This is a genomic window from Streptomyces sp. SPB162, assembly GCF_029504575.1.
In the GTDB taxonomy this organism is placed as follows: domain Bacteria; phylum Actinomycetota; class Actinomycetes; order Streptomycetales; family Streptomycetaceae; genus Actinacidiphila.
Genome location: NZ_JAQFII010000001.1, coordinates 4,937,886 through 5,053,228 on the forward strand (window position 1 = coordinate 4,937,886; position 115,343 = coordinate 5,053,228).

Consider the following 115,343-nt stretch of genomic DNA (forward strand, 5'->3'; position numbering starts at 1 on the left):
ACCGCGTACAGCGCCGCACTGGCGTGGCCCTTGCTGAGGACGAACCAGTCCCGGCCGGCCCAGTGCGGTTCCTCGGGCCGGACGCGCAGCTCCGACCCGTAGAGCACCGTCAGGATGTCGACGGCCGACAGGCTGCCGCCGACGTGCGCGCCGTGCTCGGTCGCCCCCATCGCCAGCACGCTCTCGCGGGCCCGGTGGGCGCGCTCGGCCAGCTCCTGCGTGCTGACGTCCGCCCGCGTCATGTTCGTGCCGCCGTCGCGTCGAGCCGCTGCCAGAGCGGCTGGTGGCGCATCGACCGGGCGGCGGGCAGGAGCAGCTCCCGCTGGCTCCAGACCTTTTCGAACGCGTCCGCGCAGCGGTCGAGGAGCGGCCCGGCGGCCGGGTTGAGGTGCCAGCGCTGCATCGTCAGCGAGTCCTCGATCACGGCCAGGGTGACGGGAAAGTCCTCCGGGCGCCAGGGCGGGGACCCGGGGGAGTCACGGAGCGCGGGCTGGGCGGGCAGCGGCAGGGACTGGTACGGCCGGACCGGCACGCCCTCCGCGCGCAGGGCCCGCTGCAGCAGGGCGCGGGTGGCTCCCGGGGCGACGTCCGGCCAGCCCATCCGTGCGCTGTCGAAGCGGAGCCGCACCTGGAACCACGCGTGCGTGCGGTCCTGCGGGCACGCCGGTGTCACGATCCCGTCGAGCGCCGCCAGCCGGTCCAGGAACCGCCGTACATTGCGGTCGCGCTGTTCGTGCCGCTCGGCGAGCCGCGCGAGCTGGCAGCGGGTGAACGCGGCTTGGACGCTGCTGAGTTTGGCGTTGCCGGCGACCACCTGCGAGAGGTAGGGCCGATCGCCGCGGCCGGTCAGCTCCTCGCCGAACTGCCGGTGCAGCAGCACACGCTGGTACACCGCCGGATCGTCGGTGGTGAGGAGCCCGCCCTCGCCGCTGGTGGGCAGGTTCTTCGAGGCGTTCAGGCTGAACGCCGCCACGTCGCCGAGGGACCCCGCCTGCCGGCCCCGGTACGTCGCACCGTGCGCCTGCGCCGCGTCCTCGATCAGGACCAGGCCGTGGCGGTCGGCGAGGGCGCGCAACGCGGTCATGTCGCAGGGCAGTCCGTGCAGGTGGACGGCGATGATCGCCTGCGTGCGCGGGGTGACCGCGGCTGCCGCGGCGGCCGGGTCGATGGTGTAGGTGAGCGGGTCGATGTCCACGAACACCGGGACGCATCCGCGCATGACCGGGGCGGCCGCGGTGGCGATGAAGGAGAAGGCGGGTACGAGGACTTCGGCGCCGGGCTCGATCCCGGTCGCGGTGAGCGCCAGTTCGATGGCCGCGGTGCCGGAGGACAGCGCGGCGCAGTGGCGGACACCGGTGAACTCCGCCCACTCCTGCTCCAGGAGCTGCACCTCACCGTGCTCCACCGAGGTGAAGCGGCCGCTGTCGAGGACGCCGAGCACCGCGGCGCGCTCGGCGTCGGTGACGATCGGCCAGGCGGTTTCGGGAGAGGTTCCCGCGTCGCGGTCCACGCTGCGGGGTCCGCCGAGCATTGCCAGTCGTGACACGGCCATCAGTTCCTCACCAGTTGCTCTACCAGGTAGTCCACGTAGTGACCGGCCAGGTTCATGCCCAGGGCCGCGGCGGCCCCGCGGAACTGCGGGGTGTGGTTGACCTCGTTGACGAGCAGACGCCCCTCGGCGTCCTCCAGGACGTCGATGCCGTAGACCCCGGGGCCGATGGCGGCCGCGGTGTCCGCCAGCAGCTTCTCGAGTTCCGCGGTCAGCGGGCACGGCTCGGTGCCGGCGTCGCGGGCGGTGTTGGTCCGCCAGGACAGGGACGTGCGGTAGACCGCGCCGACCACCTCGGAGCCGAAGACCAGTCCCCTGATGTCGCGTCCGGGCTTGTCGATGTACTCCTGCAGGTACAGGATGCGCTGCTGCGGTCCGGGAAGCGCCTCCCGCAGTTCGAGGACCGCTTCGGCCGCGTCCCGGCCGGCCAGCCTGGCCACCTGCCGGCCCCCGGAACCCGTCAGGGGCTTGACGACCGCCGGGTACCCGAAGTCGTCGAGGGCGTCGATGGCGGCTTCCGGTGTGAAGGCGACCAGGCACCGCGGCACCGGCAGTCCGGCCGCCCGCAGGGCCAGGGTGGTGAGCAGCTTGTCGCCGCACAGCGCGATCGCCGCGGCGCTGTTGACCACCCGCACCCCGGCGTGTTCGAGGACGCGCGCGGTCGTCAGGCTCCGGTGGTGCGACACCTCCCGCGCGACCGCCGTCGACCAGCGGACCGCGGGCCGGTCGAGACGGAACACCGCGGTCCGGGGATCGAGGATGTCGTAGGGGACGCGGCGGCGGTCGAGCTCCTCGAGGATGCGCTTCTCCTCGACCGCGACCCGCGAGGCGATGACGGCCAGCCGCGGCGGCAGGTCCGCGCTGACTTCCGGTGCGTTCACAGAGCCGTTTCCTGGTCGAGGGCGACAGCGGACCGCGACGGGTCGCGCCGGGCGTTCAGCGTGGCGGCCAGTTCCTCGACCGCGGTCGTCAGGACCTCGATCGCGGTCAGGTACTCGGCCAGGTCCAGGTGTTCCTCGTCGGTGTGGTCCAGCCGGGAGTCGCCGGGACCGTAGGCGGCGATCGGCACGTTCCACCCGGGGCCGACGACGTTCATGTCGGACGTACCGAGCTTCACCTTGGCGGTCGGAGGCCCGACGTGCCGCCGGATGCCGGCGCGCAGGGCGGCCACCACCGGATCGGTGCCGCGCGAGCGGACGGCGGGGAGGCTCTCGATCACGGTGAGGTGGTCGGTCCGCGTCAGTTCGCGGAGCCAGGAGTGGAACGCGTCCCGGTCGAATCCGACCGGTATCCGGCAGGACATCTCCACCCTGGCCTGCCGCAGGTCGCCGTGGAGCGCGACGAGCGCGGGGATCGCGCGATCGAAGGCGGGTCGCGCACCGGGGTCCGCGTCGAGCCGCAGTCGCACGGCCTGCCAGTAGTCCGCCGCGATCTCCACCGCCCTGGGCCCCGGCGCACTCGTGTGCACACCGGGACGGGAGATGTCGACGGCGAAGCGGACGATGCCCTTGTAGCCGAGCACCACGTTGCCCACGCCGCTCGGTTCGCCGATGACCACGGCGTCGGGGCGCAGCGAGCCTCGCAGATGACGGGCGCCGGGCGAGCAACCCTCCTCGCCGACCGCTCCCACCACCATGAGGCGGGCGTCGCAGCGCGCCGAGGCCCGCAGGGCCGCCCACACCATGGTCGCGAGCGGGCCCTTGGCGTCCACCGTCCCACGGCCGTACAGCTTGCCGTCCCGCTCGTACACGGGCAGGTCGCCCGGCACCGTGTCCAGGTGCCCCAGCAGAAGGATCAGCGGCGCGCCAGGGGGACCCAACTCGCCCACCGCGTTGCCGGCCCCGTCCCGGCGGGCGGCGAAGCCCAACTCGGTCATGCAGTGGACCAGTTGTCCGGCCAGGGCATCCTCGTCGCCGGTGTTCGACGGGATGCGCACCATGCGCCGGAGCAGCCCGGCCTCGTCGGGCCCGCCCATACCTCAGCCCTGGACCAGGATCGCGCCGCCCGGTCGGACGGCGCCGAAGGTCGCTCCTCGCCTTTCGGCAACCGGACGACAGCGCTCCGGAATATGGTTCATTGACTTCTTCCCCCGTGTTTATCCGCGCCCGGGATCCGTGCGGCTCTTTGGGGTCCCCGTGCGTCACTGTCCCTCATGACGCTAGATGGGGACCGGCGAATCGGTCAAGGCATGATCGCCGACGCGGTTCGGGGGATGCGACGTTGACCAGGAGATTCGCACGAAGTTAAATCCGGCTTCTCGGAGATGGTTTCGGCGCCATGGGCGACGCTTCCCCCAGTCGTCCGGCCCAGGCGCCGTCACCGCCGCTGACCACGCGCCGCGGCACACGTTCGCCGCTCGGTCAATCTCTCGGTTTAGGATCAACTCCACGAGCTTAAGGGCGACTTCAGGGTCAAAATGTTCCACTCGGGGCTTCCGTCCGAATGTATGGGGGACACATGGGTCAAACGGATGCAGGTCGACAGGAGTGTGCTGATTCGAGCATTTTTCGGGGGGTCGGTGGATTGAGCCTGCATGCCATGGACCGACAGGTGGAAATTCGTCTCGCCGAGCGTGCGAAGCGGGAAGTCAGCGTGTGGCGCGGAATGATGGAAGGGAATTCCGGGGAAACTGGAACTCCTTGTTCCTTTCCTTTCCGCGAGATAATCACTTATTATCGGTCCGCCGGTCGCATGGCCGCTGATCCGTCCCTGGTGGCGAGCCTGCGGGAATTGCCCGCGGCCGCGTCCGGGCGGGATCCCGTCCTGCCGGGGTGGCTGAGGATGGCGGTCGATCAGGAGGACGGCGACTACGCGACGTACTTCGGGGCCGAACTCTACGAGCGGCACGGCGGTGGCCCGAAGGACGCCGTGATCGCCGCCCTCGTCGCCGACCTGGTGTTCCTCGAAGCACAGGTGCTCTGCTCGGACGCCGGGGACGGCCGGCAACTCACCCGCACGAAAGCGGCGGTCCAGGCGCTGGCGGGGCTGCGCGACCTGGCGCCGGATCACGGTCCGCGGGGCGGCCCGATCGACGCCGTGGACCTGTCGGCGCTGCTCTCCGGGAATCTCGACGACGCCAAGTTCGGCGAATTGGCGGGCAGCGCCGCCGCCGTTGTCAGCGCCGCCGTTCCGGCGGCGACACGCCACGTCGTCGACATCACCCTGCTGCCGACCACCCCGATGCACGACGAGCAGATGTTCCTGCGAATCATCCAAGTGTTCGAAATTCTCTATGCCCACCTGGCGCAGGACCTCACCAGGGCGACAGCCCTGCTGGATCAGGGGGACATCGACGCCACCTGCGCGGTGCTCGCGAAAGCCGACGGCCGCCTCCGTGCGACGCGCACGCTCTTCCGGGTGCTGACCACCATGCCCTCCGAAGCCTTCTCGGTCATACGGGACAACACCGACGGCCGCAGCGCGATCCAGTCACGCTCCCATCGCCGCGTGGAACTGCTGAGCGCTCCGCCGCCCGCCACGACCGCACCCCCGTCGCGCGAGCCCGCGCCGGCCGAGGCCGCGGGTCCGACACTGCAGGAGGCGTTCCTCCGCCGCGAGCCCCTGCTGAGCGGCCCGGAAGCGCACCGGCTGACCGCGGCGCTGAGGGCGCTCGACGGGAGCTGGACGACGGCCAAGCGCACGCACTGGGGCATCACGCTGAAGATCATCGGCTCGGTGCCCGGTACCGGGGGCACCTCGGGGGCCGACTACCTGGAGGCGAAGTCCCAGGTCCCGCTCTTCCCGTTCCTGCACAGCGCGACGGCATGACACCCGCCCGGTATCCGCGCCGCCCGGCCCGGCGCGCGCCGCCGCCCCGTTCCCGCGCCGCCGGCGTGAGAGGCTGGTGCCTGTGAATCGACTTGGTAGCGCGACGTCGCCCTACCTCCTCCAGCACGCCGACAACCCCGTCGACTGGTGGCAGTGGGAGCCCGGCGCCTTCGAGGAGGCCCGGCGGCGGAACGTGCCGGTGCTGCTCAGCGTGGGGTACAGCAGTTGCCACTGGTGCCATGTGATGGCGCATGAATCGTTCGAGGACGAGAGCGTCGCCGCGTATCTCAACGAGCACTTCGTGCCGGTGAAGGTGGACCGCGAGGAGCGGCCCGACGTCGACGCCGTGTACATGGAGGCGGTGCAGGCGGCGACCGGGCAGGGCGGCTGGCCCATGACGGTGTTCCTGACCCCGGACGCCGAGCCGTTCTACTTCGGCACGTACTTCCCGCCCGAGCCGCGCCACGGCATGCCCTCGTTCCGGCAGGTGCTGGACGGCGTGAGCGCGGCCTGGCGGGAGCGCCGGAACGAGGTGGACGAGGTCGCCGCGCGCATCGTCAAGGACCTCGGCGACCGGCAGGGTGCCTACGGGGCGTCGGTGACGCCCGGCGCGGAGCAGTTGGACGCGGCGGTGCTCGCGCTGGCCCGGGAGTACGACGCGGACCACGGCGGCTTCGGCGGGGCGCCGAAGTTCCCGGCGTCCATGGCCGTGGAGTTCCTGCTCCGCCACCACGCCCGCACCGGCTCCGAGGACGCCCTGCGGATGGCGGCCGACAGCTGCGAGGCGATGGCCCGCGGCGGCATCTACGACCAGCTGGGCGGCGGCTTCGCCCGGTACGCGGTGGACCGCACGTGGACCGTGCCGCACTTCGAGAAGATGCTCTACGACAACGCGCTGCTCTGCCGCGTCTACGCGCACCTGTGGCGCTCCACCGGCTCGGAGCTCGCGCGCCGCGTCGCGCTGGAGACCGCCGACTTCATGGTGCGCGAACTGCGCACGAACGAGGGCGGGTTCGCGTCCGCGCTGGACGCCGACAGTGATCGCGTGGACGGCGGGCACGCGGAGGGAGCGTTCTACGCCTGGACGCCCGAGGAGCTGCGGGCGGTGCTCGGCGAGCAGGACGCGGCGTTCGCCGCGGCGCTCTTCGGGGTGACGCGCGAGGGCACCTTCGAGGAGGGCGCCTCCGTCCTGCGGCTGGCGGCGGACGCCGCGCCCGGCGACGCGGACCGCGCGGCGTCGATCCGCGCGCGGCTGCTGGCGGCGCGCGAGGAGCGGCCGCGACCCGGCCGCGACGACAAGGTCGTCGCCGCGTGGAACGGCCTGGTCATCGCCGCGCTCGCCGAGACCGGCGCGTACTTCGACCGCCCGGACCTGGTCCAGGCCGCCCTGGACGCGGCCGACGTGCTGGTGCGGGTCCACATGGACCACGCCGGGCGCCTGGCCCGCACCTCGCGTGACGGCGTCGTGGGCGCCAACGCCGGGGTGCTGGAGGACTACGCGGACGTCGCCGAGGGGTTCCTCGCGCTCGCCGCGGTCACCGGCGAGGGCGTCTGGCTGGACTTCGCGGGGCTGTTCCTCGACTCGGTGCTGCACCACTTCGTCGCCCCCGACGGCACGCTCTACGACACCGCGGACGACGCCGAAGCGCTCATCCGCCGCCCCCAGGACCCGACCGACAACGCCACCCCGTCCGGCTGGACGGCCGCCGCGGGCGCGCTGCTGTCGTACGCCGCCCACACCGGGTCGAGCGCGCACCGCGAAGCGGCGGAGCGCGCCCTGGGCGTCGTGGGGGCGCTGGCGCCGCGGGCGCCGCGCTTCATCGGGTGGGGGCTCGCCGTCGCCGAGGCCGCGCTGGACGGCCCCCGGGAGATCGCGGTGGTGGGCGCGCCCGACGACCCGGCCACCGTCGCGCTGCACCGGACGGCGCTGCTGGCCACCGCCCCCGGCGCTGTGGTGGCGCCGGGGGCGCCCGGCAGCGACGAGTTCCCGCTGCTGCACGAGCGGCCGCTCGTCGGGGACCGTCCGGCGGCGTACGTCTGTCGGCATTTCGTGTGCGACGCGCCGACGGCCGATCCGGCCACGCTGGCCGGGCTGGTGGGCGCCACTTCTTCCGGGACGCTCAGAGGGTGAGGCCGCGCTCCAGGACGTCCAGGGTGCGCTCGACGACGTCCAGGAGATCGCCCTGCTGCTCGTGCTCGGCCCAGTGCATCGTGGCCTCCTGGAAGGCACCGAGCACCGCCCCGGTGAAGATCCGCAGTTCCAGGTCGTCCGCCGGGCGGCCGGTGCGCTCGGCGATGACGCGGGCGAGCATCCGGCCGGTCATCGACATGCTCTCCATCGAGCGGGCGCGGACGGCCGGCACGTCGCGCAGCAGCCTGGTCCGGGCGCTGAGGTCCGCGCGCTCCTGCGGATCCTGGTAGACGGCGCGCAACGCTTCCACGACGGCGTATTTGATCGCCTGGATCGGGGACTCGTCGGCAGGGCGGGTCCGGATCGACGCCTCGATCAGCGGGTCGTACTCGTCCGTGAGGACGATGTCCTCCTTGGTGGGGAAGTACCGGAAGACGGTGCTGGGGGAGACCTCGGCGACCTCGGCGATCCGGTCGACGGGCGTGGCGTCGTACCCCTGCTCCTCGAAGAGCCGGTACGCGGCCCTGCGGATCGCCTGGCGGGTCTGGATCTTCTTCCGCTCCCGCAGGCCGATCTTCGGCGTGCCGGACGTGCCGGAGTCGCCGGACGTGCCGGACGTGCCGGAGTCGCCGGACGTACCGGTCTGGGCGCTGGTCGTGGCAGCCGTCGTGCGTGCTGGCATGCCCGTCATTGTCCGGCATCGGCGGGGAGCGCGGCCACCGGCGGTGCCGCTCCGGAGTCCTGGGGGTCGGCATCCGATCCGGTCGCCGCGTCGGCGCCCGTCCTGGGGAGCAGCGTCGCCGTCAGCAGCGCCGCCACGAGGGCGGTGACGCCGCAGACCAGCAGGACCGTCGACATGCCGTGCACGTAGGCGGCGTTCGCCGCGGTCGCGAGGCCGGGGTCGCCGAGCCTGCCGGCCACCACATGGGCGGCGACGACGGAGTCGGCCGCGGCGTGCGGCGCCCCGGCCGGCAGCCGGTCGGCGTAGGCGCCGACCAGCAGCGAACCGAGCAGCGCGATCCCGATCGCGGCGCCCACCTGCCGCACGGTGCTCAGCAGTCCGGAGCCGCTGCCCGCCCGGTCCCCGGGCAGGGCGCTGAGCGCCGCCGTCATGGCGGGGACCACCGCGAAGCCGAAGCCGAAGCCGACGACGGACAGCCACAGCGCGGTGAAGCCGTAGCCGCTGTCGACGGTGGTGCGGCTGCCGAGGAACGCCGCCAGGGCGAGCACCACCAGCCCGCCGCTGATCACCGCGCGGGCGCCGAACCGCTGGATGACGGAGGCGCTGCCCTTGGCGGCGAACATCACGCCGCCCATCATCGGCAGCAGCCGCAGGCCGGTGCCGAAGGCGTCGTTGCCGAGCACCGCCGTCAGGTAGGGCGGGAGGACGAACATCAGCCCGGAGAAGATGAACATGCCCAGGGTCGCGGCGAGGGTGTTGAGCAGGAACGGGCGGTGGCCGAGCAGCGTCATGTCCAGCATCGGCCGGGCCATCCGGCGTTCGCGCAGGACGAGGGCGGCGATCAGGACGGCGGCCCCGGCGAGCATGCCCACCACGACCGGGTCGGTCCAGCCGCGGGCGGGCGCCTCGATGATCCCGTAGATCAGTGCGCCGAGACCGGCGGCGGTGAGTGCGGTGGAGGCCGCGTCGACCTTCGGCGACGCCGGGTCACGGGTCTCGGGCAGCAGGAAGACACAGGCGATGATGCCGAGGGCGGCCATCGGGACGTTGATCAGGAAGACCGATCCCCACCAGAAGTGGTTGAGCAGGAAGCCACCGATGATCGGGCCGAGCGGCATCCCGAGCGCGGAGGCGGCGGTGACGATGCCGACGGCCTTGGCGCGCTCCTTCGGCGCGAAGAGCGACGGCAGCACGGCGAGGGCCAGCGGCATCACCAGCGCGCCGCCGATGCCCATGACCGCGCGGGCGGCGATGACCGGTTCGACGCTGGTGGCCAGTGAGCCGACGAGCGAGCCGGTGAGGAAGATCCCGAGGCCCGTCACCAGCATCCTGCGGCGGCCGAAGCGGTCGCCGAGCAGTCCCGCGGGGAGCATCAGGGCGGCGAAGACGACGACGTAGGCGTCCGCCATCCACTGCTGCTCGCCGGTGGTGGCGCCGAGCTGGCCGGCCATCGTCGGGAGCGCCACGTTCAGGATCGTCATGTCGAAGCCGAGCACGAGCATGCTCGCGACCATGGCGCCGAGCGCCCACCAGCGCCGGGGGTCGAGCTGTGCGGTCATGACACTCCTCCGTCAAACTTTAAGAGCTGCTATCAAATGATAGTAGCTCGCAAAAGATGGAGCCTGTCAATATGTAGTTGTGCAGGGAGTGCGGGTTATGGATTACGGGTTGCGGCGTGCGGAGTACGCGGAAGCGCCCGCGACCGGATCGGTCGCGGGCGCCTGGGCTGAGTCTGGGGCGGGCCGTTGGGTGGTGCCTTGAGCGGGGCATGAGCCGGAGTCCAGGGCCCCGCGGCGGTCACGCGTGCTGGTAGGCCACCAGCGAGATCCCGACGTAGTGGGCGGCGAAGGCCGCCAGCGTCAGGGAGTGGAAGACCTCGTGGAAGCCGAACCACTGGGGCGACGGATTGGGCCGCTTGAGGGCGTAGATGACGCCGCCCGCGCTGTAGAGGAGCCCGCCGACGACCACCAGGATCAGCACGGCGATGCCGCCGGTGCGCAGGAAGTCCGGCAGGTAGAAGACGGCCGCCCAGCCGAGCGCGATGTAGCAGGGGGTGTAGAGCCAGCGCGGGGCGCCGACCCAGAAGACCCGGAACGCGATGCCGGCCAGTGCGCCGGCCCAGACGAACCACAGCAGCGGGGTCGCCTTGTTCGACGGGAGCAGCAGGATCGCGAGGGGCGTGTAGCTGCCGGCGATGATCAGGAAGATGTTGGAGTGGTCGAGGCGGCGCAGGATCGCCTCGCCTCGCGGGCCCCAGGTTCCACGGTGGTACAGGCCGCTCACACCGAACAGCGCGCAGGCCGTCACGGTGAAGACGCCGCAGGCGATGCGTCCCCGGGTGCTCTCCGCGAAAGCGGTCAGCACCACTCCCGCGATGAGCACCGCCGGGAACATACCGGCGTGGATCCATCCCCTGAGCAGAGGCTTCAACAGGGCGGGCGGGTCGACCTCTTCTACGGCTTGGGACACAGCGGAAGTCTCCTCGACGGGGTCCATAGCGTCAATCCTACCTACGGCACCGTAGGTTACGGCACCGTAGCTTTGGTGGGTGGAAGTGGCGATGCTCACCCTTCGCGCCCTGGACAGATCGGGTTTTCTCCCCTGACACTCATATGAGTGAGGTCGGCACCGGATGAGCGGCCACGTGGTGTCCGGGTCGCAGCCCCCAAGGGGCCGAGGTAGTTCCACCATGCGGACTGCAGGACTAGAGTCCGCAAAACCCTCAAATCTGACGCCGAATCTGTGCAAATTCGGCGGGACGGAGCGATCGTGGCGCGCGAAATTGCGGCTCCCACCAATCACAAGGACCTGATCGCCTGGGTCGGCGAGATCGCCGAAATCACCCAGCCGGACGAGATCGTGTGGTGCGACGGCTCGGAGGCCGAGTACCAGCGCCTCTGTGACGACCTCGTGGCGAACGGCACCTTCAAGCAGCTCGACCCCAACAAGCGCCCGAACTCCTACTACGCCGCCTCCGACCCCACCGACGTGGCCCGCGTCGAGGACCGTACGTTCATCTGCTCCGAGCGCGAGCAGGACGCCGGCCCCACCAACCGCTGGAAAGCCCCCGCGGAGATGCACGAGATCTTCTCGGGCGACCAGGGCCTGTTCCGCGGCTCCATGCGCGGCCGCACCATGTACGTCGTCCCGTTCTGCATGGGCCCGGTCGGCTCCCCGCTCTCCGCCAACGGCGTCGAGATCACCGACTCCGCGTACGTCGCCGTCGCCATGCGCACCATGACCCGCATGGGCAAGGCCGTCCTGGACGACCTCGGCGACGACGGCTTCTTCGTCAAGGCCGTGCACTCCGTCGGCGCGCCGCTGGCCGAGGGCCAGGCCGACGTGCCGTGGCCGTGCAGCACCACCAAGTACATCTCGCACTTCCCCGAGACCCGCGAGATCTGGTCCTACGGCTCCGGCTACGGCGGCAACGCCCTGCTGGGCAAGAAGTGCTACGCGCTGCGCATCGCCTCCGTCATGGCCCGCGACGAGGGCTGGCTCGCCGAGCACATGCTGATCCTCAAGCTGACCCCGCCGACCGGCGAGGCCAAGTACATCGCGGCCGCGTTCCCCTCCGCCTGCGGCAAGACCAACCTCGCGATGCTGCAGCCGACCATCCCCGGCTGGACCGTCGAGACCGTCGGCGACGACATCGCCTGGATGCGCTTCGGCGAGGACGGCCAGCTGTACGCGATCAACCCCGAGGCCGGCTTCTTCGGCGTCGCGCCCGGCACCGGCGACGACACCAACGCCAACGCCATGAAGACCATGTACGCCAACACGGTCTTCACCAACGTCGCCCTGACCGACGACGGCGACGTCTGGTGGGAGGGCATGACGGAGGAGCCGCCGGCCCACCTCATCGACTGGAAGGGCAACGACTGGACGCCGGAGTCCGGCACCCCGGCCGCGCACCCCAACGCCCGCTTCGCGGTTCCGGCCTCGCAGTGCCCGACCATCGCGCCCGAGTGGGAGGACCCCAAGGGCGTGCCGATCTCCGCGATCCTCTTCGGCGGCCGCCGCGCCAGCGCGGTGCCGCTGGTCACGGAGTCCTTCGACTGGCAGCACGGCGTCTTCATCGGCTCCAACATCGCCTCGGAGAAGACCGCCGCCGCCGAGGGCAAGGTCGGCGAGCTGCGCCGCGACCCGTTCGCCATGCTGCCGTTCTGCGGCTACAACATGGGCGACTACTTCGGCCACTGGATCAAGATCGGCCAGCAGGCCGACGCCGCCAAGCTGCCGAAGATCTACTACGTCAACTGGTTCCGCAAGGACGCCGGCGGCCGCTTCGTGTGGCCGGGCTTCGGCGAGAACAGCCGGGTCCTGAAGTGGATCGTCGAGCGCCTCAACGGTGAGGGCCAGGGCGTCGAGACGCCCATCGGCATCCTCCCGGCCGCCGGCGCCCTCGACACCGAGGGGCTCGACATCTCGCAGGAGGACCTGGACCTGCTGCTCTCCGTCGACCTCGAGGTCTGGCGCGACGAGGCCGGCCTGATCCCCGCCCACCTGGAGACCTTCGGCGAGCACACCCCGAAGGAACTGTGGGACGAGTACCGCGCGCTGGTCGCCCGCCTCGGCTGACGACCCGCCTCCGGCGCGGTTCCCCCCTCACGGGTGCCCCCGCCGGGCTCGGAGACACGAACTCGGGCAGACCACCCGCATGTGCGATGCGGGTGGCCTGCCCGGTGGCGCGGCCCGACCGCACGGCAGACACCCCGACCAAGACCGTCTGCCGGACGGACCGGTGCCAACCCTCACCCCGAGGGCCCGGTCACGACTCGCGTCGTGACCGGGCCCTCGGGTGTTTCCGGCGGGGCAGGCGGGATGCCGACCGGGGCCGGCGGCCGCCGCCGGCACGACCGCCCGCCGCCGGCGTCACGGCTGGCTGTAACCGTCCAGGAAGCGCGCGATGCGCGCGACCGCCTCCGTCAGGTCGTCGGCGTACGGCAGCGTCACGATGCGGAAGTGGTCCGGCTCGTGCCAGTTGAAGCCGGTGCCGTGCACGACCATGATCTTCTCCGCGCGCAGCAGGTCGAGGACCATCTGCCGGTCGTCCTTGATCTTGTAGACGCTCGGATCCAGCCGGGGGAACAGGTAGAGCGCGCCCTTCGGCTTGACGCAGGTGACGCCGGGGATCTGGGTGAGCGCGTCATAGGCGGCGTCGCGCTGCGCCAGCAGCCGGCCGCCCGGCAGGATGAGGCTGTTGATCGACTGGTGGCCGCCGAGCGCGGTGGCGATCGCGTGCTGCGCGGGCATATTGGCGCACAGCCGCATGTTGGCCAGGATCGTCAGACCCTCGATGTAGCTGGAGGCGTGCGCCTTGGGCCCGCACACCGCCATCCAGCCGCTGCGGTACCCCGCCACCCGGTACGCCTTGGACAACCCGTTGAACGTCAGGGTCAGCAGGTCCGGGGCGATGGCCGCGGTCGGGGTGTGGGTGGCGCCGTCGTAAAGGATCTTGTCGTAGATCTCGTCGGAGCAGACGATCAGCTTGTGGCGGCGCGCGATGTCCGTGAGGCCGCGCAGCATCTCGTCGTCGTAGACGGCGCCCGTCGGGTTGTTCGGGTTGATGATGACGATGGCCTTGGTGCGGTCGGTGACCTTGCGCTCGATGTCCGCGAGGTCCGGCATCCAGTCGGCCTGCTCGTCGCAGCGGTAGTGCACCGCGGTACCGCCGGCCAGCGAGACCGACGCCGTCCACAGCGGGTAGTCGGGCGCGGGGACCAGCACCTCGTCACCGTCGTCGAGCAGTGCCTGCATCGACATCTGGATGAGCTCGGAGACGCCGTTGCCGAGGTAGACGTCGTCGACCTCCAGCGGGATGCCCTTGGTCTGGTAGTGCTGCATCACCGCCCGGCGCGCCGAGAGGAGGCCCTTCGCGTCGCCGTACCCATGCGCGCTGCCCAGGGTGCGCAGCATGTCCTCGAGGATCTCGGGCGGGCACTCGAAACCGAAGGGCGCCGGATTGCCGGTGTTGAGCTTGAGGATGCGGTGGCCCGCCGCCTCGAGCCGCATCGCCTCTTCGAGGACCGGGCCCCGGATCTCGTAACAGACATTCGCGAGCTTCGTGGACTGGATCACCTGCTGCATGCCCGTCACCTTACGGGCGCGTACGGCTGCCCGCCCGGTGTTTTTCGCCACGTCGGGACGGGCGGGAGCCCCGCTGCCACCCTGGCCCGGTAGCGTCGCCCCACTTGTCTCGCCCCGCACCACTGCTGTACTCCCACCTCAGCGACGAGCGTCTTTGCCCCCGGACGCGATCTGCTGGCCGCGGGACGGGTCGCCGAACAACGGGCGGGGCTGCTCGTCGCGTCCCGGGGCTCCACACCGTTCACCCTGGCGGTCGACGCCGGCCGGGGGATGGGCAGGAGCAGCCGGCTGCGGCCGGTCGACGCCCGGCTGGGCGAAGCGCCCGGCGTGCAGACCGTCTGGCCGGGGTCCACCAGCTCAGCCGCGAACGGGCCGGGCGCTCCCGCTGACAGCGCCCGTCTCCCGCCGTACCGACCGGCCCGCCAGGACGTCCGTCCGCCGCCCGTCCTCGATCACGAAGCGGCCGTCGATGAGGACGTGCGGGATGCCGGTCGGCAGGGCGCGGGGGGCGGCGAAGGTGGAGCCGGCTGCCACGGTTGCCGGGTCGAAGAGGACCAGGTCCGCCCGGTAGCCCTCGCGGACCAGGCCGCGGTCGGGCAGCCGCAGCCGGGCGGCCGGGCGGGAGGTGAGGTGCGCGACACACTCCTCCAGGGAGAGGACACCCAGCTCGCGCACGTACTTGCCCAGGTATTCGGGGAAGGTCCCGTAAGCGCGCGGGTGCGGCTTGTAGCCCGTCAGGATGCCGTCGCTGCCGCCGGTGTGGACGCGGTGCCGCATGATCGCCCGGACGTTCTCCTCGTGGCCGACGTGCTGCAGGATCGTCGTCCCCAGCCGGTCGGCGATCAGCAGCCGCCGGGCAGTGACGAACGGCTCCTCGCCGCGCTCGGCCGCGCTGCGCGCGACGGTCCTGCCGACGCAGCCCGCGAGCCCCGGGTCGCTCACCCCGGAGACCTCGATCGTCGCCCAGTCCATCGGCACGCCGTGGCAGCCGTCAGCCCCCTCGACCTCCATCACGTGGCGGATCCGCTCCGCCGTCACGTCGTCCCGCAGCCGCGCGAGCGTCGCCTCCGGGCCGCCTTCCGTCGCCCAGCTCGGCAGCATCGCCGCGAGCGTCGTACAGCCGGGGAGGTAGGGGTACGTGTCGAGCGAGATGTCGGAGCCCGCGTCCAGGGCGCGGTCCAGCAGCGCCAGCAGCTCCGGGGCCCTGCCCTTGTTCACCCCGAAGTTCATGGTCGCGTGCGCCAGGTGCAGGGCGCAGCCGGCGTCCCGGGTCAGCGCCACCATCTCCTCGTACGCCTGCAGCGCGCCGGCCCCGTAGGAGCGGTGGTGCGGGCAGTAGTAGCCGTCGTACGCCGCCACCACCCGGCACAGCTCGGTGAGTTCGGCGTCCGACGCGTACATCCCCGGCGTGTACGTCAGCCCGGAGGACAGCCCGACCGCGCCCTGTTCCAGCCCCTCCGCCACCAGCCGCTTCATCGTGGCGACCTCGGCCGCCGTGGCCGGGCGGTCCTCCCAGCCCAGCGTCAGCATCCGTACGGTGCCCTGCGGGACGAGGTAGGCGGCGTTCACCGCGATGCCCCGGTCGAGCCGGTCCAGGTACTCGCCGACGCTGCGCCAGTCGAAGTCGATGTCCGAGCCGTCGCCGTTCCACCCGGTGATCTGCGCGCGGACCTCGGCGAGGGTGCGGTCGTCGACGGGCGCGTACGACAACCCGTCCTGCCCCAGCACCTCCAGCGTCACGCCCTGGGCCGCCTTCGCGGAGTGGTCGGGGTCCCGCAGCAGGGCCAGATCGCTGTGCGCGTGCATGTCGATGAAGCCGGGGGCGAGCGCCAGACCGCCCGCGTCGACGACGCGGGTCCCGGTCAGCCGACCGCCCCCGGAGCGCGCCTCGTCCTCGCGCCGGATCTCGGTGATCCGGCCCCCGCCGATGCCGACGTCGGCCGGGTAGGCGGCCTCGCCGCTCCCGTCGATGACGCTCACGTCGCGGAACACGAGATCCATTGCCGGTGCCTTTCCTCTGCTCGGACGGGTGACGTGACGAGTGCTTTGGCCGGAAGGTTCACCGGTTCGCGACGCCCGGCACGGCACTTCGCCGCGTTGTCGAAGTCGTCCGAGTACGCCCCGTACGAGGACGATCCTCCGCCGTGCGACGCACCACGCCGGACGCCGCGAACCAGGCGAACCCTTCCGGCCAGAGCACTAGAAGAACGTGCGGATGTAGTCCGTGACCGTGCCGTTCCCCTCGACCATGGGCAGCAGCTTCCACTTGTCGAAGGCCGTGCAGGGGTGGGAGAGGCCGAGGCCGACCCATTCGCCGATCTCCAGACCGGCGCCGGGGGCGATGGCGACGAAGGCGTGCTGGTCGGACAGGGCCGTCACCGTCAGCCCGGTGGCCGGGCGCAGCGCGCCGTCCGTGCCGCGGACGACCTGGGGTTCCGGCAGCCCGAGGTCGAAGGACGCGTCGCGCTTGCCCGCGTTGAGGAAGGCGAGGGCTGCCTCCGGCTTCGAGACGACCTGGGCCCACAGCCGGAACGCGGGCCGCAGGGCGCCTTCCTCGGGGATGCGGTCGTGGAACGGGGTGATCTCGCGGTAGTGGCCGTCGTCATGGGTGATGTACGCGCCCGAGCGCAGCAGCTTGAGCAGCGGCTTCGAGAAGCTCCCCGCCTCCACCGGCTGGAAGACCTCGGCGACCGCGTCGAACCACCCGCTGCCGCCCGCGCTGAGGATGATCTCGTCGGCGTCCGCGAAGCGTCCGGCGGCGTCGAAGTCCCGGGTGAGGGCGACGAGCCGGTTCAGCCAGCCGCGGACGGTCTCCGGGGTCTTGACGGGGATCTCGCCCTCGTACCCGGCGACTCCGACGAGCCGCAGGTGGCGGGCGGCGCCGACGGCGTCGGCGACCTCGGCGGCCGCCGCGGCACCGCGGACGCCGGTCCGGCCGCCCTCCTCGCCCAGCTCCACGACGACGTCGACGGGCCGGGCACCATCGGCGGCCGCGAGCGCCGCGTCCATCAGTTCCACGCCGCGTACGGAGTCGACGTAGCAGGCGAAGCGGAAGTCCGGGTCGGCGGCGAGTTCGGCGGCGAGCCAGCGCAGCGCGGCGGCGTCGACCAACTCATTGGCGAGGAAGATCCGTTGGACGCCGAAGGCGCGGTACACCCGGACCTGGGTGGGGACGGCGGCCGTGATGCCCCAGGCGCCGTAGGCGATCTGGCGGGCGAAGAGCTGCGGCGCCATGGACGTCTTGCCGTGCGGGGCGAAGGCGAGGCCGTACTTCTCGGAGTAGCTCTCCATCAGCGCGAGATTGTGCTCCAGGGACTCGGCGGACAGCGTGAGCACCGGAGTGGTGAAGCCGCCGTCGAAGAGTGAGCGCCGCTCGGCCGCCAGCTCGCCGAGGGTCAGCTCCGCGGCGTCCGGCGGCAGGCCCTTGAAGCGGTGGCCGACCTGCTCCTCGTGCAGCCGCTCGGTCGTCTTCGCGACGTCCATGGAACCTCCTGGAGAATCTCTGCGCGGACCTTTGTGTTGCAACATATGCAACGTCCATTGCATGTCTTGCTTTGAGCTGTCTAACATCCCGGCAAGCACCGGGTCAACGGTGTGTGAAGCGCCGGCCATGGCCCGCAGGGGCCGGACCCCCATGAGGAGCGAGAGCGACCGTGACCGCAGTCCCGAGCGGCCCGCAGTTCGATGTGGCGTGCCTTGGCGAGTCCATGGTCACCTTCGTGCCCTCGCAGCCCGGCAGCCTCGCCGACGTACCCGCCTTCCACCGTGGGATCGGCGGCGCCGAGTCGAACGTCGCCTGCGCGCTGGCCCGCTCCGGTCACAGTGCCCGCTGGATCAGCCGGGTCGGCGGCGACGGCTTCGGCGACCACCTGATCCGCGCCGTCGCCGCGACCGGTGTCGACGTCACCGCCGTCCAGCGCGACGCCGACCGCCCCACCGGCATCTACTTCAAGGAGCAACTGGCGGACCGCACCGCCGTGCTCTACTACCGCGCCGGCTCCGCGGCCGCCGCCATGTCCCCGGAGACCGTGCACCGCCGCGACGCCTGGTCCGGCCGCATCCTGCACCTGTCCGGCATCACCGCCGCGCTGTCGCCCGAGTGCCGCGCCCTGATGCGCTCCCTGGTCGCGCGCGAACCGGGCCGGCCCCTCGTCTCCTACGACGTGAACTTCCGCCCGGCCCTGTGGCGCACCGGCGACGACCCCTGGTTGCTCGCGGAACTCGCCCGCGGCTGCGACATCGTCTTCGTCGGCGAGGACGAGGCGCAGGACGCCTGGGGGCTGGCCGACGCGGCCGCCATCCGCACCGCGCTCCCCGAGCCCACCGTCCTCGTCGTCAAGCAGGGCAGCGCGGGCGCCACCGCGTTCACGGGCGACACCGCGACCTTCGTCCCCGCGCTCGGTGTCGACGTCGTCGAGCCGGTCGGCGCGGGCGACGCGTTCGCCGCCGGGTTCCTCTCCGCCACCCTGCGCGGACTGCCCCTCGCCGACCGGCTCCGCCACGGGCACGTCATGGCCGCCGCCGCCCTCACCGTCCCCGGCGACCTCGGCACGCCACCCGCCCGCGCCCACGCCGACGCCCTTGTCGCCCTCGGCGACGAAGCGTGGGGGACACTGCGCCTGGGCCCCGGATGGACGGACCGGGCCGGTGGGACGGAACCGGCCGCACGGACGGACCGGACCGGTGGGACGGGACCGGCCCGACAGACGGCTCGGGCCGGACGGACGGAGAAGGACAGATGAGCCAAACAGTCGACCGCGCGCTGCGCATCCTGCCGCTGCTCGCGGAGGGACCCGCCAACCTCGAACAGGTGGCCACCCGCCTCGACGTCCACAAGTCCACGGCACTCCGGCTGCTGCGCACTTTGCACGAACACGGCATGGTCTACCGCCAGGAGGACCAGCGCTACCGGCTCGGCGCCCGGCTCTTCGCCCTCGCCCAGCAGGCCATGGAGACGCTGGACGTGCGGGAGATCGCCCACCCGCATCTCCTCGCGCTCAACGAGAAGATCGGCCACACCGTCCACCTCGCGGTCTACGAGGAGGGCGAGGTCGTCTACATCGACAAGGTCGAGAGCCGGTACCCGGTACGGATGTACTCGCGGATCGGCAAGCCCGTCGCGATCACCGTGGCCGCCGTCGCCAAGTTGCTCCTGTCCGACCTCCCCGAAGCCGAGCGCCGCTCCATCGCCGAGCGCCTCGAATACCCCAAGTACACGGCCAGGTCGACACCCGACGCGGCCGCCTTCCTCACCGAGCTGCTGCGCGTGCGCGACCAGGGCTGGGCCACCGACCTCGGCGGCCACGAGGAATCCATCAACTGCGTCGGCGCCCCCATCAGGGGCGCGGACGGCAGGATCGCCGCGGCGATGTCCGTCTCCGCGCCGAACGTCGTCGTCACTGCCGACGAACTGCTCAAACTGCGCCCGCTGATCCTCCGTACCGCGGAGGCCATCAGCCGGGAGTACTCAGGCAACACCGTTTCGAAGGACACCCCATGAGCGACACGAACGCCACCAAGACCGCCATCACCCCGGCGACCCACACCACCCCGCCCGCCAAGTTCTCGCACGGCGTGCGCAAGGGCAACCTCCTCCAGGTCGCCGGCCAGGTCGGCTTCCTGCCGGGGGTGGACGGCCAGGCCCCCACCCCCGCGGGACCGACCCTCCGCGAACAGACCCTCCAGACGTTCGCGAACGTCCAGGCGATCCTCGAAGAGGGCGGCTCCTCCTGGGAGGACGTCATCATGACGCGCGTCTACCTCACGGACACCGCGCACTTCGCCGAGTTCAACACGATCTACAACGAGTACTTCGCCGGCCTGAAGGAAGCCCCGTCGGCCCGCACCACCGTCTACGTCGGCCTCCCCGCCGGCCTGCTGATCGAGATCGACGCGCTGGCCGTCCTCGGCTGATCCGCTTCCCCTTGCAGCACCGCACCACCGACCCCCAGCCGCCGCACGGCACGGCGCCCACACCACGGGCGCCATGCCGCGGTCCCCCCTGCCCGCACACCGAATACGGAGTCCCCACGTGTTCTCACCGCTCACCACCCTCGCCGCGGACCCACCACCACCGGTACCGCACACCGGCGGCCTGCTCCTGTTGATCCACGGCACGGCCGGACTGCTGACCGTCGCCGCCCTCGGCATCGGCCTCCTGCTCCTGCTCATCATCAAGGCGCGCGTCCAGCCGTTCGTCGCGCTGCTCGGCGTCTCCATCGCCGTCGGCCTCGCCGCGGGCCTGTCCGTCACCGAACTCTTCGGCACGGTGCAGAAGTCCAGCGCCACGTCACTCATCGAGACCGGCATGGGCGGCACCCTCGGCCACATCGCGATCATCATCGCGCTGGGCACGATGCTCGGCGCGATCCTGGAGATATCCGGCGGCGCCGAAGCCCTCTCCGGCCGCCTGCTCAGCGCCTTCGGTGAGAAGCGCGCCCCGATCGCGATGGGCCTGACCGGCCTCATCTTCGGTATACCGGTCTTCTTCGACGTCGGCATCTTCGTCCTCGCGCCGATCGTCTACGCCGCGGCCAAGCGCAACGGCAAGTCGATGGTCCTCTACGCGATGCCGCTGCTCGCGGGCCTCTCCATGACCCACGCGTTCCTGCCCCCGCACCCGGGCCCGGTCGCCGCCGCCGGACTGCTGCACGTCCAGCTCGGCTGGGTCATCCTGATGGGCGCCGCCGTCGGCATCCCGTCCGTCATCGCCGCCTGGGTCTACGCGGCCTGGATCGGGCAGCGCATCTTCGTCCCGGTTCCGCAGGACATGGTCGACGCCGCCGACGAGGCGAAGGCGGCCGTCGCCGCCGAGCAGCAGGCCGCGGGCGTCACCCCCGTCGAGACCCCCGTCTCGCTCGGCACGGTCCTCGCCATCATCGGCACCCCGCTGTTCCTCATCCTGTGCGCGACGTTCTCCTCCATCGCCCTGGACCCGAGCACCGGCCGATCGGTGATCGAGTTCTTCGGCCACCCCTTCGTGGCCCTGATGATCGCCCTCTTCCTCGCCTACTACCTGCTCGGCATCCGCCGCGGCTGGTCCCGCAAGTCCCTCGAAACCGTCTCGACGGCCTCGCTCAAGCCGGTCGGCAACATCCTGCTGGTGGTCGGCGCGGGCGGGGTCTTCGGCGCCGTCCTCAAGGGCAGCGGGGTCGCTCAGGCGCTCGCCGACGCCTTCGACAGCGCGGGCCTGCCGATCATCGTTCTGGCCTGGCTGATCTCGGTGGTCCTGCGAGTCGCCCAGGGCTCCGCGACCGTCGCCATCGTCACCACGGCCGGAATCGTCGCCCCCATGCTCTCCGCGGGCGACTTCTCCCAGGCCCACCTGGCCCTGGTCATCATGGCGATCTCCGCGGGCTCCATCTTCGCCTCACACGTCAACGACGGCGGGTTCTGGATGGTCTCCAAGTACTTCGGCATCTCCGAACGCGACACCCTCAAGTCCTGGACGGTCCTGGAATCCGTCCTCTCGGTGTCGGGCTTCGCGGTGGCCGCGGCCCTCAGCCTTGTTATCTAGGGGGAGGGGGAGGGGGATGGCCCGGCCCCGGGCGGGCCGGGCCATCCCTTTCTTCACGTTCAGCCGTCGATATCCGCGGGAATGTCATCAGCGACCCCCGCCCACCACCCCTCCTCGTCATCCGCCCGCACCTTGATGCCGTGCACGAGGGCATCGATGTCGGGCCCGATCTGGTTCAGCCGCACCAGATCACCCGTCGAGGCGAACACGACGACGTCGAGTTGGTGCGTCTCGTCGCGGAAGGCGTACCAGAGGTTGGCGACGATCTCGTTGTCGTCGAGCACGACGTGCCCCAGGGCTTTGAGGCCCTCGCCGAGGTGGCCGGCGTGGAAGGTGTCGAGTTGGGGCGGGCGGAGGAGTTCGGGATCGTCGGCGCGGCAGAGGCGTCTGAGCGCGCCACGTCGATCGCCTTCGGCGGGACCGTAGGAGACGGTGACAGGTAGGTATTGCTGCCGCAGGTTTCCCAGGTGGATATATGTGTGTTTGCCGAGCGGCTGCCTGGCGTAGACGTCGTAGGTCCGCAGAAGTCGTTTGGCCAGGCGCCGATTCGCGAGCCATCGATGTGGTTGACCACGCAGCACCAGAACTGTTTCGGCCGTCGATCGAGCCCACATGTCCCGCGTACCCCAAGAAGTTTCGGGCGACACGACAGATGGCGTGATGTCAGCCCACAGGTCCAACGAGTAGTACGTGTCGACCCAGCTCATGCTTTCGCTCCTGAGGTGATCCCGATGTCGGGATCGAGCCAACTGGTATGGAACTGGAAGGAGCTCTTCGCGTCGTCGTAAGACGTCAAACTGGGCTTCCATTCGAAGATTCCGCTGCTACCGCTGCTCTTGTCAGCGAGGTCGGCCGTTGAACCAATCACGAATGCTCTCCGGTTTCTTACTGCGTGGCCTTCGACACGCTGCGTCGCTTCCCGCAGCGCCGAATTATCGGCGTGCTTGGCGAGTTCATGCGCATTGACCTTCCGGGCAACTGCGGACTCGCGGGATCCTCCTGCGTTGAAAACGTCGGCCGCCGAAACCTCCGGTTCGTGCTGCGACGGATACTTCGCCGCTGCGCGGGCTTGCGCGTTCATACGTTTGAGCTGGCGCTCCAGGAACTGCCGTCGTGGCTTCGGAATACTCCGATTGCGCAGCTCACGCGCGATCTCCTGCCGGGCTTCGCCCTGCCCCGCCCTCGATGCCGCCACGGCGTCCTTCGCCGCCTGCCGCGAGGCAACCCGCGTGGCGTCCACGCCCGCCGTCACCCCCTGTTCCGCCGCCTTGCCCATGCGCAGCGTGAGGATGGCGACGATGTCGAGGCCGACATCGGCCCACGTGCCGTTGCCGGTGGCGGCCAGGGCGGTGTGGACCAGGGCGGTGCCGTACGTGGCGGCTTCCGCTCCGGCGATGGCCCAGGAGGCGGCCAGGGCGAGCCACGCCGGGGCGGTGGGGGCGCAGGCGATGAGGACGGCGGCGATGGCCACGACGGTGGCGATCCAGCCGATGATCTCCAGCGCTTCGTTGATCCACGCGGCGTTGCGTTCGAGGAGGTTGGAGGCCCAGCTCCAGTACGAATCCTCCAGCGAATCGTCCAGGAGCTCCTCGATCGCGCCGGAGAGGCGGCGCGCGTCGGAGGCGTAGTCGCCGATCGCGCCGTCGAAGGCGGCCTGTGCACGGACGAGTGACGCGCGGGCGTGGTCGAGATCGCTCTTTTGGGTGGGGGTGATATCCGCTGCGGGGAGGGCGTCGAGCGGGTCGATGATGTCCTGTGCGGCGGTGGCGGCGCGGTGGGCGGCGGCCGTCTGGTGCTGGGCGTCCTCGACTGCTTCGGCCCAGGCCGCGACTTTGACGGCGACCTTCTCGTACCGGTCGGCGACCGTGCCGAGCTTCTCCCGCAGGCGGTCCGCGCCGTCCTGGAGGGCGTCCGCGTAGTCGCCCTTGAGGCCGGTGCCGTCGGACAGGGCGCGGAGCCGGGCGATCTGCGTGCGGATCTCTACGGCGGTGTCGGTCATGGTGCGGCGGCCGGTGCGGATGTCGTCGGGGGAGCCGGGCGTGGGGTCGGCGTAGCGGTCCTCGGTGCGCAGGGGGTGCCAGTCGCGCGGGCGGCGGGGCATCGGGGGCGCTCAGCCCTTCGCTCGGGCGGCGAGTTCGCAGTCGATGGCGGCGAAGGCCGCCTTCGTCTCGCGGATGAGGTTGAGGACCTGGCCGAGGTTCCAGAGGGTCTCCTTGCGGTTGTCCCTCCAGTTGTCCGAGAAGGTGTGCATGACGTCGGCCATGCGCGGCTCGCCGACGGCGTCAGCGAGCGCGTCCTGTGTGGCGGGGCAGCGTTGCAGGGCCGCTCGGATGGAGGCGAGGGAGTGCTCCGAGGCGTCGAGGAGGCGCCCGTCGACTTTCAAGTCGGCTGTGCTGGTGCATGTGTTGGACATTTGTCCGGACTCCTGTGGGGTTGTGTTCTTGTGGAACGATCCGTTCTGGCATAGGTCACCGGCATGCATCGGCGACGGAACGACGGACGACGGGACAGGGTGCGGTTGTGACGGTTGGCGGATACCGACTGGTACTGCCCCCCGACTGGGGGCGGATCCCGCTGCGCGCGGGCACCGAGGACGCGATCCGGGGGATCGTGGGGGCCGCTTTCGACGGGTCCCGTGGGGACGCGGTGGCGCGGCTGCGGGTCCGGTTTGGAGGGCCGTTTGCGGGAGTTGGCCGTCCGTGCGCGCCGGGACGGCGCCGGGATCGACCTCTACCTCCCCGTGCGGCAACGGGGTGGAGCCGCACCGTTGCCCGCTTCGTTCATCGTGTCGGAACTGGCGGTGCCGGGACGGAAGGAGCGACGGGAGTACGTCGTGGGGGAGGCCCGACGGGTGGACTACGTGCTGCCGCTCCCCGACGCCGTCCCCGGCCGCTGTCTGGCCGCGGCGTTCTCGACGCCGATCGCCGCTGACGAACCCCGGCTGGCCGAGCTGATGGTGGAGCTGTTCGACGCCGTCATGGGGACCTTCCGCTGGGACATGATCCCCGGCTGACTGTTCCCGAGCATGGGCTACCGCGCCGGCCCGTTCTCCACCGCCCGAAGCCGACGACCTCCCCCGCCCGTCGCCGGTTCCCGGCGGCGACGGAACGCCCGATGAACTCCCGTTGAAGCGCGGGCGTCGGGTGAAAGGGCATTCGGTTCAGAGGGCGAATCCGGGGTTTGGGCGGGTTAGCGTCCCCTTCGGAGGAAGCCATGCCGACGACAGAAGCCGCCCCGAAAGGGGCTGGTGACAGCGCCATCAGTGACACCAGCACCACCATCCCCACGCGACCGGAACCCGCCGCCGCCCCGCACATCCGCCGCCGTGCCACCGCTCTGGCCGCGTTGATCACCGCTCTGGCGTTCTGCGTGGGCGACGCCGTCGCGACGACCTTCCCGTTCGGGCGCCACAGCCGGAGCGTCAGCGACCTGGGCAACCAGTTCGTACCGTTCCACGCCCACCTGTGGGACCTGCTGCACGGCAGGGCCGACGGCGGGCTGCTCGTCAACTGGCAGTCCGGGTACGGCTCCAGCTTCCTTCCCGACCTCGGCACGTATCTGAGCAGCCCGTTCGCCCTGCTGGTCGGCCTCTTCCCGCGGGACGAGATCGACCTTGCGGTGTACGTGATCACCGTCCTGAAGATGGCGTCGGCGGGCGCCGCGATGGCGTTCCTGCTGCTGACGCTGCGCAAGGGCCGCTGGTGGACGGCCGGGGCGCTCGGCGCCTCGTACGCGCTGTGCGGCTGGTCGATGGCGGAGGCTTCGTACAACCTGATGTGGCTGGACGGGCTCATCGCGTTCCCGCTGCTGTGCCTGGTCGGCGAGTGGGCGCTGACGAACCGGCGTCCGGTGCTCGGGCCGCTGGTCGTCGCCCTCGCCTGGACGGCCAACTTCTACACGGCGTACATGGCGACGATCGGCGCCGCGCTCGTCCTGCTGCTGCGGCTGCTGCTCGGCCGCGAGGACGTGCGGAGCAAACTCGCCGTACTCGGGCGGGCCGTGCCGGCGGTGCTGCTCGGCATCGGGCTGGCCGCGCCGCTGATCCTCGTCGTCTTCAAGGCGACGAAGCTCGCGCACCCCGGCCGCGTCAACACCTTCGCGCCCGCCACGGTGCCCGACGTGCTGGCGCGGCTGCTGCCGGGCACGTACACCTTCGAGACACCGGCCGTCTGGGTCGGCACGGCCGCGCTGCTGCTCGCGCTGACCCTGCCGTTCAACACGGCCGTCGCCCGGCGCGAGCGGGCCGGCTGGAGCGCGCTGGTGGTGCTGGTGCTGCTCTCCATGCAGTGGAAGCCGACGCACCTGGCCTGGCACGCGTTCGCCACGCCGAACGGCAGCTCGTACCGGCAGACGTTCGTGCTCTGCGGGGTTCTGGTCATCGCGGGATGGCTCTCCCTCGCGCAGGGCGTGCCGCGGTGGAAGCCGCTGCTCGGCGGGGTCGGGCTGCTCGCGCTGGTGGCCGCGGTCGGAAGTACCAGCGTCATCACGGAGTCCTGGACGGTGCCGCTGCTGGCGTCCTCGCTGGCGCTGGTCCTCGGCAGCCTCGCCCTTCTGCGGACGGCCGAGGCGCGGCGGCGTATCGCCCGCTGGGCGCCGGTGCTGGCCGCCGTGCTGCTGGTCGGCGCGCAGGTGGGGGAGTCGGCGGTCGCGGAGGCGGCGTACGACAAGGCGCGGCTCGGGCGGCTCGACGACTACGGGCCGTGGGGCCAGCGCCAGGACGTGCAGAGCGCCGCGGTCGCGCGGTCCGACGGCTGGCCCGCGTACCGTACGGATCCCGGGATCTGGCAGACGGTCGGCAACGACCCGCTGGTCGTCGGCGGTCAGGGCGCCCAGTACTACAGCAGCCTCACCTCGGAGGTCTGGGCGAGCACCCTGATCGCGCTCGGCGGCGGCTACTCCTCGCGCGGCCGGTCGCCGCGCAGCATCGACGGGCCGGTCACGGACGCGATCTTCGCGGTCGGCGCACGGCTGCACTCCGACCAGGACCCGTTCCGGCACCCGTTGCGCGGCCCGTACACGACGACGGTGTCGGTCTCGCGGATGGACGTCCCCCCGCTGGTGACCGTCCGCCCGGCGGGCGGACCGCTGTCCTACGGCGACAACACGTTCCGCAACCAGGAGGCGCTGCTCGGCGCCGGTGTCTACACCATCCCCGAGGTCGCGGTGCGGGGCGCCGACGGCAAGGTGCCGAAACTGACGCTGGACGGCCGGTACGGGGTCAGCGCGCGTGAGGTGGGGAAGTGGGGGCCCACACAGGTGCTGCGGGCCCACTGCCCGGCGGGCAGCGAGGTGTTCCTGTCCGTGCCGGACTTCGCCGGGCAGGCCGGGTTGCACGGGGTCTCCGACGGGGTGCACTTCGACGCCCGCCCGCCGCAGAACCGCGCGACCGTCCAGCCCATGGGGACGGTGCCGCCCTCGGGCGACGTGCGGGTGGACCTCATAGCGCTGGCGGCCGGAGCGCTGCCGAAGGAGCCGATCGGCTGCCTCGACCCGGCGAAGCTCGCCGCCCGGGTGGCCGAGATGAAGACCACCGGCGCGACGCGGGTGTCGGTGTCCGACGGCCACCTCAGCGCGGAACTGCCGGCCGGCAGCACGGGCGTCGCCGTGATCGCCGCCCCGGCGATCGAGGGGTGGAGCTGCTCGGTGGGCGGCGGCGCCGCCAAACCGGCCGGCAGCCACCTGGGCCTGCTGTCGGTCCCGCTGGACGGCACGTCACGCACCATCAGCTGCGACTTCACGCCGCCGGGACTCATGGTGGGCTCCGCGGTGGGCGGCGCGTCGGCGCTGGGGATCCTCGCGCTGGCCGGGTACCGGTGGTGGTCGCGCAGGCGCCGGGACGCGGAGAAGGGTGCGGGTTCCCAGGTCGTCACCACATGACACCGCGCCCGCCGGGAGGCTGTGGCCGTCCCGGGGGGCGCGGTGAGCAGGTGCGGACGTGGAGCGGGTCCGCGGGGGTGTTACGGCAGGGCGTGCACGTGCGTGCCGACCGAGTTGGACCACTGGTTGCCGTTCTTGGCGTCCCAGTTGGTCGACCAGGCCATCGCGCCGCGCAGCGTCGGCCACTTGGTGGCCGGCTTGAAGGTGCCGCAGCCGGTGCCCTTCGTCAGGCAGTCGATCGCGTTGTTGACCACCGACGGGTCGACGTAGCCGGAGCCCGCGCCGCTCGTCGAGGCCGGGAGCCCGAGGCCGACCTGGGACGGGTCGAGCCCGCCCTGGATGACCGTGCAGGCCTGCGAGGTGATGAAGTCCACGGAGCCCTGCGAGTAGACGCCGCCGTCACAGCCGTTCATCGAACCGCTGTTGTAGTACTGGGTGTTGACGACGGTCAGGATGTCCTTGATCTTGAGCGCGGTGGCGAAGTAGTCGCTCGACGGGGAGAGCATGTCGATCGTCTGCGGCGCCATCGTGATGATGAGCCCCGAGCCCGCCTTGCTGCTCAGGCTGCGCAGCGCCTGCGACATGTAGGTGGAGTTGAGGCCGTTCTCCAGGTCGATGTCGACGCCGCTGAACCCGTACGTCTGCATCAGCGAGTAGACGCTGTTGGCGAAGTTGGTGGCGGAGGCCGAGTCGTTGATCGACACGGTGCCGTTCTGGCCGCCGATGGAGATCACGACGCGCTTGCCGGCCGCCTGCTTCGCCGCGATGTCCGCCTTGAACTGGGCGACGGAGTAGTTCAGTGCCGGGTCCAGGTTGAAGGTGACCCCTCCGGGTGTGCCGGAGGCGTCCGCGAACGAGACGGCGATGATGTCGTACTGGTTCTGCACCTGGGCGATGGTCTGGACCGTCGCGCCGTTGTTGAAGTTCTGCCAGTACCCGGTGAGGACGTGCTTGGGCAGGCTGCCGCTCGGGGGAGTGGTCGGCGGGGTGGTGGGAGGCGTGGTGGGCGGGGTGGTGGGGGGAGTCGTCGGCGGGGTGGTCGGCGGCGTGGTGGGCGGGGTCGTCGGGGGCGTCGTGGGAGTGCCGCCGGGGCCGGTCAGGACGACGTCGTCCGCGAAGTACGCGGGCTGCGCGTACCAGCCGTTGAGGTAGACGGTGACCGAGGTGGTGCTCGCGCCCGTCGTGAACTTGGTGCTCAGCTGCTGGTACGAGCCGGCGGACGGGGTCCAGGTCGAGACGTCCGTGGTGCCCGTGCCGCTGGCACCGAGGTAGACGTACGAGCCCTGCACCCAGGCGCTCAGCGAGTACGCGGAGTTGGGCTTGACGCTGACGGTCTGCGAACACTTGGCGTTGTCGGAGCCGCTGGGGCTGCCCTTGAGCGCCGAGGACCCGCCGTGCACCGGGGTGGAGACGGCCGCACCGCTGCCCGCCGTGCACGTCCAGCCGGACAGTCCGCTCTCGAAGCCGGAGTTGCTGATGAGATTGGTGTCGGCGGCCTGCGCGGTCCCGACGTTGGCTATCGCGAAGCCCGCGGCCACCAGCGAGGCGGCTCCTACGGTGGCGAGGGCCGTACGCGTGACTTTCGGTCTCCGATAAGCATGAGATGCACGTTCCACGACTGCCTCCTGGGGGCAAGGAGTTGGGGGGTGGTGGGGAATGCGCAAGAGGGTTGGGCGACGCGCCCTGCGTGGGTCCAAGTTGGTCCAGACCAATGAGGTTGTCAAGACCTCTGGGGGTCACGGGTCGTTCATGCGACGCATCCGTGCGTTCACCGATCCTGATCCGCGACTTTCCGCACTCATTCCGCTACACATCGATAGGCTTGCGCACGCGAACCGGCTGGTGAACGGTCCTTGCGCAGGACAGGAGGGCTGCGGATGTCGAGCGTCATAACGGTCACGGCGGACGATCTCGCCGTTCCGCTCGAGCAGCATGTCGCGCGCACCTCCGCCGCGCTCGACGCCTACGGGCACCTCATCGCCCTCGCCTCGTCCGACGCGGCCGACCCCGGGCGCCGCCGGCTGCACACCGTGCGCGCCGCGCTCGAGGCGGACCGGATGGCGATCGTCCCCGTCGACCTGCCGCCGCTCGCCGCCGCGCTGCTCGCGGAGCAGCTGCGGCAGCTGGCCGGAACCGACCTGGGCCCCGGCGTGCTCGCGGGCGCGGCCCGACTGCTCTCGTACTACCTGTACTCGGGCGCGCTGCTCGGCTCGGTCAGCAAGCTCGACCGGGTGCCCGTCACGGTCGGCAAACACCTCAAGTCCCTCGTCCCCGGACGGCACTTCGCCGTCATGGCCCACCCGGAGCCGGGACTGTCCGAGGCGGGTTCCGACGCCGTCCCGCCGGGGCCGGGCTTCCTCACCCAGCTCGCGGTCGCCGGGCACGGGCTCGACGTGGGCTGGGTCACCGGCACGCTCGCCCCCGCCTGGCACTCCCAGCACATCCGCGAAGTGCCGCTGCCGGACGGGTCGGCGCGCTGGTGGGGCACCGGCCGGCTGGTCGAGTTCACCGCGTACATCGCGGACATCGGCATCCTGTACCAACTGGTCACGTCGGTCCGCCGGGACACCTGCCCCTGGTGCGGGCTCGAGGTCATCGGCGACCAGTGCCTCTTCTGCTCGACGCGGCTCGGCGGACGTCCCGAAGGGGCGCACCGCTCCGACCGCTCCGACACGTCGGACGGGCCGGGCCGCTCCGGTGGCTCCGGTGGCTCCGGTGGCTCCGGTGGCCGTTCGCAGCAGGTGACGGCGGGCGCGGGGCAGCCGTTACGCCGGCCGCCGCAGCACCAGCGCCCGCTGCCCAACCCCGACCGCCCCCAGCTCGAACCCCATAAGCGATAGGTCTGCCTGCCGATGAATTCACGTCAGCGACGCGGTGTCGTCCTCCTGGTGGTCTCCGTGGTGTGCGCGGTGGCGGCCTTCGCGGGAGTCGTCACGGTCATCGGCAACGCCCGGTCGGAGGTCGGGCCCAAGGTCACGGCGTACCAGCTGACCAAGGACGTACCGGCGTATCAAGCGGTCACTTCCGGGCAGTTGGAGAAGGTGCGGATACCGGAGAAGTGGCTGCCCGACACTGCCGTGCGCGACCTGGCCTCCGTCCAGGGGATGGTCGCGGCGATCCCGCTGAAGCGCGGCTCCCTGCTGGAGTCCGGCATGGTCGCGGCCAGGCCGGTGCTCCAGCCGGGCCAGATGGAGATCGCCATCATGATCGACGCGGAGACCGGCGTCGCCGGCAAGATCACCCCGGGGGCGAAGGTCAACATCTTCGCCACCTTCGCGGGGAAGAAGGACACCGACCCCGACCTCTCGAAGATCATCGTCACCGGGGCGCGGGTCATCGACGTCGGGGAGATCAAGGCGTTCGACAAGAACCAGGACTCGCAACGGCAGGCCGCCCAAGGTGTGCCGATCACCTTCGCCCTCGACGCGGCCGACGCGCAGCGCGTCGCGTTCTCCGAATCCTTCGCCCGCCACGTCCGACTGGCGCTGATCGCCCCGGGTGACAACCGCGCCCCGGCCGAGGGCGACCGCTCGTACACGCTGGCGGGCGACGCGGGAGCGAAGCGGTGAGGGGGCGCGGGGTGCCGGGGCCAGTAGTGACGGGGCGAAGGGGCCAACGCCAGGGCGCCGTTCCGACGGTGCCGTTCCAGGCCGCCCGTACGGCGGCCGCCACCCACTGGGGAGGCCGTCCGTGATCGTGAGGATCCTGTCCGGCACCGCTGATCCCGATGCCGCCCGCGCGCTGGCCGGTCTGTTGCACCAGCTGCCGGGCGCGGAGCCGGGCCCGGCGCTTGCCCGACTCCACGCTGCTGCTCGACACCCTCGCCCGGGCGGCCGAGACGGGCATCGAGGAGCTGCCCGAAGTCGTCATCGTGCACGACGGCATCACCCCGATGCCCGCCCTGGAACTGATACGGGAGGTCGCGCTCCGCTTCCCCGCCGTCGGCGTCGTGCTGCTCACCGCCGACCCGAGCCCGGCCGTGCTCTCCGCCGCGATGGACTCCGGGGCGCGCGGCGTCATCGGGCTGCCGCTGTCGTACGACGAGCTGGGCGCCCGGGTCGAGGCGGCCGCTGCCTGGGCGAGCGGTGTCCGCCGCCACCTCGGCCCGCAGCGGGCGCTGCCCGCCGTGGCCGGCGGCACCCTCGTCGCCGTCGCCGGCGCCAAGGGCGGAGTCGGTACCACCGTGACCGCCATCCAGCTTGCGCTGGCCGCGCACGCCGCCGGACGCTCCACCGCGCTCGTCGACCTGGACCTGCAGGGTGGCGACATCGCCTCGTACCTGGACGTCCAGTTCCGCCGCTCGATGGCCGACCTCGCCGACATCGCCGACATCTCGTCACGCGTCCTGCACGACGCGATGTACCTCCACGAGTCCGGGCCCGCCCTGCTGCTCGCCCCGGGCGAGGGCGAACGGGGCGAGGACGTCACGGACCGGTCGGTGCGGCTGGTCCTGCACGCGCTGCGGCAACGGTACGAGGTGGTCGTCGTCGACTGCGGCACGCAGCTGACCACGGCGAACGCGGTGGCCGTCGAGACCGCTGACACGGCGCTGCTGGTGACCACCCCGGACGTCGTCGCCGTCCGCGCGGCCAAGCGCATGGTGCGGATGTGGGACCGGCTGCAGATCCGCAAGCCGCAGGACACCACGGCCGTCGTCAACCGCTACACGCGCTCCACCGAGATCCAGCCGTCCCTGGTCGCCCGCATCACCGGCACCAAGGTCGCGGGCTCGGTCGTGCCGGCCGCGTTCAAGGAGCTCCAGCCCGTCATCGACGCCGGACGTCTCCACGACCTCGACAACCGCTCCACCGTCAAGCAGGGCCTGTGGGCGCTGGCGGCCGAACTCGGCCTCGCCGTCGGCGGTCCGCAGCCCAAGGCGGCCAGGCGCGGCAGGCGGGGTGCTCTGCGCGACGACCGGGGCCAGGTGATCCTGGAGACCCTCGGCATGACGCCGATCATCCTCATCACCCTGATCCTGGTCTGGCAGGCGGTCCTCGCGGGCTACACGTTCACGCTCGCCGGCCACGCGGCGGACGAGGCGGCGCGGGCGGCGGCGGTGGGCCAGGACGCGGGCGTGGCGGCGCAGCGTGACCTGCCGGGCGCGTGGAACGGCACCACGACCGTCGAACGGGGCGGCGGCAAGGTCACCGTCACCGTGGCCCTCAAAGTCCCCGTCCTCTTTCCCGGCGCCATCGACTTTCCGTTGACGGTGCACGGTCATGCGTCCACGGTGGACGAGGAGGCGAAGCGATGACCGGTACGCGGAGGTGGCACGAACGGCGTGAACGGGGTGAAAGGCGTCAACGGCGTGAACAGCGTGAAAAGTGCCAACGGCGTGAACGGCGTGAACGGCGTGAACGGCGTGTACGGGGCGAAAGGGGCTCCGCGTCCCTGGAGTTCCTCGGCGTGCTGCCGATCCTGCTGCTCATCGCCCTGGCCGGAATCCAGCTCGGCTTCGTCGCCTACGCCGCCAACCAGGCCGGCACCGCCGCCCGCACCGCCGCCCGCACGGCGGCGCTGCGCGCCCCGCACCCGGACGCCGCGGACGCGGGCCGCAGCGCCGTGAGCGACTGGCTGCGCGACGGCACCCACATCTCGCCCCCCTCGGAGAACGGAGACTCCGTCACGGCGACCGCCGTCATCGACATCCCGTCCGTCATCCCCGGCGTGAGCATCTTCGGTCCGGTGCGGCGCAGCGCGACCATGCCGAAGGAATCCGTGACCCGATGAAAGACCTCACACCATGAGCCTGCGCGCCCGCCTCGCCGTCACGGAAGAGGCCACCCCCCAGACCCAAGAGGGCCACATGGTGGCCGTCTACCGCACCAAGCTGCTCCAGGAGATCGACCTCGCCGAGATGTCGGCGCTCGCCACCGCCGAGCGGCGGGCCCGGCTGGAACGGGTGCTCGGGCACATCATCAGCCGCGAGGGCCCGGTCCTGTCGACGAAGGAGCGCGCGGGCATCATCCGCCGCGTCGTGGACGAGGCGCTCGGTCTTGGCATCCTGGAACCGCTCCTCGAGGACCCGACCGTCACCGAGATCATGGTCAACGGGCCGGACAAGATCTACGTCGAGCGGGGCGGCCGGGTCGAGCAGGTCGCCGCCCGCTTCTCGTCCGCCGAGCAGCTGCTGCAGACCATCGAACGCATCGTCTCGACCGTCAACCGCCGCGTCGACGAGTCCAACCCGATGGTCGACGCGCGGCTGCCGAGCGGGGAGCGCGTCAACGTCATCATCCCGCCGCTCTCCCTGAGCGGCCCGACGCTCACCATCCGGCGCTTCCCGCGCGCCTACACCCTTCGGGAACTGATAGCCCTCGGGACCCTCGACGAGCACATGTTGATGCTGCTCTCGTCGCTGGTCCGCGCGAAGTGCAACATCATCGTCAGCGGGGGCACCGGGTCCGGGAAGACGACGCTGCTCAACGCGCTGTCCGGGCTGATTCCGGACGGCGAGCGCATCATCACCGTCGAGGACGCCGCCGAACTGCAGCTGCAGCAGGACCACGTCATCCGGCTGGAGACCCGCCCGCCGAACGTCGAGGGCGAGGGCCGCATCACCATCCGGGACCTCGTCCGCAACTCGCTGCGCATGCGCCCCGACCGCATCATCGTCGGTGAGGTCCGCGGCGGCGAGACCCTCGACATGCTCCAGGCGATGTCCACCGGACACGACGGCTCGCTCGCCACCGTCCACGCCAACTCGGCCGAGGACGCGGTGCTGCGCCTGCAGACGCTGGCCTCGATGAGCGAGGTCAAGATCCCCTTCGAGGCGCTGCGCGACCAGATCAACAGCGCCGTGGACGTCCTCGTGCAGCTCACCCGGCACGTCGACGGCACCCGCCGCATCGTTGAGATCGCCATGCTCTCCTCCCGCGGCCGCGACGTCTTTTGCCTCACCAGCGCGACCCGCTTCCGCGCCGAGCCGCTCGGCGCCGACCGCATCGTCCGCGGCTGGTACGAGCACCACCCGCTGCCGCGCGAGCTCGCGGAGCGCCTGTACCTGGCCGGTGAACACGTCCCGGCCGCCTTCGGCGTCGGCGCCAGCGAGCTGGAACTCGACATCAGGGAGGCCAAGTGAGCGACCAGCTCCCGCTGATCGTCATCGGCGCCACCCTGCTCGCCCTGACGCTGGGCGTCTGGGGCCTGCACGCCTGGGCCGGCGGCCGAGCGGAACGGGCGGCCCTCGTCGAGCGCCTCGCGGGCGAGCCGGGCGACACCGGCCGTCACGTTCCCTTCGCCGCCCTCGACCGCCGGGTGCGCGCGACCGGCTGGGGCCGGCGCCTCGCCGGGGCCGCCTCGCCGCCACCGGCACCGACCTCACCCCCGGCCAGTTCACGGCGGCGGCCATCGGCGTGGTCGGCGGCGCCTGGATCGTCGCCGACGTCATCCTCGCCCCGTTCTTCGGGCCGATCGCCGCGATCCTCGCCTTCTGGTCCGCGTACTCCTTCCTGGAGTGGCGCCGCCGGGTGCGCACCGAACGCTTCATCGCCCAACTCCCCGAACTCGCCCGCGTCCTGGCCAACGCCACCCAGGCCGGCCTCGCGCTGCGCACGGCGGTCGGCATGGCGGCGGACGAGCTGGAGGCCCCGGCGGGCGAAGAGCTCAAGAAGGTCGCCGACGCGATGGCGATGGGCCACTCCGTCGAGGACTCCCTGGCCGAGCTGCAGGAACGCCTCCCCAGCCGCGAACTCATCGTCCTGGTCTCCACCCTCGTCCTGTCGAGCCGCGCGGGCGGCTCCGTCGTCGAGTCGCTCCGCAACCTGACGGTCACGCTGGAGGAGCGCAAGGAGACGAGGAGGGAGATCCGCACCCAGATGTCCCAGGTAACGGTCACGGCGTACGCCGTCCCCGTCATCGGCATCGGCTCGTTGTTCCTGCTGAACCAGATCATGCCGGGGTCGCTGAGCGCGATGACGGGCTCGAACGTCGGGCGCATCTGCGTGCTGGTTTCGCTGAGCCTGTATGGGGTGGGTTTCTGGATGATCCGCCGGATGTCGAGGATCGACGTATGAGGGGCGGGTGGCATTGATGCTGATGATCGGCTTGGCCCTGGCCGCCGTGGTGGCACTGTGCGCGGTAGGCGTCGTCCACGCGGTCGCCCTCCTGCGCGCCGACGCCAAACTCCCCGACGACCTGATGCTCGCCCTGGAAGTAGGCAGCACCCGAACCACCCGCACCGGAAACGCCGTCGACCAACTCGGCATGCGCTGGTCCCCCATGGTCATGCGCTGGATGGGCCCCACCCGCGTCGCCAAAATGCGCATGAAGATCGACCACGCGGGCCACCCCCCACGGGTTGACGGTGGAGCGGTACGCGGCGCGGAGGGCGGTCTATGGGGCGCTGGGGGGGTTGGCGGCGTTCGCGCTCCTCACCAGCGGCCACTGGTTCCTGGCGCTGATCCTCGTCGGATACGCATGGGGTTGGGCCGACCTGGGCCTATGGCTCGCCGTCCGCAAACGCCGCGACGACATCGAGCGGACCCTCCCCGACTTCCTGGACGTACTGGCGGTGGTGGTGAGCGCCGGGTTGGGCTTCCGTCAGGCCTTGGAGCGCGTCAACACGGTGTACAAGGGCCCTTGGTCGGACGAGATCCGCATCGCGCTGCGGCAGATAGATGTGGGGGTGAGCCGTCGCGATGCTTTCGACCAGCTCCGCAAGCGCAACAAGAGCGATCAGGTCAGCCAGTTCGTGAGCACGCTGCAACAGGGCGAGGAGCTGGGCGCGCCCATCGCGAGGACGCTGCTGCAGATCGCCCAGGACATGCGCCGGACCGAGGCGCAGAACGCACGACGCCGCGCGGCGCGGACGGTGCCGAGGGCGACCGGGGTCATCACCATGCTGTTGGTGCCTGCGACGATGATCCTGCTGATCACGGGCACGGTCATGGGCTCTCAGATCAACTTCGGCAATCTCCTGGGAAATGGGTGATTCCGCACATGGGTCATGTACGGAACCGCCATATTGGATGCGCCAGTTGGCGCACAAAGGGATGCGGTTGCACGGGTTTCGGGTGTACCTTTGCAGACGCAACCATATTTGCACCTGCAATCAAGAGCGGATCGCTACGGACCGGACCGGTGAGAGGCGGTGCGCCGTGAACTGTGACGTCGGGGCCGACGGTCGTAGCGAGCGTGGGAACGAGAGACCGGCCGTCGCATTGGGCGTGGTTGGCGTTCATCAGGTGACAAAGGATGGGGCGATCAGACATGAGCACTTGGGCAGTGAAGCGGCTCGTGGTCACGCAGATCTGGATGCGCGAGAAGTTGAGCAGCGACCGGGGGCAGACGTCCTTCGAGTACCTGGGGATCGCCGTCGTGATCGCGGTGATCATCGGAGTGCTCGCGGGAACGACGGACATCGGCACGAAGGTCAAGAACGGCATCACTGGCATGATCGACAAGGTCATCGCGGGCGACGGAAAGTAGCGCTAGCGCGCAGCGACGATGGACAAACGATCGGCTTGTACATCGTGGCGGTGGCGGCGCTGTTCTTCCTCGCGTTCGCGTTCTTCGCTGTGGGCCAGGCGTCTGTTGTCCGGAACAGCGCCCAGACGGCGGCTGACGCCTCCGCGTTGGCAGCTGCCCGTAGCGCCCGCGACGACGTCAAAGACGCGTTCAACAAAGCGCTACGCGAGGGCGACTTGCCCCGACTCGGCGATCTCCTCGCGGGGGCCGGCATGCAGGGTGCCGGTGCCTGCGAGGCCGCGGAGACCATGGCGGTGGCCAATCACGCCGATCGTCAGACATGCGAACGAGTAGACGGACCTCCTGGTTATGCCGTCGGCGTTCGTACCCAAGGAACCGTAGGTAAGTCCGTCATCGAGGGCACGGAGGACAAGCACGCGGTGGCACATGCCACGGCTGTCGTTGACCCCCGTTGCACCGTGGGCCCCAAAAACGGCAAGGCGATCACGTTCACCTGTAACGATGCTGATGTGATCGTAGATCCGACGGCAAGCGATTTCCGGTTGGACCTTTCGCTGTTCTACTCAGTCCACCTGAGCACGTAACGGCCGGTCGAGCAACGAAGGAACGGGGAGTTATGGGCGACCAGTACAGGCCGATCCGACGGGCCTCAGCGATGGTGGCGCTCGCGGCCGGCGTCGCCCTGGCTCTGGCGGGCTGCGGCGGAGGCGGGGATGGCAAGCAGCCGGACAGCAAGCCCTCGTCCCACTCCAGTGCTCCGAAGGCGGGGAGTTCTTCGGGGGGGACCACCTCCCCGTCGGCTGAGCCGACCCAGGTCCTGGCCCAGGTCAAAGGGGAGAAGGGAATCGAGATCACTATCAACTCGGTTGTCCGGGATGCGGGTGGTTTCGTGACGGTGCAGGGCGTAGTCACCAACAACGGCACCGAAACCTTCAACGCGGACATGTGGGTGGGTTCGGAGACCGCGGTCAGCAAATCGGGTGCCTCGGTCGCCGGTGCGGTTCTGGTCGATGAAGCGGGCAAGAAGCGCTACTACGTCCTCCGCGATACGGAGGGCAAGTGCCTGTGCACGATGGGCCTGCTCAGTATCCAACCCAAGGAGACCCGCCCCATCTTCGCCCAGTTCCCCGCCCCTCCCACCGCCACCACCTCCGTCGAGTTCCAGTTGCCCACCATGCCGCCCGCCAAGATTCAGATTTCGGAGGGGTGATCGGTCGTGGACCGTACGAAGCGTCGGGCTGCCGGTGCGGCCCTCGTCGTGCTTTCGGTGGTGTCGGTCGGGCTGGCCGGGCCGGTGGTGGTGGCCCGGGCGGATGGAGGGCCCTCGCCCTCCACCGCCGCGCCTTCGGCGCCGGTGAAGGTCGATCCGACGTCGCCGCGGCTGAAGTTGCCGGAGGGGGCGACGCTCGCGCCGGCGAAGGTGCTGGACATCGTGGCGGTCACGGACCAGTCGTCGACCAGCGCGAGTCAGCCGGAGCAGCGGCATGAGGAGTCCAATACCTCGATCACGTACGCGCTCCAGGCGGACGTGCTGTTCGGCAGGGACAGCGCCGCGCTGTCGGCGGCCGCCACGTCCCGGATCAAGGCCATCGCCGGCGACATCAACGCGAAGCACGTCTCCTCACCCATCCGGGTCTTCGGCTTCACCGACGACCTGGGCAGCGAGGAGCACGGCGACATCCTGTCGAAGCAACGCGCCGACGCCGTCTACGGAATCCTGGCCAGTTCGCTCGGTTCGGCGGGTGGCACGACGCACAGTTTCCAGGTGCGCGGGTACGGCGAGGACTACCCCATTGCGGATAATTCGACGGAAGCAGGCCGCCGGCAGAACCGCCGCGTGGAGATTACGTTCACTCCGTCCGGCGCGTGAGGTGCTGAGCACGCGCTCATAGGCGGTACGGTGTAACTCCCCCCCTCGGGCCGGTTCGCTCTCCCCCCCCCCTGCGAACCGGCCCGTTTTTTGTTGCCCGCGTCCAGGTGGCGTCTGTCGGAGCCTCAGGGCCGGCAGCCGCCCGTCGCGTCGATGACGTGGCCGGTGGCGCTCCGGTGACTCCGCCTCGATCGGCCCGCCGGCGGAGTTGATCGCGGCGTTGTTTGACGAGGACGTCCAGGCGGGGTGCCTGGCGCGGGTCTCTCCTTGTCGCGGGTGAGCGCTGTTGCGGAGGGACTCCTTCGCGCGGCGTGCTGACCGGCCGCGCACTGCGCGTGGACCCTACATTGGCGCCATGCGGACAAAAGGGATGATTCGATGTACGGCGGGTGTGGCCGTCGTCGTCGGGCTGAGCGGGTGCTCCGTCGGCGCCGGGGCGCCCGAGGGGTGGAAGGTGATGCGCGGCGGCTCGGTCGCCGTCGCCCATCCGAAGGTGTGGGAGGAGCTGCGCACCGCCGGCGCCGGCGCACAGGCCTCCGCCGTGCTGCGGGGCAAGGGCGGCCGTCAGGTCGGCGAGATCACCGTGCGGCCGGGCGGTGCCATCCGGCGCGGCGTCCGCCCGCGGCCCATGACCATCGGGGGCCGTCCCGCGACGCAGGTCAGATACGTGGAGCGGGCCGCGGACGGCAGCAGAAACCGCGCCGTCGAGGTCACCACGACCGACAGCCACGGCCGTCCTGTCCTCGTCCGCGTCACCGGGCCCGACACCGCGGGCTGGCCCGTCGAACTGCGGCAGATCGTCAACAGCATCGACGTCAATTGACGGCGGACCGCGCCTCGATCTCCACCCGCACCCCCCGCCGCACCCCCCAGCGCTCCATCGCGCCCGCCTCCGCCTCCAGCACGTGCCGTGCCCGCAGGCGGGGGCGTCCCAGGCGGCCGGGGGGCATGGTGCGCACCGCCAGGACGCGCAGGCGGCGGTCCAGGTAGGCGACGTCGATCGCGAAGCGCATCCGGACGGTGTGCACGCTCGTCGCGGGGGTGAGGAGCAGCGCTCCGGTCAAACCGTCGCGCCCGAGCAGGCCCCGGGTCCTGGCGCGGTAGGACGCGGCGATCTCCAGGCCGATCTCCCAGGGGACGGACGGAGCCGGCTCGTCGTCCGTGTCCGACGCCGAAAGCCGCAACGTGCCCCCGCCGTCCCGCCACCGGTGCCTCCGACGCATCCAACCCATCCGATCCATCCGACCAGCACCTCCGTGTAGCCTCGGCCCCCGAAACCCCCCGAAACCCGCAGGGCCCGCGCCTCCCGCGCCGTGCCGAATCCGTCCCGCACGGGAGGACACCGGATGTCTGTCTACCTCACCGCGGCCGCCGCCGTCTGGGGAATCGCGGCGGGCCTCGCGCTGCCGCGCGCCACGCACCGGCTCGCGGTCGCGTCCGGGGAACCGGTGCGCGCGGACGACGAGGACGGCCGCCGCTACCCCGGCGGCCCGCGCGGCTGGATCGGCGGGAAGGGCGCGGGGCAGCGGCCCTACGGCACCGTGCTGCTCTGCGTCACGGCCTGCGCCGCGCTCGCCGCGCTCGTCGGGGCTCGCCCCGAACTGGTCGTGTGGCTGGTGCTCGTGCCGCTCGGCGTGCTGCTGGCCCGTATCGACCTGGCCGTCTTCCGGCTGCCCGACGTGCTGACCATCCCGGCGATGGCCGCCACGGCCGCCCTGCTGGGCGTCGCGGCCCTGCTCCCGGGGCACGAGGGCTCCTGGCCGCGGGCGTTGCTCGGTGGGGTCGTCCTGGGGGCCGTCTACTTCCTGCTGTTCCTCATCAACCCGGCCGGCATGGGCTTCGGCGACGTGAAACTCGCTCCCACGCTCGGTCTGGCCCTCGGCTGGTACGGCTGGCCGGTGCTCTTCGCGGGCACCTTCGCGGGCTTCGTCCTCGGCGCCGTCGCGGGGCTCGTCCTGCTGGCCACCCGCCGGGCGAACCGTAAGACGCCCATGCCCTTTGGGCCGTTCATGCTGATCGGAGCCCTGGGCGGGGTGCTGCTGGCGACCGCCTGACCGCCACCGGCACCCCACCTGGGCGAGGGCTACGCCTCGCTGCTCACCGACCAGAGGTTCACGCCCTCCGGCTCCACCGCGTGCTTGTCGATCTCCGCCAGCTCCTCCGCCGTGAGCTTCGGCGCGCCGACCGCCGCCACGTTGGCCTCCAACTGCCTGACCGACGAGGCGCCGATGAGCGCCGAGGTGACGCGCTCGTCGCGCAGCACCCAGCTCAGCGCTAGCTGGGCGAGGGACTGGCCGCGGCTCTGCGCAATGTCGTTCAGGGCGCGGAGCCGGGTGACCGTCTCGTCGTTGACCAGGGCCCGGGTCGAGGGACTTGCCCTGCGCGGCGCGGGAGTCTTCGGGGATGCCGCCGAGGTACTTGTCCGTCAGCAGGCCCTGGGCGAGCGGCACGAAGCCGATGCAGCCCATGCCCTCCTCGGCGAGGACGTCGAGCAGCCCCGTCGTCCTCGATCCACCGGTTGATCATCGAGTACGAGGGCTGGTGGATCAGCGCCGGGACGCCCAGCTCACGCAGGATGCGGGCCGCCTCGCGGGTGCGCTCGGGGCTGTACGAGGAGATGCCGACGTAGAGCGCCTTGCCCTGCTGGACGGCGGAGGCCAGGGCGCCCATCGTCTCCTCGAGCGGGGTCTCCGGGTCGAAGCGGTGGGAGTAGAAGATGTCGACGTAGTCGAGGCCCATGCGGGACAGCGACTGGTCGAGCGAGGAGAGCAGGTACTTGCGGGAACCGGCGTCGCCGTAGGGGCCCGGCCACATGTCCCAGCCGGCCTTGCTGGAGATGACCAGCTCGTCGCGGTACGGGCGGAAGTCCTGCGCCAGGATCGTCCCGAAGTTGGACTCGGCGGCGCCGTAGGGCGGGCCGTAATTGTTGGCCAGGTCGAAGTGGGTGACGCCCAGGTCGAAGGCGCGGCGCAGGATCGCGCGCTGCGAGTCGAGGGTGCGGTCGTCACCGAAGTTGTGCCACAGGCCCAGCGAGATCGCGGGCAGCTTCAACCCGCTGCGGCCGGTGCGGCGGTACTCCATGGAGTCGTAGCGCTCGTCGGCGGCGCGGTAGAGGGAACGGTTATTCATGGGCCCTGCCTATCACGCCTCTCGACCCCGGGATCCGAAGCGGAAGCCGGGCACCCGGTTCGTGCGCTCGCCGCCGCGCGCAGTACTGTGGCGATCGGGTGACGAGCGCTGGAGGGGCTGGTACGCGATGAATCTGCGCGACCTGGTGTATGGGCTGTATGCCCGCCGAGTGGAGCACCGCCTCGATCTGGCTCAGGGCCCCAAGCACATTGGCGTGATCCTGGACGGCAACCGGCGCTGGGCCAAGGCCGCGGGCGGTACGACGGAGGAAGGCCACCGGGCCGGCGCCGACAAGATCGCCGAGATGCTGGGCTGGTGCGAGGAGACCGGGGTCAAGGTCGTCACGCTCTGGCTGCTGTCGACCGACAACCTGGACCGTCCCGCCGAGGAGCTCGTCCCGCTGCTGGGCATCATCGAAGGCGCCGTGAGCGGGCTGGCCGAGACCGGCCGCTGGCGCGTCCACCACGTCGGCACGATGGACATGCTGCCCGCGCGCACCCAGTCGGTGCTGAAGGAGGCGGAGCAGGCCACCCACGGCGTCGAGGGCATCCTCGTGAACGTCGCGGTCGGCTACGGCGGCCGCCAGGAGATCGCGGACGCGGTCCGTTCGCTGCTGCACGAACACGCAGGACGCGGCACGTCCATCGAGGACCTCGCCGAACTGCTGGACGTCGAGCACATCGCGGAGCACCTCTACACGCGCGGCCAGCCCGACCCGGACCTCGTCATCCGCACCAGCGGCGAGCAGCGCCTGTCGGGCTTCATGCTCTGGCAGAGCGCCCACTCCGAGTACTACTTCTGCGAAGTCTTCTGGCCCGCCTTCCGCAAGGTCGACTTCCTGCGCGCGCTGCGTGACTACGCCGCGCGCCACCGCCGCTACGGATCGTAGTCATCGGGGCGGCGGCGTGTGGCCACCGCGACAGATGATTCGTAGTCGCCGCGGCCGGCGGCCCGTAGTCGTTGCGAACGGCGGTTCGTAGCCATGCCGACGGCGCCGCCCCACCTCGTCCGGCGCACCGCCGCCCCACACGTTCGGCCCGCGACGAGTACCCCCTACGGCCCGCCGCGGGCGGTCCCGCCGACCGCCCTCGGGCCGTTCCGCCGGCCGACCCCTGCCACCGGCTCCCGCCGGCCCCGGACGACTTCTCCGTAGCCCCCTTCGGCCATCTGCCGCAGCACCCTCCGTTCATCTGCCGCAGTTTTTTCGGGCCCGCGCCAGGATTGATGGCACAGCTGTCATATGCAGTCGCATAGGCACCCTCTTTCGAGGGCATACACCGGTCAACAGCGGACGGCACCCAGGTTCGTCCGCCCGGGAGGCCCTTTGCCCACGGACGTGCCGTTTACGGAGGGCCGCGGACCGGCCCACGCGCCCGGTCCCGGCCCAGTACAGCGCGACGTTGTCGCACCCCGACCTCTGCCCGAGGGGGTTCGTCCACACGTGGTGAAAAGCAAGAATCGCCGGGAGCACGACCGGCGCACTTACGTTCTCGACACCAGCGTCCTGCTTGCCGACCCCAATGCCCTCACCCGCTTCGAAGAGCACGAGGTCGTGCTCCCGGTGGTGGTGGTAACGGAGTTGGAGGCCAAGCGGGCCCACCCCGAGCTCGGCTACTTCGCCCGTCAGGCGTTGCGGCTGCTCGACGACTTCCGGATCAAGAACGGGCGCCTCGACGCCCCGATCCCGATCGGCGAGCTGGGTGGCACGCTCCGCGTCGAACTGAATCACTCGGACCCCGGGGTGCTCCCCGTCGGGTTCCGGCTGGGTGACAACGACTCGCGCATTCTGGCGGTCGCCCGCAACCTCCAGGCCGAGGGGTACGACGTCACGGTCGTCTCCAAGGACCTGCCGCTGCGGGTGAAAGCCTCCTCCGTCGGCCTGCTGGCCGAGGAGTACCGGGCCGAGCTGGCGATCACGTCGGGCTGGACCGGTATGGAGGAGCTGCTGGTCGACGCGGAGGAGGTGGACAGGCTCTACGCGGAAGAGGTCATCGTCCTGCCCGAGGCGGGCGACCTGCCCGTGCACACCGGACTGGTCCTCCAGTCCGAGCGCGGCAAGGCGCTCGGCCGGGTGACCGAGGACGGCCGGGTGCGGCTGGTGCGCGGCGACCGGGAGGCCTTCGGCCTGCACGGCCGCAGCGCCGAACAGCGGGTCGCGCTCGACCTGCTGCTCGACCCCGACGTCGGGATCGTGTCGCTGGGCGGACGGGCGGGCACCGGTAAGTCGGCGCTGGCCCTGTGCGCGGGTCTGGAGGCCGTGCTGGAGCGACAGCAGCACCGCAAGGTGATGGTCTTCCGGCCGCTGTACGCGGTCGGCGGACAGGAGCTGGGCTACCTGCCGGGCAGTGAGTCGGAGAAGATGAGCCCCTGGGCTCAGGCGGTCTTCGACACCCTGTCCGCGGTGACGTCCAAGGACGTCATCGAGGAGGTCGTGGCGCGGGGCATGCTCGAAGTGCTGCCGCTCACCCACATCCGCGGCCGGTCGCTCCACGACGCGTTCGTGATCGTGGACGAGGCGCAGTCGCTCGAACGGAACGTCCTGCTGACCGTTCTGTCCCGTATCGGTGCCGGGTCGCGGGTCGTTCTGACCCATGACGTGGCACAGCGGGACAACCTGAGGGTCGGCCGGTACGACGGGGTGGTGGCCGTCGTCGAGAAACTGAAGGGGCACCCGCTCTTCGCACACATCACCCTGAACCGGTCCGAACGCTCCCCGATCGCCGCATTGGTGACGGAGTTGCTGGAGGACAACGGGTCGTAACCAGGGCAATAACGGGGCATAGCCGGGCCATATCCCGGTGACCGTGCGTGAGTTGAGGCTGCTGCGTCCCCAAGGGGCGCAGCAGCCTAGCGTTATGGGGAGCGCCACGCCGATGCTTTCCGGACAAGACGCCGTGTGACGTTTGCCACGCAACCGTAAATTGCTTGACGGCGTTCCCTTCCCGCTAGGGTGTGACGCTGTCAGGCCCCGCTTACGGCACACCCACACCCCCAGCGGTGTGGAACCCCAGAACTGAACAGCGTCGCCGCCGTAAGCCGCCCGAGCAACACGCGGAATCCCGTCAGGGAACCCGCATCGGGCCCGTGCCCCCGTGACCAGTCGGACCGCTCGCGGTCCGGAACAAGGGGAGGCCAGCGTTCAGGGGCACGATTTCGTCCGCGAGGTCACCACGCGGACGGTGCTGGAAGGACAACCGTGTGAGCCGGATCTCGGTCCGGGGATTCGCCGTGGCCTCGGCCACCGCAGTCACCACCGTGGGCGCCGTAGTCGGCGTCGCAGCAGGCGCTGACCAGGGCTCCAACCAGCCTGTCGAAGCCGCCGGCGCGACGACCGTACTCGCGGACATACCTGCTGGCCAGCAGGTTCAGCAGGCTTCTCTGACGCAGCAGGCGCAGGCGCAGTCCGACGCCGCGCAGGCGGCGGCGAAGAAGGCCGCCGAGGACAGCGCGCGCCAGCAGGCCGCCAAGGACGCCTCCGCCAAGAAGAAGGCCGCCGACGAAGCGGCCGCCAAGGCGAAGGAAGCCCGCGAGCTGGAGGCGAAGGCGGCCGCGAGCCGTTCCTCCGAGCGCGCGACGTTCGCGGTCAAGAGCTCGTACACGACCGCCGAAGTCAAGGACATGGCGCGGCAGATCGTCGGGGCCGATCAGTTCCAGTGCTTCTCCAACATCGTGGAGCACGAGAGCGGCTGGGACTACACGGCGACCAACCCGTCCTCGGGCGCGTACGGACTCGTGCAGTCGTACCCGGGCAACAAGATGGCCACGGCCGGCGCCGACTGGCGGACCAATCCGGCCACGCAGATCAAGTGGGGCCTCAACTACATGAACAGCCGGTACCACAGCCCGTGCGGCGCCTGGTCCTACTGGCAGCAGCACCAGTCGTACTAGGCCGCAGCGCATCCCCTCGTACGGGGTGAGCGTCCACCGCATGCCCCCCGACCCCACCGGTCGGGGGGCATGCGCGTGTCGGCACCCGTACAGGGGGCAGGCGGCCGGAGAGGCAACCCCGGACACGGGTAACGTCGTCCTCCTCACCGGTGCCCGTTCCGGTGCCGAACACAGGGGCAGGGGAACGCGATGTCGGAAAAGCGCCATTGGAGCGCGATGGCCGCCTCCAAGCTGGCCAAGCTCGCCGACCGCCTGGATGAACGACGCGCCGAGGTGACGGCCGAGCAGGACGAACAACCCGACGCCCCGCCGCCGAAGCCGAGACCCAAGCCGAGAGCCACGCCGCGGCCGGACGTCCAGCGGTCGGACGTCGCTCGGTGGGACGTCGCGAGGTCGGACGTCGCCCGGTCGGACGTCGAGCAGGGGACCGAGCCCGGGTCGGAGACCGAACACGGATCGGAGACCGGTACGGAGCCGCGGCCCGCGCCCAGGGCCGTGGCGGCCCCCGGCCATGCGCCGAAGGCACCGGCCGCCAGACTGCCCGACCCGCTCGCCGTCGTGCCGTGGAGCATGCGCGTCGGCGCCGAGGTCGCCTGGCGGCTGCTGGTGCTGGCCGGCACCGTCTACGTGCTGATGCGGATCATCGGCGCGATACAGCTGGTCGTCCTCGCCTTCGTCGCCGCGCTCCTCATCACCGCCCTGCTGCAACCCGTCGTCGCCCGCCTCAAGCGCGCCGGCGTCCCGCGCGGCCTCGCCACCGGCATCACCTTCATCGGCGGCTTCGTGCTGATGGGCCTGGTCGGCTGGTTCGTGGTGTGGCAGGTGATGGACAACGTCGACGACCTGTCCACCAAGCTCACCGACGGCGTCGCCGAGATGAAGCGCTGGCTCCTCAACAGCCCGTTCCACGTCACCGACGACCAGATCAACCAGCTCGCCACGAACCTCACCGACACCATCAGCACGAACACCAAGGCGATCACCGACGCGGGGCTCCAGGGCGTCACCGTCATCGTCGAACTGCTCACCGGCGTGCTGCTGGCGATGTTCAGCACGCTCTTCCTGCTCTACGACGGCCGCAACATCTGGAACTGGACCCTCAAGCTCTTCCCCGCCGCCGCCCGCGACGGGCTGGCGGGCGCCGGGCCGCGCGCCTGGCGGACGCTGACGCTCTACGTGCGCGGCACGGTGATAGTGGCCCTCATCGACGCCGTGTTCATCGGCGTCGGCATCTGGTTCCTGAACGTGCCGATGGCGGTGCCGCTGGCCGTCGTCATCTTCGTCGCCGCCTTCGTCCCGCTGGTCGGCGCCGTCGCCTCCGGCGCGCTGGCGATGGTCGTCGCGCTCGTGACCGAGGGGCCGTTCACCGCCCTGATGGTGCTCATCGTGGTGCTCGCGGTCCAGCAGATCGAGGGCCACGTCCTGCAGCCCTTCATCCTCGGCCGCGCCGTCCGCGTCCACCCGCTGGCCGTGGTGCTCTCCGTGGCCGCCGGGTCGCTCATCGCGGGCATCGGCGGCGCCGTCGTCGCGGTCCCGCTGGTCGCCGTGACGAACACCGTCGTCGGCTACCTGCGCACGCACGCCCGGGAGGCGGCCATGGCCGCCGAGGTGGACCCGCGCGACACCGTGGTCGAGGGGTAGCTCCCCGTATGACGCCGACGGGCCCCCGACCGGTTGGTCGGGGGCCCGTCGCGTACCGCGGTGCGGCTGCTCAGCCGGTGATGCCCGTGATGACGGCCTCGGCGTCCAGCGTCGTTCCGACCGCCTGGACGACGGCGGCGATCTTGACCGCCTCCTGGATCGTCTCGCGGGAGACGTCCGCCTTGCGCAGCACGGCCTCGTGCGAGTCCAGGCACTGGCCGCAGCCGTTGACGGCGGAGACCGCCAGCGACCACAGCTCGAAGTCGACCTTCTCCACACCCGGGTTGCCGATGACGTTCATCCGCAGCCCCGCGCGCAGCGTGCCGTACTCCGGGTCCGACAGCAGGTGCCGGGTCCGGTAGAAGACGTTGTTCATCGCCATGATCGCGGCAGCGGACTTGGCGGCGGTGTACGCCTCGGGCGACAGGTTGGCCTTCGCCTCCGGCTCCAGCTCGCTCAGCACCCGCGGCGAACGCGACGCGATGGCGACGGCGAGCACCGTGCCCCACAGCTGCTGCTGCGGAAGCTCGGAGTTACCGATGACCGAGCCGAGGTTCAGCTTCAGGTCCTTGGCGTAGTCGGGCAGCGCCGACTTGAGGTTGTCCAGTGACATACCGGATCACTCGCCCGCGAGGAGCGCGACCGGGTCGAGAGTCGTCTCGCCCTTGCTCCAGTTGCACGGGCACAGCTCGTCGGTCTGCAGCGCGTCGAGCACCCGCAGCACCTCCTTGGGGTTACGCCCCACGGAGCCGGCGGTCACCATCGTGAACTGGATCTCGTTGTTCGGGTCGACGATGAACACGGCTCGCTGCGCGAAGCCGTCCTCGCCCTCGACGCCGCAGTCGCGCATGAGCTCGTGCTTGGAGTCCGCGAGCATCGGGAACGGCAGGTCACGCAGGTCGGCGTGGTCCTTGCGCCAGGCGTGGTGCACGAACTCGGAGTCACCGGAAACGCCGAGGATCTGCGCGTCGCGGTCCTTGAACTCGTCATTCAGCTTGCCGAACGCGGCGATTTCCGTCGGGCACACGAACGTGAAGTCCTTGGGCCAGAAAAACACCACAGACCAAGAGCCTTCGTAGGTCTTGTGGTTGATCTGGGTGAAGGCCTTGTCCGCGTCGAGGTCTACGCACGCGGTCAGATCGAAGGTGGGGAACTTGTCGCCGACGGAAAGCATAGATAAGCCTTTGGTACGGGAAAGACCGGATCGCGGTATTTCCTGCGGGTTGGACGGCTTCCACCCTCCCATGGGGCGACTGATCGTGGAAATCGTCTGAGGTGTGATCATTGATCGTCTTTAGCTATCAACGCGGTGGCGGGTGGCGTCTTTCAGACGATTTTGACCAGAGCCGGGTCGGACCTGCGGCCTCGTCCGGCGGGACGAACCACCACGGAGGTCACGTTTCAGCGCAAGAGGGACCGCTGCGCGATAACCGGGTACGCCGTCCAGTCCCGCGGTACGGCCGGTAACTCGATCGACGCCCGCTCCCTCCGCGCTTCCGCACAACGTAGTACGGTCCGCCGCACCGCTTCGCGGGCGTCCGGAAGTGTGCTCTGGCGCGCGAAATCGATTGCGGAGATTCTTCCCGGCGAGAAAGTGGCGCGAAGTTCGGTTCTTTTCTTGCTTGAGGCAATCCAGCTCCGTGGCGGTATCCGGATCCGCCGGCAGGCGGGCCAGAATTCCGAACCGCGCTGTTATGCATTCACGGTCGACGTACCGACGTACCGACGTACCGACGTACCGACGTACCGACGTACCGCAGGAATGCCCGCTCCACGAACTCCTCGACGAGTGGCCCGACCCGGGAGATGCCACCGCAGCCGCCGTCGGACGCCCGGCATGGGTAGCGGTAGCCGTACTTCTTCGCCGAACCGCCGGCCGGGTAGGGGTTGGGGCGACGGTCGAGGACCTTTCCGACGTGCCAACCGTTGCCGCGCGCGAGACCCGGACGTCGTCGAGGGATCCCGGACGTCGTCGAGCTGTCTCTTCACCCCACGGCGTCCGTCGAGTGGATCGCCCGCCCGCGGGTCCTCCCTCATGCGCGGGTACGCGCCGACAGCGATCATGGATCTCTCCGCCCCTGGGATGTGATTTGCTGATATGTCCAACGAGAGCGACGATCGAATGTCTTCACGGCGAAGAATGTGTGTGCCATCGGAGGAAGTCATCGTCACCCCAGCCCCGTCCCGTCACGGGACGAAGTCCCCGACCTTCCCGCAGCTGCGGGCCTTTGCCGCTGTGGCCGAGTACCTGCACTTCCGGGACGCGGCGGCGGCCATCGGGACCAGTCAGCCGGCGCTCTCCGGGGCGGTGGCCGCGCTGGAGGAGACGTTGGGGGTGCAGCTGGTCGAGCGGACGACGCGGAAGGTGTTGCTCACCGCTGCCGGGGAGCGGATCGCCGCTCGGACACGGAGCGTGCTCGACGCCGTGGGGGAGCTGATGGAGGAGGCGGAGGCGGCGCGGGCGCCGTTCACCGGGGTGTTGCGGCTCGGGGTGATCCCGACCGTCGCGCCGTATCTGCTGCCGACGGTGCTGCGGCTGGTACACACCCGGTACCCGGCGCTGGATCTGCAGGTGCACGAGGAGCAGACGTCGTCGCTGCTGGAGGGGCTGACCGGCGGGCGGCTGGACCTGCTGCTGCTCGCGGTGCCGCTCGGGGTGCCCGGGGTGACCGAACTGCCGCTGTTCGACGAGGACTTCGCCGTGGTCGCGCCGCGGGGGCACTGGCTGGCCGGGCGGCAGGCCATTCCGCGGGAGGCGCTGCGGGAGATGGATCTGCTGCTGCTCGACGAGGGGCACTGCCTGCGCGACCAGGCGCTCGACATCTGCCGGGAGGCGGGGCGACCGGGCGGGGTTCCGGTGACGACGACCGCGGCCGGGCTGTCCACGCTCGTGCAACTGGTCGCGGGCGGGCTCGGGGTGACGCTGCTGCCGCGGACCGCGCTGCTGGTGGAGACAGGGCGCAACGACCAGCTGTCGACGGGGTACTTCGCGGATCCCGCGCCGTCGCGGCGGATCGCGCTCGCGATGCGGAGCGGGACCGCCCGGGCGGAGGAGTTCACGGCCTTCGCCGCCGCGCTGCGCGAGGCGCTGCGGCCGCTGCCGGTCCGGGTCCTGGAAGGGGCGGAGGACGTCGGCCGGGCCTGAGGGAAGTCAGGCCCGGCCGCGGGGCGTTACTCGGTCCGCAGTCCGTCCGGGCGCATCATGCGCCACAGCGGCGGCAGGCTGAGCAGGGTGACCAGGAGGACGACGCCCGCTCCGACGCCCGACATGGTCGCGGCGCTCGCCCAGTCGACGCGGATCGGTGAGCCGACCATCTTCAGCAGCACGGAGCCGAGTCCGAGGCCGCCGACGACGGCCAGGGCCAGGCCGAGGGCGACGGGCAGGGCGGTCTGCCAGAGCACCGACAGGCCGAGGGTGGAGCGCCGGGTCCCGAAGGCGATCAGCACCGCGAGCAGCTTCTTGCGTTCGCGCAGCTGCTCCAGCATCGAGACCAGCAGGCTGACACCGATCAGCAGGAGCGTGGTGACCGCGCCGATGAGCAGGCCGCGCTTGATGGTTGTGTACTTGCGTATCGTTCGGGTGCTCTCGAGCGTGTAGACATCCGCGCTCACGCCGAGCCGGGCCGTGGTGTTGCGGACGTACTCCTCCGCGTCCGGCCGCCGCGCGTCGAGCTTGAGCATCACCGTGGCGCGCGCTTCCTGCGTCCGCGCCACGTCCAGGGTGCCGGGGGTGGCGAGGATGCCCCACTGCACATCGCCGTTGGGGCTCGGGCGGGACTTCACCGTGCGGGCGGTGGACGGTACGGTCCACGGCCGGGGCGGCCCGGTCAGCACGCCGCTCTGCGGGGCGTTGAGGTCCAGCCGGGCGCCGGCCTTGGAGACGTCCGGCGGAGTCGTGTAGGAGGCGTCCGGCAGGACGCGGTAGACGCTCCCGTCGGCGCAGTCGCCGATGTCGGCGATCTCGGCGAGCGCGGCGCAGTCGCCGATGAGCACCGGGAACTCGAGGATCTCGCCCCCCGCGTCGGGGTTGCCGGAGGCCTTCGCCTTCGCCGCCGCGCCGTCGGGGATGGCGGACGCCTGGACGAGTCCGAGCGCCGAGCGCACTCCGGGGGTGGTCCGGTACGCGTTGATCGCGGCCGTCGCCTGCGGACCGTCCTTGACGTCGACGCCCGCCTGCATCTGCGCCCGGTTGGGGTCCTTGCCGGTGTTGGAGGTGAAGTCGCCCTCGATGCCGCTGAACAGCATCTGCAGCGCGATGGCTCCGGCCACCGCGACGGTGATGCCGTTGACCATCCGGGCGGACGCGCCGCTGTTGAGCTGCAGGCGGCGGGTGGCGAGCTGCCAGGGGATCCGGCCGCCGCCGAAGCGGTTGACGATCATCTCGACGAGCCAGGGCAGGACGGCGGTGACGCCGACGAGCAGCAGGATCGCACCCGCCGAGACCTGGTACGGGTTGACGTTCACGTTGCCCTGGATGCCGCCGAACAGCGGGGCCAGCAGCGCCAGGCCGGCGACGGGGATGAGCAGCCGCCACAGCAGGCGGCGCTTGCGCAGTCCGGCGTTCCGGACGACGCCCAGCGGTTCGATGGCGATGCCGCGCAGCGCGAGGACGGTGACGGCGACGGCCGCGGCGGGGACGCCGAGCACGATGAGCAGGGCGAGGCCGGTGCTGGGCCGGACGTCGGAGGGGAAGACGCTCATCCTGTAGAGCTCGACCTGGCCGGTGAAGTGCCGTCCCAGGAGGAAGAACCCGAGGCCGAACACGAGTCCGGCGAGGGCGCCGATGAGTGCCTCGCCCGCGGCGATCCGCCGTGTCATGCGGGTGTCGGCGCCGACCAGGCGCAGCGCGGCGAGCCGCCGGTCGCGGCGTTCGCCGCCGAAGCGGACGGCGGTGGCGATGAGGATGGCCACCGGCATCAGCAGCACGACGAGGCCGATGATGACGAGCAGGGTCAGGATGGCCCCGAGTGCTTCGGAGTTCTGTTGGCTGCCGCCGATCGTGTCGATGCGAGTGGCGTGGGCGTCGGTGATGGTGTCGCTGCCCGCGTAGTAGACGAGTTCCTTGGGGCCGAGCAGGCCACTCTTGGCGATGGTGCCAGTGACCCGGTGGTCGATCCGCTCCTTGAGCAGCTTGCCGTCGGGGGAGTCCAGGAGCTTGGCGAGCGCGGGGGAGACCGTCATCTCGCCGGGGGCCGGGATCTTCGTCAGGCCGGGCGGCACCGGCGGTTTGTCGCCGTCGGGGCGCAGGACCCGGCCGTAGACGTCCTCGTCGTGGTACGTGGTGTCGGTCCTCTCGACCAGCATCGTCGAGGCCGTCGGTCGCAGTTTCTCGCCGAAGTACATGTCGTCACGGGCGTTGCTGCGCTCCGAGCGGGCGTCCATCATCGCGGGGACGGCGGCGGCGAGCAGCAGCACGGCCACGCCGAGGCCGACGCCGACGGCGGTCAGCAGGTTGCGGATCCAGCCTTCCCGGCCGCCGGCGAGCGTGAAGCGCGCGCCGAGGGCGAGGTCGCGGGCCCAGGTGCGGACGTCGGTGCGCGGGGCGGTTGCCGCCGGAGCGTAGTCGGTCGGCGGCGTACGGTCCTGGCTCACGCGACGCGCTCCATGTCGCGGGACTTGCCGTCCCGCACGACGATCTCGCGGTCGGAGTACGCGGCGACCCGCGCTTCGTGGGTGACCAGGACGACGGCGGCGCCGGTGTCCCGGGCGGCGTCGGTGAGCAGCCGCATGACGCGCTCGCCGTTGAGGGAGTCCAGGGCGCCGGTCGGCTCGTCCGCGAAGACCACGCGGGGTCCGCCGACGAGCGCGCGGGCGACCGCGACGCGCTGGCCCTGGCCGCCGGAGACCTCGCCGGGGCGCTTGTGGCCGAGGTCGTCGACCTCCAACCGGTGCATCCACTCGAGGGCGAGGCGCTCGGCCTCCTTGCGCTTGGTGCCGTTCAGCCGCAGCGGGAGGGCGACGTTCTCGACGCAGGTCAGTTCGGGGACGAGCTGGCCGAACTGGAAGACGAACCCGAAGTCGCCGCGGCGCAGGGCGCTGCGCTGGCCGTCGGACATGGCGGACAGTTCCTCCCCGCGGTACAGGACCGTGCCGGAGTCGGGCCGGACGATGCCGGCCAGGCAGTGCAGCAGCGTCGACTTGCCGGAGCCGGAGGGGCCCATCACGGCCACGACCTCGCCGGAGCGGATGGTGAAGTCGGCGCCGTCCAGGGCGGGGGTGGGGCCGTAGGTCTTGTGCAGCGCGTCGGCGGTCAGGAGCGGTGCGCCGGCCTGGGGGGTCGAGCTGGTCACTTGCGTACCTCCGTCGCGAGCTGGTCGAGCCGGGCGGCGGTGAGTTCCAGCCACCGCAGATCCGCCTCGAGGTGGAAGAGGGCGTGGTCGCAGATGAGCTGGTCGGCGAGGTCGCCGCTGGACTTGCGGCGGGTCAGCTCGCGCATGAGGCGCAGGTGCTCGGCGCGCTGGGTGTCCAGCAGATCGAGGGCGCTGCGGCCGGTCAGCAGCGCCAGGACGACCTTGGTGTAGAGGGTCGTCTGCAGGTACGGCTCCGGCTTCTCGGGCTGGGCGAGCCACGTCTCGACGTCGGTCAGTCCGGCGTCCGTGATCGCGTAGCGCTTGCGCTCGGGGCCACTGCCGGGCTCTATGCCCTCGACCTCCACGAGCCCGTTCTTCAGCAGTCGGGCCATCGTCGAGTAGACCTGCCCGTAGTGCAGCGGGCGGTCGTGGCCGAAGCGTTCGTCGAAGGCGCGCTTGAGGTCGTAACCATGGCGGGGGCCGGACTCGAGGAGCCCGAGCAGGGTGTGGCCGATTGACATGCGAGCACTCTACACGACGTGTATACGTACCGTGTATAGACGTGGTGAGTAGTCTGTTTTCGCAGGTCGGGAGGGATCCTCAGGTCTGGGTCGGGTCGGTTGGTGGCTCCTCCTCCGGCTGTGTCGAACGGGGCGGCCGGCCCCGGCGGGCGATCGGCTTGGCGGCGCCGGGGAGGCGCCCGGCCTCGGCGAGCGCCCGGCGCAGCAGGAACTCGATCTGCGCGTTGGTGCTGCGGAGCTCGTCCGCCGCCCACGTCGCGATGGCGTCGTGGACGGCGGGGTCGAGCCGGAGCAGCACCTGCTTGCGGGCGGTGCGGCCGGTGGGTTCCGTCACTGGTAAAGGGTCCCGGTGTTGAGTACGGGCTGTGCGGCGCGGTCGCCGCACAGGACCACGAGCAGGTTGCTGACCATGGCGGCCTTGCGCTCCTCGTCGAGCTCCACGATGCCCTGCTCGGAGATCCGGGTCAGCGCGGACTCGACCATGCCGACCGCTCCCTCGACGATGGTCTGGCGGGCGGCCACGATCGCCCCCGGCCTGCTGGCGCTGGAGCATCGCGGAGGCGATCTCGGGAGCGTAGGCGAGATGCGTGAAGCGGGACTCGATGATCTTCACGCCGGCCGCGCCCACCCGGGCGGCGATCTCGACGGAGAGCTTCTCGGTGATCTCCTCGGCGTTGCCGCGCAGCGACAGGCCTTCCACGTCGTGCGCGTCGTACGGGTAGTTCGTGGCGATGTGCCGGACGGCGGTGTCGGTCTGGATCGCGATGAACTGCACGAAGTCGTCGACCTCGAAGACCGCCTGCGCCGAGTCCCTGACCTGCCAGACCACGACGGCGGCCAGCTCGATCGGGTTGCCGTACGAGTCGTTGACCTTCAGGACCGCGGTCTCGTGGTTGCGGATCCGGGTGGAGATCTTGCGGCGGCTGGTGAACGGGTTCACCCAGCGCAGCCCGTCCTGGCGGATGGTGCCCTGGTAGCGGCCGAAGAGCTGGCAGACGCGGGCCTCGCCGGGGGCGACCTGCGTGAGGCCGAACATGGTGATGAAGGCCGCGAGCGCGATCACCACGCCGGCGGCGATGAGGACGCCCGCCAGTGCGCCACCGCTGTCCTTGGCCTTGACGATGCCGAGGGCGAAGAGCGCGACGCCGCCGAACAGCACCGTGAAGGCGATCAGCAGGAAGGGCAGCCCCGGCATGCCGACGGCCACCCGCTCGGTGACCTTGGGGGCGGGCATTTCGGGGATCTCGGGCTGGAGATCACCGGTGTGGTTCTCGGACATGGGTACCCCGTTCACGATGCTCGCCGCGCTCGTCCGCACGGCTAGCTTAGTGATAGCACATTAATTGCGCGCGACGCTAGGAGAACGCGATGCAGCCCCGGGGCACGGAGGGGGGTGTCCACGTGCGCCGGGGCTGCGTCTTCGGGGTCGGAAGGGTTCGTCGCCGACCGCGCGCGGGCCCGCTACGAGCCGCCGCGGGCCGCTGCGACCACCCTCGCACCGATGCGCGGGCTTGGCATGCCCGCTGCGGCATGGTGCTGACGACCGGGCGCGGCAGCGCCGGGCACGCCGTGCCAAGCACAGCCGCGCCCCATTTCCTACGGAATCGCCAGCTCGAACCAGACGACCTTGCCGGCGCTCAGCCGCGTGGCTCCCCACCGCTGTGCCATCCGGCTGACGAGGTACAGGCCGCGGCCGCCCTCGTCCTGCGGCTGGGCATGCCGCATCTGCGGCAGCAGTGGCGCGTCGTCGCCCACCTCGCAGCGCAGCACGTCGGTACGGAGCAGCCGCAGTGTGATGGGCCGTTCCGCGTACCGGACGGCGTTGGTGACGATCTCGCTGACCAGCAGTTCGGTCGGTTCGATCAGGTGCTCCAGGTCCCAGCGGCGCAGCGCCTGGCGGGCGAGCCGCCGGGCGCGTCCCGCGGTCTGCGGCTGCGGCTCCAGGTACCAGTAGGCGACGTCGCTCGGCGAGATCCCGTCGAAGCGGGCGGCGAGCAGCGCGATGTCGTCGTCGCGGTCGCCGGGGCCGAGGATCTCCAGGATCTCGTCGCAGAGCGGTTCCAGCGGCGGCGGCGACAGCACGGTCGCGGCGTCGTGCAGCCGCTCGCGCAGCAGTTCGATGCCGCCCCAGACGTCACGCGTGCGGGACTCGACGAGGCCGTCGGTGTACAGCACGAGGGTCGCCCCGGCGGGCGCCGGCAGCTCGACGGCCTCGAACGGCACCCCGCCGACGCCGATCGGCGCGCCCGGCGGTACCCGCAGCACCTCGGCCAGGCCGTTGGCGTGCAGCAGGATGGGCGGCGGATGGCCCGCGTTGGCCACGACCAGACGGTGCGCGATCGGGTCGTAGACCGCGTACACGCAGGTCGCCATGCGGTCGCTGCCGAGCCGCTGGGCTTGCTCGTCCAGGTGGTACAGCACCTCCTGCGGCGCCAGGTCGAGCCCCGCGAGGGTCTGCACGGTGGTGCGCAGCTGGCCCATGATCGCCGCCGAGGTCATGGAGTGGCCCATGACGTCGCCGACGACCAGCGCGACCCGGCTCCCGGGCAGCGGGATCGCGTCGTACCAGTCGCCGCCGACCCGGGCCGACTCGGCCGCGGGCAGGTAGCGGCTGGCGAGTCGGACCCCGGTGGGCTGCGGCAGGGAGTCGGGCAGCATCTCGCGCTGCAGGGCGTCCGCGATGTACGCCTCGCGCCCGTACAGCACCGCCTTGTCGACCCCGAGCGCCGTGTGGGTGGCGAGCTGGGCGGCGACCAGCAGGTCGTCGGACTCGAACGGCGGCCGGTCGGGGCGGCGCAGCAGCACGGCGGCGCCGATGACCCGGCGGCGGCCGCGCAGCGGCGCGAGTATCGCGCGGCGTCCGGTCGGCAGGACGGGTGTGTGCTGCGGGCCGTCGTTCCTGTCGGTCCTGGCGGCGCCCGCCTCGGGGTGTAAGCCGGGCCGTTCTCCCGGCCGGGACGCGCCGGCGGAGGCCGACGGGCCCTCGCCGAAGCGCAGCAGTTCCTCCAGCGCGGCGGCGGACTGCGGGTGCTCGGCGAAGACCGGGCGTACGCCGCGCAGCACCTCGGCGAGCGGTCCGTCCAGCCGGACGAGGGTGCTCTCGGCGGCGCCGCCGTACGCGGCGGGCTCGGCGGGCACCGGGGGCAGCACGGTGCCGACGTAGGACTGCCCGCTGGGCTGCTCGTCCAAGCCGCCGTCGGCGCGCCGCAGCCGCAGCACGAGCGGCCCCGACGGCCGTTCATCGCCGACCGGCAGCGGGTCGCGGAGGTAGACCAGGATCGCGTCGGCGAACGCGGGGACCGCGGAGCGGCACAGGCCCAGCAGGATCTCGTCGAGGTCGAGACCGCGGGCGATGCGCCGGGTGGCGGCCCCGACGTAGCGCAGCCGCTCGGCCTCAGCGCCGGACGTCCCGGGGCGGGCACCGAGGGTGCCGGAGCCGGGCGGGGTGGAGTCCGAGCCCGTCGTCGCCGGTCCCGCGGGCGCCGCCGGAGCGGGCTCGGCCGGTTCCTCGTGGCGCGGATGGCCGGCGGGCTCCATGGCGGCGCCCGCGGGGCCCTGTGTCCCGCGCGGCGGGGTGCTCGAGAACGTCCCGTCGGCCGCCGGGTCGCGCCGCGGCGCGCCCTCGGCCCCTGACGTCTGCCGGTCGCGTGCGGAACGGTTGTCGGGCAGCACCTGGGGCGCCGGGGCGGGCTGGTCCCCCTGATCGGAGGCCCGCTGATCGGAGCCCTGGGGCAGGCGGAAGCCGCCGCGCGGGTCCGGCAGCGGTGCCGGCAGGGCGGCGTCCGGTCCCGGTTGCCGCGCCGGGGGCGGGGGCGTGCGATCCGTGGTCACGCGAGTCGTTCCATCCGGTTGATGCGCCACGCGCTGACCGCGGCGGGGGATTGGGCCGTGTCAGGCGCGTCGTCGGCAGTACAGGAAGAGCTGCTCCTCCGGCGGCACGTCCGTGCTCGCCGGTGCATAGGCGTACGACTCCTCCTCGATCACCTCGAAGCCCGCGTCCGCCACTACCTGGTGCAAATCATCCCGCAGATAACCGGATACCCGGATGGTGTTACCAAGGAACGGAATGGCGAAATCGTCCACATCCGCTTCGACCATCGACAGGATGAAGAGACCCTCGGGCTCCAGCAGATCATGGATGGCCCGCAATGCGTAGGGAATCTCCGCGCGCGGCAGCATCAGCAGTGAGAAGAACGCCGCGACGCCGTCGAACCGACCGAGGTCGAGTGGGCCACCGGGGTGGACGTCGGCGATGTCGCCCTGGTGGAACTCGGCCCCCGGTACGTACTGCGCGGCCAGCGCGAGCATGCCCGCGGACAGGTCGACGCCGACGACCCGGTGTCCGGCGTCGGCGAGCTGCCGGGCGCTGGGCAGGCCGGTGCCGCAGCCCAGGTCGAGCACCCGCGATCCGGCGGGCAGCGAGTCGGCGAGCCACTTGCCCGCGGTGAGCTGGCCGTCCTTGTGGGGGAACGCCTCGTCGTACCGGTCGCCGATCGCGTCGAACGCTTCGGCCTGGCCGTCGCGGTCCCGCTGTGTGTCCTCGTAGCCGCCGGTTCCCACTGCCTCGGTCCTCCTTGGTGCGCGTGGCTGATGACTTGGCGTCAGGCTCTGGGTGCAGGTTCGGAATTGCTCAATGTTGCGGAGCCCGATCCTACGTTTGACGACCCGGGGCGCATCAAGGGGCTCACGAGGTCACTTTGCCGGACGGTTCCAGTCGTCCGGGAGTGACGGTACCGGCCAGGCGGGATCGGGGCGCCAGTCCTCCCAACCGTCCCGGTAGGGCCGGCCCCAGGCCCGGATGACCTCGGCGGCCTCCAGCCCGGCCGACCGTACCCGCTCGGCACGTTCGGCGGCCATAAGGCCTGCGAGCTGCGCCTGGGCGAATTCGTCCTCGTCCAGCCAGTGCCAGCTGCGGTCCGGGTGGACCGCGATGTCCAGGAAGTGGTCCTCGGAGTCCACGCCGCCGGACCAGCGCCTGCGCGGCTCCTCCAGGTTCACGTACCAGTTCTTGAAATGCCAGCGTTTGTCCCAGAAGAGCCAGACCGACCAGGGGTCGCCGGGGTGTGCGAGCTTCAGCACACCCGAGCCCCACCACTGATCGACGCGCGTAGTGCGCGGTTTCAGATAGCGGGTGGCGAGCGGCTCGCGGTGGATGGGCGAGCCATCGGCGAGCACCGGCTTCACACAGGACGTGCCGGGGGCCATCCAGACCGCGAGCAGCTCGGCGTCATCACGCACGACGGTCACCGGGCGGCAGATGTGCAGCTCGTCGGTGCCGTTGCCCCGATAACGCCACAACACTTGCTCGCCCGGCGACCAGTAGCCGCTGGTACCCGGCCCGTTTCCGTCAAGAAGAGTGTCGGCTGTCATGAACAGATCTTACGGATCAACCCTTAAGGATGGGTCATGCCCAGCACATCCAGTGCCGCGTCCAACTGCTCCTCGGTCAGTTTTCCCTGTTCGACGTAGCCCAGTTCGATCACCACGTCCCGGATCCGCCGACGTTCCGCGACGGCCTTCTTGGCGACCTTGGCGGCCTCCTCGTAGCCGATGTACTTGTTCAGCGGAGTGACGACCGAGGGCGAGGACTCCGCGTACTCGCGGGCCCGCTCGACGTTGGCGGTAATGCCGTCGACCGTGCGGTCGGCGAGCAGCCGGGAGACGTTGGCGAGCAGCCGGACGGACTCCAGCACGTTCCTGGCGATGACCGGGAGCATCACGTTGAGCTCGAAGTTCCCGGCGGCGCCGGCCATCGTGATCGTCAGGTCGTTCCCCGCGACCTGGGCCGCGACCATCAGCACGGCCTCCGGGATCACCGGGTTGACCTTGCCGGGCATGATCGACGAGCCGGGCTGGAGATCGGGCAGGTTGATCTCGGCCAGTCCGGTCCGCGGTCCCGACGCCATCCAGCGCAGGTCGTTGCAAATCTTGGTCAGACCGACCGCGACCGTCTTGAGCTGCCCCGACACCTCGACGATGCCGTCGCGGGCGCCCTGCGCCTCGAAGTGGTCGCGCGCCTCGGTCAGCGGCAGCCCGGTGGTCCGCGCCACCTCGGCGATCACCGCGGCCGAGAACCCGGGCGGGGTGTTGATGCCGGTGCCGACCGCGGTGCCACCGAGCGGCAGCTCCGCCAGCCGGGGCAGCGCGCCCCGCAGCCGCTCGACGCCGTACCGGACCTGGGCCGCGTAGCCGCCGAACTCCTGGCCCAGCGTGACGGGGGTGGCGTCCATCAGGTGCGTGCGGCCGGACTTCACGACGTCCGCGAACTCGGCCGCCTTGCGCTCCAGGGACTCCGCCAGGTGCTCCAGGGCGGGGACGAGGTCGCGGGTGACGGCGGCGGTGGCCGCGATGTGGATGGACGACGGGAAGACGTCGTTCGACGACTGCGACGCGTTGACGTGGTCGTTCGGGTGCACGGCGCGGCCCAGCCGCTCGGTGGCCAGGGTCGCGATGACCTCGTTGGCGTTCATGTTGGAGGACGTGCCGGAGCCGGTCTGGAAGACGTCGACGGGGAAGTGGTCGTCCCAGCGGCCGTCCACGACCTCGGCGGCGGCCTCCTGGACCGCGTCCGCGATGTCCTGGTCCAGGACGCCGAGGCCGGCGTTCACCTTCGCCGCGGCCGCCTTGATCCGGGCCAGCGCCTCGATGTGCGCACGCTCGATCGGCCGGCCGGAGATCGGGAAGTTCTCCACGGCCCGCTGGGTCTGGGCCCGCCACTTCGCGTCCGCGGGCACCCGTACCTCGCCCATCGAATCGTGTTCGATCCGGAAGGACCGGCCGTTCGACGGTTCCCCGGAACCGGCCGCGGGCGCGATTTCGGACCCGGCCCCGGACTTGGCCTCCGACATGGCTGAATTCCTTTCCTCGGCAACGTCTCGACGACATTCCCATGGTCGTACTACTTCCAAGTAATACCCATCAGTAGGACAGTGCCGTAGCCCGTTTCATTCCTGTGGGAGGAGCGACGTATGCGCATGTCGAAGAAGAGACGGTGTCGTACGGCTGGGACCGTGCTGGCCGTTCTGGCGACCGTCTTAGCGGGTGGTGCCGGTCTGACCACCACCGCGTCCGCCGCCCCGCAGAGCACCGTCAAGCCGCTCTCCGCCGACCTGGAGCAGATCCGTGCCGCGGAGGCCACGGCCCTCTACGGGGACCCGGCGATCCGGCCGATGGCCGACCGGAAGACCGGACTGATCTCGCTGGGGGACAGCGAGATCGCCGGGGAGGGTGTCGGCAGCTACGAAGCGGGCACCGACGGCCCCACGAACTGGTGCCACCGCTCACCGCAGGCCGCGATCCACCGCACCGGCATCCCGGCCGACGAGACGTACAACGTCGCCTGCTCGGGCGCCTACACCGGCAACATCAGGATCGGCGGCAGCAAGCAGTACGCGGACGAGCTGGTGCAGAGCGACAGCCTCGCCGTCAAGGCCCGCAACACGAAGATCAAGATGGTGCTGCTGGTCGCGGGAGCCAACGACGACCTGCAGTTCGGACCGGTCATCACCGACTGCGTGGAGCGCTGGTTCCTGCTGCAGGGCAGCTGCGACTCCAAGTACCAGCCCGGCTGGCAGGCCCGCGTCGACGCGCTGGTGCCCAAGGTCGAGGGCACCGTGTGGGACCTGCGGACGGTCATGCGCGACGCCGGCTACGCGGACACCGACTACCGGCTCGTGGTGATGGGCTACCCCAGCCCGATGAGCCCCGACATCTACGACAACCCGAGCTTCCCCGGCAAGATCCCGGGCGGCTGCACCGGATACGACGCGGACCTCGCCTGGGGCCGCAACTCCGCCGTGCCCGCCTTCGAACGCGGCATGCGCCAGGCCGCAGCGGACGCCGGGGCGACGTACCTCGACAACTCCCGGCTCTTCCACGGGCACGAGGCCTGCACGGACAACACGTGGGCGCGCGGCCTGGTCGTGAACCTCGGCAACCCGTTCCCGCCCGACGCCAACTCCGTGCGCCAGTCCTTCCACCCCAACGCCCGCGGCCACGCCGCCTTCGCGTCGTGCCTGACCCAGCTCTACAACTCGGGCTACCAGGAAGCCGGTTGTGCCGACCCGGCGAGCACCGGCACCCCGGTGCTGCGCCAGGGCGCCTGGGACGACGTGCTCAAGCCGCTGACCAACGCGGCCACCGGCCAGTGCGTGGACGCCGACGGCGGCTCGACGCGGAACGGCACCGCGCTGCTCGGCTGGAGCTGCCACGGCGGCCGCAACCAGTCGTTCGGCTACGACACCGCGTACCAGTCGCTGCACAGCGCGCTCAGCCAGGACCGGTGCATGGACGTGCCGGGCTCGAAGTACAGCGCGGGGACCAGCCTCATCCTGTGGGACTGCCACGGTGGCGCCAACCAGCGGTTCACCACGACCGGGGGCACGATCCGCCCGGTGGCGGCCGACGGGCTGTGCGTGGCCCAGAGCGCCGCGAGCGCGCCGCTGAGACTGGCGGCCTGCGACGGCTCCGCGAGCCAGCGCTTCGCGTAGCCACCCGCCCGGAGCTAGCCCGGAGCTCGTCCGGAGTTAGCCCGGAGCTTCCGGAGCCAGCCCGGAGCTCGCCCCGAGAAGGACGGGCCCCGCCGATGGAGCGGCGGGGCCCGTCCGAGGTCCTACGGGAGGTTCAGCCCCGGCGGCCGATCGAGAGCACTGGGCCCGACGGGTCGGTGAAGAAGTCGTTGCCCTTGTCGTCGACGACGATGAACGCGGGGAAGTCCTCGACCTCGATCTTCCAGACCGCTTCCATGCCCAGTTCCGCGTACTCCAGGACGTCGACCTTCTTGATGCAGTCCTGCGCGAGCCGGGCGGCCGGGCCACCGATGGAGCCGAGGTAGAAGCCGCCGTGCGCCTTGCACGCGTCCGTCACCTGCTGCGAGCGGTTGCCCTTGGCGAGCATGACGAACGAGCCGCCGGCCGCCTGGAACTGCTCCACGTACGCGTCCATCCGGCCCGCCGTGGTGGGGCCGAACGAGCCGGAGGCGAAGCCCTCGGGGGTCTTGGCCGGGCCCGCGTAGTAGACCGGGTGGTCGTGCAGGTACTGCGGCATGGACTCGCCCGCGTCCAGCCGCTCCTTGATCTTGGCGTGCGCGATGTCGCGGGCCACGACGAGCGTGCCGGACAGCGACAGCCGGGTCTTGACCGGGTACTTCGACAGCTCGGCGCGGATCTCCGCCATCGGCCGGTTGAGGTCGACGCGCACCACGTCGTCGTCCAGGTGCTCGTCCGTGGTCTCCGGCAGGAAGCGCGCCGGGTCGGTCTCCAACTGCTCCAGGAAGACGCCCTCGGCGGTGATCTTCGCAACGGCCTGCCGGTCGGCCGAGCAGGAGACCGCGATGGCGACGGGCAGCGACGCGCCGTGCCGGGGCAGCCGCACCACGCGCACGTCGTGGCAGAAGTACTTGCCGCCGAACTGCGCGCCGATGCCGATCTTCTGCGTGAGCTCGAAGACCTTCTCCTCCAGGCCCTGGTCGCGGAAGCCGTGCCCGTCCGGCGAGCCCTCGCCCGGCAGCTCGTCCAGGTAGTGCGCCGAGGCGTACTTGGCGGTCTTCAGCGCGAACTCCGCGCTGGTGCCGCCGACCACGATCGCCAGGTGGTACGGCGGGCAGGCCGCGGTGCCCAGGGCGCGGATCTTCTCCTCCAGGAACTTCATCATGGAGGTCTCGTTGAGGACCGCCTTCGTCTCCTGGTAGAGGAACGACTTGTTGGCGCTGCCGCCGCCCTTGGCCATGAACAGGAACTTGTACGCGCCGCCGTCGGTCGCGTACAGCTCGATCTGGGCCGGCAGGTTCGAGCCGGTGTTCTTCTCGTCCCACATCGTCAGCGGGGCCATCTGCGAGTACCGCAGGTTGAGCTTGGTGTACGCGTCGTAGACGCCGTGCGACAGCGCCGCCTCGTCACCGCCGGAGGTCAGCACGTTCTGGCCGCGCTTGCCCATCACGATCGCGGTGCCGGTGTCCTGGCACATCGGCAGCACGCCGGCCGCGGCGATGTTCGCGTTCTTCAGCAGGTCCAGCGCGACGAAGCGGTCGTTGGGCGACGCCTCGGGGTCGTCGAGGATCCGCCGCAGCTGGGCGAGGTGGGCCGGCCGCAGGTAGTGCGAGATGTCGTGCATCGCCTCGGCGGCGAGCGTGCGCAGGGCCTCCGGCTCGACCTTGAGGAAGGTGCGCCCGTCGGCCTCGAAGGTGCTCACACCCTCGGAGGTGATCAGCCGGTACGGCGTCGTGTCCTCACCGAGGGGGAGGAGGTCCGTATAGGAGAACTCGGGCATGGGGGTTCCTCACTCGACTGCGTTGGCGACCCCGTCCACCCTAGAGCCCGCGGACGGCCGGAATGCTGTGAGGTAGGGCTCACCGGCACTAGTCGCGATCTATCGCGTTTGTGTACGGTAGGCGGGTGGATGAATCGCAGCTCCAGAAGAAGTCGCAGCAGCCGGTGCCGATGAGCAAGCCGACCACCGAAGCGGAGCTGCGCGCGTCCGATGCCGACCGTGACCGCATTTCCGACATCCTCCGCGACGCGCTGGCCGAAGGCCGGTTGAGCGCGGAGGAGCACTCGGAACGCCTCGACCACGTCTACGCCGCCAAGACGCTGGGCGAGCTGGAACCGCTGGTGCGTGACCTGCCCGCCACCCGCGAGAGCGGGCCGCGGCCGCTCGCGCCGTTGGCCGACCCCTCGCTGCCCGTCGTGGCCGAGAATCTCGTGGCGGTTTTCGGCGGCTCCGCCCGAAAGGGCCGCTGGCTCGTCGGTCGGCGCACCAACGCCTTCGCCTGCTTCGGCGGCGTCGAGATCGATCTGACCGAGGCCGTTTTCCAGCACCAGCAGATCGTCATCAACGCCACCGCGATCTTCGGAGGCGTCGAAGTACGCGTCCCGGAGAACGTCACTCTGCGTGGCAGTGGTACGGGGATTTTCGGCGGCTTCGAGGTCAGGACGTACGAGGCGCCGGATCCCAACGCGCCCGTCGTCATCGTCACCGGGACCGCGATCTTCGGCGGCGTCGAAGCGAAGGCGAAGCGCGGCAAGCGCCTCAAGGAATGGATCAACAAGCGCATCGACGGGTAGGGATGGGGCTGTCCCACTCCTGCTTCATGCCGCGCGTTCACGCCATGCATGGTGCGGGTTTACGCCCAGCGCGCGCCGTCTGGTTTTGGCCATCGCCCAGTGTTCATCAGGGCTGTTGCTCGGTGGTCCGGATCGGACGATCGCCAATGCGCGCTTAAGTAGCACGAATGTTCGACTGAGAGCGCCTGGCGGCGAACACGGTCCGCATGAACACGCGCACAGCGGGTAGGGCTTCGACCACGTCACTCGCCTGGTTCCTCCCCGTTGCGACCCCCTGGAACAGCACGCGTGGAGCTCACCCGCGGTGACGGGCAAGGGTGACAAACGCCGAGCCGTCGTCAGGAGTATCCCGTGCTTCAACCGATCGAGCCCGTCAAGGACACTGCCCTCCCGCCGAGTCACCCACGGGATCTGGCAGGCCCATGGCACTCGGAGGCGGCGTGCCGCAGTGACGAGGCGGGATTGTTCTTCGCCCCGTCCAAAGAGCCGACAGCGGCGCGGCTGTCCCGTGAGGAGAACGCGAAGCGGGTGTGCGCCCGCTGCCCGGTGATGCTGGAATGCCGGGAGCACGCACTGCGGCAGCCCGAACCGTACGGCGTGTGGGGCGGTCTGACCGCCGCCGAACGCCGGGTCGTGCTCGCCCGCAGGCGCCGCCGCGAGGCGGAGCTGCCGCGGACGGACCGGATCGCCGCTGCCGGCTGAGCATACGAATGGGCCGGGTCCGCCGCGTCAGTCGGCGGGCCCGGCCCGTTCGCCTGCTCAGCCGCCTTCACGCCTGCCCAGGGCGCTCGGTGGCGAATCAGGGGTGTTCGGTGCCGGCCTCAGCGCGCGCGGTCGAAGTCGATCGCGCTGTACGCGCGCAGCTTCGACAGCCGGTGCGTGGAGGAGATCTGCCGGATCGTGCCGGACTTGGAGCGCACCACCAGTGACTCGGTGGTGGCGGTCTCGGCGCGGTAGCGGACGCCCTGGAGCAGTTCGCCGTCCGTGATGCCGGTCGCCACGAAGAACACGTTGTCGCCGCTGACCAGGTCGTTGGTGTGCAGCACCCGGTCCAGGTCGTGACCCGCGTCGATCGCCCGCTGGCGCTCGGCGTCGTCCTTCGGCCACAGTCGGCCCTGGATCGTGCCGCCGAGGCACTTGATCGCGCAGGCGGCGATGATGCCTTCCGGCGTGCCGCCGATGCCCATCAGCATGTCCACGCCGGTGCCGTCGCGCACGGCCATGATGGCGCCCGCGACATCGCCGTCGGCGATGAATTTGATCCGCGCGCCGGTCTCCCGGATCTCCTTGACCAGCCCGTCGTGTCGCGGCCGGTCGAGGACCATGACGGTGACGTCCTCGGGCGCGCTGTGCTTGGCCTTGGCGACCCGGCGGATGTTCACCGACGCGGGCGCCATGATGTCGACGTAGTCGGCGGCCTCGGGGCCGGTGACCAGCTTCTCCATGTAGAAGACGGCCGACGGGTCGTACATCGTGCCGCGGTCGGCCACGGCGAGCACGGCCACCGCGTTGGACATGCCCTTGGCGGTGAGCGTCGTCCCGTCGACGGGGTCCACGGCGACGTCGCACTCGGCACCGGTGCCGTCACCGATCCGCTCGCCGTTGTAGAGCATGGGGGCGTCGTCCTTCTCGCCCTCGCCGATGACGACGACGCCGTTCATCGAGACGGTGGAGACGAGCGTGCGCATCGCCTTCACCGCGGCGCCGTCCGCGCCGTTCTTGTCACCACGGCCGACCCAGCGACCGGCGGCCATGGCTGCGGCCTCGGTCACCCGGACGAGTTCCAGGGCAAGGTTGCGATCGGGAGCCTCGGGACTCACTTCGAGCTGGGGCGGCAAATGCTGTTCGGTCATCACAGCGCACCTTTCTGTACGAGGACGGCCGGAAAAGAGGGTGCTGTGACCTTATCGGTTCGTCGCGAGGATGAGCAGGGCGCCCGTCACATGAGCGGCGTGCCCGGCCCACCCCCGGGCCGGAGCGGTCACCGGCATGGGGGACCATAGGAGCGTGGCAAACAAGCGTGGCAATCAGACTCTGCGGGACCTGCTGCTGTCGATGGCGGTGCTCGGCGTCGTCGTCGCGGTCATCTACGTGTTCATCCCGCACGACACCAACGCGGACCCGGTCAAGCCCATCGGCTTCCAGACCGAACTGAGCCAGGCGCGGCGCGACGCGCCCTTCCCGGTGGCCGCGCCCGAGGGGCTCGGCAAGGACTGGCGCGCGACGACCGTCGCGTACGACGCCAAGGACGCCAAGGCCATCGAGTGGCACCTGGGCTTCGTCGATCCGCAGGACGAGTACGCGGCCGTCGAGCAGGGCAACGGTCCGTCGGCGAAGTTCATCGCCGCGAAGAGCAAGCGCGCGGTGCGGGACGGCAACCGTACGGTCAGCGTCGCCGGCGTGCCGTGGGACCGGTACAAGGGCCCGAAGTACAACGCGCTGGTGCGGGTGGAGAAGGGCGTCACCACGATGATCACCGGCACCGCCCCCGACGAGCAGCTCGCCGAACTGGCGGCCGCGCTCAAGGCGTCCTGAAGCTTTCCGGGCATCCCCGAACGGCGTTCCGACGCACGAACGCCGGGCGGCCCGTGACGGGCGCCCGGCGTTCGGGAGTGTGCGGGGCGGATCAGACGGTCGTGACGACCTCGTCGTAGGCCAGGCGGGGGCTGCGGGTCGGGAACCAGGAGTCGGTGCCGGGCTTGCCGATGTTCACGACGGCGAGGACCGAGTGGTCGCCCTCCGGGAAGAACTCCTTGTCGATGCCCGCGGCGTCGAAGCCGGTCATCGGGCCGGCGGCCAGGCCGGCGGCGCGGATGCCGAGGATGAAGTAGCCGGCCTGCAGCGACCCGTTGAGGGCGGCGGCCTGCTCGCGCACGGCGCGCTCGGAGAAGAAGACGTCCTTCGCCTGCGGGAAGTGCGGGAACTGCGTCGGCAGCTCCTCGTGGAACTCGTTGTCCGCGGCGAGGATCGCGACCAGCGGGGCGGCGGCGGTCTTCGGCCGGTTGCCCTCGGCCATGTGCTGCACGAGGCGCTCGCGGCCCTCGGCGGAACGCACCAGGACGATACGCAGCGGCTGCTGGTTGAACGCGGTCGGCGCGTACTTGACGAGGTCGTAGATCGCCTGGATCTGCTCGTCGGTCACGGGCTCGTCGGTGAAGGTGTTGGCCGTGCGGGCCTCACGGAAGAGCAGGTCCTGGGCGGCGGTGTCGAGTACGAGAGTCATGGGAACCTCTTAAGGAATCGTGGCATTTGCGCCGATCGGGCACGTCGCGAACACTCTCATCAACCTGTGTGAAAGTTCAACCATTCCTGGGCCGAGCGTGACGCTCGTCACACCGGGGCGCGATCCACCGACTCTCGACCCACCGTCAGGTCGTGCCGCTACTCGGCGGCGGTCTCCTCGTCCGGCTCCTCGGCCAGCGCGGCGTCCAGCCGAGCCCGGGCGCCCTCCAGCCACCGCCGGCACACCCGCGCGAGCTCCTCGCCGCGCTCCCAGAGCGCCAGCGACTCCTCCAGCGTCGAGCCGCCGGCCTCCAGCCGCCGCACGACGTCCACGAGCTCGTCCCGTGCCTGCTCGTATCCCAGCGTGTCCTGTTCTGCCATGCGCCCAGCCTAGGCGGGAGGTACGACAGGACCGGCGACCTTCACCCGGAACGCACCTCCGGCGACCCGGGCCCGCAACTCCTCGTCCGCCGCCACCTCGTCGGGGCCGCGCACCACGGAGCCGTCCTCGCGCTGCAGGACCGCGTACCCGCGCTGCAGGGTCGCGGCGGGGGAGAGCGCCACCACCCGCGCCCGGGTGTGCTCCAACTCGCCGTCCGCCCGGTCCAGCAGATGCCGCAGCGTCCGGCGGCTGCGCTCCAGCAGCGCGTCGACCTGCTCCTCGCGCTGCTCGACCATCGTGTGCGGCCGGGCCATCGACGGCCGGCTGAGCGCCGCGTCCAGGCCGCGCTGCTCACGGTCGAGCAGGCCGGTCACCACCCGCAGTGCCCGCTGCCCCAGGTGCTCGACCCGGGTCAGCTCCTCGCCCACGTCCGGCACCACCCGCTTCGCCGCGTCCGTCGGGGTCGAGGCGCGCAGGTCCGCCACCAGGTCCAGCAGCGGCGAGTCGGGCTCGTGCCCGATCGCGGACACGACCGGGGTGGTGCACGCGGCCACCGCCCGTACCAGCTGCTCGTCGGAGAACGGCAGCAGGTCCTCCACGCTGCCGCCGCCGCGCGCGATGATGATCACGTCCACCTCGGGGCGCGCGTCCAGCTCGCGCACCGCCTCCACCACCCGGGGCACCGCCTGCGCGCCCTGCACCGGCACGTTGCGCACCTCGAAGCAGACGGCGGGCCAGCGCAGTCGCGCGTTCTCCAGCACATCGCGCTCGGCCGCAGAGGCGCGGCCGGTCACCAGCCCGATGCACTGCGGGAGGAACGGCAGCGGGCGCTTGCGGTCCAGCGCGAACAGGCCCTCCGCCGCCAGCGACCTCTTCAACTGCTCCAGCCTGGCCAGCAGCTCACCGACGCCGACCGGCCGGATCTCCGTCGCGCGCAGCGACAGCTGCCCGCGCGGCCCGTACCACTCGGGCTTGGCGAACAGCACGACGCGGGCGCCCTCCCCGACCACGTCGGCGATCTGGTCGAACACGGCCCGGAAGCACGTCACCGAGATCGACACGTCGTGCGACGGGTCGCGCAGTGTCAGGAACACGACGCCCGCTCCCGGGCGCCGCGACAGCTGGGTGATCTGCCCCTCCACCCAGACGGCGCCGAGCCGGTCCACCCAGCCGCCGATCAGCCGTGACACCTCGCCGACGGGGATCGGCGTATCCGCCGACGTACTCAGAGCCATGTGCCGAGCGTATCGGCCACCACCGACAGCGGGATCGCCTTCCGGCCGCACGTATCCGGGCCACGGCCCCGCCTCCGGCTACGGCCCCGTGCTCCGCCGCCGGGAGAACTGGGCGGCGAGCACGATCAGCCCGGCGGCCAGCCAGACGGCGCCGACGACCTGCGCGGAGCCCGCGGCCTCGACGATGACGGCGACGGTGATCGCGAGCCCCAGCAGCGGTACGACGATGTGCCGCAGCACGTTCGGCGGCCCCTCCCGACGGCGGACGGCGAACCAGCCGACGACCGACAGGTGCAGCAGCGAGAACGCGGTGAGCGCGCCGATGTCGACCACGGAGACCAGCCGGTCCAGGCCGTCGTCGCGGCGGGCCGCCCAGACCGCCGCGACCAGCGTGACGACCGCCGCGATCAGCAGCGCCCGCCGGGGCACCCCGCTGCCCGGGTCGACCCTGGCCAGCGGCCCCGGCAACCGCCGGTCGCGGGCCATCGCGAAGAGCAGCCGGCCCGCCGCGGCCTGCCCGGCGAGCGCGGCGAAGGCGGCGCCGACGGCCTTGCTGACGGCGACGAGGTCGTGCAGCCAGCCGCCGACGGCGGAATCCACCGTGTCGTAGAAGGCGGAGCCCTGCCCGGCCGGATCCGCGGCCAGTTCGGCGGCGGACATCGGGGCGAGCAGCGCCGCCAGATACGTCTGCGCGATGAACAGCACACCCGCCATCACGAGGCAGAACAGGACGGCCCGCGCGACCTTCGCCGACCCGCCCACCGCCTCCTCGGCGAAGGACGCGATGGCGTCGAACCCCAGATAGGACAGCACCGCGACGGACACCGCGCCCAGCACCGCCCCCAGCGAGAACGCGCCCTGGCCGGTGAAGGGCGAGGCCCAGCCGCGCTGCGCCCCGTCCGCGCCGAGCACCACGGCCGCGGACACCACGAAGACCAGCAGCACCACGATCTCCAGCGCGAGCACCAGGAAGCCGACCGTCGCCGCGGCCCGCACCCCCCACAGGTTGAGGCCGGTCGTCACCACGACCGCGATCGTCGTCCACACCCACTGCGACACCGACGGCACCAGCGCGTGCAGCGCGATCCCGGAGAAGAGGTAGGCCACGGCGGGGATGAGCAGGTAGTCGAGCATCGCCATCCAGCCGGCGATGAAGCCGGGACCCTCGCCGAGCCCGGCCCGCGCGTAGGCGAAGACCGAGCCGGCCTGCGGAACGACCCGCACCATCTGCGCGTAGCTGAACGCGGTGAACGCCATCGCGGCCGTCGCGAACACGTAGACCAGCGCTACCGCCCCGTGCGACCGGGCGTCCAGCGTGCCGAACACGCCGACGGGCGCCATCGGGGCGATGAACAGCAGCCCGTAGACCACGAGGTCGCGCAGGCCGAGGCTGCGCCGCAGGGTGCCGTCGTCGGCGTGGGCCGTGCCGGGCGGGGGAGCGGGAGGCGACGGAGCGGGGGTCGGTGCGCTCATGCGCCCAGCTTGCGCGAACCGTGCCGCGCCCACGAGCGGAGCGCGGCCGAACAGCCCTCGGGCAGACTCCCGGCGGTCTCCGGGCAGTCTCCGGGCAGCCTTCTTCGAAGCACCCGCACGCCCCGTACCATGGCTGACATGACTGCTACGACTGCCCGACGCGTCCTGCTCGCAGCCCCCCGCGGATACTGCGCGGGCGTCGACCGCGCCGTGATCACCGTCGAGAAGGCACTGGAGCAGTACGGGGCGCCGATCTACGTCCGCAAAGAGATCGTGCACAACAAATACGTCGTGCAGACCCTGCAGAAGAAGGGCGCGATCTTCGTCGACGAGACGGAGGAGGTGCCCGAGAACGCCATCGTGATCTTCTCGGCCCACGGCGTCGCCCCGGTCGTCCACGAGGAGGCGGCCCAGCGCAGCCTGGCCTCGATCGACGCGACGTGCCCGCTGGTCACCAAGGTGCACAAGGAAGCCGTCCGGTTCGCGAATGAGGACTACGACATCCTGCTGATCGGCCACGAGGGCCACGAAGAGGTCGTCGGCACCATGGGCGAGGCCCCGGAGCGCATGACGCTGGTCGACGGCCCCGCCGACGTGGCGAACGTCGAGGTCCGCGACGAGAGCAAGGTCGTCTGGCTCTCCCAGACCACGCTCTCCGTCGACGAGACGATGGAGACCGTCGACGCCCTCAAGGAGCGCTTCCCCGCGCTGATCAGCCCGCCGAGTGACGACATCTGCTACGCCACGCAGAACCGCCAGGTCGCGGTGAAGCAGATCGGCGCGGAGGCGGAACTGGTCATCGTGGTCGGATCGAAGAACTCGTCGAACTCCGTCCGGCTGGTCGAGGTCGCCCTGCAGGCCGGCTCCAGGGCCTCGTACCTGGTGGACTTCGCCGACGAGTGCGACGAGGCGTGGCTGGAGGGCGTGACCACGGTCGGCGTGACCTCGGGCGCCTCCGTCCCGGAGATCCTCGTCGAGGGCGTGCTGGACTGGCTGGCCGAGCGCGGCTTCGCCGATGTGGAGATCCTCCGGTCGGCGGAGGAGAGCATCGTGTTCTCGCTGCCGAAGGAATTGCGGCGCGACCTGCGTGCGGAGACCGCCCCCGGGGCATCTGCCAGGGGGTGAACCGAACGGTTCACGCTTAGCGTGGAGGTCATGAACGTGTTCGGCGTTGACATCGGCGGGACAGGCATCAAGGGCGCTCCGGTCGACCTGGAGCGTGGCGATCTGACGGAAGTGCGCTGCAAGGTCTCCACCCCGCACCCGGCCACCCCGGACGCCGTGCTCGACGGCGTTCAGCAGGTCGTGGAGCATTTCAGCTGGTCGGGGCCGGTCGGGGTGACCTTCCCCGGGGTCGTGGTGGACGGGGTGACCCGGACGGCGGCCAACGTCGACTCCCACTGGATCGGCAAGGACGCCCGCGCCATGATCTCGGAGCGGCTGGGCATGCCGGTGGCCATCCTGAACGACGCGGACGCGGCCGGCGTCGCCGAGATGACCTACGGCGCGGGCCGGGGCCGCGGCGGAACGGTGATCATGCTGACGCTCGGCACCGGCATCGGCAGCGCGGTCTTCGTCGACGGCCAGCTGCTGCCCAACACCGAGCTGGGCCATCTGGAGCTGCACGGCCATGACGCGGAGAAGCGCGCGTCGGTCAAGGGCCCGCGAGGACGACGACCTCAGCTGGGAGCACTGGGCGCACCGGCTGACGAAGTACCTCGCCCACGTCGAGATGCTGTTCTCGCCCGAGCTGTTCGTGATCGGCGGCGGAGTGAGCCGCAAGGCGGAGAAGTTCCTGCCGCTGATCGAGGGGATCAGCGCCGAGATCGTCCCCGCCGCTCTGCAGAACAACGCCGGGATCGTCGGCGCCGCCATGAGCGCTGCAAAGCTCTGACGCCGACGATCGTGGCCGCCAGCAGCGTGCCGGTGTAGAGCCAGCCGGTGAGCAGGGCCAGACCGGTGAAGATGCCGAGCAGGTGTCCGACGAAGCCGCCACCGTTGTCGTCGCCGGTCAGCGCGATGGCGGTGGCGAACGCGATGGGGGCGGCGATCGGCGCCGCCACCAGGTCGTACGGCCGCACGTACAGGGCCGACGTGACGCACACCGCGACGAACAGCAGCCCGAACAGGACACCGGGCCCGTCGAACAGCAGGGCGTCCAGCCCGCCGCCCGCCAGCGTGACGACGACGGTCAGCACCCCCGTCCCCAGCCCGGTGAGCTTGGGCTGGACCTGAGGGAGCCTGACGACCCTGGCGAGCGCCGTGATCGCGGGTGCGAGCGCGCCCAGCGGACCGCGCTGCGCCGAGCGGTAGCTCACCGAGCCTCCTACCGTGCCGGTGGGGCGGGCGGGCCTGGGCAGCCGGGGCCCGCCGCCGGTGGCGTCCTCGACGCTGTCCCCGGAGTCGTTCTCGGTGCCGTTCCTGGTTCCTGTGCGCGCGCTGTGTTGCTCCACCCACTCAAAGTAGGCGGACGACCCGGGTCATACCCTGCCAGGACACGCCTTTGCCCCCTCCTTGGCCTTCTGCTCGACGGCGACGGGTCGGGCCCGCGCGAGCCCCGTAGACTGGTGGATCGGTCTGCCTGGACCGCTCCACCCCCTCGCTCCTCTCGTTACGGGAAGTCGCCACGTGTCGCTCACGATCGGAATCGTCGGTCTGCCGAATGTCGGCAAGTCGACCCTTTTCAACGCCCTGACCAAGAACGACGTGCTGGCGGCCAACTACCCGTTCGCCACCATCGAGCCGAACGTGGGTGTCGTCGGCGTCCCCGACCCGCGTCTCGCCCAGCTCGCCAAGATCTTCGGCTCGCAGAAGCTGCTCCCCGCCACGGTCGACTTCGTCGACATCGCGGGCATCGTGCGCGGCGCGAGCGAGGGTGAGGGCCTGGGCAACAAGTTCCTGGCGAACATCCGCGAGTCGGATGCGATCTGCCAGGTCATCCGGGCCTTCAAGGACGAGAACGTCGTCCACGTGGACGGCAAGGTCTCGCCCAAGGACGACATCGAGACCATCAACACCGAGCTGATCCTCGCGGACATGCAGTCCGTCGAGAAGGCCGTCCCGCGCCTCACCAAGGAGGCCCGCCTCCAGAAGGAGAAGGCCGCCGTCCTGGCCGCGGTCCTGGACGCCCAGAAGATCCTCGAAGAGGGCCGCACCCTGTACGCCGCCGGCATCCACGCCGGCACCGAGCAGGGCCGCCTCCTGCACGAGTTGCACCTGCTCACCGTCAAGCCCTTCCTCTACGTCTTCAACGTGGACGAGGACGAGCTGACCGACGAGGACTTCAAGAACGAGCAGCGCGCCCTCGTCGCCCCCGCCGAGGCGATCTTCCTCAACGCCAAGATCGAGGCCGAGCTGATCGAGCTCGACGACGAGGAGGCCCTGGAACTCCTGCAGTCCATGGGCCAGGAAGAGCCCGGCATGGCCGTCCTCGGCCGCGTCGGCTTCGCCACCCTCGGCCTGCAGACCTACCTCACGGCAGGCCCCAAGGAAACCCGCGCCTGGACCATCAAGAAGGGCGCCACGGCCCCCGAGGCGGCCGGCGTGATCCACACCGACTTCCAGCGCGGCTTCATCAAGGCCGAGATCGTCTCCTACGACGACCTCGTCGCCTGCGGCTCCATCCCCGAAGCCCGCGCGAAGGGCAAGGCCCGCATGGAGGGCAAGGACTACGTGATGCAGGACGGCGACGTGGTCGAGTTCCGCTTCAATGTGTAGCGGCTGATTCATCACCACGTCGCTGATCTGGCAAACATGCAGGTCGGAGAGGGTCCGACTCTTCGGGGTCGGGCCCTTGGTTTTTTCCCGTGCTGGGATCGTGCTGGGATGGGATGAGGAGCCCGTGCGGTGTTTCGGGCAGCGATCTCCCGATGCGACAGGCGGGCGGGTGGGGCTCCATCCGCACGACTTCTTCACGACTCCGGGGCCCGTGCGGATTCGATCCGTGGCGCTTTTCCTACTCGTTTGACTCAATCGGAGGCATGTCTGAGACGACGTACAGCATCGGGGCAGGCCCGGCGACGCGGGTGAGTCTGTCGCTGCCGGAGGGCACTGCGGAGGCGATTCGGGCGCGGGTGGGGAAACGGGAGTTCTCCGCGTTCATCGCTGATGCGGTCGAGCGTGAGCTGCGCGGGCGGGTCTTGGACGAGTACCTGGCGGACTACGAGAGCCGCAAGGGACCGGTCTCCGAGCCGGCTCGTCAGCGGGCGCGGCAGGTCTTCGACGAGGTGTTTGCCGAGGAGGCCGAGTGGCCCGCCGCAGGCTGAGTCACGAAGGGACGCTGGTCCTCGACAGTGAGGGACTCTCGAAGCTGTTCGCTGACGACGAGCAGGTGGTGGCTCTGATCGCTGAGGCGCGCTCGCGCGGCATGGAGGTCGTGATCAGTGCGCTCACCATCATCGAAGCCGTCCACGCCCGTACGAACAAGTCCCGCTTGAACTGGGTGCTCTCCGGGCTCCGGGTCGTCCCGGTCGGCGACGAGAAGGCGAGGGCGGCCTCGAAGCTGTTGATGCATGCCGGGTTGCACGGACACAAGTACGCGATCGATGCGGCCGTCGCCGAGGCCGCGCTGCGACAGCACCGCCCCGTGGTCATGCTGACCTCCGATATCGATGACATGGCCAAGCTGTGCGGCGAGCGGGTCCGACTCGTGGCGGTGTGAGTTCCCCTGGTCCGCTTTCTGCCTTTCGACGGTTAGTCAGTGAGTGGCGGTGGAGCTACCGGTATTCGGCGGATCACCGGTTGCCCCGCTGCCTGCGCTGGAGCAGGTGCCGCTGGGCGGAGGCGGTGCGATCGGCACCGGCAGCGCCCTGGTCTTGGACCTGCTGTAGGTCTCCGGCGAGTTGACGGTGGTGGACAGGGAGGTCTTCGAGAAACCGAACGTCACCTCGTACAGGGTCCGCGGGACACCCGTAGGCGAAGACGATGGGCGCCGCCTCAGGACGCCGGGGGCTCGGGGGGCGGTGCCGAGGTGGTCGGGGGCGTGGTGGTCGGGGTCGGGGGTGTTGTCGTGGGTGGGGTGGTCGTCGTCGGCTTCGAGGTGGACGGGGTCGGGGACGTGGAGTGGGTGGTCGAGGGCTGCGACGACGGGGTGGGGGAGTGCGTGGTGGGGACGCTGGTGGGGCGCTTCGTCAGGGAGTCCGTGGCGCCGGTGTCGCCCCTCGGGCGGTTGAACCACTCCTCCTTCTGCGCGTCGTAGAGGACGAAGACGTCCACCGTGTCCGACGCGTCCTCCACGCTCACCACCTGCGACGCGTTGTAGGACGGCCAGGCCTGGCCGGTCGTCTTCGCGTTCTGCGGGGCCGACGTCGGGGGCTGGAGCGGGTTGCCGCAGGCGCAGCGCACGCGCGGCTCGCCGTGGTCGCCGACCAGGACGGCGGTGCCGGCCTGCAGCACCGACGGGAAGGCGGTGGCCTTGCCGGCCTTGAAACCGTGATTGGTGACGCTGGTGTCCGTGCGGAGCTGTACGGGCGTCAGGGAGCGTAGGTAGGCGGGGATTTCGGCGGGCTCGATGTCTTCCACGTCGGCGAAGGCCCGGGCCTTCGCCGAGTCGCTCGTCAGGAAGTCGATCTGCCGTTCGACGTCGCAGCTCGATGTGTTGAACGTGCCGCCGTACAGGCCGGCCGCCGAGCCCTGCGCGGTGCTGCCGTCCGCGCCGCCGGAGAGCAGGCTGGGCTGCGGGCTCGCGGAGGCCGGCTCGGAGGAGTCCTTCGCCGTGGAGCGGGTGAACGGGTCGGGGCCCGCGGCGGCTGCCGGCTGCAGCAGCACCTCGCTGCCCGTGCTGGTGGAACCGCCGCTCGTGACGTCGGACTTCTTGTCCGGACGGGTGAGGAGGACGACCAGGGCCACGATCGCGACCAGGGCGATTCCGATCAGGGCGACCCGGGGCGCGGAGCGCCACCAGGGCCGGTGGTCCCCGGGGCCGCCGGAATGCGCCCCGTTCCCGTCGCCCCCGTGACCGTCACCGCCGCCTCCGCCGCCCCAGCCTCCGCCGCCCGTGTCCTCGGGGCCGTCCGGTGTGCCGCCCTGGCCCGATTGGGTGGGGGGCTCCTGCTGGGGCATGGCCTGCGTCGGGTCCGACGGGCGCGGGGTGACGAGGGGGCCCGACGGCGGGCCGGTCGGGGGGCTGTCGGGGGGCGGGGCAGATGTCACGAGTCCCTCTTCCAGCGCGCGGATCGTCCGCCGCAATGAGAAATTTGCCCAGTAATCATCGCTTTCGGGTCCATTGTGTGTTCCGGTGCACTGTCACCCGCAAGTTCTGCAGAGCCTCCGTTCCCGGCAGGAGCCAGCGTGAGTCAGCCGCGAAGCCCCGTTCCCAGCACCCTCCGGGCCTGGGGAGAGGCACTCGTCACCGCTGCGGCGGGTACCGCCGTCATGCTCGTCGTGGCCGCGCTCGGCCTGTGGGCCGCGGGTGCGGGCGACCTCCCCGGCGGTGTGTTCCCCCGGGTGGTCGCGGCCGTGGTCGTCATGGCGGTCGGCGGCTCGGTCGAACTCTCCGGTGACGCCGGGTTTCTCGCCCAGACGGACGCCGCCATCGATGTCATTCCGCTGTCCGTGACGCTGGCCGGCTCGTTGGTGACCGCCGCCGTCTTCCTGCGGCCGCTGCGGGTGCGGGCGGTGACCGACGTCAGGGAGCTGCTCGGCCGTGTCGCCCGTACCGCCGTCCTCTGGCTCCTGCTGCTCCTGCTGCTCGCCGCCGTGGCCCGCCACACCTTCACCCTCCCCGTGGGCAACGGCATCGAGCAGGACCTCGGCGAAGCGCTCGGCGTGACGCCCCGGGTCGGGTTCCGCGCGGACCTCCCCCCGACCCTCGGCTTCGGCCTCCTCTGGGTGCTGGCCGTGCTCGCGCTCGCCTTCCTCGTCTCCCGCAAGGCACCGCTGCCCTCCCGGCTGCTGCACTTCCAGAACTCCGTCCGGCCGCCCGCCTTCGCGATGCTGCTGGTGCTCCTCGGCTACGTCGCGATCGGGCTGGTCGCCGGGCTGGTGACCCTGCTGACACAGGGCCATCCGGCGGAGACCCTCGCCGTCCTGCTCCTCGGACTGCCGAACCTGGCCTGGATCGCGCTGGGGCTGGGCATGGGCGGAACGTGGGAGGGGCACGTGGACCAGGCCATCGGGCTGCCCATGCCGCACGTGCTCGACCAGGTGCTCCGCAGCAAGGGCGTGGACCGGACCCTCGACATGAGTTCGATCGCGCGGTACGACGGCCGGGCCTGGCTCCTGGTGGCCGTCGCCGCCGTGGCGCTGCTCTCCGCCGCGTTCGTCGCGGCGGTACGTTCCCCGGTCCGGACGCCGGCCTGGCGGCACGCCGTGGAGATGGCCGTGGCCACGGCCGTCACCCTGCTCGTCGTCGGACTGACCACCCCGATCTCCGCACGCTACGGGCTCTCGCTGATCGGCATCGGCGACCTCGGCGGCGGCCTGGGGGGTCAGGTGTCCCTGCGACCGCACCTACTGCTGCTGGTGGTGCCGGCGGCGCTCTGGGGGCTGGTCACCGGCTTCCTCGGCAGTTTGCTCGCCCGGCACGTGCGCCATCTGCCGGGCGACGTGCGGGACGCGGGGGACGACGTACGGGATGCCGAGGCGCGACCTCCGGACGGCGGGCGCTGAACGTCGGCCCAGCCGCGCCGAAACGCCACCCGCGCCGAAACGGCTGCCGGGCCGAAACGGCTGCGGTGTCGGAGCGTCAGCCCAGCCGCGCCGGGAACACCGGCGCTGCCCAGCCCGGTGGTGGCGGGGGAGCCGCGGTCCGCCGCCGGGGCCCGTCCGCACCGGTGCCCGGACCCGCGCTCACCCGGGTGGCGGCATGCTCCGCCGGCGCGCTCCCCGCCGTTCCCGGCCGCCCGCTCCGGCCGGCCGTCCGCAGCGCCGTGACGAACCCCCGGCAGGTCTCGTACCGGTTGTCGGGAGCCTTCGCCAGCGCCTTGCCCAGCACCGCGTCGACCGCCTGCGGCAGACCGCGGCGCACCTCGGACAGGGCGGGCGGCGAATCGTACTGGTGCGCCCAGAGCAGCGCCATGTCGTCGTCACGCCGGAACGGCGGCGCCCCGGTCAGCATCTCGAAGACGACACAGGCCAGGCTGTAGACGTCGCATCGGCCGTCCACCGGCCGGCCGGAGATCTGCTCGGGCGCCACGTAGTCCAGCGTTCCGACGAACTGCCCGACGCTGGTGAAGCCGGTCAGCGACAGGGACTTCTTCGTCAGGCCGAAGTCGGTCAGATAGGCGTGCTCGGGACGGTCGCTGTCGGTCCCCTCGGCCAACAGGATGTTGCCGGGCTTGACGTCCCGGTGCACGAGGTCGTGCGCGTGCGCGGCGTCCAGGGCCGAGGCCACTTGCAGGGCCACGCGGCAGGTGGCCTCGAGGGTCAGCGTTCCCTCGCGGTCCAGCAGCGCCCGCAGGTCGCTGCCCTCGACGTACCGCATGGCGATGTAGAGCACGCCGTCCCGCTCGCCCGCCTCGAAGATCGGCACGATGTGCGGATGGTCGATGGCCGCCGCCACCCGCGACTCGTGGGCGAAGCGCTTGCGGAAGTTGTCGTTGCGGGCGAGTTCGGGCGCCAGCACCTTGACCGCCACGGTTCTGCCGAGCCGCAGGTCCCGCGCCCGGTAGACGACCGCCATGCCGCCCCGGCCGATCTCGTCCTCCAGCTGGTACTCCGCGATCCGGTGTCCGCGCAGCCCGGAGTCGGGCGAGGGTTCCCGGCCGCGGGACGCTTCCCGACTGCTCACCGGGGCTCACCGAACCGTGTCGGCGGGTGGTCGAGGTCGCGCGGTGGGACGACACGGGTCGCACCGGCGCCCGGGGTTCCCTCGGCGGACCGGGTCTTGTCGACACCGGCCGCCGCCCCCTCGGCGTCATCCCCGACCGACGGCCGCTGCGAGGCCGCGAACGTTTGCAGCGACACCCCGTCGCAGTAACACCACCGCTCGTGCCGCGCGTCGTAGAGCCAGACCGCCTCGCCGTCCACGACCACGCCGACCCGCATGCCCCGCGTGCGCTCCCGGAACTCCTCGCCGTCCAGTTGCCCGGCGGCCAGTTCGTCGACCAGCCGCCGGTAGCGGCCCACCTCGGCCTCGACGGTGGCCAGCAGCTGCCGGGGGTCGGCGGTCCGCGCGGACGGCTGCCCGGCGGCGGGCGGGCCGTGCGGGACCGACAGCAGCAGTCGGCCGTCCACCCACGCCGACCACCCGTTGGAGCACAGCGCCAGCGCCCAGTCCCCGCGGCGGTCGACGACCTGGACGGGCAGCAGCGGGTCCAGCGGCCCACTCGGCTGCGTCGCGTCCGGTGCCGACCAGGTCATCAGGCCTTCCGGCGGGACGACGTGGGTGGGGAGGAAGTCGGGAGCGACGGTCACGGGCAGCTCCTCCGAGCCGAAGTGCGGATGAGGTGGGCGCGAGGTGGGCGGGCGCTACTTCCGCATGATCGCGGGTTCGTGCCGCCGCAGCAGCCTGGCGACCAGGAACCCCAGCACGGCCGAGAGCAGGACCAACATGCCCATGTTCAGCAGCCAGACCCCGGCCGAATGCTGGAACAGCGGGTCCGAGGTGAGCTCCTGCGGCACGATCCGGTGCAGGTCGACGGTTCCCGCCATGGCGCCCAGCGCCCACCGGGACGGCACCAGCCACGACAGCTGCTCCAACCCGGGTACGCCGTTCAGCTTCAGCAGCGCACCGCAGAACACGACCTGCACGATCGCGAGGAGGACCAGCAGCGGCATGGTGACCTCCTCCTTCCGCACGAGCGCGGACACGAACAGGCCCAGCATCATGGCGGTGAAGGCCAGCAGCGCCACGGCGAGGGTGATCTCGATGAGCGGTGGCAGGAACACCCCTTTGCCGCCGGGGGCGTTCAGGTCCACGCCGAACAGGCCCACCATGGTGAGCACCACGGCCTGCACCACCGTGATCAGCCCGAGCACCACGACCTTGGACATCAGATACGCGGACCGGGACAGCCCGACCGCCCGTTCCCGCTGGTAGATCACCCGCTCCTTGACCAGCTCGCGCACGGCGTTGGCGGCACCGGTCAGCACGGCGCCGACGCAGAGGATCAGCAGCCCGTTCAGCGCGGTCTCCTGGGTGAGTTTGCTGCCGGCCAGGGCGTGCGCCATCGCCCCCATCACGAACGGCAGCGCCACCATGATGATCAGGAACGTCCGGTCGGCCGTGAGCGCCGCCGCGTACCGCCGGACCAGCGTGCGCAGCTGCGCGCCCCAGCTCTGCGGTTTCGGCGGGGCGACCGGGACCCGCGCGGGCCCGGGGATGTGCTGCGGCTGCCGCGACTCCGTCGCGATGTACTGCCGGTGCAGCGGCGACGCGCGGTACCGGCCCGACCAGTCGCGCTCCCCGTCGTTCTCGAAGGCTTCGAAGGCTTCCGGCCACTGCGCGAACCCGAAGTACGCCAGCGCGTCGTCCGGCGGACCGTAGTAAGCGATCTTCCCGCCCGGCGCGAGCACCAGCAGCCGGTCGCAGACGTCCAGGCTCAGCACGCTGTGGGTGACCACGATGACCGTACGGCCGTCGTCCGCGAGGCCGCGCAGCATGTGCATCACCGAGCGGTCCATGCCCGGGTCGAGACCGGAAGTCGGCTCGTCGAGGAAGAGCAGGGACGGTTTCGTCAGCAGTTCCAGTGCGACGCTCACCCGCTTGCGCTGCCCGCCGGAAAGACTGTGGATGGGCTGGCCGGCCCGCTCGACGAGTCCCAGCTCGCGGATCACCTCGTCGACCCGCGCCCGCCGCTCCGCTTTGGCGGTGTCCTCGGGGAAGCGCAGTTCGGCCGCGTAGGCGAGGGCCCGCCGCACGGTCAGCTGCGAGTGCAGGATGTCGTCCTGCGGTACGAGGCCGATCCGCTGGCGCAGCTCGGCGTAGTCGCGGTACAGGTCACGGCCGTCGTAGAGGACGGTGCCCTCGTCCGCGGGGCGCTGCCCGGTCAGTGCGTTGAGCAGCGTGGACTTGCCCGCGCCGCTCGGTCCGACCACGGCGAGCAGGCACTTCTCGCCCACGGGGAAGGAGATTCCGTCGAGCAGCGTCCGCCGGCCCTTGTCGATCCGTACGGCCAGGTCCTGCACGTCGAGCGAGACCTCGCCGGTGTCGACGAACTCCTGCAGTTCGTCGCCGACGAGACAGAAGGCGGAGTGGCCGATGCCGACGATGTCGCCGGGGATCACCGGGGCGCGCTCCACCGGCTGGCCGTTGAGGTAGGTGCCGTTGTGGCTGCCCAGGTCGATGATCTCGTAGCCGTCGGGCCCTGCCCGCAGCTCGGCGTGCCGGCGCGAGACCACCAGCTCGTCGACGACCAGGTCGTTGTCCGGTTCGCGGCCGATCCGCACCGTACGGGCCGCCGAGGGCAGCGGCCGTACGGAACTCGGCCGGCGGAAGGTGCTGGTGGCGGCGGGATGCGCGACGGACGACGGACGACGGACCTCCGTCGGGTGCACCGCCGCCGGTCGGCTCAGTACCGCGCGCGGCCCGTCGTCCGCGTCACCGAACCGGAGCACGCTGCCGGGCCCGACGGAGGACAGCCGCACCCGCCGTCCGTCGGCGTACGTGCCGTTGGTGCTGTCGTCGTCCTCCAGCATCCAGTGGCCGACGGCGGGCCGCAGGACCGCGTGGTGCCAGGAGACCCGGTCATCGCTCAGCACCACATCGCTCAGGGGGTCGCGCCCGATGCGGTAGGACCTGTTCGGCTCCATCACCTGGGTGTCGCCGTCGGCTTCGACGACCAGCTCGGGTGCGATGGGAGTGACCGGTCGGTCTTCCATGGTCAAATTTTACGGCGACGGGCCGGGCCGCGCCCGTCGGGCGCCCCGCCACGGGCCCCGCCGATGATCATCGACCGGTGACGCGCCGATCGGCGGCCCGGGCCGCCGGAAGGCGTGGCGCCGGGAGCCGCTGCGTATCCTCGGTTGCCGAGGCGACGCGGATCATGGAGGTGTCAGGTGGAATTCCGGCTGCTCGGATCCGTTGCCGTCGTGACGGAGAACGGCGACGTGGCACTGGGACCCGCCAAGCGCTCCAGCCTGCTGGCGATGATGCTGCTGCGGCCCAACACGCCCGTCCACGTCGGCCAGCTGATCGACGCCCTCTGGGAGGACGAGCCGCCCGCCCACGCCAAGACGGTGTTGCAGGGACACGTCTCCCGGCTGCGCGCGGTACTGGCCGAGCACGGCGCGGACGCCTACGGGGTCGAGCTCACCACCCAGGGAACGGCGTACACGCTGCGACTGCCGGAATCACTGGTGGACGCGCACCGCTTTGAAGAGCTCGTCGCGCTCGCGGGGGTGCAGCGGCGGCCCGCCGACACCGTGCGGATGCTGCGCGAGGCGCTCTCCTTCTGGCAGGGGCCCGCGCTGACCGGGACCGTGCAGAGCAGGCCACTGGAGGCGGCGGCCGGCGGCCTGGAGGAGCGGCGGCTGGCCTCGGTGGAGGCGCTGGCGCACGCGTACGGGCAGCTCGGCGAGCACGGCAGGGCCGCCGCCGTGCTCCGCACCGAAGCCGTCGCGCACCCGCTGCGGGAGACCCTGGCGGCCGCGCTGATGCTCGCGCTGGGCCGCTCGGGGCGCCAGTCGGACGCGATCGGCTGGTACCACCGCACCCGGCGGCTGCTCGCGGAAGAGCTCGGAGTGGACCCCGGTGAGGCGCTCGCCGAGGCGTACGCGACGCTCCTGCGCTCCGCCGAACCCGCGCCGGCACAGCGGCCCGCCCCGCCCGCCCCGGTAGCCGTCCCCGAGCAGCTGCCGCGGCAGCCGCGCGGCTTCACCGGTCGGGACGCGGAACTCGCCGCGCTCGCCAGGGCCGCCGGCGCCGGGGACGGCCCCGTCTGCCTGATCACCGGGCCCGCGGGCGTCGGCAAGACCGCCTTCGCCGTGCACTGGGCGTACGACCGTCGCGACGACTTCCCGGACGGGCGGCTCTTCGCCGACCTGCGCGGCTTCAGCGACACCCCGGCGCCCGAAGCCGGCGCCGTACTGCGCGAGTTCCTGCTGGCGCTCGGCACGCCGGCGCAGCGGATACCGGAGACCGCCGACGCGATGGGGGCGTTGTTCCGCTCCCTCACCGCGGACAGCCGGCTCCTCGTCGTCCTCGACAACGCGCGCTCGTCCGAGCAGGTCAGGCCGCTGCTCCCGGGCGGCGACCGCTGCACGGCGCTGGTCACCAGCCGCGACCGGCTCGGCGGCCTCATCGCCTCCGACGCGGCCCGTCCCGTCCCCCTCGGGCACCTTCCGCCCGCCGACTCGGTGGCGCTGCTCCGCAGTGTGCTGGGCGCGGAGCGGGTCGCCGCGGAACCCGACGCCGCCGCGCGGCTGGCCGGACTCTGCGACGGGCTGCCGCTCGCCCTGCGGGTGACGGGCGCCCGCCTGGCCGAGCGGCCGCAGTGGACGCTCGACGCGATGGTCGGTGAACTCGCCGACGAGCAGGGCTGTCTGGCGCTCCTGAACATCGAGGACACCGGGGTCTCGGCCGCCCTGCGCCTGACGATGCAGCAGCTGCCCGAGTCCGCCGCCCGGCTGTTCCGCGCGATCGGCCTGCACACCGGATCCGACCTGGACCGTTTCGCGGCGGCCGCACTCGCCGGGACGTCCCCCGCGCAGGGCCTCCGCCGACCTGGACCGCCTCGCCGCGGCCCATCTCCTCACCGAGTCGGTCCCCGGCCCGCTGGGCGCCGCACGATCTGGTGCGCCTCTACGCCCGCCATCTCGCCCCGCGGGCGGACCCGCAGGGGCTGCACCGCCTCCTCGACCACTACCTCTACACCGGGCTCGCGGCGGACGCGGCGGCCGAACCGGGCTCCCAGCCCTGCTACGCACTGCCCCGCGATTTCCTGCGGCCCCCAGCCACCAGGGAGTTCGAGGATCGCGCGGCGGCGCTGGCCTGGTACGAGGCGGAGCGCCCGGCCCTGGAGGGGGCGGTCGCGGCGGCCGCCGCCCTGGGCCTGCACGACCGGGCCTGGCGGCTCGCGCTCGTGCAGTGGCCGCTGATGCTGTGGCGGATCAGGGACGGCTGGGTGCCGCTCCTGCGGGCCGGGCTCGCCTCGGCGGAACATGTGGGCGACCTGGACGCGCAATCGCGGGTGCGGGCGCTGCTCGGCTGGGTGCTGCACGAGGAGGGGCACGACGCCGAGGCCCTCGTTCACCTGGCGCAGGCGCCCGAGCTGGCCGCACGGGCGGGTGACGGGATCAGTGAGGCGATCGCCCACGCCAACCTGGGCGTCGTCGTGGACGCCACCGGCGACCACGCGCGGGCGGAGGCGCTGATGACCCACGCGGTCTCGCTCGCCGCGCGCACCGGCCATCCCCCCACCCAGGTGCTGACCCTCCAGCACCTCGCCCGGCACTGCCTCGCGACGGGGGAGTACGAGGCGGCGCTCGCGCACGCGCTGTCGGCGGCCGAACTCGTCTCCCCGGACGCGGTGGTCGTGCGGGCCCAGCTGCAGATCGTCCGGGCCGAGGCGCTGACCGCGCTCGGCCGTCCGGAAGAGGCCGCTGACCAGCTGAAAGGGGCGGCGGCGACGGCTGACGCGGTCGGGTTCACGGAAGGTTCCGCACGGGCCGTTGAGCTGCTGACGCGGCTGTCAGCGGATCGTTAGCGGTACGTAAGCGGGACGGCAGCGCCCCACCGGAAGGTTGTATCCAGCACCGAATGTGTGCGGCCAACTTTCACTACGGGGAGATCCATCGTGCGTATCCACCGCAAGAACACCCTTGCCGCCGCCGCCGCTGTCGTCGTCGCCGCCCTGTCCCTCGGGCTGACCGCCTGCGGCGGAGGCGACACCGACGCGAAGGGCGGCGGCAGCCCGAGCGCCACACAGACCCCCTTGGACGCGGCGTCCACGCCGGCGGGCGGCACGGGCGGCACGGGCGGCACCAAGGTGGCGGACCCGGCGGCTTCCAAGGGCAGGACGTCCGCCTCGGGCGGCACCGGCAAGAACTCGACCGGCTCGACGGACACCGCCAAGGTTCCCGCCTGCGGCTACAAGGACGTCAGGATCGCGATGGCGAAGGCGGACGAGACGCCCACCGAGCACATCGTCCTGACCGCCGAGAACACGTCCGGCCGCACCTGCCGCCTCATCCGGTACCCCCTGATCGCCTTCGGCGACATCCAGACCGCCAAGGACATCCCGGCCGTCGCGAAGAGCAGGCCGGCGACCACGGTCGTCCTGAAGTCCGGCGAACCGGCGTACGCGAACGTCCGCGTCGGTCTGGGCGGCGTGCACGAGAACAACAAGGTCGTCACCAGCTTCAACGTCAACCTCTTCGCCACCGACGGCCCCGCCGAGGGCAGCGTCGTGATCACCGCCCCCTCGGGCGGCCTCTCGGTCGACGAGGCCGCCGCGAAGACCGGCTACTGGACCTCCGAGCTCCGCAACGGCGCCGACGAGTTCTGAGCCGCCCCGGCTCTCAGCCCCGTCGCGGCGGAACGAGCTCCCGCAGGTCGAGGCTGATCGCGAAGGGCACCGGCCGCGGGAGCGAACCCCGGCAGTTGCCGGTCGCCCCATACGAGCGGGTCGGCCCGTCGAGCTCGCACACGGCCTAGGGCCGCCGGATTCGACGGCTGATTTCCGCCGGAGGTGGCGGCCGTGGTGGCGCAGGATCAAGGCATGTCATCTCGCTTTGAAGCCAAGGTAATTGTCGTCACCGGGGGAAATTCCGGAATGGGGAAGGCCGTCGCGGAACGCATCGCGTCGGAAGGGGCTGCCGTGGTGATCGCCGCGCGGCGGAAGGATGTGGGGGAGGAAGTCGCGGCGGGGATACGGGCCGCCGGTGGTCGGGCGGTGTTCGTGGGGGCTGATGTCACCGTCGAGGACGACGCCGCTCGGGTGGTGGAGGTCGCGGTCGCGGAATTCGGGCGGCTGGACGGCGCTTTCAACAATGTGGGCGGGGTGAATGCGTTCGGTCCTGTGCAGTCGGTTGAAGCGGATGCCTGGCGGGCTGATATCGAGCACAATCTGTCGTCCGTGTTCTACGGCCTCAAATACCAGATTCCGGCGATCGTCGCGGCCGGCGGTGGTGCGATCGTCAATAACGCGTCCAATCTCGGCGTCGTGGGAATGGCCGGCGTCTCGCCGTACGTGGCGGCGAAGCACGGTGTCGTCGGGCTGACGCGGGCGGCGGCGCTGGAGACCGCCGAGCAGGGGGTGCGGGTCAACGCGCTGGTCACCGGGGGAGTGGACACGCCGCTGTTCCGGGCCACGATGGGCGCCACGCCGGAAGCGGTGGCGGCGATCGCCGCGATGCACCCGGTGGGGCGGATCGCGCTCCCGGAGGAGATCGCCGCGTTCACGGCGTTCCTGCTGAGCGATGAGGCGGCGTTCATCACCGGCGCCGCCCTGGCGGTGGACGGCGGGTTCACGGCTCGCTGAGGGATCGGGGGGTCAGGGGCGCAGGGTCAGTTCGAACCAGACGGTGCGTCCTGCCGGACCGCCCGTGATGCCCCAGCCGGCGGCGAGGACCTGGACGAGGCCCAGGCCGCGTCCACCCTCGCCGTTGCCGTTCAGCACCCGTGGAACCTCTCGGCTGCCCTGGTCGTGGACGGCGACGCGCAGGACGTCCGCGGAGAAGCCCAGTTCCACGGTGAAGCCGCCGAGCAGGTCCCCCGACCGGGTGTGCAGGATCGCGTTGCTCGCCAGCTCGCTCACCAGGAGCACGGCGTCGTCGACGACATGGCGGTAGACCGGATCCACGAGCAGTTGGGTGACGTAGCGGCGGGCCGTGGAGACCTGGGTCGGGGTTCCCGGGAAGGTCCGGAAGGCCGTACCCGGCTCCGGAAGGGCGGGCGTGGGGGCGGGAGCCGGGGCCGGGGCCGCGGCGGGGGCGGGGGCCGCTTGAGCCGCCGCTAAGACGGGCCCGGCGGTGGGGAGCGGGCCCAGCCCGAGCGCGTCCCGCCCGAGGGCGCCTGACTGCCGCTTCATGAGAGGTCCTCTTCCTGTGGGACCACCCGCAGAGCGAGCAGCGTCAGATCGTCCTGCGGGGAACCACCGGCGAAATCCACGACCTGCTGCTCCACCGCGCTCACCACCGCCTCGGCGGCGAGACCTCTGGCCCCGGCCAGGGCCGCGAACAGCCGCACGCCCTGCGCGACCTCGTCCCGCTGGGCCGCCGCGTCCGGCCTCCGGTCCCGGTTGCCCGTGCGGTTCGAGGCGGCGATCGTACGGTGCGCGGCGCCCGCGCCCTTCGGGCTGCCGGGCGTGCCCGGTGCGCCGGCGCCGGCGCCTGTGTCGCGGGACTCGCAGGACCCGTGGAGGTCCTGGGCGTCGTCGGATTCGGGGGAGTCCGGGTACAGGCCGACGGCGGAGATCAGCGGGCGGGCGCCGGGCGGGGTCCGCAGCTGCATCGGTTGGACCCGCACCGCGCTCGCCCCGGCCGTGCCGGTGAGCAGCAGGGGCACCGGCCCCGGCCGGGCACTGCGCTGCGCGGCACCGAGCGCCGATCGGAAGGCTTGCCGGTACCCCGACCGGACCCGCGCTGCGAGCGGCTGCCCCGCCGGCAGCTCGCCGTCGCTGCCGAGCAGCCGTGCGGCCTCGTCCTTGACGCGGTGGATGACGCCCTCGGGGTGGAGCAGGAACACCGGGACGGGGAGTTCGCGGAAGGTGGTGTGGAGCATCTGCCCCTCACGCTCGGCGCCCTCGACCCGTAGGGCGATGCGTTCGCCGTGTGCGTGCAGCTCCTCCAGGCACGTCCGCAACTCGTCCTCGGCGGACTCCGGTTCGGCGAGGGCCAGGCCGAGTGCGCCGAGCCGGTCCGCCGGGCGCCCGTCGCGGCGGCCGTCGCGACGGCCGCGCAGATCCGAGATCCGCTCGCTGAGCGCGCTCAGTTCCTGATGGAATCCGGCCAGATCCCAGGATCCGGGAGCATGAGCGGCCCGCGCCGATCCACTGTTCCGGGGCTGGACAGACGCGCCACCTACCCCGGTGCGCGCTGGGTGAGCTGTCATTAACTCAACGTAACGCAGCTCGTATCGTACGCGAGCGAAACTGCCAACAGGCTTGACGTTGATCGACGGATGCTATAGAGGAACCTGGCCAAGCCGCCCGGTTCGCCGCCCCTGAGGGCGGTGAACCGGGCGGCCGTGCCGCCGTGCCGGACCGGCGGATCAGCGGTGGCTGAGTCCCCGGTCGATCGCCGTGATCAGTTCACCGTCGGCGGTGTCGCCGTCCAGGGACCAGACCATCGCGCCGCCCAGTCCGTGAGCGCGGATCCAGGACGTCTTCGCCTTGAGGACCCGGGGGTCGTCGTAGGTCCAGAAATTGGTGCCGTCGTAGAGCCACGCGAAGCCATTGCGGGTGTCGCGGTGCACCTGGTAAGTGCCGGACGCGGCAAGGGCCTTGAGGGCGTGGTAGTCCTCGTTGCCCGGCTGCCAGGTGGCGGGGGCGGGGCCGGTGGACGGTTGGTACAGGCCGTGCGTGCCGCCGTCGGGCACGCCCGTCCAGCCCTGGCCGTAGAAGGGCACGCCGAGGACGAGCTGCCGGGCGGGCGCGCCGCGCTCCAGCCAGTCCCCGACGGCCTGCGCGTCGCTGAACTCGTTGGGAACGGGGGAGTTCCGCGGAGTGCTGAGCGCCGACTGCTGGTTGGTGGTGGCCTCGTAGGGCCCGTGGAAGTCGTATCCCTGGACGGTGCCGAAGTCCAGGTACTGGAAGATCTTGCGGGCCTCGAAGCCGGCGTCGATCTTGGCCGGGGCGGCCGGGAGGAACGCCGACAGGTCGTAGTGCCGGTGCGTCCGACGGCCGTACGCGTCGAGCTGGCGGCGGAACTCGGCGGTGAGCGCCGTGAAGTTCCGCTTGTCCTCGGGGCGGTGGACGGTGCCGGCGTTGCCGGCCGAGGCCGGCCACTCCCAGTCGATGTCGATGCCGTCGAACAGGCCGGCGGCGGAGCCGGGGCCCCCCTTGCCGTCGAGCAGCGGCAGGTTGCCCTTGATGAAGACGTCGATGCAGGACGCGACGAAGGCGCTCCGCGAGGCGGGTGTGAGCGCCGCGTCGGAGAAGTTCGTGGACCAGCCCCAGCCGCCGATCGAGATCATCGTCTTGAGGCGCGGGTTGGCCTTCTTGAGCTCGCGCAGCTGGTTGAAGTTGCCCGCCAGCGGCTGCTCCGCGGTGTCGGCGGTGCCGTCCACGGAACCGGCGGCGTCGAGTGGCCGCTGGTAGTCGGCCCAAGCGTCGCCCTGGCCGGGAACGTTCGCCTCGAAGCACTTGCCGTCGGTGCCGACGTTGGCGAAGGCGTAGTTGAGGTGGGTCAGCTTGGCGGCGGTGCCGCTGGTCTGCAGGTTCTTGACCTGGTAGTTGCGCCCGTAGACGCCCCACTGGGTGAAGTAGCCGACCCGCTTGTACTCGGGTCCTTGGTGGTGCTCCGGCTGCTGGTGTGCGCTGGCCGCGGTGGTGAGCGCGGGCAGCCCCACCACCAGGGAGAGGGAGCAGGCGGCGACGGCCAGCCTGCCGATGATTCTTCGACGCATGGGGCTCTTTCCTGTGCGTGAGCCGGGAATGTAAGCCGTGCTGTGCGGGGAGCGCGTGCGGGGGTGGAGAGTTGTACAGAACAGGAAAGTATTGGCCTAGACCAATGCGGTCAAGGGGGTACGACGAGGTTCTGCGGAGTCCGTAGGATCCCGGGGTGGACATACCCCCGCCCCAGCCCCCGCTCCAGCCTCCGTCTCAGCCCCTGTCGGACGCCCAGTCGCCGACCGGCTCGGGTCTTCCGTCGTACCCGCGGCCCCAGGCCGGGCCCCAGGGCCCGTTCGGGCAGGCCCCCTACGGGCCGCAGGGACCGTACCCGCCGCCGCCGTACCAGCAGTACTGGTACCCGCCGCCGCCCGCGCCGTCGATGAACGGCATGGCCATCGCGTCCTTCGTGCTGGCGGTGAGCTGCATTCCGGTGCTCGGCGTGGTGTTCGGCATCATCGCGCTCTCGCAGATCCGCAGGCGCGGGCAGCAGGGCAAGGCGCTGGCGATCGCCGGGGTCGCGGTCTCCGGTGTCGCGACGCTCTTCGTCGTCGTGATGATCGTCCTCGGGGTGTCCGGCGCACTGGACGACGGCACGCGCACGGCCGACCTGCGGTCGGGGCAGTGCTTCAACCTGCACGGCGACTCGCTCAGCGGGTCCAGCGGCGAGTCCCGCAGCGTCGACGTGGTGCCGTGCTCCGAGGAGCACGACGCGGAGACCTTCGGCATCACCTCCCTCTCGCAGGCGTCCTCGGAGTACCCCGGCGACAGTGAGGCGGAGACGATGGCCGAGAGCCGGTGCCGGGTGCTCGCGGAGGAGTACCTCGACGGCACCGACCGGTCGGTCGACCAGCTCGACATCTACTACTCGTTGCCGCGCGAGAGCGGCTGGTCCCGGGGCGACCGCAGGGTGACCTGCTTCTTCGGCGACGCCGGCCGGAAGATGACCGGCTCGGTCAAGGCGTCCCCGGGGGATCCCGGAACCAGCGCGTAATCCTTTGGGCATGGCTTGCGGACAGCCACCCAGGGTTGTCAAGCTGTCGCAGATAGTCAACCTGAGGGAGGGGCACCGTGCCTTTCGGTGAGCAGCCCGCGTACCTTCGTGTGGCCGACGACCTGCGCCAGAAGATCCTCGACGGGACGCTCGCGCCGCACACCCGGCTGCCCTCCCAGGCACGCATCCGTACCGAGTACGGGGTGTCCGACACGGTCGCGCTGGAGGCACGCAAGGTGCTGATGGCCGAGGGGTTCGTCGAGGGGCGGTCCGGCTCGGGGACGTACGTGCGCGAGCGCGCGGAACCGCGCCGCATCATCCGCTCCGGCTACCGGCCCGCGACCCCGCCCAGCCCCTTCCGCCAGGAGCAGGGTGACGAGGGCGTGAAGGGCACCTGGGAGTCGACCAGCAACCAGGACCTGGCGACGCAGCCGGTGGCCGAGCGGCTGCGGATCGAGCCGGGCGACCGGGTCATGCGCACGCGCTACCTCTACCGGACCGAGGGCGAGCCGACGATGCTCGCGACCTCGTGGGAGCCGCTGGCGGTCACCGGCCGCACGCCGGTGATGCTGCCGGAGGAGGGGCCGCTCGGCGGCCAGGGCGTCGTCGAGCGGATGGCGGGCATCGAGTTCGTGGTCGACAACATGGTCGAGGAGGTCGGCGCACGGCCCGGTCTCGCGGACGAGACGGCGGCGCTCGGCGGAGTGCCGGGCCACATCGTGATGGAGATCCGGCGGACGTACTACGCCTCGGGCCGCCCGGTGGAGACCGCGAACATCATCGTGCCGGCCGAAAGGTACCGCGTCGCGTACCACCTGCCGGTGAAGTAACGGGTGGGGTGGGCGCCGTTCCCGGTCGGCCCGGTCGAATCCGTTCGACGGTCCAGGGGTTGACCCGGGTACGGAGATGTCCGCCCGGGCGCGGAAACGGTGCCGAATCGGTCCTGATGGCGCTGCTCACGATCCGAACCGGTTGATCGAGTCGCACAGTTGGCCGAATCGCTACCTCTTCGTGTCAACCCGCACCCGGCGGGTGAACCTCGGGCGTAGTGTCGGGCATATGCGGATTGCCGTTTCCTCGGACACTGATGAACCGGTGGCACGGCTGGTCGTCGACGAGCTGCGCCACCGCGGCCACACCGTGCTCGCTTTCGGCGCGTTGCGGGCCGGAGATCGCAAGGACTGGGCCTGGAGCGCCGAAGCCGCCGCGCGCGAAGTCGCGGCCGGCCGTACCGAGCAGGCCGTGGTCTGCTGCTGGACGGGCACGGGTGCCGCCCTCGCCGCCAACAAGGTGGCGGGCGTGCGCGCGGCCCTGTGCGGTGACGCCTACACGGCGCGTGGCGCGCGAATATGGAACGACGCGAACGTGCTGGCGCTCAGCCTGCGACTGACCAGTGGGGCGCTGCTCTCCGAGATCCTGGACGCGTGGTTCGACGCGGTCGCGAGCGGCGACGCGGACGACCGGGCCAACGTCGAGCACGTGGATTCCCTCGGGGTCCTCGACGACGCTCCGGTCGGGGAGCGGGTCCGATGACCGATCTCCCCTGGGTTGTCGTACGCCAGGACGACAACGGCAACCGCTACCGCGTCGGCCGCTACGCGACGCGCGAGGAGGCCGAACGCGTCTCCGAGACCCTGGACGCGCGCGGCCACAAGCAGCTGTACCTCGTCGAGCGGATCGACCGCCAGGCGTCGTAGGGTTCCGCGCATGACATTGCGCGTGGTCGTGGGCGGAGCCGTACTGGACCAGGGACGGCTGCTCGCCGCCCGCCGCAGCGCGCCGCCCGCGCTGGCCGGCCGCTGGGAGCTGCCGGGCGGCAAGGTCGAGCCGGGTGAGACGCACGAGCAGGCGCTGGTGCGCGAGCTGCGCGAGGAGCTGGGAGTCGAGGTCGAGCCGATCGCCCGCATCCCGGGGGAGTGGCCGCTGAGCGCGGGGCTGGTCCTGCACGCGTGGACGGCGCGGCTGGTGTCCGGAACGCCGGTGGCGCTGGAGGACCACGACGAGCTGCGGTGGCTGTCGCCGGAGCGGGTCCACGACGTCGACTGGCTCGACCAGGACCGCCCGGCGGTGGCCTGGACCGCCGCCCACCTCCTCGCCTCCGGCTGAGGTCCCCTCGCACCCGCACCACCTGGCGACGCCCGCCGCGACCCGGCGGCCGGGCTGTCCCCCGTTTGCTGGAACCGTCACTCCCCGTCGCACGGTACAGACGGGGAGATATCGGGTATGTGGGGGTTGATCCCTCTTCATAGCCGGACGATCCGGCCCCATACGGTCAGGGACGATGTGGACGGCTTGAGCAGCAGCGACGAGGCGGCGGGGGCGGGGAGGCGCGGACGGCTGCAGCCGGGGGCGGCGGCCGGGGTCGCGGTGCCGGGCACCTTGCTGGACACCTTGCGGGTCGCCGTCGTCATGCTGGACACGTCCGGCCGGGTGCTGCTGTGGAGCCCGCTGGCAGAGGAAATGCTCGGGTGGGCCGGCGAGCACATCGTCGGCCGCCGCGTCGGCGGCTTCTTCGATCCCGGTGAGGCCGGGACCGAGACCACCGGCGGCGCGCACCGCAGCGGCGCCGAGCGGATCCTGGCGGACCTGCTGCGCAACGGCCGCTGGGACGGCATCCTGTCGCTGCGGCACCGGGACGGCCACAGCGTGCAGGTCGAGGCGCGCGCCTCGATGCTCGTCGACGGGGACGGCCGCCCGTTCGTCCTCGCCTCCGTCGCCGAGACGAGCCGGCTGCGCACCTTGGAGCACGACCTCGCCGCGCTGGACGCGCTCTACGACTCGTCACCGCTGGGCGTCGCGGTCTTCGACACGGAGCTGCGCTACGTCCGGGTCAACGAGGCGCTCGCCCGGATGAACGGGCTGTCCCCCGCCGACCACATCGGCCGGACCGTCGGCGAGATCGTCGACGACCCGCAGGCGGGTGCCGAGCTCACCACGTTGCAGCGGGCGGTGCTCACCACCGGCCGCCCCGTCATCGACCTGATCATGCTGGCCCCGCGCGGCCTCGGCCACCGCTCCATCTCGTACCACCGCCTGGTGGACCGGGCGGGCAGCGTGCTGGGCATCAGCGCGACGGTGATGGACGTGACCGAGCGCAAGGAGGCCACCGACAAGGTCGAGCGGGCCCGCAGCCGGCTCGCGCTGCTCAACGACGTGGGCGCGCGGATCGGCGGCCTGCTGGACGTGCGCCGTGGCGCGGAGGAGCTGGCGCGGGCACTGGTGCCGAGGTTCAGCGACTATTCGGGGGTGATCCTGCACGCGGCGGTCGCCGACGGCGGCGAGCTGCCGAGCGTGCAGTACAGCGAGAGCACCCCGATGCGCCAGTTGGGCGTGGGCGCGATCCGGCAGGGCCCCGAGGTGGACCGGATGATCAAGCTGGGCTCCGTCATCTCGTTCAACCGCAAGTCCATCTTCGGCGTGGTGCTGGCCACCGGGCAGCCGCAGTTGGTGGAGAACGACCAGCAGTTGCTCGCCACGACGTTCCCCGGCGACCCCAAGGTGCGGGCCACCATGGAGTTGGGCATCCACTCGCTGCTGGTGCTCCCGCTGCGGGCGCGCGGTGTCGTGCTGGGGCTGCTGGTGGTCAGCCGGGCGGACGGCAGGGAGCCGTTCGACCGCGACGACCTGGCGCTGGCGATGGAGCTCGCCGACCGCGCTGGCTCAGGCCTGGACAACGCGCGGCTGTACGTCCGGGAGCGCGAGGGCGCCCTGATGCTGCAGCGCAGCCTGCTGCCGCAGACCGTTTCGCAGCCGCAGGGCGTCGAGGTCGCCTTCCGGTACGTGCCGGGCAGCAGCGGCACCGAGGTGGGCGGCGACTGGTTCGACGTGATCCCGCTGGCCGGCGGCCGGGTCGCGTTCGTCATCGGCGACGTGATGGGGCACGGGCTCGGCGCCGCGGCGACCATGGGCCGGCTGCGTACCGCCGTCAGGACCCTGGCCGGGCTCGACATGCCGCCGCACGAACTGCTGCGCCGCGTCAACGATCTCGGCGACGACCTGGCGCAGGATCAGGACGAGGGGTGGATGGCCACCGTCGTGTACGCCGTCTACGACCCCGCCACCCGGCGCTGCACCCTGGCGAAGGCCGGGCACCTGCCGCCGGTGCTGGTCCATCCCGGAGGGGAGGGCGGCTTCGCGGGGTGCGGGGCGTCGCTGCTGGAGATGCCGTCGGGGGCGCCGCTCGGCGTCGAGGGCGTGGAGTTCGAGTCCGTGGAACTGGACGTGCCGGACGGCACGGTGCTGGTGCTCTACACCGACGGGCTGGTCGAGGCCCGCGGCGAGGACATCAGCGACGGTCTGGACCGGCTCTCCGCGGTGCTGTCCCGGCCCTTTTCCTCACTGGAGGACGCCTGTGACGATTTGCTCGCGACGATGGTGCCGGGCCGGGAGCCGGACGACGTGGCCCTGCTGATGGCACGGCTCGGCGGCCTCCCCGAGGGCAGCACCGCCTCGTGGACGTTCCCGGCCGAGCCCAGTGCCGTACGGCGCGCCCGCCGGCGCGTCCGGGAGACCCTCGCCGACTGGCACCTCGAACCGCTGACCGACGTGACGGTGCTGCTCGTCAGCGAGCTGGTCACCAACTCCCTGCGGTACGCGCACGGTCCGATCGGGGTCCGCATGGTGCGCGGCGGCTCGCTGCTGGTCGAGGTCTCCGACCCGCTGCCCGATCCGCCGCTGGAACGCGTCGCCTCCACCGAGGACGAGGGCGGCCGCGGCCTGCAACTGGTGGCGCGCGCCTCGCGGCGCTGGGGGACCCGGCACGGACGGCTGGGCAAGACGGTGTGGTTCGAGCTCGCGATGCCCGTCGGCGGGTCCGGCACCTGAAGACGTGGTCCTGACGATGCGGTCCTGACGAAGTGGTTCAGCCACTCCCCACCGGGTAGCGAGTAGAGGCGAACGGGAACGAGTGGGAGCCGAGATGATGCTGTGATCGTCAAGACCGTGTGCGGGACGGTCGTGATGCTGAATACTCGGCTCCAAACCGGTCCAAGTGTGCTGAGCTGGAGGGGTCGGGCCAGTGAACGACGTGCCAGCGGGGGCCGATGTGTCTGATGAGCGGGGCGGGACCACTTCTCCCCGGGCCACGGTCTGGCAGTCCAGCCCGCCGGGTTCGATCTACGACTACATCCGCGTCGCCTCCTTCTCGATCGGCCCCGACGGGCGGATCGACCAGTGGAGCGACCGGGCCGCCGAGTTCTTCGGAGTGCCGGCGACGCAGGCGCTCGGCAAGGACCCCATCACCGCGTTCGCGCCGCCCGACACCTGGGACCGCGCCCGCGAGCGGGTGGCCGAGATCCTGGACGGCCGCGAGTGGATAGGCCTCGCGCCCTACCGTGACGCCGACGGCGCCGAGGGCATCGCCGAGATCTACGTGATGCCCGCCGACCGCGGGGCGCTCTGCATCGCCGTCGACGTCTCGTCACTGCGGCAGATAGAGACCGACCTGGCGGCCTCGCAGGCCGTCTTCGGGCAGTCCCCGATGGGGTTCGTCCTGTTCGACACCCACCTGCGGCTGCTGCGCGTCAACGAACGTTTCGCGGCCGTCTTCGGCCGCACCGCCGAGGAGCACCGCGGCCGAGGCCCGCACGACTTCCTGTCCCGGGTCGAGGCCGACCGGCTCACCGCCGCGCTGCGCCAGGTGCTGGAGAGCGGCGATCCGGTCCTGGACATGCCGCTGGTCGGCAGCGTGCCGGGGGAGAGCGGGCGCCGCCGCTGGGCCATCTCGCTGTACCGGCTGCACAGCGGCAGCGGGCGGCCGATAGGGGTCGCCGGGCTCGCCATGGACGTCACCGGGCGGCAGCGGGCGGAGCGCGAGGCCGCGCACGCCCGCCGCAACCTCGCCCTGCTCAACGAGGCCGGGGTGCGGATCGGCAACTCGCTGGACCTGGAGACCACCGCCCGCGAGCTGCTCGACGTCGCCGTGCCGCACTTCTGCGATCTGGCCTCCGTCGACCTGTACCAGTCGCTGCTCGTCGGCGAGGAGGACCTCGCGGGCACCTCGGACGGCAGCGGCGAGGTGCGCCGGGTGGCGTTCGCCAGCGCCGTCTCGAACGCGCCCTCCGCGATCCTGGGCGATGACGGCGGGGACGGCGAGGTGCCCGTCGGGGCCGTCCATCGCCACCCGTTCAGCTCGCCCTGCGCGAGCGCGCTGCGCACCGCCCAGACGCAGATGGTCGGGGTGGACCCCGAGCCGGACCTGGGCGGCGCGCTCGTCCAGTCCACGCTGATAGTCCCGATGGTCGCCCGCGACACGGTCCTCGGCCTGGTGCAGTTCTCCCGGGCCAAGGGCAGCGAGCCGTTCTCCGAACGGGACCGGATGCTCGCCGAGGAGCTCGCCGCGCGGGCCGCGGTCTGTATCGACAACGCGCGGCTGTACCGGCGCGAGCACGAGCGGGCGCTGATCCTGCAGCGCAGCCTGCTGCCCCCGGGCAACCCGGAGGCGGCCGGGCTGGACATCGCCTGCCGCTATCTGCCGGGCAACATGGAGACCGAGGTCGGCGGCGACTGGTTCGACGTCATCGAGTTGCCCGGGCACCGCACCGCGCTCGTCGTCGGCGACGTCATGGGCCGCGGCCTGCGCGCGGCCGTGGCGATGGGTGAACTCCGCACCGCGGTAAGGACGCTGGCCCTGCTCGACCTGGAACCCGCCGAAGTGCTCACCGCGCTCGACGAGGTGGCTCGCGGGTTGGGCGCCCCGCCCGAGACCCGCAGCCGGCGGGGCAAGGACCGCGGCGGCACGGACCTCACCGAGGTCTACCTCGCCACCTGCGTCTACGCCGTGTACGACGCGGTCACCCGGCGCTGCACGATCGCCAACGCCGGGCACCTGCCGCCGGTCGTCGTCGAGCCGGGCGGGCCCGCGCTCATGCTGGAGGTCCCCACCGGATTGCCGCTCGGCGTCGGCGGCGAACCTTTCGAGGAGGTCGACGTCGAGCTCCCGGACGGGGCGCTCCTCGGGCTCTACACCGACGGCCTCGTGGAGTCCCGCAACCACCCGCTGGACGAGGGCCTCGAATCCCTCCGCGGCGCGTTCGACGACCCGCAGCGTCCTCTGGAGGACGTCTGCGACCACATCCTCGCGACGCTGGACACCGCCCACGGCGAGGACGACATCGCCCTGCTGATGGCGCGCGTCCACGGCCTGCCCGCCGACTCCGTCGGGGACTGGACGCTGGAGCCGCACCCCGCCTCGGTCGCCCGGGCCCGCGAGCACGCCCGCGAACGGCTGGTGTCCTGGGGTCTCGACGAGCTGGTCGACACCACGGAACTGCTCGTCAGCGAACTGGTCACCAACGCCCTGCGGCACGGTGACGGGGACATCAGGCTCCGGCTGCTGCGCGACCGCACGCTCGTCTGCGAGGTCTGGGACGGCGCGCTGGTCCAGCCCAGGCGGCGGCGCGCCCGCGACACGGACGAGGGCGGCCGCGGCCTGCAGCTCGTCAGCCTGCTCAGCGAGAGCTGGGGCAGCCGCCGTACCCACCGCGGGAAGACCGTCTGGTTCGAACTCGCCCTGCCGGGCGCGGGCAACGGCAGGGAACCGACCGTGGACGAACTGTTGAGCATGTACTGACGGTGGCCACCGGCGGCGAGCTGCCGGGCGCTGCGTGGCTACCGGGCCTTGAGGGCGGCCAGCCGGGCGTCGACCTCCGCGGAGTCCGAGAGGCTGTCGAGGCTCTCGAACTGGGCGTCCAGCGAGGACGCGGCCAGCTCCTCCCTGCCCTTGGCCTTGGCCTCCTCACGCCGGACCTTGTCCTCGAAGCGGCCCAGCTCGCTGGTCGGGTCCAGGACGTTGATGTTCTTGGCGGCGTCCAACATCTGGTTCTGCGCCTGTGCGGACTTGGCGCGGGCCACCAGCGAATCCCGCCTGCCCTGCAACTCCCCCAGTTTGGCGCGCATCTGGTCGAGCCCGGCCTTGAGCTTGTCGACGATCTCGGTCTGGCTCGCGATGACCGGCTCCGCGGTCTCCGCCTCCTTCTCCGACGTGACCTGGCGGCCGAGCGCGACCTTCGCGAGGTTGTCGAAGCGGTCGGCGTCGGCGGTGCTGCCCGCGGCCCGCAGCTCGTCGGCCTTCCTGCTGGCGGCGAGGGCCTTGCCACCCCACTCCGCGGCGGCCGCCACGTCCTCGTCGTGGTCCTGCTCCATCAGCCGCAGGTTGCCGATCGTGGCGGCGACCGCCTCCTCGGCCTCGGAGATGTTGTCGCTGTAGTCGCGGATGAGCTGGTCGAGCATCTTCTGCGGGTCCTCGGCCTGATCAAGGAGCGCGTTGATGTTGGCCTTCGCGAGCTGGGTCACACGGCCGAGGATCGTCTGCTTCGTCATGGCTGGAGTTCCTTCCGGGCCTGTGGGCCTTGGGAGATGGAGGTCGAGAAGAGCGTCAGAAGCGGCCGCCGCCGCCCATCCGGCCCCGGGTGCCGCCTCCGCCGAAGCTCCCCGGCCTGCCGCCCCCGCCGCCGAAACCACCGTCGAAGCCTCCACCGCCGTTCAGGATCCCGCCGAGGAGGATCCCGCCCAGCACGGCTCCGCCCATCCCACCGCCACCGCGCCCGCCCCCGCCGAACCCGCCCCCGAACCCGCCCCCGAATCCGCTCCCGCTCAGGTCCTGTTGCGCGAACTGCTGCGCCTCCCGCGCCAGTCGGTCCGCCTGCTGCGCCTCGGCGAGCGCGCCCGCCGCGTCCGTGGCGGCCAGCGACTCGGCCTGCTCCAGCCGCCGTTCGGCCTCCGCGAGCCGGGTGCGCGCCTGGCTGCCGATCGCGCCGCGATGCGTGGTGATGACGTCCCGGGCCGCGGCCACCTCGCTGCGGGCCGCGAGCAGGGCCTGGCCGAGCAGACCTTGGGCCCGCCGCTCGTTCACCGCGCCCTCGCGGGCGCCGGCCAGCGCCGTGTCGAGCGCGGCGTCCGCCTCCTCGATCCGGCGCAGCGCCGAGATCGGATCGTGGTGGCCGGCCGCCAGCTCCTGGCGTACGTCGGCGAGGACGGACTCGGCGCGGGCCGCGCGGCCGCGCAGATCGGCCGTCGAAGCGCCGTCCACGGGACCGCCGAGCAGCCCCTTGGCGTCGGCCAGGTCGGTGTCGGTCTCGGTGAGCGCGTCCTTGAGCCGGGCGTCGGCGTGCTCCAGCTCCTCCGCCCGGCGCACGACGGACTCGGCGAGCGTCCCGGCCTGGTCAAGGGCGCCTTCCGCGGCCCGTACGAACACCGCCGCCCGGGAAGCGTCGCCCGCGTCGATCGCCTGCCGGGCCCCGTCGATCGCGGTCCCGGCGAACACCAGCCGGTCCCGCGCCTCGGCCGGATGGCCGGTGACCGGTTCGACGGCCGAGGCCGCGTACGTCCGGGTGAGCGCCCCGATCGCGGTCTCGGCGGCCGTCACGTGCGCGGCGAGCGCGGCCACGGCCGCCTCGGCGTGCGCGAGCGCCCGCGGGGCGTTGGACTCCAGCGCGCGCAGCCGGTCGAACGCCTCCGACTCGGCGTCCAGCCGGCGGTTCGCCTGGGTGCAGCGGCTCAGGATCTCGTCGAGCATCTGCCGCCGGGTCGCGTCGTCCTCCGGAAAGGCGTCATCGAGCTTCTGCCGCAACCGGAACGCGGCGGTCAGCTCACCGCGCGCGTACGAGACCGCCTCGGTGAACGGCTGCGCCGCCTCGTCACCGAACTGCGCCGCCGCGAAGCCGAGCTCCTCCTGGCTGGTGCGGACGGCGTCGTCCGTCTCCACCAGCAGCTGCTTGGCCTGGGAGTCGAGCTCGGGGAGCGGCGTGAGGCGCGGCTTCTCGGCCTCCCGGCCCCAGCCGCCGTCCTGCGGCGCCACGGCTCCACCGCCCCGCTTGCGCCGCGAGTACACGAACGCGCCGAGCAGGCCGGCGCCGCCGATCGCCACGACCGGGATCCACACGCCGCCCGACCCGCCCACGTCCGAGCCGCCGCCCGGATCCTCGGCTCCCGGCGTGATCGCGGGCGCGACGACCGGCTGCCCGGCCCGCACCGCCCCGAACCCGTCCGCGGCACCGATGGCGGCGCCCGCCCAGTCGTTCTGCTTCAACGCGGGCTCGATCGCCGAACGGTTCACCTCGTCCAGCTGGCTCTGGGTGAACCCGGAGTTCTGGTCGGCGGAGACGGCGTACTGCCGGTCGTGCGTCGCGACGGCCAGCAGCACGTCGCTCTGCCCGAGGCCGTTGCGCTGGGAGGTGGCGTTGGCCCACTCCTGCGCGTCACGGCCGGAGAAGCCGGACACGTAGACGACGAAGAGCTGGAGCCGCTGCCTTGCGTAGAGCTTCTCCAGCGCGGTGGCCACCTGCGCTTTACGGTCGCCCAGCGCGCCGACCTTGTCGGTGATCTGGCCGCTGCGCGTCAGCGTGACGGGGTCGTCGGCGTAGGCCGGGCCGCCGAGCAGCAGCAGGGCGCTGAGCAGCGCAACGATCCCGCCGAGTCGCCGCATCAGCCGCATCCGATCCGCCACGCGCCTGCGGCATGGCCTCCTTCCGGAGCGTATGCGCGCTTTGTACCCCCCGCGACCGGACCATGGGTGACCTATGGCCTCCGGCGGATCTTGCTCCCCAACCACACCAGCGGGTCGTACTTACGGTCGACAGCCCGCTCTTTGAGCGGAATGAGCGCGTTGTCGGTGATTTTGATGTGTTCCGGGCAGACCTCCGTGCAGCACTTCGTGATGTTGCAGTACCCGAGCCCGTGGTCGTCCTGGGCCGACACCTTGCGGTCCAGGCCCTCCTCGGCGGCCGCGTCCAGGGGGTGCATGTCCAGCTCGGCGATGCGCATCAGGAAGCGCGGCCCGGAGAAGGCGATCTTGTTCTCCTCGTGGTCACGGACCACGTGGCAGGTGTCCTGGCACAGGAAGCACTCGATGCACTTGCGGAACTCCTGCGAGCGTTCCACGTCCTGCTGCTGCATCCGGTACTCGCCCGGCTTGAGACCCGCCGGCGGTACGAACGCCGGCACCTCACGCGCCTTGGCGTAGTTGAAGGACACGTCGGTCACCAGGTCCCGGATGACCGGGAACGCCCGCATCGGGGTGACGGTGATCGTCTCCTCGGGGGTGAAGACCGACATCCGCGTCATGCACAGCAGGCTCGGCCGCCCGTTGATCTCGGCGCTGCACGAGCCGCACTTGCCGGCCTTGCAGTTCCAGCGGACCGCGAGGTCGGAGGCCTGGGTGGCCTGCAGCCGGTGGATGATGTCGAGGACGACCTCGCCCTCGTTCACCTCCACCTGGTAGTCGTTCAGGTCCCCGCCGTCGGGGTCGCCCCGCCACACCTTGAAGTGCGCTGTGTACGTCACGGGGCCAGCTCCTCGTCCGTCAGATACTTCAGCAGTTCTTCCTTCTCGAACAGGGCGAGGAGGTCGTCCCGCATCGGGTCCATGTCGCGGTGCCGGAGCTCGACCTGGCCGCGCTCCGGGTCGGCGGCCGCCAGCCCGCCGCTGGGGTCGGACAGCTCGCAGACGAGGTTGACCTTCCGCCAGCCCCGGTCCATGCCGGGGTGGTCCTCGCGGGTGTGCCCGCCACGGCTCTCGGTGCGTTCCAGCGCGGCGCGGGCCACGCACTCGCTGACCAGCAGCATGTTGCGCAGGTCGATCGCCAGGTGCCAGCCGGGGTTGAACTGCCGGTGGCCCTCGACACCGGCCCGCCGTGAGCGCAGCCGCAGATCGGTGAGGCGGGCGAGCGCCTCCTCCATCTCCGGTGCCCGGCGGATGATGCCGACCAGGTCGTTCATGGCCTGCTGCAGTTCCTGGTGCAGGGTGTACGGGTTCTCCGCCGGGTGCCCCTGCGGAGAGTCCGGGCCGGAGGCCTCCGCGCTGAACGGGCGCAGCGCCTCGGCGGCCGCGCTGTCGATCTGGTCCTCGGGGACGGCGGGCCGCCCGGTGCCGAGCGCTGCCACGTACTCCGAGGCGTACAGACCGGCCCGGCGGCCGAAGACCAGCAGGTCGGAGAGGGAGTTGCCACCGAGCCGGTTGGAGCCGTGCATGCCCCCGGCCACCTCGCCCGCCGCGTACAGCCCCGGCACGCCGCGGGCCGCCGCGGTGTCGGGCTCCACGTCGACGCCGCCCATCATGTAGTGGCAGGTCGGGCCGACCTCCATGGGCTCGGCGGTGATGTCGACGTCGGCGAGCTCCTTGAACTGGTGGTGCATCGACGGCAGCCGCCGTCGGATCTCCTCGGCGGGCAGCCGGGTCGACACGTCGAGGAAGACGCCGCCGTGCGGAGTGCCGCGGCCCGCCTTGACCTCGGAGTTGATGGCGCGGGCCACCTCGTCGCGGGGGAGCAGCTCCGGCGGGCGGCGGAACGTCGCCGGGTCGGCGTACCAGCCGTCGGCCTCCTCCTCGGACTGCGCGTACTTCTCCTTGAACACGTCCGGGATGTAGTCGAACATGAACCGCTTGCCGTCGCTGTTGCGCAGCACCCCGCCGTCGCCGCGCACCGACTCGGTGACGAGGATGCCCTTGACGGACGGCGGCCAGACCATCCCCGTGGGGTGGAACTGGATGAACTCCATGTTGATGAGCGGCGCACCCGCGAGCAGCGCCAGCGCGTGCCCGTCGCCGGTGTACTCCCACGAGTTGGAGGTCACCTTGAAGGACTTGCCGATGCCGCCGGTCGCGAGGACCACGGCCGGGCTCTCGATGACGAACAGCCGGCCGGACTCGCGGATGTAGCCGAACACCCCGCTGACCGCGGGGCCGTCCTTGAGAACCCGGGTGACCGTGCACTCCTGGAAGACCTTCAGCCGCGCCTCGTAGTCGCCGAACTCGGCGAAGTCCTCCTGCTGCAGGGAGACGATCTTCTGCTGGAGGGTGCGGATCAGTTCCAGGCCGGTGCGGTCGCCGACGTGCGCGAGCCGCGGGTACTCGTGGCCGCCGAAGTTGCGCTGCGAGATCCGACCGTCCTTGGTGCGGTCGAAGAGCGCGCCCCAGGTCTCCAGCTCCCACACCCGGTCGGGCGCCTCACGGGCGTGCAGCTCGGCCATCCGCCACTGGTTGAGGAACTTCCCGCCGCGCATGGTGTCGCGGAAGTGCACTTCCCAGTTGTCGTTGGAGTTGGCGTTGCCCATGCTGGCCGCGATGCCGCCCTCGGCCATCACCGTGTGCGCCTTGCCGAACAGCGACTTGCAGATGACCGCCGTGCGCATGCCCTGCTCGCGGGCCTCGATGGCGGCGCGCAGACCTGCCCCGCCCGCGCCGACGACGACCACGTCGTAAGTGTGCCTTTCGACTTGCGTCATGCTGGTTGGCATTCCTTTCGATCAGAAGAACCGCGGGTCGTCGAAGGCGCCGCTGGCGACGAGGTACACGTAGAAGTCCGCGAGGGCCACGCTGATCAGCGAGACCCAGGCGAGCAGCATGTGGTGTGCGTTGAGCTTCCCGACCCAGCCCCAGAGCCGGAACCGCACCGGGTGCTTGGAGAAGTGCTTGAGCCGGCCGCCGACGATGTGTCGGCAGGAGTGGCAGGAGAAGGTGTACGCCCAGATCAGGACGATGTTCACCAGCATCACCAGGGTGCCGAGGCCCGCGTGGCCCCACTCCCCGTCCGCGTCGCGGAAGCTGAGCACCACGTCGTACGTCAGGATCCCGGCGACCGGGATCGCGAAGTAGAAGAAGTACCGGTGGACGTTCTGCAGGATCAGCGGAAAACGCGTCTCACCGGTGTACGTGGCGTGCGGCTCGGCGACGGCGCAGGCGGGGGGCGAGGCCCAGAACCCGCGGTAGTACGCCTTGCGGTAGTAGTAGCAGGTGAGCCGGAAGCCGAGCGGGAAGATCAGCACGATCAGCGCCGGGGACAGCGCCCACCAGCTGCCGAACAGATGCCAGTCGGCGCCGCCGTTCATATCGGCGCAGTTCGACGCCAGGCACGGGGAGTAGAACGGCGAGACGTAGGGCGCCGCGTAGTAGTTCCCGTTCGCGAACGCGCGCCAGGTCGAGTAGACGACGAACGCCCCCAGCCCGAGCGCGGTCACCAGGGGTGGGACCCACCACCGGTCGGTCCGCAGATGTCGGGTCGGAATGGCCGCGCGTCCCTGCGTGTGGACGCCGCGGCGGGCGGGACCGCTGTCGGCGGACTCGGTGCTTGAGGTGGTTCCGGTGGCCAATGCGTACTCCGGAGGGGAGCGGAAGGGGAGCCGGTGACGGCTGCGGTGGCGGGCGGACGTGCTGTCGCGGAGCGGCTGCCGGGAGGGCGGCTGCGGGAGGGCGCGGTTACGGCGCGTGGCCGTGGGGTGATCCCAGGCCCTCGTCCTCGCAGTCGGACCACAGCGCCCGGTCGTACGGGGTGTCGGGCACCATCACCATCTCCACGGCACCCGGTGGGGCGGCGGACGGCGCGGCCTCGCGCAGCAGGGTCAGGCTCTCGCGGAGGTGGTCCGCGTCGGCACGTACACGACGCATGTCGAGGCTGTTCCCGACGTGCTGCTCCAGTCGGCCCACGCAGCGGACCAGGTCGTCCAGCCGGCGCTGAACGGATGTCAGATCGTCTTGCAGGGACATGGATTTGCCCTCAGCTCTGCCGCAGGTGCGGTTGGTGACGCTCATGCGGAAGCGAGTGTCGCGCGTCACATGCGCCATTGGGAAGAGCGCGTACAGGGGAATCGGCGCCCGGTACGGGATCACGCCCGGGATCGCGCCGTGGCCGTGCGCCCGGGGCGGCCCCGGGAGGGCACCGCGCCGCCGTTCGGGTGGCCTGCGGCCCGCTTCGCGCCGTGTCGCGCGGCGCTTCGGGTACCTGTCGCTTTCAGTAGGTGCGATAAGCGACAAATACCGCCAACTGAGTATCCCTGGTGCACGTCCCGAAGGCGTATGCCGGACCGAAGGCGGCCGGAGAGCCCGCGGAGGTACCTGACCCATGTCCCGCAGCGTCATTCCCGCACCCGTACGCGGGGTCCAGCCCCGGCACCGTCCCCGGCCCGCCGTGCCGGGGCTGCGCGGTGCGGCCCTGGCGGGCGCCGCCGCGCTCGCCCTCGCCGGCTGCTCCTCCGGGACCACCGCGGGCCCGATCGTCTCCGGCACCGACATCGCCTCCGCGCCCCGCGCGGGCGTCAAGGACGGCGGAACGATGCGCTGGGCCGTCGACGGCGTCCCGGCCACCCTCAACGCCTACCAGGCGGACGCCGACGAGGGCTCGGCCCGGATCGCCGGCGCCGTACTGCCCGCGATGTTCCGCCTGGACGCCCGTGGTGCCCCGCAGCGGGACGCGGACTTCCTGGCCGACGCCTCCGTCGTCGCGAACGAGCCGAAGCAGGTCGTGTCGTACAAGCTCAACCCGAAGGCGAGGTGGAGCGACGGCCGGGCTGTCGGCGCCGACGACTTCAGTGCGCAGTGGAAGGCGCTGAGCGGCCGGAACACCGCGTTCTGGACCGCGCGCAACGCCGGCTACGACCGGATCGCGGACGTCGGCCAGGGCGCCGACGCCCACGAGGTCAAGGTCACCTTCGCGACGCCGTACGCCGACTGGCGGTCGCTGTTCACGCCCCTGTACCCCAAGGCCGTGACCGGCAGTCCGGACGCCTTCAACGAGGGTGCCCGCTCCACGCTCACCGCCGTCGCCGGGCCCTTCAAGATCAAGGGAGTCGACCGCAAGGCCGGCGCCGTCACCCTGGTCAGGAACCCCCTCTGGTGGGGCGAGCGCGCCAAGCTCGACCAGCTGGTGCTGACCGCCGTGCCGGCCGCCGGCCGCGCCGCCGCGCTGACCGGCGGGAAGCTGGATGTCGCGGAGCTGGACCCGGGCGCCCTCGCCGCGGTCCGCAAGGCGGAGGACGCCAAGACCCTCGCCGTCCGCCGGGCCCCTGGGGCCGCGTACTCGCAGCTCGCCCTCAACGGCAGCACGGGCCCCCTGGCCGACGAGCGGGTCCGCCGCGCGGTGGCCCGCGCCGTCGACCGGCAGGCCATCGCCGACGCCGTGCTGAAGCCGCTCGGCCTGCCCGCCAAGGCGCTCGGCAATCACCTGGTCCTCGGCTCGCAGAACGGCTACGCGGACCACAGCTCGGCCCTCGGCTCCGCGGACGCGGACCAGGTCCAGGCGCTGCTCGCCGCCGCCGGCTGGCAGCACACCGCACCGCAGGCCGCGGCCGGCGGCAAGGCGGGCAACCCGGCCGAGGCCGACGCGCCCGTACCGGCCGACGCCGACGCCCCGGCCGAGGCCGAAGCCTCGGCTCCGGCGCCGGTCAAGGCCGCACCGGCACCGGCCAAACCCGACGCGGCCGCCCCGGCCATCGGCGGGACGGTCGTCGAGCCCGCCGGAACGCTGCGCAAGGACGGCAAGCAGCTGAGCCTGCGCATGGTCCTCCCCGCCACCTCGCCGGTACTGGCCGACGTGGGGAACCGGATCGCCACGATGCTGTCGAAGATCGGTGTCCGCACCGAGATCACCAAGGTCGCGGACGCGAGCTTCTTCCACGACCACGTCGCGGCCGGGAACTTCGACCTGGCCCTGTACTCCTGGCCCGGCACGGCCTACCCGGCCACCGACGACCGGCCGATCTTCGCCAAGCCGCTGCCCGCCCCCGACGGATCACTGACCGTCGAGCAGAACTACTCGCGGGTCGGTACCGACCAGATCGACCAGCTGCTCGACCGGGCCGGCTCGGAACTGGACCAGAAAGCGGCCCGCGACCTGGCCGCACGGGCCGACTCCCGGATCTGGGCGGCGGCCGGCTCCATCCCGCTCTTCCAGCGCCCCGAGATCGTCGCGCTGCGGCCCACGGTCGCCAACGTCGGCGCCTTCGGCTTCGAGTCCCCCCGATACCAGGACATCGGGTTCCGGAAATAGCGTCCGGCGCGCACCGTTTTCACCGGTTCGGGCGGCCTCCGGGGCCGAGGGCCGCGAGGCCGCCCGATACCGCCGCTGCCACGGGTCCTTCCACTCGTCCCGCCGGTTCCGCGGGCTCTGGAAGGAGCCCGGGGAACCGGTAATACCAGCGTTCAAACCTCTCCCGGGCGGCCGAGTCGCCGCGAGCCCCGTACCATGGGGTAAGGCCGCGGCTTGTCCTGCCCGGCGGGCGAGTGCGTCAACACGGAACGCGCAGCCATCCACGATCCCGGGAGAAGCGCCGCAGCATGTCCACGCGCCACGATATTCGTAACGTCGCCATTGTCGCCCACGTCGACCACGGCAAGACGACCCTTGTCGACGCCATGCTCAAGCAGGCCGGCGCATTCGCTGCCCACCAGCACCTCGACGACCGCATGATGGACTCGAACGACCTGGAACGTGAGAAGGGCATCACGATCCTGGCCAAGAACACCGCCGTGAAGTATCACCCCAAGGGTGGTGGCGATGTCATCACGATCAACATCATCGACACCCCCGGCCACGCCGACTTCGGTGGTGAGGTCGAGCGAGGCCTGTCGATGGTCGACGCGGTCGTGCTCCTCGTGGACGCCTCCGAGGGCCCGCTCCCGCAGACCCGCTTCGTGCTGCGCAAGGCGCTGACGGCGAACCTGCCGGTCATCCTCTGCATCAACAAGACGGACCGCCCGGACTCCCGGATCGACGAGGTCATCAACGAGACCTACGACCTCTTCCTGGACCTGGACGCGACCGAGGAGCAGATCGAGTTCCCGATCGTCTACGCCTGTGCCCGTGACGGCGTCGCCTCGCTGACCAAGCCGGAGAACGGCACGGTCCCCCCGGACAGCGACTCGCTGGAGCCGTTCTTCTCCACCATCCTGTCGACGGTCCCCGCCCCCCAGTACACCGAGGGCGCGCCGCTCCAGGCGCACGTCACCAACCTGGACGCCGACAACTTCCTCGGCCGTATCGCGCTGCTCCGCGTCGAGGAGGGCGAGCTCCGCAAGGGCCAGCAGGTCGCGTGGATGAAGCGTGACGGTTCGGTCACCCAGGTCAAGATCACCGAGCTGCTGATGACCGAGGCGCTCACCCGTAAGCCGGCCGAGGTCGCGGGCCCCGGCGACATCTGCGCCGTGGCCGGTATCCCGGACATCACCATCGGCGAGACGCTGGCCGACCTGGAGAACCCGGTCGCGCTGCCGCTCATCACGGTCGACGAGCCGGCCATCTCCATGACCATCGGTACCAACACCTCGCCGCTGGTCGGCAAGGGCGGCAAGGGCCACAAGGTCACCGCCCGCCAGGTGAAGGACCGGCTGGACAAGGAGCTGATCGGTAACGTCTCGCTCCGCGTGCTGCCGACCGAGCGTCCCGACGCCTGGGAGGTCCAGGGCCGTGGCGAGCTGGCGCTGGCGATCCTCGTCGAGCAGATGCGCCGCGAGGGCTTCGAGCTGACCGTCGGCAAGCCGCAGGTCGTCACCAAGGTGATCGACGGCAAGGTCCACGAGCCGGTCGAGCGCATGACGATCGACTGCCCCGAGGAGTACCTCGGCGCGATCACGCAGCTGATGGCGACCCGCAAGGGCCGCATGGAGACCATGACGAACCACGGCTCCGGCTGGGTCCGCATGGAGTTCGTCGTCCCCGCCCGCGGTCTGATCGGCTTCCGCACGGAGTTCCTCACGGACACCCGCGGCACCGGTATCGCGCACAGCATCTTCGAGGGTCACGAGCCGTGGTTCGGCGACCTGCGCACCCGCAACAACGGTTCCCTGGTGGCGGACCGCGCCGGCGTCGTGACGCCGTTCGCGATGATCAACCTCCAGGAGCGCGGCGTGATCTTCGTCGAGGCGACCACCGAGGTGTACGAGGGCATGATCATCGGTGAGAACTCGCGCTCCGACGACATGGACGTGAACATCACCAAGGAGAAGAAGCTCACCAACATGCGCGCCGCCTCCGCGGACAACACCGAGAACGTGGTGCCGCCGCGCAGGCTGTCGCTGGAGCAGTCCCTCGAGTTCTGCCGCGAGGACGAGTGCATCGAGGTCACGCCGGAGACCGTGCGTATCCGCAAGGTCGTCCTGGACCAGAAGGAGCGCGGTCGCGCGTACTCGCGCGCCAAGCGCTGACGCCTTCCGCTCGGATCACCGGGTGACGAGGGGCCCGGGGACGTCGTCCCCGGGCCCCTCGGGTTTTCGGGGTGCGGGCCGGGGCCTCTTGGGTTTTCGGGGTGCGGGCCGGGGCCCCTCGGGTTTTTGGGGCGTGGGCCGGGGCCTCTTGGGTTTTTGGGGCGCGGGCCCCTTGGTCTCTTGGGACGCGTCGCGGGGGTTCGCTGTGTTTCGGGACCCGGCCCAGGCCCTCTGCGGGGCTTCCAGGGTGCCGAGGGGGCCGCGTGACGTCACGCGGCCCCCTGGGGCCGGCTCGTGCCGTGGCGCCGGTGGCGGGCCCGCCGGGATGCTGGACGGGCACCAGGCGGTCGCTGAGGCGTCACGGGGACGCCGCGGGGACGCCACCCGGGCATCCTCCGCAGGGGCCCGGGGAGTTGACCCCCTGGACCCCCTCCTCACCCCGCCTCGGCGGGAGCGGTCGCGCTACCCGGGACGATCCAGGCCGGCGGCTGCAGCACCGGGGTCTTCCAGTAGATGTCGAGCCGGGCGATGAGCCCGTCCTCGCCGAGTTCCATGACGTTCGCGAACGACATCACGTTCCGCTCGTCCGCCGCCGTCGGCTGGATGGTCTCGACGGCCTCGTTCAGCGCCCGCCGGCCGTCCGCGCTGAGGAACGTGCGGCGCGACTCCAGGCGGTGGAAGGCCATCCGCTCCGTCACCCGTGAGACGAACGCCACATAGGCCTCCCGGCCGCGGACGGTGTCCTCCTCGTCGCCCCGCATCCCGACGCGTACGAAATCCTCCGCCAGAGTGGAGGCGACCAGCCCCCAGTCATGCGTATCGACTCCCCGCCAGAACGACTCCACCGTCTCCTCGCGCCGAGCGTGTTTCGTCTCATAATGGGGCACTGGGGATCCCTTCCCGCGGTCGGCCACAGAACTGACGGTCAGTCAGATTAGCCGTCCGCCCCTCAGGAGGCGATGGGTGCGACCAGCTCGACCTCGAACCCCTCGGCGTTCTCCAGGTAGGCCGCGTAGTGCGCCTCGCCGCCCGCGAACGGGTGCCGGTCGGGGAACATCAGGGTCCAGCCGTGCCGGGGGCCCTGGGCCGCCAACTCGTCCGCCATGGCGCGGTCGGCCACGTGGAAGGCCAGGTGGTTGAGGCCGGGCCGGCGCCGTTCGTGCCGGTCGCCGGCGAGGGCGGGGGAGCGCTCGATCACGATGTAGGTGGCGCCGAGCTTCCAGCTGCGGCCCGCCGGCCAGTCCTGGAACGGGGCGTAGCCGAGCTCGCCCAGCAGCCAGCCCCACTCGGCGGTCGCGGCCGGCAGGTCGGCGACCCACAGCTCGACATGGTGCAGCAGTCCGGAAGTCTCCTGGCTCATGGGTCGATTCAACAGGTTCCCGCAGGAGAGCGGGCCCGGTCGTATCGGGGACGCGCCGGGCGTGACCCGCGTAGACTCGCCATGGCTTTTTCACGCCGGTCGCAACCGATTTCACCAGGGCCGTGTCCGCATAGCGGACGCGATTCGCCGGATGTTGCGTTAACAGTCCGTTTCGCGGGTGTCTGTCTACGTTCCAAATGTCCGAAATGTGGGCCAAGTTCGTGCCTGATGTGATCAAAGCGAGACCATTTGGGTGTGGTTACGCGCCTAAACGTGCCCGATAGTGGGACGCAGTTCAGCTCGGGTCAATGGGTCCAAGCGCTTATGGGGAGCGCCGACTCACGAGCAACAGAGGGCCGGTTTCGCTGTCAGGGGTGTCAGCGGATGGTCGGCCTTCTTTTCACGTCACAACAGTGAACTCCTGAGGAGGCAATCCATGCGCGGTGCCAAGAGCGCCAAGTGGGTCGTTGGCGCGGTCATCGTTGCTCTTGCAGCGACCGCTTGCGGCGGCGACAACAAGGACGACAAGTCGACCGGAAGCGGTAAGGCCGGTGGCACCTTCAGCCTCGGTATCTCCGAGCCGGTCGCCATCGACCCGTACAACTCGCAGGAGTCCGAGGGCATCCTCGTCACGGACAACCTGTTCACGGGTCTGTACGAGCCGACCGCGGACGGCAAGGTCATACCGGCCCTCGCGACCTCCAAGACGGTCAGCGACGACGGCAAGACCTGGACCTTCAAGATCAAGTCCGGCACCAAGTTCACCAACGGCGAGCCGGTCAACGCCGAGGCGTTCATCCGTGGCTGGACCCGCGTCGCCGCGAAGGCCTCGGCCTCCGACGTCGCGTACCACCTCGGTGGCATCGACGGCTTCGACGCGCTGCAGGCGGGCACGGCGACCACGCTCTCCGGCCTGAGCGCCCCGGACGAGAACACCATCCAGGTGAAGCTCTCCGCGCCTGACTTCGAGTTCGACGTCAAGACCACGCACACCGCCTTCTCGCCGGTCCCCAAGGTCGCGGGCGCCGCCAAGAACCAGGCGTACAACGATGCCCCCATCGGCAACGGCCCCTTCAAGATGTCGGGCAAGTGGGAGCACAACAAGGCCATCACGCTCGTCCGCAACGACGACTACGGCCTGACCAAGGCCAAGCTCGACACGGTCAAGATCGCCATCCTGAACTCGGCGAGCGCGGCCAACCTCGAGTACCAGGGCTTCCAGTCGGGCCAGTTCGACTGGGCCCGTATGCCCACCCCGCAGCTGACCGCCGCCAAGGCGAAGTACAGCGCCCAGGGTGAGTGGATCCAGGAAAACACCAACGGCATGAACTACCTGCTGCCGATCACGGACAACGGTCCGATGAAGGACGCCAAGGCCCGTCAGGCCGTGTCCTACGCGATTGACCGCGACGCGATCATCGCGGGTGTCTTCCAGGGCATGCAGACGAAGTCGACGACGATCCTGCCGCCGGCCTTCGCGGACGTGTACCAGAAGGACCTCTGCGCCACCTGCATCAAGCAGGACAAGGAGAAGGCGAAGACCCTCGCGGCTGAGGGTGGTCTGAAGCCGGGCACCGAGATCCACATCGGCTTCAACACCGGTGGTGGCCACGAAGAGTGGGTCCAGGCCGTCGTCCAGCAGCTCAAGGACGTCCTCGGTCTGAACGTCAAGATGGACGCGAAGCCCTTCAAGGAGCTTCTCGCGGCCCAGCAGGCCCCGGGTGCGACCGGTGCCTACCGCTTCGCGTGGGGCGCGGACTACCCGACGCCGGACAACTTCCTGTACCCGCTCCTGGACAGCAAGTCCATCAACAAGGACGAGGCGGGCAAGGTCACCGGTGACAACCGTGGCCGCTACAACAACCCGGCCTTCGACACGATCCTCGCCCAGGCTCGTGCCACGAAGGACTCCGCGGCCCGCAACACGCTCTACAAGCAGGCGGAGAAGGTCGCGATGGACGACCAGGCTCTGATCCCGCTGTGGAACCGTACGCAGCTGCGTCTCGCGAACACCAAGAAGTGGTCGAACATCAAGATGGACTTCCACGAGGACCCGAACCTCGCCGAGATCAGCGCGAAGTAGTCACACACCGCCGCACCCTGTGCGGCGTGAACCGGGGGTCGTGGCATCGAGTGAAGACTCGGTCGCCCCGGCCCCCGGCCCCCGTCGGGTGCGGTGTGATCCACCGCCCCGTCCAGGCGCGCCCGACCCGGGCGTTGTGGCTGCTTCGGTGCGGCAGCGAGGTAGAGAGGTAAGTCATGGGAAGGTATGTGGTCCGCAGGCTGGGCCAGCTGGTCGTCGTCGTGCTTGGTGCGACGATGATCCTGTTCGCCTGCCTGTTCGTGCTCCCGGGTGACCCGGTGGGCTCGATCGGCGGCGACAAGGCGCGTGATCCCGCGGTCGTCAAGGAACTGCGGCAGCGGTACGGGCTCGACGACCCGCTGGTCGTGCAGTACGTGCACTACGTGGAGAAGCTCGGCAAGGGCGATCTGGGTGAGGACTACACCCAGGGCCGCTCGGTCAACGAGATCCTCCAGCCCAAGCTGGTGAACACGGCGAAGCTCGCGGTGACCGCGATCATCTTCGACGTCATCCTGGGCCTGAGCGTCGGTGTGCTGGCGGCGATGCGCAGATACTCGGTCTGGGACGTGTCGGTGACGTTCCTCACGACCCTTGCGGTCGGCGTACCTTCCATCGTTATCGGCATGATCCTGCAGCGGTTCTTCGTCGTGGAGCTGGGCTGGTTCCCGCTGCTGTCCGACGGGTCGTTCAACTCGATGGTGCTGCCCGCGGTGACGCTGGCCATCATCGACGCCGCGCTCGTCGCGCAGATCGCCCGGAGCACCATGCTCGAGGTGCTGCGCGCGGACTACGTCAAGACGGCGGTGGCCAAGGG

The 115,343-nt window shown here is 71.2% G+C and carries 93 protein-coding genes and 7 pseudogenes (2 of these 100 cut by a window edge); 51 read left to right on the forward strand and 49 right to left on the reverse strand.

What is annotated here, in order from left to right; genetic code table 11:
* The 4 genes in view from M2266_RS22690 to M2266_RS22705 are tightly spaced (each overlapping or abutting the next) and all read right to left on the reverse strand, a layout consistent with a single transcriptional unit that may run on beyond the window.
* A protein-coding gene (locus M2266_RS22690; protein ID WP_277439830.1) for a transketolase crosses the window boundary here: on the reverse strand, positions 1-242 show its beginning. Its footprint begins 601 nt before the window's first position; the window shows 242 of its 843 coding nt (coding positions 1-242); its start codon is at positions 240-242; its stop codon lies beyond the left edge, outside the window.
* The gene (locus M2266_RS22695) at positions 239-1,552 is read right to left on the reverse strand and encodes a DegT/DnrJ/EryC1/StrS family aminotransferase (RefSeq protein ID WP_277439831.1); all 1,314 of its coding nucleotides are present in this window, start codon (positions 1,550-1,552) and stop codon (positions 239-241) included. Before M2266_RS22695 ends, M2266_RS22690 begins: the two co-directional genes overlap by 4 nt.
* Entirely contained in the window at positions 1,552-2,430 is an 879-nt protein-coding gene (locus M2266_RS22700) for a RimK family alpha-L-glutamate ligase (RefSeq protein WP_277439832.1), read from the reverse strand. The genes M2266_RS22695 and M2266_RS22700 overlap by 1 nt, the downstream gene beginning before the upstream one ends.
* Positions 2,427-3,524 carry a M20/M25/M40 family metallo-hydrolase gene (locus M2266_RS22705; RefSeq protein WP_277439833.1) on the reverse strand — a complete coding sequence of 366 codons (1,098 nt, stop codon included), beginning with the start codon at positions 3,522-3,524 and terminating at the stop codon, positions 2,427-2,429. Before M2266_RS22705 ends, M2266_RS22700 begins: the two co-directional genes overlap by 4 nt.
* 563 nt (positions 3,525-4,087) lie before the next feature.
* Between M2266_RS22705 and M2266_RS22710 the strand changes: the two genes are divergently transcribed.
* Both M2266_RS22710 and M2266_RS22715 read left to right on the forward strand, forming a co-directional pair.
* Positions 4,088-5,317: a hypothetical protein gene (locus M2266_RS22710; RefSeq protein WP_277439834.1), complete on the forward strand. Its 1,230-nt coding sequence runs from the start codon at positions 4,088-4,090 to the stop codon at positions 5,315-5,317.
* A gap of 76 nt (positions 5,318-5,393) precedes the next feature.
* Positions 5,394-7,448 carry a thioredoxin domain-containing protein gene (locus M2266_RS22715; protein WP_277439835.1) on the forward strand — a complete coding sequence of 685 codons (2,055 nt, stop codon included), beginning with the start codon at positions 5,394-5,396 and terminating at the stop codon, positions 7,446-7,448.
* Here the strand turns inward: M2266_RS22715 and M2266_RS22720 are convergent.
* From M2266_RS22720 to M2266_RS22730, 3 genes are all read right to left on the reverse strand, one after another.
* Complete coding sequence (locus M2266_RS22720) at positions 7,438-8,130, reverse strand: TetR family transcriptional regulator (RefSeq protein WP_277439836.1); 693 nt, start codon at positions 8,128-8,130, stop codon at positions 7,438-7,440. The two genes, M2266_RS22715 and M2266_RS22720, sit on opposite strands and share 11 nt — an antisense overlap.
* A 5-nt stretch (positions 8,131-8,135) precedes the next feature.
* Positions 8,136-9,689, reverse strand: a complete 1,554-nt coding sequence (locus tag M2266_RS22725) for a DHA2 family efflux MFS transporter permease subunit (RefSeq protein ID WP_277439837.1) — start codon at positions 9,687-9,689, stop codon at positions 8,136-8,138.
* 238 nt (positions 9,690-9,927) lie between these two features.
* Positions 9,928-10,626, reverse strand: a complete 699-nt coding sequence (locus M2266_RS22730) for a hemolysin III family protein (protein ID WP_277439838.1) — start codon at positions 10,624-10,626, stop codon at positions 9,928-9,930.
* Between the two features lie 273 nt (positions 10,627-10,899).
* Here M2266_RS22730 and M2266_RS22735 point away from each other — a divergent pair, with 273 nt between their 5' ends.
* Positions 10,900-12,711: a phosphoenolpyruvate carboxykinase (GTP) gene (locus M2266_RS22735; RefSeq protein WP_277439839.1), complete on the forward strand. Its 1,812-nt coding sequence runs from the start codon at positions 10,900-10,902 to the stop codon at positions 12,709-12,711.
* A 294-nt stretch (positions 12,712-13,005) separates the two neighbouring features.
* Here the strand turns inward: M2266_RS22735 and M2266_RS22740 are convergent, their stop codons facing one another.
* From M2266_RS22740 to M2266_RS22750, 3 genes are all read right to left on the reverse strand, one after another.
* On the reverse strand, positions 13,006-14,220 hold the full coding sequence (locus M2266_RS22740) for a pyridoxal phosphate-dependent aminotransferase (RefSeq protein WP_277439840.1): 1,215 nt from the start codon (positions 14,218-14,220) through the stop codon (positions 13,006-13,008).
* 357 nt (positions 14,221-14,577) lie between these two features.
* Positions 14,578-16,221 (reverse strand): D-aminoacylase, encoded by a 1,644-nt coding sequence (locus tag M2266_RS22745; RefSeq protein ID WP_277439841.1) that lies wholly within the window; start codon positions 16,219-16,221, stop codon positions 14,578-14,580.
* A gap of 198 nt (positions 16,222-16,419) precedes the next feature.
* On the reverse strand, positions 16,420-17,703 hold the full coding sequence (locus M2266_RS22750; RefSeq protein ID WP_277439842.1) for an alanine racemase: 1,284 nt from the start codon (positions 17,701-17,703) through the stop codon (positions 16,420-16,422).
* A 170-nt stretch (positions 17,704-17,873) separates the two neighbouring features.
* Here M2266_RS22750 and M2266_RS22755 point away from each other — a divergent pair, with 170 nt between their 5' ends.
* From M2266_RS22755 to M2266_RS22770, 4 genes are all read left to right on the forward strand, one after another.
* The gene (locus M2266_RS22755; protein ID WP_277439843.1) at positions 17,874-18,962 is read left to right on the forward strand and encodes a sugar kinase; all 1,089 of its coding nucleotides are present in this window, start codon (positions 17,874-17,876) and stop codon (positions 18,960-18,962) included.
* Entirely contained in the window at positions 18,959-19,720 is a 762-nt protein-coding gene (locus M2266_RS22760) for an IclR family transcriptional regulator (RefSeq protein ID WP_277439844.1), read from the forward strand. Before M2266_RS22755 ends, M2266_RS22760 begins: the two co-directional genes overlap by 4 nt.
* Positions 19,717-20,133 (forward strand): RidA family protein, encoded by a 417-nt coding sequence (locus M2266_RS22765; protein ID WP_277439845.1) that lies wholly within the window; start codon positions 19,717-19,719, stop codon positions 20,131-20,133. Before M2266_RS22760 ends, M2266_RS22765 begins: the two co-directional genes overlap by 4 nt.
* A gap of 118 nt (positions 20,134-20,251) precedes the next feature.
* Positions 20,252-21,736, forward strand: coding sequence for a gluconate:H+ symporter (locus M2266_RS22770; RefSeq protein WP_277439846.1), 1,485 nt, complete (start codon positions 20,252-20,254; stop codon positions 21,734-21,736).
* A 59-nt stretch (positions 21,737-21,795) separates the two neighbouring features.
* Here the strand turns inward: M2266_RS22770 and M2266_RS22775 are convergent, their stop codons facing one another.
* Genes M2266_RS22775 through M2266_RS22785 form a run of 3 tightly spaced genes read right to left on the reverse strand, consistent with a single transcriptional unit; the run spans position 21,796 to position 24,149 of the window.
* On the reverse strand, positions 21,796-22,443 hold the full coding sequence (locus tag M2266_RS22775; RefSeq protein ID WP_277439847.1) for a hypothetical protein: 648 nt from the start codon (positions 22,441-22,443) through the stop codon (positions 21,796-21,798).
* Positions 22,440-23,837 carry a hypothetical protein gene (locus M2266_RS22780; protein WP_277439848.1) on the reverse strand — a complete coding sequence of 466 codons (1,398 nt, stop codon included), beginning with the start codon at positions 23,835-23,837 and terminating at the stop codon, positions 22,440-22,442. Before M2266_RS22780 ends, M2266_RS22775 begins: the two co-directional genes overlap by 4 nt.
* 9 nt (positions 23,838-23,846) lie before the next feature.
* Positions 23,847-24,149: a hypothetical protein gene (locus M2266_RS22785; protein WP_277439849.1), complete on the reverse strand. Its 303-nt coding sequence runs from the start codon at positions 24,147-24,149 to the stop codon at positions 23,847-23,849.
* A gap of 354 nt (positions 24,150-24,503) precedes the next feature.
* Here M2266_RS22785 and M2266_RS22790 point away from each other — a divergent pair, with 354 nt between their 5' ends.
* Together M2266_RS22790 and M2266_RS22795 are read left to right on the forward strand one after the other, a co-directional pair.
* Complete coding sequence (locus M2266_RS22790) at positions 24,504-24,749, forward strand: hypothetical protein (protein ID WP_277439850.1); 246 nt, start codon at positions 24,504-24,506, stop codon at positions 24,747-24,749.
* 200 nt (positions 24,750-24,949) lie between these two features.
* Complete coding sequence (locus M2266_RS22795; RefSeq protein ID WP_277439851.1) at positions 24,950-27,613, forward strand: YfhO family protein; 2,664 nt, start codon at positions 24,950-24,952, stop codon at positions 27,611-27,613.
* Positions 27,614-27,693: 80 nt separating this feature from the next.
* Here the strand turns inward: M2266_RS22795 and M2266_RS22800 are convergent, their stop codons facing one another.
* On the reverse strand, positions 27,694-29,151 hold the full coding sequence (locus tag M2266_RS22800) for a glycosyl hydrolase family 18 protein (protein ID WP_346780923.1): 1,458 nt from the start codon (positions 29,149-29,151) through the stop codon (positions 27,694-27,696).
* A 339-nt stretch (positions 29,152-29,490) separates the two neighbouring features.
* Between M2266_RS22800 and M2266_RS22805 the strand changes: the two genes are divergently transcribed.
* The 12 genes and pseudogenes from M2266_RS22805 (at position 29,491) to M2266_RS22860 (ending at position 39,735) form a co-directional block, all read left to right on the forward strand.
* Entirely contained in the window at positions 29,491-30,453 is a 963-nt protein-coding gene (locus tag M2266_RS22805) for a hypothetical protein (protein WP_277439852.1), read from the forward strand.
* A gap of 12 nt (positions 30,454-30,465) precedes the next feature.
* Positions 30,466-31,182, forward strand: coding sequence for a Flp pilus assembly protein CpaB (gene cpaB / locus M2266_RS22810; RefSeq protein WP_277439853.1), 717 nt, complete (start codon positions 30,466-30,468; stop codon positions 31,180-31,182).
* Positions 31,183-31,303: 121 nt separating this feature from the next.
* Positions 31,304-32,867, forward strand: a pseudogene (locus M2266_RS22815) (AAA family ATPase).
* 137 nt (positions 32,868-33,004) lie between these two features.
* Positions 33,005-33,343: a TadE/TadG family type IV pilus assembly protein gene (locus M2266_RS22820; RefSeq protein ID WP_277441311.1), complete on the forward strand. Its 339-nt coding sequence runs from the start codon at positions 33,005-33,007 to the stop codon at positions 33,341-33,343.
* Positions 33,344-33,356: 13 nt separating this feature from the next.
* Entirely contained in the window at positions 33,357-34,694 is a 1,338-nt protein-coding gene (locus M2266_RS22825) for a CpaF family protein (RefSeq protein ID WP_277439854.1), read from the forward strand.
* Positions 34,691-35,628: pseudogene (locus M2266_RS22830) on the forward strand (type II secretion system F family protein). The gene M2266_RS22825 and the pseudogene M2266_RS22830 overlap by 4 nt, the downstream one beginning before the upstream one ends.
* A 22-nt stretch (positions 35,629-35,650) precedes the next feature.
* Positions 35,651-36,545: pseudogene (locus M2266_RS22835) on the forward strand (DUF5936 domain-containing protein).
* A gap of 278 nt (positions 36,546-36,823) precedes the next feature.
* Positions 36,824-37,042: a hypothetical protein gene (locus M2266_RS22840; protein WP_277439855.1), complete on the forward strand. Its 219-nt coding sequence runs from the start codon at positions 36,824-36,826 to the stop codon at positions 37,040-37,042.
* A gap of 29 nt (positions 37,043-37,071) precedes the next feature.
* Positions 37,072-37,626: a pilus assembly protein TadG-related protein gene (locus M2266_RS22845; protein ID WP_346780955.1), complete on the forward strand. Its 555-nt coding sequence runs from the start codon at positions 37,072-37,074 to the stop codon at positions 37,624-37,626.
* Between the two features lie 32 nt (positions 37,627-37,658).
* Positions 37,659-38,252, forward strand: coding sequence for a hypothetical protein (locus tag M2266_RS22850; RefSeq protein WP_277439856.1), 594 nt, complete (start codon positions 37,659-37,661; stop codon positions 38,250-38,252).
* 72 nt (positions 38,253-38,324) lie between these two features.
* Positions 38,325-38,912, forward strand: a complete 588-nt coding sequence (locus M2266_RS22855) for an OmpA family protein (protein WP_277441313.1) — start codon at positions 38,325-38,327, stop codon at positions 38,910-38,912.
* A gap of 355 nt (positions 38,913-39,267) precedes the next feature.
* Entirely contained in the window at positions 39,268-39,735 is a 468-nt protein-coding gene (locus M2266_RS22860) for a hypothetical protein (RefSeq protein WP_277439857.1), read from the forward strand.
* Here M2266_RS22860 and M2266_RS22865 read toward each other — a convergent pair.
* Positions 39,728-40,135, reverse strand: coding sequence for a DUF192 domain-containing protein (locus M2266_RS22865; protein WP_277439858.1), 408 nt, complete (start codon positions 40,133-40,135; stop codon positions 39,728-39,730). The two genes, M2266_RS22860 and M2266_RS22865, sit on opposite strands and share 8 nt — an antisense overlap.
* A gap of 123 nt (positions 40,136-40,258) precedes the next feature.
* Here M2266_RS22865 and M2266_RS22870 point away from each other — a divergent pair, with 123 nt between their 5' ends.
* Positions 40,259-40,966: an A24 family peptidase gene (locus tag M2266_RS22870; RefSeq protein WP_277439859.1), complete on the forward strand. Its 708-nt coding sequence runs from the start codon at positions 40,259-40,261 to the stop codon at positions 40,964-40,966.
* A 29-nt stretch (positions 40,967-40,995) separates the two neighbouring features.
* Here M2266_RS22870 and mgrA read toward each other — a convergent pair.
* Positions 40,996-42,041, reverse strand: a pseudogene (mgrA, locus tag M2266_RS22875) (L-glyceraldehyde 3-phosphate reductase).
* A 127-nt stretch (positions 42,042-42,168) separates the two neighbouring features.
* Here mgrA and M2266_RS22880 point away from each other — a divergent pair.
* The 4 genes from M2266_RS22880 to M2266_RS22895 all read left to right on the forward strand — a co-directional run bounded on the left by M2266_RS22880 (position 42,169) and on the right by M2266_RS22895 (position 47,570).
* Positions 42,169-42,930 (forward strand): isoprenyl transferase, encoded by a 762-nt coding sequence (locus M2266_RS22880; RefSeq protein WP_277439860.1) that lies wholly within the window; start codon positions 42,169-42,171, stop codon positions 42,928-42,930.
* Between the two features lie 552 nt (positions 42,931-43,482).
* Positions 43,483-44,802: a PhoH family protein gene (locus M2266_RS22885; RefSeq protein WP_277439861.1), complete on the forward strand. Its 1,320-nt coding sequence runs from the start codon at positions 43,483-43,485 to the stop codon at positions 44,800-44,802.
* A gap of 437 nt (positions 44,803-45,239) precedes the next feature.
* Positions 45,240-45,929, forward strand: coding sequence for a transglycosylase SLT domain-containing protein (locus M2266_RS22890; RefSeq protein WP_277439862.1), 690 nt, complete (start codon positions 45,240-45,242; stop codon positions 45,927-45,929).
* A gap of 189 nt (positions 45,930-46,118) precedes the next feature.
* Positions 46,119-47,570: an AI-2E family transporter gene (locus tag M2266_RS22895; protein ID WP_277439863.1), complete on the forward strand. Its 1,452-nt coding sequence runs from the start codon at positions 46,119-46,121 to the stop codon at positions 47,568-47,570.
* Between the two features lie 70 nt (positions 47,571-47,640).
* On the opposite strand, the gene M2266_RS22900 is transcribed toward M2266_RS22895, so the two are convergent.
* Together M2266_RS22900 and M2266_RS22905 are read right to left on the reverse strand one after the other, a co-directional pair.
* Complete coding sequence (locus M2266_RS22900) at positions 47,641-48,183, reverse strand: alkyl hydroperoxide reductase (RefSeq protein ID WP_277439864.1); 543 nt, start codon at positions 48,181-48,183, stop codon at positions 47,641-47,643.
* A gap of 6 nt (positions 48,184-48,189) precedes the next feature.
* Positions 48,190-48,744 (reverse strand): peroxiredoxin, encoded by a 555-nt coding sequence (locus tag M2266_RS22905; protein ID WP_277439865.1) that lies wholly within the window; start codon positions 48,742-48,744, stop codon positions 48,190-48,192.
* A gap of 990 nt (positions 48,745-49,734) precedes the next feature.
* Here M2266_RS22905 and M2266_RS22910 point away from each other — a divergent pair.
* Positions 49,735-50,715 (forward strand): hydrogen peroxide-inducible genes activator, encoded by a 981-nt coding sequence (locus tag M2266_RS22910; RefSeq protein ID WP_277441314.1) that lies wholly within the window; start codon positions 49,735-49,737, stop codon positions 50,713-50,715.
* 26 nt (positions 50,716-50,741) lie between these two features.
* Here the strand turns inward: M2266_RS22910 and M2266_RS22915 are convergent, their stop codons facing one another.
* The 9 genes and pseudogenes from M2266_RS22915 to M2266_RS22955 all read right to left on the reverse strand — a co-directional run bounded on the left by M2266_RS22915 (position 50,742) and on the right by M2266_RS22955 (position 61,229).
* The gene (locus M2266_RS22915) at positions 50,742-53,162 is read right to left on the reverse strand and encodes an FtsX-like permease family protein (RefSeq protein WP_277439866.1); all 2,421 of its coding nucleotides are present in this window, start codon (positions 53,160-53,162) and stop codon (positions 50,742-50,744) included.
* Positions 53,159-53,860 carry an ABC transporter ATP-binding protein gene (locus tag M2266_RS22920; RefSeq protein ID WP_277439867.1) on the reverse strand — a complete coding sequence of 234 codons (702 nt, stop codon included), beginning with the start codon at positions 53,858-53,860 and terminating at the stop codon, positions 53,159-53,161. Before M2266_RS22920 ends, M2266_RS22915 begins: the two co-directional genes overlap by 4 nt.
* Positions 53,857-54,381, reverse strand: coding sequence for a PadR family transcriptional regulator (locus M2266_RS22925; RefSeq protein ID WP_277439868.1), 525 nt, complete (start codon positions 54,379-54,381; stop codon positions 53,857-53,859). The genes M2266_RS22920 and M2266_RS22925 overlap by 4 nt, the downstream gene beginning before the upstream one ends.
* A gap of 79 nt (positions 54,382-54,460) precedes the next feature.
* Entirely contained in the window at positions 54,461-54,715 is a 255-nt protein-coding gene (locus M2266_RS22930; protein ID WP_277439869.1) for a hypothetical protein, read from the reverse strand.
* A pseudogene (locus M2266_RS22935) lies at positions 54,712-55,660 on the reverse strand (SPFH domain-containing protein). The gene M2266_RS22930 and the pseudogene M2266_RS22935 overlap by 4 nt, the downstream one beginning before the upstream one ends.
* Before the next feature lie 317 nt (positions 55,661-55,977).
* On the reverse strand, positions 55,978-58,212 hold the full coding sequence (locus M2266_RS22940; protein WP_277439870.1) for a SpoIIE family protein phosphatase: 2,235 nt from the start codon (positions 58,210-58,212) through the stop codon (positions 55,978-55,980).
* Positions 58,213-58,272: 60 nt separating this feature from the next.
* A complete protein-coding gene (locus tag M2266_RS22945; protein ID WP_277439871.1) occupies positions 58,273-58,941 on the reverse strand; it encodes a class I SAM-dependent methyltransferase in 669 nt (222 codons plus the stop codon).
* A 132-nt stretch (positions 58,942-59,073) separates the two neighbouring features.
* Positions 59,074-59,751: a DUF402 domain-containing protein gene (locus M2266_RS22950; protein ID WP_277439872.1), complete on the reverse strand. Its 678-nt coding sequence runs from the start codon at positions 59,749-59,751 to the stop codon at positions 59,074-59,076.
* A 23-nt stretch (positions 59,752-59,774) separates the two neighbouring features.
* On the reverse strand, positions 59,775-61,229 hold the full coding sequence (locus tag M2266_RS22955) for a class II fumarate hydratase (RefSeq protein WP_277439873.1): 1,455 nt from the start codon (positions 61,227-61,229) through the stop codon (positions 59,775-59,777).
* A 126-nt stretch (positions 61,230-61,355) separates the two neighbouring features.
* Here M2266_RS22955 and M2266_RS22960 point away from each other — a divergent pair, with 126 nt between their 5' ends.
* Positions 61,356-62,870, forward strand: a complete 1,515-nt coding sequence (locus tag M2266_RS22960) for a ricin-type beta-trefoil lectin domain protein (RefSeq protein WP_277439874.1) — start codon at positions 61,356-61,358, stop codon at positions 62,868-62,870.
* A 133-nt stretch (positions 62,871-63,003) separates the two neighbouring features.
* Here M2266_RS22960 and M2266_RS22965 read toward each other — a convergent pair whose 3' ends face one another.
* Complete coding sequence (locus M2266_RS22965) at positions 63,004-64,647, reverse strand: fumarate hydratase (RefSeq protein WP_277439875.1); 1,644 nt, start codon at positions 64,645-64,647, stop codon at positions 63,004-63,006.
* Positions 64,648-64,817: 170 nt separating this feature from the next.
* Here M2266_RS22965 and M2266_RS22970 point away from each other — a divergent pair, with 170 nt between their 5' ends.
* The gene (locus tag M2266_RS22970; protein ID WP_277441315.1) at positions 64,818-65,441 is read left to right on the forward strand and encodes a DUF1707 domain-containing protein; all 624 of its coding nucleotides are present in this window, start codon (positions 64,818-64,820) and stop codon (positions 65,439-65,441) included.
* A 351-nt stretch (positions 65,442-65,792) separates the two neighbouring features.
* Positions 65,793-66,143: a WhiB family transcriptional regulator gene (locus tag M2266_RS22975; protein ID WP_138358599.1), complete on the forward strand. Its 351-nt coding sequence runs from the start codon at positions 65,793-65,795 to the stop codon at positions 66,141-66,143.
* Between the two features lie 119 nt (positions 66,144-66,262).
* Here the strand turns inward: M2266_RS22975 and glpX are convergent, their stop codons facing one another.
* Entirely contained in the window at positions 66,263-67,294 is a 1,032-nt protein-coding gene (glpX, locus tag M2266_RS22980) for a class II fructose-bisphosphatase (RefSeq protein WP_277439876.1), read from the reverse strand.
* A 154-nt stretch (positions 67,295-67,448) separates the two neighbouring features.
* On the opposite strand from glpX, the gene M2266_RS22985 reads away from it, so the two are divergent.
* Positions 67,449-67,976, forward strand: a complete 528-nt coding sequence (locus M2266_RS22985; RefSeq protein ID WP_277439877.1) for a DUF4245 domain-containing protein — start codon at positions 67,449-67,451, stop codon at positions 67,974-67,976.
* Between the two features lie 91 nt (positions 67,977-68,067).
* Here M2266_RS22985 and M2266_RS22990 read toward each other — a convergent pair whose 3' ends face one another.
* From M2266_RS22990 to M2266_RS23005, 4 genes are all read right to left on the reverse strand, one after another.
* Positions 68,068-68,664 carry a malonic semialdehyde reductase gene (locus M2266_RS22990; RefSeq protein WP_277439878.1) on the reverse strand — a complete coding sequence of 199 codons (597 nt, stop codon included), beginning with the start codon at positions 68,662-68,664 and terminating at the stop codon, positions 68,068-68,070.
* A gap of 158 nt (positions 68,665-68,822) precedes the next feature.
* On the reverse strand, positions 68,823-69,044 hold the full coding sequence (locus M2266_RS22995; RefSeq protein WP_269273169.1) for an exodeoxyribonuclease VII small subunit: 222 nt from the start codon (positions 69,042-69,044) through the stop codon (positions 68,823-68,825).
* A gap of 9 nt (positions 69,045-69,053) precedes the next feature.
* Positions 69,054-70,280 (reverse strand): exodeoxyribonuclease VII large subunit, encoded by a 1,227-nt coding sequence (gene xseA, locus M2266_RS23000; RefSeq protein ID WP_277439879.1) that lies wholly within the window; start codon positions 70,278-70,280, stop codon positions 69,054-69,056.
* Positions 70,281-70,358: 78 nt separating this feature from the next.
* Complete coding sequence (locus M2266_RS23005; protein ID WP_277439880.1) at positions 70,359-71,753, reverse strand: APC family permease; 1,395 nt, start codon at positions 71,751-71,753, stop codon at positions 70,359-70,361.
* A gap of 129 nt (positions 71,754-71,882) precedes the next feature.
* Between M2266_RS23005 and M2266_RS23010 the strand changes: the two genes are divergently transcribed.
* Complete coding sequence (locus tag M2266_RS23010; protein WP_277439881.1) at positions 71,883-72,878, forward strand: 4-hydroxy-3-methylbut-2-enyl diphosphate reductase; 996 nt, start codon at positions 71,883-71,885, stop codon at positions 72,876-72,878.
* A gap of 30 nt (positions 72,879-72,908) precedes the next feature.
* Positions 72,909-73,647: pseudogene (gene ppgK, locus M2266_RS23015) on the forward strand (polyphosphate--glucose phosphotransferase).
* Here ppgK and M2266_RS23020 read toward each other — a convergent pair.
* Positions 73,568-74,206, reverse strand: coding sequence for a DUF6542 domain-containing protein (locus M2266_RS23020; RefSeq protein WP_277439882.1), 639 nt, complete (start codon positions 74,204-74,206; stop codon positions 73,568-73,570). The pseudogene ppgK and the gene M2266_RS23020 overlap by 80 nt on opposite strands.
* A 175-nt stretch (positions 74,207-74,381) precedes the next feature.
* On the opposite strand from M2266_RS23020, the gene ychF reads away from it, so the two are divergent.
* The 3 genes from ychF (at position 74,382) to M2266_RS23035 (ending at position 76,413) form a co-directional block, all read left to right on the forward strand.
* Complete coding sequence (gene ychF, locus M2266_RS23025; protein ID WP_277439883.1) at positions 74,382-75,470, forward strand: redox-regulated ATPase YchF; 1,089 nt, start codon at positions 74,382-74,384, stop codon at positions 75,468-75,470.
* Between the two features lie 263 nt (positions 75,471-75,733).
* Positions 75,734-76,018, forward strand: coding sequence for a hypothetical protein (locus M2266_RS23030; protein ID WP_277439884.1), 285 nt, complete (start codon positions 75,734-75,736; stop codon positions 76,016-76,018).
* A complete protein-coding gene (locus tag M2266_RS23035) occupies positions 76,000-76,413 on the forward strand; it encodes a PIN domain-containing protein (RefSeq protein WP_277439885.1) in 414 nt (137 codons plus the stop codon). Before M2266_RS23030 ends, M2266_RS23035 begins: the two co-directional genes overlap by 19 nt.
* Positions 76,414-76,688: 275 nt before the next feature.
* Here the strand turns inward: M2266_RS23035 and M2266_RS23040 are convergent, their stop codons facing one another.
* Positions 76,689-77,813, reverse strand: coding sequence for a DUF6777 domain-containing protein (locus tag M2266_RS23040; protein ID WP_277439886.1), 1,125 nt, complete (start codon positions 77,811-77,813; stop codon positions 76,689-76,691).
* Positions 77,814-78,041: 228 nt separating this feature from the next.
* Here M2266_RS23040 and M2266_RS23045 point away from each other — a divergent pair, with 228 nt between their 5' ends.
* A complete protein-coding gene (locus M2266_RS23045; protein ID WP_277439887.1) occupies positions 78,042-79,361 on the forward strand; it encodes a streptophobe family protein in 1,320 nt (439 codons plus the stop codon).
* Positions 79,362-79,437: 76 nt separating this feature from the next.
* Here M2266_RS23045 and M2266_RS23050 read toward each other — a convergent pair whose 3' ends face one another.
* The 3 genes from M2266_RS23050 to M2266_RS23060 form a co-directional block, all read right to left on the reverse strand.
* Entirely contained in the window at positions 79,438-80,481 is a 1,044-nt protein-coding gene (locus M2266_RS23050) for a serine/threonine-protein kinase (RefSeq protein WP_277439888.1), read from the reverse strand.
* The gene (locus M2266_RS23055) at positions 80,478-81,053 is read right to left on the reverse strand and encodes a hypothetical protein (RefSeq protein WP_277441316.1); all 576 of its coding nucleotides are present in this window, start codon (positions 81,051-81,053) and stop codon (positions 80,478-80,480) included. The genes M2266_RS23050 and M2266_RS23055 overlap by 4 nt, the downstream gene beginning before the upstream one ends.
* Positions 81,054-81,161: 108 nt before the next feature.
* A complete protein-coding gene (locus M2266_RS23060; RefSeq protein WP_277439889.1) occupies positions 81,162-83,513 on the reverse strand; it encodes an FHA domain-containing protein in 2,352 nt (783 codons plus the stop codon).
* 177 nt (positions 83,514-83,690) lie between these two features.
* On the opposite strand from M2266_RS23060, the pseudogene M2266_RS23065 reads away from it, so the two are divergent.
* The 3 genes and pseudogenes from M2266_RS23065 to M2266_RS23080 all read left to right on the forward strand — a co-directional run bounded on the left by M2266_RS23065 (position 83,691) and on the right by M2266_RS23080 (position 88,114).
* Positions 83,691-86,338: pseudogene (locus tag M2266_RS23065) on the forward strand (BTAD domain-containing putative transcriptional regulator).
* 90 nt (positions 86,339-86,428) lie between these two features.
* Entirely contained in the window at positions 86,429-87,139 is a 711-nt protein-coding gene (locus M2266_RS23070; RefSeq protein WP_277439890.1) for a DUF4232 domain-containing protein, read from the forward strand.
* 192 nt (positions 87,140-87,331) lie between these two features.
* Complete coding sequence (locus tag M2266_RS23080; RefSeq protein ID WP_277439891.1) at positions 87,332-88,114, forward strand: SDR family oxidoreductase; 783 nt, start codon at positions 87,332-87,334, stop codon at positions 88,112-88,114.
* 12 nt (positions 88,115-88,126) lie between these two features.
* Here M2266_RS23080 and M2266_RS23085 read toward each other — a convergent pair whose 3' ends face one another.
* From M2266_RS23085 to M2266_RS23095, 3 genes are all read right to left on the reverse strand, one after another.
* Positions 88,127-88,663: an ATP-binding protein gene (locus M2266_RS23085; RefSeq protein ID WP_277439892.1), complete on the reverse strand. Its 537-nt coding sequence runs from the start codon at positions 88,661-88,663 to the stop codon at positions 88,127-88,129.
* A complete protein-coding gene (locus tag M2266_RS23090) occupies positions 88,660-89,685 on the reverse strand; it encodes a PAS domain-containing protein (RefSeq protein ID WP_277439893.1) in 1,026 nt (341 codons plus the stop codon). The genes M2266_RS23085 and M2266_RS23090 overlap by 4 nt, the downstream gene beginning before the upstream one ends.
* A gap of 159 nt (positions 89,686-89,844) precedes the next feature.
* On the reverse strand, positions 89,845-91,200 hold the full coding sequence (locus tag M2266_RS23095) for a glycoside hydrolase family 18 protein (RefSeq protein WP_277439894.1): 1,356 nt from the start codon (positions 91,198-91,200) through the stop codon (positions 89,845-89,847).
* 155 nt (positions 91,201-91,355) lie between these two features.
* On the opposite strand from M2266_RS23095, the gene M2266_RS23100 reads away from it, so the two are divergent.
* From M2266_RS23100 to M2266_RS23130, 7 genes are all read left to right on the forward strand, one after another.
* A complete protein-coding gene (locus M2266_RS23100; protein ID WP_277439895.1) occupies positions 91,356-92,177 on the forward strand; it encodes a DUF4190 domain-containing protein in 822 nt (273 codons plus the stop codon).
* 77 nt (positions 92,178-92,254) lie between these two features.
* Positions 92,255-93,007, forward strand: coding sequence for a GntR family transcriptional regulator (locus M2266_RS23105; protein ID WP_277439896.1), 753 nt, complete (start codon positions 92,255-92,257; stop codon positions 93,005-93,007).
* A gap of 229 nt (positions 93,008-93,236) precedes the next feature.
* Positions 93,237-93,710 (forward strand): RpiB/LacA/LacB family sugar-phosphate isomerase, encoded by a 474-nt coding sequence (locus tag M2266_RS23110; protein ID WP_277439897.1) that lies wholly within the window; start codon positions 93,237-93,239, stop codon positions 93,708-93,710.
* The gene (locus tag M2266_RS23115) at positions 93,707-93,874 is read left to right on the forward strand and encodes an SPOR domain-containing protein (RefSeq protein WP_277439898.1); all 168 of its coding nucleotides are present in this window, start codon (positions 93,707-93,709) and stop codon (positions 93,872-93,874) included. Before M2266_RS23110 ends, M2266_RS23115 begins: the two co-directional genes overlap by 4 nt.
* A 10-nt stretch (positions 93,875-93,884) precedes the next feature.
* Entirely contained in the window at positions 93,885-94,283 is a 399-nt protein-coding gene (locus M2266_RS23120) for a (deoxy)nucleoside triphosphate pyrophosphohydrolase (RefSeq protein ID WP_277439899.1), read from the forward strand.
* A gap of 186 nt (positions 94,284-94,469) precedes the next feature.
* Positions 94,470-97,001, forward strand: a complete 2,532-nt coding sequence (locus tag M2266_RS23125) for a SpoIIE family protein phosphatase (RefSeq protein WP_346780924.1) — start codon at positions 94,470-94,472, stop codon at positions 96,999-97,001.
* A gap of 220 nt (positions 97,002-97,221) precedes the next feature.
* Positions 97,222-99,747 (forward strand): SpoIIE family protein phosphatase, encoded by a 2,526-nt coding sequence (locus tag M2266_RS23130; protein WP_277439900.1) that lies wholly within the window; start codon positions 97,222-97,224, stop codon positions 99,745-99,747.
* A gap of 38 nt (positions 99,748-99,785) precedes the next feature.
* Here M2266_RS23130 and M2266_RS23135 read toward each other — a convergent pair whose 3' ends face one another.
* The 6 genes from M2266_RS23135 to M2266_RS23160 all read right to left on the reverse strand — a co-directional run bounded on the left by M2266_RS23135 (position 99,786) and on the right by M2266_RS23160 (position 106,655).
* Entirely contained in the window at positions 99,786-100,496 is a 711-nt protein-coding gene (locus tag M2266_RS23135; RefSeq protein ID WP_277439901.1) for a PspA/IM30 family protein, read from the reverse strand.
* Positions 100,497-100,551: 55 nt separating this feature from the next.
* Positions 100,552-102,600 (reverse strand): TPM domain-containing protein, encoded by a 2,049-nt coding sequence (locus M2266_RS23140; protein ID WP_277441318.1) that lies wholly within the window; start codon positions 102,598-102,600, stop codon positions 100,552-100,554.
* A 92-nt stretch (positions 102,601-102,692) separates the two neighbouring features.
* A complete protein-coding gene (locus M2266_RS23145; protein ID WP_277439902.1) occupies positions 102,693-103,457 on the reverse strand; it encodes a succinate dehydrogenase/fumarate reductase iron-sulfur subunit in 765 nt (254 codons plus the stop codon).
* Positions 103,454-105,397: a fumarate reductase/succinate dehydrogenase flavoprotein subunit gene (locus M2266_RS23150; protein ID WP_277439903.1), complete on the reverse strand. Its 1,944-nt coding sequence runs from the start codon at positions 105,395-105,397 to the stop codon at positions 103,454-103,456. The genes M2266_RS23145 and M2266_RS23150 overlap by 4 nt, the downstream gene beginning before the upstream one ends.
* A 21-nt stretch (positions 105,398-105,418) precedes the next feature.
* Positions 105,419-106,261 (reverse strand): hypothetical protein, encoded by an 843-nt coding sequence (locus tag M2266_RS23155; RefSeq protein WP_277439904.1) that lies wholly within the window; start codon positions 106,259-106,261, stop codon positions 105,419-105,421.
* A gap of 106 nt (positions 106,262-106,367) precedes the next feature.
* Positions 106,368-106,655 carry a hypothetical protein gene (locus M2266_RS23160; protein ID WP_277439905.1) on the reverse strand — a complete coding sequence of 96 codons (288 nt, stop codon included), beginning with the start codon at positions 106,653-106,655 and terminating at the stop codon, positions 106,368-106,370.
* Between the two features lie 355 nt (positions 106,656-107,010).
* On the opposite strand from M2266_RS23160, the gene M2266_RS23165 reads away from it, so the two are divergent.
* Together M2266_RS23165 and typA are read left to right on the forward strand one after the other, a co-directional pair.
* The gene (locus M2266_RS23165; protein WP_277439906.1) at positions 107,011-108,933 is read left to right on the forward strand and encodes an ABC transporter family substrate-binding protein; all 1,923 of its coding nucleotides are present in this window, start codon (positions 107,011-107,013) and stop codon (positions 108,931-108,933) included.
* A gap of 287 nt (positions 108,934-109,220) precedes the next feature.
* Complete coding sequence (typA, locus tag M2266_RS23170) at positions 109,221-111,086, forward strand: translational GTPase TypA (protein ID WP_277439907.1); 1,866 nt, start codon at positions 109,221-109,223, stop codon at positions 111,084-111,086.
* Positions 111,087-111,520: 434 nt separating this feature from the next.
* Here the strand turns inward: typA and M2266_RS23175 are convergent, their stop codons facing one another.
* Together M2266_RS23175 and M2266_RS23180 are read right to left on the reverse strand one after the other, a co-directional pair.
* A complete protein-coding gene (locus M2266_RS23175; RefSeq protein WP_277439908.1) occupies positions 111,521-111,973 on the reverse strand; it encodes a nuclear transport factor 2 family protein in 453 nt (150 codons plus the stop codon).
* A gap of 62 nt (positions 111,974-112,035) precedes the next feature.
* Positions 112,036-112,446, reverse strand: a complete 411-nt coding sequence (locus M2266_RS23180) for a VOC family protein (RefSeq protein ID WP_277439909.1) — start codon at positions 112,444-112,446, stop codon at positions 112,036-112,038.
* Positions 112,447-112,882: 436 nt separating this feature from the next.
* Between M2266_RS23180 and M2266_RS23185 the strand changes: the two genes are divergently transcribed.
* Together M2266_RS23185 and M2266_RS23190 are read left to right on the forward strand one after the other, a co-directional pair.
* The gene (locus M2266_RS23185; protein WP_277439910.1) at positions 112,883-114,529 is read left to right on the forward strand and encodes an ABC transporter substrate-binding protein; all 1,647 of its coding nucleotides are present in this window, start codon (positions 112,883-112,885) and stop codon (positions 114,527-114,529) included.
* 176 nt (positions 114,530-114,705) lie between these two features.
* Positions 114,706-115,343, forward strand: the 5' portion of a protein-coding gene (locus tag M2266_RS23190; RefSeq protein WP_277439911.1) for an ABC transporter permease. The gene runs 286 nt beyond the window's last position; only the first 638 of its 924 coding nucleotides appear in the window; the start codon lies at positions 114,706-114,708; its stop codon lies beyond the right edge, outside the window.

Bases quoted from the DNA above. Each gene is read 5' to 3' on its own strand.
- M2266_RS22860 (WP_277439857.1), top strand. From the start codon at position 39,268: ATGCGGACAAAAGGGATGATTCGATGTACGGCGGGTGTGGCCGTCGTC.
- M2266_RS23030 (WP_277439884.1), top strand. From the start codon at position 75,734: ATGTCTGAGACGACGTACAGCATCGGGGCAGGCCCGGCGACGCGGGTG.
- M2266_RS22710 (WP_277439834.1), top strand. From the start codon at position 4,088: ATGGACCGACAGGTGGAAATTCGTCTCGCCGAGCGTGCGAAGCGGGAA.
- M2266_RS23060 (WP_277439889.1), bottom strand. From the start codon at position 83,513: ATGGAAGACCGACCGGTCACTCCCATCGCACCCGAGCTGGTCGTCGAA.
- M2266_RS22775 (WP_277439847.1), bottom strand. From the start codon at position 22,443: ATGAGCTGGGTCGACACGTACTACTCGTTGGACCTGTGGGCTGACATC.
- M2266_RS22730 (WP_277439838.1), bottom strand. From the start codon at position 10,626: ATGGACCCCGTCGAGGAGACTTCCGCTGTGTCCCAAGCCGTAGAAGAG.
- M2266_RS23090 (WP_277439893.1), bottom strand. From the start codon at position 89,685: ATGACAGCTCACCCAGCGCGCACCGGGGTAGGTGGCGCGTCTGTCCAG.
- M2266_RS22745 (WP_277439841.1), bottom strand. From the start codon at position 16,221: ATGGATCTCGTGTTCCGCGACGTGAGCGTCATCGACGGGAGCGGCGAG.
- M2266_RS23140 (WP_277441318.1), bottom strand. From the start codon at position 102,600: ATGCGGCGACTCGGCGGGATCGTTGCGCTGCTCAGCGCCCTGCTGCTG.
- M2266_RS23185 (WP_277439910.1), top strand. From the start codon at position 112,883: ATGCGCGGTGCCAAGAGCGCCAAGTGGGTCGTTGGCGCGGTCATCGTT.
- M2266_RS22870 (WP_277439859.1), top strand. From the start codon at position 40,259: ATGTCTGTCTACCTCACCGCGGCCGCCGCCGTCTGGGGAATCGCGGCG.
- M2266_RS22695 (WP_277439831.1), bottom strand. From the start codon at position 1,552: ATGGCCGTGTCACGACTGGCAATGCTCGGCGGACCCCGCAGCGTGGAC.
- M2266_RS22740 (WP_277439840.1), bottom strand. From the start codon at position 14,220: ATGCAGCAGGTGATCCAGTCCACGAAGCTCGCGAATGTCTGTTACGAG.
- M2266_RS23005 (WP_277439880.1), bottom strand. From the start codon at position 71,753: ATGAGCGCACCGACCCCCGCTCCGTCGCCTCCCGCTCCCCCGCCCGGC.
- M2266_RS22840 (WP_277439855.1), top strand. From the start codon at position 36,824: ATGAGCACTTGGGCAGTGAAGCGGCTCGTGGTCACGCAGATCTGGATG.
- M2266_RS23135 (WP_277439901.1), bottom strand. From the start codon at position 100,496: ATGACGAAGCAGACGATCCTCGGCCGTGTGACCCAGCTCGCGAAGGCC.
- M2266_RS22705 (WP_277439833.1), bottom strand. From the start codon at position 3,524: ATGGGCGGGCCCGACGAGGCCGGGCTGCTCCGGCGCATGGTGCGCATC.
- M2266_RS22970 (WP_277441315.1), top strand. From the start codon at position 64,818: ATGAGCAAGCCGACCACCGAAGCGGAGCTGCGCGCGTCCGATGCCGAC.
- glpX (WP_277439876.1), bottom strand. From the start codon at position 67,294: ATGACCGAACAGCATTTGCCGCCCCAGCTCGAAGTGAGTCCCGAGGCT.
- M2266_RS22880 (WP_277439860.1), top strand. From the start codon at position 42,169: ATGAATCTGCGCGACCTGGTGTATGGGCTGTATGCCCGCCGAGTGGAG.
- M2266_RS23085 (WP_277439892.1), bottom strand. From the start codon at position 88,663: ATGAAGCGGCAGTCAGGCGCCCTCGGGCGGGACGCGCTCGGGCTGGGC.
- M2266_RS22995 (WP_269273169.1), bottom strand. From the start codon at position 69,044: ATGGCAGAACAGGACACGCTGGGATACGAGCAGGCACGGGACGAGCTC.
- M2266_RS22895 (WP_277439863.1), top strand. From the start codon at position 46,119: ATGTCGGAAAAGCGCCATTGGAGCGCGATGGCCGCCTCCAAGCTGGCC.
- M2266_RS22795 (WP_277439851.1), top strand. From the start codon at position 24,950: ATGCCGACGACAGAAGCCGCCCCGAAAGGGGCTGGTGACAGCGCCATC.
- M2266_RS22900 (WP_277439864.1), bottom strand. From the start codon at position 48,183: ATGTCACTGGACAACCTCAAGTCGGCGCTGCCCGACTACGCCAAGGAC.
- M2266_RS22760 (WP_277439844.1), top strand. From the start codon at position 18,959: ATGAGCCAAACAGTCGACCGCGCGCTGCGCATCCTGCCGCTGCTCGCG.
- M2266_RS22780 (WP_277439848.1), bottom strand. From the start codon at position 23,837: ATGCCCCGCCGCCCGCGCGACTGGCACCCCCTGCGCACCGAGGACCGC.
- M2266_RS23055 (WP_277441316.1), bottom strand. From the start codon at position 81,053: ATGACCTGGTCGGCACCGGACGCGACGCAGCCGAGTGGGCCGCTGGAC.
- M2266_RS23040 (WP_277439886.1), bottom strand. From the start codon at position 77,813: ATGCCCCAGCAGGAGCCCCCCACCCAATCGGGCCAGGGCGGCACACCG.
- M2266_RS22725 (WP_277439837.1), bottom strand. From the start codon at position 9,689: ATGACCGCACAGCTCGACCCCCGGCGCTGGTGGGCGCTCGGCGCCATG.
- M2266_RS22785 (WP_277439849.1), bottom strand. From the start codon at position 24,149: ATGTCCAACACATGCACCAGCACAGCCGACTTGAAAGTCGACGGGCGC.
- M2266_RS22990 (WP_277439878.1), bottom strand. From the start codon at position 68,664: ATGACTCTCGTACTCGACACCGCCGCCCAGGACCTGCTCTTCCGTGAG.
- M2266_RS23110 (WP_277439897.1), top strand. From the start codon at position 93,237: ATGCGGATTGCCGTTTCCTCGGACACTGATGAACCGGTGGCACGGCTG.
- M2266_RS23010 (WP_277439881.1), top strand. From the start codon at position 71,883: ATGGCTGACATGACTGCTACGACTGCCCGACGCGTCCTGCTCGCAGCC.
- M2266_RS22925 (WP_277439868.1), bottom strand. From the start codon at position 54,381: ATGTCAATCGGCCACACCCTGCTCGGGCTCCTCGAGTCCGGCCCCCGC.
- M2266_RS22850 (WP_277439856.1), top strand. From the start codon at position 37,659: ATGGGCGACCAGTACAGGCCGATCCGACGGGCCTCAGCGATGGTGGCG.
- M2266_RS22865 (WP_277439858.1), bottom strand. From the start codon at position 40,135: ATGCGTCGGAGGCACCGGTGGCGGGACGGCGGGGGCACGTTGCGGCTT.
- M2266_RS22955 (WP_277439873.1), bottom strand. From the start codon at position 61,229: ATGTCGGAGGCCAAGTCCGGGGCCGGGTCCGAAATCGCGCCCGCGGCC.
- M2266_RS23180 (WP_277439909.1), bottom strand. From the start codon at position 112,446: ATGAGCCAGGAGACTTCCGGACTGCTGCACCATGTCGAGCTGTGGGTC.
- M2266_RS23160 (WP_277439905.1), bottom strand. From the start codon at position 106,655: ATGTCCCTGCAAGACGATCTGACATCCGTTCAGCGCCGGCTGGACGAC.
- M2266_RS22965 (WP_277439875.1), bottom strand. From the start codon at position 64,647: ATGCCCGAGTTCTCCTATACGGACCTCCTCCCCCTCGGTGAGGACACG.
- M2266_RS22950 (WP_277439872.1), bottom strand. From the start codon at position 59,751: ATGACAGCCGACACTCTTCTTGACGGAAACGGGCCGGGTACCAGCGGC.
- M2266_RS22805 (WP_277439852.1), top strand. From the start codon at position 29,491: ATGTCGAGCGTCATAACGGTCACGGCGGACGATCTCGCCGTTCCGCTC.
- M2266_RS22960 (WP_277439874.1), top strand. From the start codon at position 61,356: ATGTCGAAGAAGAGACGGTGTCGTACGGCTGGGACCGTGCTGGCCGTT.
- M2266_RS23095 (WP_277439894.1), bottom strand. From the start codon at position 91,200: ATGCGTCGAAGAATCATCGGCAGGCTGGCCGTCGCCGCCTGCTCCCTC.
- M2266_RS22720 (WP_277439836.1), bottom strand. From the start codon at position 8,130: ATGCCAGCACGCACGACGGCTGCCACGACCAGCGCCCAGACCGGTACG.
- M2266_RS23115 (WP_277439898.1), top strand. From the start codon at position 93,707: ATGACCGATCTCCCCTGGGTTGTCGTACGCCAGGACGACAACGGCAAC.
- cpaB (WP_277439853.1), top strand. From the start codon at position 30,466: ATGAATTCACGTCAGCGACGCGGTGTCGTCCTCCTGGTGGTCTCCGTG.
- M2266_RS23165 (WP_277439906.1), top strand. From the start codon at position 107,011: ATGTCCCGCAGCGTCATTCCCGCACCCGTACGCGGGGTCCAGCCCCGG.
- typA (WP_277439907.1), top strand. From the start codon at position 109,221: ATGTCCACGCGCCACGATATTCGTAACGTCGCCATTGTCGCCCACGTC.
- M2266_RS22825 (WP_277439854.1), top strand. From the start codon at position 33,357: ATGAGCCTGCGCGCCCGCCTCGCCGTCACGGAAGAGGCCACCCCCCAG.
- M2266_RS22750 (WP_277439842.1), bottom strand. From the start codon at position 17,703: ATGGACGTCGCGAAGACGACCGAGCGGCTGCACGAGGAGCAGGTCGGC.
- M2266_RS23150 (WP_277439903.1), bottom strand. From the start codon at position 105,397: ATGACGCAAGTCGAAAGGCACACTTACGACGTGGTCGTCGTCGGCGCG.
- xseA (WP_277439879.1), bottom strand. From the start codon at position 70,280: ATGGCTCTGAGTACGTCGGCGGATACGCCGATCCCCGTCGGCGAGGTG.
- M2266_RS22905 (WP_277439865.1), bottom strand. From the start codon at position 48,744: ATGCTTTCCGTCGGCGACAAGTTCCCCACCTTCGATCTGACCGCGTGC.
- M2266_RS23120 (WP_277439899.1), top strand. From the start codon at position 93,885: ATGACATTGCGCGTGGTCGTGGGCGGAGCCGTACTGGACCAGGGACGG.
- M2266_RS22765 (WP_277439845.1), top strand. From the start codon at position 19,717: ATGAGCGACACGAACGCCACCAAGACCGCCATCACCCCGGCGACCCAC.